This is a genomic window from Streptomyces sp. NPDC002092 (genome assembly GCF_053593775.1).
Genome location: NZ_JBSFDG010000015.1, coordinates 57,672 through 169,328, shown reverse-complemented (window position 1 = coordinate 169,328; position 111,657 = coordinate 57,672). Strand labels below are relative to the sequence as shown.

At 70.2% G+C, this 111,657-nt stretch carries 108 protein-coding genes, 1 tRNA gene and 1 pseudogene (2 of these 110 running past the window's edge); 70 read left to right on the top strand and 40 right to left on the bottom strand.

Annotation, left to right across the window (positions count from 1 at the left end):
• The 3 genes in view from ACWCRD_RS31755 to ppk2 are tightly spaced (at most 20 nt apart) and all read left to right on the top strand, a layout consistent with a single transcriptional unit that may run on beyond the window.
• A protein-coding gene (locus ACWCRD_RS31755; RefSeq protein ID WP_450969189.1) for an anion permease crosses the window boundary here: on the top strand, positions 1-761 show its 3' portion. 394 nt of this gene lie to the left of the window's left edge; only the last 761 of its 1,155 coding nucleotides appear in the window; its start codon lies off the left edge, out of view; its stop codon occupies positions 759-761.
• A gap of 18 nt (positions 762-779) precedes the next feature.
• On the top strand, positions 780-1,013 hold the full coding sequence (locus tag ACWCRD_RS31750) for a hypothetical protein (protein ID WP_450969188.1): 234 nt from the start codon (positions 780-782) through the stop codon (positions 1,011-1,013).
• A 20-nt stretch (positions 1,014-1,033) separates the two neighbouring features.
• On the top strand, positions 1,034-1,939 hold the full coding sequence (gene ppk2, locus ACWCRD_RS31745; protein ID WP_450969187.1) for a polyphosphate kinase 2: 906 nt from the start codon (positions 1,034-1,036) through the stop codon (positions 1,937-1,939).
• 223 nt (positions 1,940-2,162) lie between these two features.
• On the opposite strand, the gene sodN is transcribed toward ppk2, so the two are convergent.
• Positions 2,163-2,558 carry a superoxide dismutase, Ni gene (sodN, locus tag ACWCRD_RS31740; protein ID WP_007491258.1) on the bottom strand — a complete coding sequence of 132 codons (396 nt, stop codon included), beginning with the start codon at positions 2,556-2,558 and terminating at the stop codon, positions 2,163-2,165.
• A 145-nt stretch (positions 2,559-2,703) separates the two neighbouring features.
• Here sodN and sodX point away from each other — a divergent pair, with 145 nt between their 5' ends.
• A complete protein-coding gene (sodX, locus tag ACWCRD_RS31735) occupies positions 2,704-3,138 on the top strand; it encodes a nickel-type superoxide dismutase maturation protease (RefSeq protein ID WP_344405586.1) in 435 nt (144 codons plus the stop codon).
• On the opposite strand, the gene ACWCRD_RS31730 is transcribed toward sodX, so the two are convergent.
• On the bottom strand, positions 3,042-3,671 hold the full coding sequence (locus ACWCRD_RS31730; protein WP_344405313.1) for a CGNR zinc finger domain-containing protein: 630 nt from the start codon (positions 3,669-3,671) through the stop codon (positions 3,042-3,044). The genes sodX and ACWCRD_RS31730 overlap by 97 nt on opposite strands.
• Before the next feature lie 98 nt (positions 3,672-3,769).
• Between ACWCRD_RS31730 and ACWCRD_RS31725 the strand changes: the two genes are divergently transcribed.
• Positions 3,770-4,549, top strand: a complete 780-nt coding sequence (locus tag ACWCRD_RS31725) for a class I SAM-dependent methyltransferase (RefSeq protein WP_450969186.1) — start codon at positions 3,770-3,772, stop codon at positions 4,547-4,549.
• A 67-nt stretch (positions 4,550-4,616) separates the two neighbouring features.
• Here ACWCRD_RS31725 and ACWCRD_RS31720 read toward each other — a convergent pair whose 3' ends face one another.
• From ACWCRD_RS31720 to ACWCRD_RS31710, 3 genes are read right to left on the bottom strand one after another with little or no spacing between them, the layout of a single operon-like run.
• Positions 4,617-5,378: an amino acid ABC transporter ATP-binding protein gene (locus tag ACWCRD_RS31720; RefSeq protein ID WP_450969185.1), complete on the bottom strand. Its 762-nt coding sequence runs from the start codon at positions 5,376-5,378 to the stop codon at positions 4,617-4,619.
• A 3-nt stretch (positions 5,379-5,381) separates the two neighbouring features.
• A complete protein-coding gene (locus ACWCRD_RS31715; protein ID WP_450969184.1) occupies positions 5,382-6,308 on the bottom strand; it encodes an amino acid ABC transporter permease in 927 nt (308 codons plus the stop codon).
• Between the two features lie 27 nt (positions 6,309-6,335).
• Positions 6,336-7,301 (bottom strand): ABC transporter substrate-binding protein, encoded by a 966-nt coding sequence (locus ACWCRD_RS31710; RefSeq protein WP_450969183.1) that lies wholly within the window; start codon positions 7,299-7,301, stop codon positions 6,336-6,338.
• Between the two features lie 580 nt (positions 7,302-7,881).
• Here ACWCRD_RS31710 and ACWCRD_RS31705 point away from each other — a divergent pair.
• The 5 genes from ACWCRD_RS31705 (at position 7,882) to ACWCRD_RS31685 (ending at position 11,971) form a co-directional block, all read left to right on the top strand.
• Positions 7,882-9,105 (top strand): NAD(P)-dependent malic enzyme, encoded by a 1,224-nt coding sequence (locus ACWCRD_RS31705; RefSeq protein ID WP_450969182.1) that lies wholly within the window; start codon positions 7,882-7,884, stop codon positions 9,103-9,105.
• Positions 9,106-9,419: 314 nt separating this feature from the next.
• Positions 9,420-10,385 carry a zinc-binding dehydrogenase gene (locus ACWCRD_RS31700; protein WP_450969181.1) on the top strand — a complete coding sequence of 322 codons (966 nt, stop codon included), beginning with the start codon at positions 9,420-9,422 and terminating at the stop codon, positions 10,383-10,385.
• A gap of 103 nt (positions 10,386-10,488) precedes the next feature.
• Entirely contained in the window at positions 10,489-10,698 is a 210-nt protein-coding gene (locus tag ACWCRD_RS31695) for a helix-turn-helix domain-containing protein (protein ID WP_016437953.1), read from the top strand.
• Entirely contained in the window at positions 10,698-11,267 is a 570-nt protein-coding gene (locus ACWCRD_RS31690; protein WP_450969180.1) for a Clp protease N-terminal domain-containing protein, read from the top strand. The genes ACWCRD_RS31695 and ACWCRD_RS31690 overlap by 1 nt, the downstream gene beginning before the upstream one ends.
• A 110-nt stretch (positions 11,268-11,377) precedes the next feature.
• Entirely contained in the window at positions 11,378-11,971 is a 594-nt protein-coding gene (locus ACWCRD_RS31685) for a hypothetical protein (protein WP_450969179.1), read from the top strand.
• A 39-nt stretch (positions 11,972-12,010) separates the two neighbouring features.
• Here the strand turns inward: ACWCRD_RS31685 and ACWCRD_RS31680 are convergent, their stop codons facing one another.
• Positions 12,011-13,063 carry a PadR family transcriptional regulator gene (locus ACWCRD_RS31680; RefSeq protein ID WP_450969178.1) on the bottom strand — a complete coding sequence of 351 codons (1,053 nt, stop codon included), beginning with the start codon at positions 13,061-13,063 and terminating at the stop codon, positions 12,011-12,013.
• Position 13,064: 1 nt separating this feature from the next.
• A complete protein-coding gene (locus ACWCRD_RS31675) occupies positions 13,065-14,081 on the bottom strand; it encodes a DUF4097 family beta strand repeat-containing protein (RefSeq protein ID WP_450969177.1) in 1,017 nt (338 codons plus the stop codon).
• Positions 14,082-14,228: 147 nt separating this feature from the next.
• Between ACWCRD_RS31675 and ACWCRD_RS31670 the strand changes: the two genes are divergently transcribed.
• On the top strand, positions 14,229-15,038 hold the full coding sequence (locus tag ACWCRD_RS31670) for a hypothetical protein (protein WP_450969176.1): 810 nt from the start codon (positions 14,229-14,231) through the stop codon (positions 15,036-15,038).
• Positions 15,039-15,153: 115 nt separating this feature from the next.
• On the opposite strand, the gene ACWCRD_RS31665 is transcribed toward ACWCRD_RS31670, so the two are convergent.
• A complete protein-coding gene (locus ACWCRD_RS31665; protein WP_003992906.1) occupies positions 15,154-15,333 on the bottom strand; it encodes a DUF6104 family protein in 180 nt (59 codons plus the stop codon).
• 185 nt (positions 15,334-15,518) lie between these two features.
• Here ACWCRD_RS31665 and ACWCRD_RS31660 point away from each other — a divergent pair, with 185 nt between their 5' ends.
• From ACWCRD_RS31660 to ACWCRD_RS31645, 4 genes are all read left to right on the top strand, one after another.
• Positions 15,519-15,926 (top strand): CU044_2847 family protein, encoded by a 408-nt coding sequence (locus ACWCRD_RS31660; RefSeq protein ID WP_450969175.1) that lies wholly within the window; start codon positions 15,519-15,521, stop codon positions 15,924-15,926.
• Entirely contained in the window at positions 15,923-17,839 is a 1,917-nt protein-coding gene (locus ACWCRD_RS31655) for a VMAP-C domain-containing protein (RefSeq protein ID WP_450969174.1), read from the top strand. The genes ACWCRD_RS31660 and ACWCRD_RS31655 overlap by 4 nt, the downstream gene beginning before the upstream one ends.
• 65 nt (positions 17,840-17,904) lie before the next feature.
• Positions 17,905-18,936, top strand: a complete 1,032-nt coding sequence (locus tag ACWCRD_RS31650) for an AAA family ATPase (protein WP_450969173.1) — start codon at positions 17,905-17,907, stop codon at positions 18,934-18,936.
• Entirely contained in the window at positions 18,936-23,108 is a 4,173-nt protein-coding gene (locus ACWCRD_RS31645; protein ID WP_450969172.1) for an SAV_2336 N-terminal domain-related protein, read from the top strand. The genes ACWCRD_RS31650 and ACWCRD_RS31645 overlap by 1 nt, the downstream gene beginning before the upstream one ends.
• A 74-nt stretch (positions 23,109-23,182) precedes the next feature.
• On the opposite strand, the gene ACWCRD_RS31640 is transcribed toward ACWCRD_RS31645, so the two are convergent.
• The 4 genes from ACWCRD_RS31640 to ACWCRD_RS31625 form a co-directional block, all read right to left on the bottom strand.
• Complete coding sequence (locus ACWCRD_RS31640; protein ID WP_450969171.1) at positions 23,183-26,986, bottom strand: multifunctional oxoglutarate decarboxylase/oxoglutarate dehydrogenase thiamine pyrophosphate-binding subunit/dihydrolipoyllysine-residue succinyltransferase subunit; 3,804 nt, start codon at positions 26,984-26,986, stop codon at positions 23,183-23,185.
• Positions 26,987-27,277: 291 nt separating this feature from the next.
• Entirely contained in the window at positions 27,278-28,384 is a 1,107-nt protein-coding gene (locus tag ACWCRD_RS31635; protein WP_450969170.1) for a HAMP domain-containing sensor histidine kinase, read from the bottom strand.
• Positions 28,381-29,118 carry a response regulator transcription factor gene (locus ACWCRD_RS31630; protein ID WP_123967420.1) on the bottom strand — a complete coding sequence of 246 codons (738 nt, stop codon included), beginning with the start codon at positions 29,116-29,118 and terminating at the stop codon, positions 28,381-28,383. Before ACWCRD_RS31630 ends, ACWCRD_RS31635 begins: the two co-directional genes overlap by 4 nt.
• A gap of 132 nt (positions 29,119-29,250) precedes the next feature.
• Positions 29,251-29,937, bottom strand: a complete 687-nt coding sequence (locus ACWCRD_RS31625) for a spermidine synthase (protein WP_450969169.1) — start codon at positions 29,935-29,937, stop codon at positions 29,251-29,253.
• A 278-nt stretch (positions 29,938-30,215) separates the two neighbouring features.
• Here ACWCRD_RS31625 and ACWCRD_RS31620 point away from each other — a divergent pair, with 278 nt between their 5' ends.
• On the top strand, positions 30,216-30,980 hold the full coding sequence (locus ACWCRD_RS31620; protein WP_450969168.1) for a rhomboid-like protein: 765 nt from the start codon (positions 30,216-30,218) through the stop codon (positions 30,978-30,980).
• 268 nt (positions 30,981-31,248) lie between these two features.
• On the top strand, positions 31,249-33,663 hold the full coding sequence (gene lon, locus ACWCRD_RS31615; RefSeq protein WP_450969167.1) for an endopeptidase La: 2,415 nt from the start codon (positions 31,249-31,251) through the stop codon (positions 33,661-33,663).
• A 123-nt stretch (positions 33,664-33,786) separates the two neighbouring features.
• Here lon and ACWCRD_RS31610 read toward each other — a convergent pair whose 3' ends face one another.
• Entirely contained in the window at positions 33,787-34,611 is an 825-nt protein-coding gene (locus ACWCRD_RS31610; protein ID WP_450969166.1) for a lysozyme, read from the bottom strand.
• Between the two features lie 235 nt (positions 34,612-34,846).
• On the opposite strand from ACWCRD_RS31610, the gene ACWCRD_RS31605 reads away from it, so the two are divergent.
• On the top strand, positions 34,847-35,338 hold the full coding sequence (locus tag ACWCRD_RS31605) for a MarR family winged helix-turn-helix transcriptional regulator (RefSeq protein ID WP_450969165.1): 492 nt from the start codon (positions 34,847-34,849) through the stop codon (positions 35,336-35,338).
• A 129-nt stretch (positions 35,339-35,467) separates the two neighbouring features.
• On the opposite strand, the gene ACWCRD_RS31600 is transcribed toward ACWCRD_RS31605, so the two are convergent.
• The 3 genes from ACWCRD_RS31600 to ACWCRD_RS31590 all read right to left on the bottom strand — a co-directional run bounded on the left by ACWCRD_RS31600 (position 35,468) and on the right by ACWCRD_RS31590 (position 37,980).
• Complete coding sequence (locus ACWCRD_RS31600) at positions 35,468-36,724, bottom strand: ATP-binding protein (protein ID WP_450969164.1); 1,257 nt, start codon at positions 36,722-36,724, stop codon at positions 35,468-35,470.
• Between the two features lie 26 nt (positions 36,725-36,750).
• The gene (gene cseB, locus ACWCRD_RS31595) at positions 36,751-37,419 is read right to left on the bottom strand and encodes a two-component system response regulator CseB (RefSeq protein WP_450969163.1); all 669 of its coding nucleotides are present in this window, start codon (positions 37,417-37,419) and stop codon (positions 36,751-36,753) included.
• 96 nt (positions 37,420-37,515) lie between these two features.
• Positions 37,516-37,980, bottom strand: coding sequence for a hypothetical protein (locus ACWCRD_RS31590; RefSeq protein WP_450969162.1), 465 nt, complete (start codon positions 37,978-37,980; stop codon positions 37,516-37,518).
• Positions 37,981-38,671: 691 nt separating this feature from the next.
• Between ACWCRD_RS31590 and ACWCRD_RS31585 the strand changes: the two genes are divergently transcribed.
• From ACWCRD_RS31585 to ACWCRD_RS31575, 3 genes are all read left to right on the top strand, one after another.
• Positions 38,672-39,193 (top strand): hypothetical protein, encoded by a 522-nt coding sequence (locus ACWCRD_RS31585; RefSeq protein WP_450969161.1) that lies wholly within the window; start codon positions 38,672-38,674, stop codon positions 39,191-39,193.
• A 233-nt stretch (positions 39,194-39,426) separates the two neighbouring features.
• Entirely contained in the window at positions 39,427-40,266 is an 840-nt protein-coding gene (locus ACWCRD_RS31580) for a helix-turn-helix domain-containing protein (protein ID WP_450969160.1), read from the top strand.
• Positions 40,263-40,460 carry a DUF397 domain-containing protein gene (locus ACWCRD_RS31575; RefSeq protein WP_450969159.1) on the top strand — a complete coding sequence of 66 codons (198 nt, stop codon included), beginning with the start codon at positions 40,263-40,265 and terminating at the stop codon, positions 40,458-40,460. Before ACWCRD_RS31580 ends, ACWCRD_RS31575 begins: the two co-directional genes overlap by 4 nt.
• Before the next feature lie 9 nt (positions 40,461-40,469).
• Here the strand turns inward: ACWCRD_RS31575 and ACWCRD_RS31570 are convergent, their stop codons facing one another.
• The gene (locus tag ACWCRD_RS31570) at positions 40,470-41,258 is read right to left on the bottom strand and encodes a protein phosphatase 2C domain-containing protein (protein ID WP_450969158.1); all 789 of its coding nucleotides are present in this window, start codon (positions 41,256-41,258) and stop codon (positions 40,470-40,472) included.
• 379 nt (positions 41,259-41,637) lie between these two features.
• Here ACWCRD_RS31570 and ACWCRD_RS31565 point away from each other — a divergent pair, with 379 nt between their 5' ends.
• From ACWCRD_RS31565 to ACWCRD_RS31545, 5 genes are read left to right on the top strand one after another with little or no spacing between them, the layout of a single operon-like run.
• Entirely contained in the window at positions 41,638-44,592 is a 2,955-nt protein-coding gene (locus ACWCRD_RS31565) for a nitrate- and nitrite sensing domain-containing protein (RefSeq protein ID WP_450969157.1), read from the top strand.
• Entirely contained in the window at positions 44,589-45,092 is a 504-nt protein-coding gene (locus tag ACWCRD_RS31560) for a roadblock/LC7 domain-containing protein (protein WP_450969156.1), read from the top strand. Before ACWCRD_RS31565 ends, ACWCRD_RS31560 begins: the two co-directional genes overlap by 4 nt.
• Complete coding sequence (locus tag ACWCRD_RS31555) at positions 45,089-45,499, top strand: DUF742 domain-containing protein (RefSeq protein ID WP_450969155.1); 411 nt, start codon at positions 45,089-45,091, stop codon at positions 45,497-45,499. The genes ACWCRD_RS31560 and ACWCRD_RS31555 overlap by 4 nt, the downstream gene beginning before the upstream one ends.
• Positions 45,480-46,106, top strand: a complete 627-nt coding sequence (locus tag ACWCRD_RS31550; protein WP_450969154.1) for a GTP-binding protein — start codon at positions 45,480-45,482, stop codon at positions 46,104-46,106. The genes ACWCRD_RS31555 and ACWCRD_RS31550 overlap by 20 nt, the downstream gene beginning before the upstream one ends.
• A gap of 59 nt (positions 46,107-46,165) precedes the next feature.
• On the top strand, positions 46,166-47,416 hold the full coding sequence (locus tag ACWCRD_RS31545) for a styrene monooxygenase/indole monooxygenase family protein (protein WP_450969153.1): 1,251 nt from the start codon (positions 46,166-46,168) through the stop codon (positions 47,414-47,416).
• Here ACWCRD_RS31545 and ACWCRD_RS31540 read toward each other — a convergent pair.
• From ACWCRD_RS31540 to ACWCRD_RS31525, 4 genes are all read right to left on the bottom strand, one after another.
• The gene (locus ACWCRD_RS31540) at positions 47,413-48,465 is read right to left on the bottom strand and encodes an NlpC/P60 family protein (RefSeq protein ID WP_450969152.1); all 1,053 of its coding nucleotides are present in this window, start codon (positions 48,463-48,465) and stop codon (positions 47,413-47,415) included. The two genes, ACWCRD_RS31545 and ACWCRD_RS31540, sit on opposite strands and share 4 nt — an antisense overlap.
• Positions 48,466-48,569: 104 nt before the next feature.
• A complete protein-coding gene (locus ACWCRD_RS31535; RefSeq protein WP_450969151.1) occupies positions 48,570-48,884 on the bottom strand; it encodes a hypothetical protein in 315 nt (104 codons plus the stop codon).
• Between the two features lie 10 nt (positions 48,885-48,894).
• Positions 48,895-49,542 (bottom strand): TetR/AcrR family transcriptional regulator, encoded by a 648-nt coding sequence (locus ACWCRD_RS31530; RefSeq protein ID WP_450969150.1) that lies wholly within the window; start codon positions 49,540-49,542, stop codon positions 48,895-48,897.
• 141 nt (positions 49,543-49,683) lie between these two features.
• Entirely contained in the window at positions 49,684-50,622 is a 939-nt protein-coding gene (locus ACWCRD_RS31525; RefSeq protein WP_450969149.1) for an AurF N-oxygenase family protein, read from the bottom strand.
• Between the two features lie 127 nt (positions 50,623-50,749).
• Between ACWCRD_RS31525 and ACWCRD_RS31520 the strand changes: the two genes are divergently transcribed.
• Positions 50,750-51,865, top strand: coding sequence for a ferritin-like domain-containing protein (locus ACWCRD_RS31520; protein WP_450969148.1), 1,116 nt, complete (start codon positions 50,750-50,752; stop codon positions 51,863-51,865).
• Here ACWCRD_RS31520 and ACWCRD_RS31515 read toward each other — a convergent pair.
• Positions 51,862-52,371: a DUF3291 domain-containing protein gene (locus ACWCRD_RS31515; protein WP_450969147.1), complete on the bottom strand. Its 510-nt coding sequence runs from the start codon at positions 52,369-52,371 to the stop codon at positions 51,862-51,864. The genes ACWCRD_RS31520 and ACWCRD_RS31515 overlap by 4 nt on opposite strands.
• Before the next feature lie 167 nt (positions 52,372-52,538).
• Between ACWCRD_RS31515 and ACWCRD_RS31510 the strand changes: the two genes are divergently transcribed.
• Positions 52,539-53,474, top strand: coding sequence for a nitrate- and nitrite sensing domain-containing protein (locus tag ACWCRD_RS31510; RefSeq protein WP_450969146.1), 936 nt, complete (start codon positions 52,539-52,541; stop codon positions 53,472-53,474).
• 72 nt (positions 53,475-53,546) lie between these two features.
• Positions 53,547-54,503, top strand: a complete 957-nt coding sequence (locus ACWCRD_RS31505; RefSeq protein WP_450969145.1) for a sensor histidine kinase — start codon at positions 53,547-53,549, stop codon at positions 54,501-54,503.
• On the opposite strand, the gene ACWCRD_RS31500 is transcribed toward ACWCRD_RS31505, so the two are convergent.
• From ACWCRD_RS31500 to ACWCRD_RS31475, 6 genes are all read right to left on the bottom strand, one after another.
• Entirely contained in the window at positions 54,483-55,958 is a 1,476-nt protein-coding gene (locus ACWCRD_RS31500) for a penicillin-binding transpeptidase domain-containing protein (RefSeq protein WP_450969144.1), read from the bottom strand. The genes ACWCRD_RS31505 and ACWCRD_RS31500 overlap by 21 nt on opposite strands.
• Entirely contained in the window at positions 55,958-57,337 is a 1,380-nt protein-coding gene (locus ACWCRD_RS31495; RefSeq protein ID WP_450969143.1) for an FtsW/RodA/SpoVE family cell cycle protein, read from the bottom strand. Before ACWCRD_RS31495 ends, ACWCRD_RS31500 begins: the two co-directional genes overlap by 1 nt.
• A 43-nt stretch (positions 57,338-57,380) precedes the next feature.
• Positions 57,381-57,773 carry an SH3 domain-containing protein gene (locus ACWCRD_RS31490; protein WP_450969142.1) on the bottom strand — a complete coding sequence of 131 codons (393 nt, stop codon included), beginning with the start codon at positions 57,771-57,773 and terminating at the stop codon, positions 57,381-57,383.
• A 186-nt stretch (positions 57,774-57,959) separates the two neighbouring features.
• Positions 57,960-59,207 carry an ATP-binding protein gene (locus ACWCRD_RS31485; RefSeq protein WP_450969141.1) on the bottom strand — a complete coding sequence of 416 codons (1,248 nt, stop codon included), beginning with the start codon at positions 59,205-59,207 and terminating at the stop codon, positions 57,960-57,962.
• Positions 59,204-59,929 carry a hypothetical protein gene (locus ACWCRD_RS31480; protein WP_450969140.1) on the bottom strand — a complete coding sequence of 242 codons (726 nt, stop codon included), beginning with the start codon at positions 59,927-59,929 and terminating at the stop codon, positions 59,204-59,206. Before ACWCRD_RS31480 ends, ACWCRD_RS31485 begins: the two co-directional genes overlap by 4 nt.
• 153 nt (positions 59,930-60,082) lie before the next feature.
• Positions 60,083-60,589: a protein-tyrosine phosphatase family protein gene (locus tag ACWCRD_RS31475; protein WP_450969139.1), complete on the bottom strand. Its 507-nt coding sequence runs from the start codon at positions 60,587-60,589 to the stop codon at positions 60,083-60,085.
• A 110-nt stretch (positions 60,590-60,699) separates the two neighbouring features.
• Between ACWCRD_RS31475 and ACWCRD_RS31470 the strand changes: the two genes are divergently transcribed.
• Positions 60,700-61,503 (top strand): nuclease-related domain-containing protein, encoded by an 804-nt coding sequence (locus ACWCRD_RS31470; RefSeq protein ID WP_450969138.1) that lies wholly within the window; start codon positions 60,700-60,702, stop codon positions 61,501-61,503.
• A gap of 276 nt (positions 61,504-61,779) precedes the next feature.
• Here the strand turns inward: ACWCRD_RS31470 and ligD are convergent, their stop codons facing one another.
• Entirely contained in the window at positions 61,780-62,661 is an 882-nt protein-coding gene (ligD, locus tag ACWCRD_RS31465; protein ID WP_450969137.1) for a non-homologous end-joining DNA ligase, read from the bottom strand.
• Between the two features lie 81 nt (positions 62,662-62,742).
• On the opposite strand from ligD, the gene ku reads away from it, so the two are divergent.
• Together ku and ACWCRD_RS31455 are read left to right on the top strand one after the other, a co-directional pair.
• Positions 62,743-63,753 (top strand): non-homologous end joining protein Ku, encoded by a 1,011-nt coding sequence (ku, locus tag ACWCRD_RS31460; RefSeq protein WP_450969136.1) that lies wholly within the window; start codon positions 62,743-62,745, stop codon positions 63,751-63,753.
• 80 nt (positions 63,754-63,833) lie between these two features.
• A pseudogene (locus tag ACWCRD_RS31455) lies at positions 63,834-64,076 on the top strand (tyrosine-type recombinase/integrase); the annotation flags it as partial.
• A gap of 79 nt (positions 64,077-64,155) precedes the next feature.
• Here the strand turns inward: ACWCRD_RS31455 and ACWCRD_RS31450 are convergent.
• Positions 64,156-64,785 (bottom strand): hypothetical protein, encoded by a 630-nt coding sequence (locus tag ACWCRD_RS31450; RefSeq protein WP_450969135.1) that lies wholly within the window; start codon positions 64,783-64,785, stop codon positions 64,156-64,158.
• A 248-nt stretch (positions 64,786-65,033) separates the two neighbouring features.
• Positions 65,034-65,105 (bottom strand) — tRNA-Arg (locus tag ACWCRD_RS31445).
• A gap of 200 nt (positions 65,106-65,305) precedes the next feature.
• Between ACWCRD_RS31445 and ACWCRD_RS31440 the strand changes: the two genes are divergently transcribed.
• From ACWCRD_RS31440 to ACWCRD_RS31315, 26 genes are all read left to right on the top strand, one after another.
• Positions 65,306-65,755, top strand: coding sequence for a response regulator (locus tag ACWCRD_RS31440; RefSeq protein WP_450969277.1), 450 nt, complete (start codon positions 65,306-65,308; stop codon positions 65,753-65,755).
• A 99-nt stretch (positions 65,756-65,854) separates the two neighbouring features.
• Positions 65,855-66,847: an ArgS-related anticodon-binding protein NrtL gene (nrtL, locus tag ACWCRD_RS31435; RefSeq protein ID WP_450969134.1), complete on the top strand. Its 993-nt coding sequence runs from the start codon at positions 65,855-65,857 to the stop codon at positions 66,845-66,847.
• Between the two features lie 16 nt (positions 66,848-66,863).
• A complete protein-coding gene (gene lysA, locus ACWCRD_RS31430; RefSeq protein ID WP_450969133.1) occupies positions 66,864-68,255 on the top strand; it encodes a diaminopimelate decarboxylase in 1,392 nt (463 codons plus the stop codon).
• A 161-nt stretch (positions 68,256-68,416) separates the two neighbouring features.
• The gene (locus tag ACWCRD_RS31425; RefSeq protein WP_450969276.1) at positions 68,417-69,715 is read left to right on the top strand and encodes a homoserine dehydrogenase; all 1,299 of its coding nucleotides are present in this window, start codon (positions 68,417-68,419) and stop codon (positions 69,713-69,715) included.
• Between the two features lie 6 nt (positions 69,716-69,721).
• A complete protein-coding gene (gene thrC, locus ACWCRD_RS31420; protein WP_030928687.1) occupies positions 69,722-70,780 on the top strand; it encodes a threonine synthase in 1,059 nt (352 codons plus the stop codon).
• 303 nt (positions 70,781-71,083) lie between these two features.
• Positions 71,084-72,001, top strand: a complete 918-nt coding sequence (gene thrB, locus ACWCRD_RS31415) for a homoserine kinase (protein WP_450969132.1) — start codon at positions 71,084-71,086, stop codon at positions 71,999-72,001.
• A 407-nt stretch (positions 72,002-72,408) separates the two neighbouring features.
• A complete protein-coding gene (gene rho, locus ACWCRD_RS31410; RefSeq protein WP_450969131.1) occupies positions 72,409-74,406 on the top strand; it encodes a transcription termination factor Rho in 1,998 nt (665 codons plus the stop codon).
• Between the two features lie 131 nt (positions 74,407-74,537).
• Complete coding sequence (locus ACWCRD_RS31405) at positions 74,538-76,397, top strand: trypsin-like serine protease (RefSeq protein WP_450969130.1); 1,860 nt, start codon at positions 74,538-74,540, stop codon at positions 76,395-76,397.
• 210 nt (positions 76,398-76,607) lie between these two features.
• Positions 76,608-77,747, top strand: a complete 1,140-nt coding sequence (locus ACWCRD_RS31400; protein ID WP_450969129.1) for an LCP family protein — start codon at positions 76,608-76,610, stop codon at positions 77,745-77,747.
• 194 nt (positions 77,748-77,941) lie between these two features.
• Positions 77,942-78,166, top strand: a complete 225-nt coding sequence (gene rpmE, locus ACWCRD_RS31395) for a 50S ribosomal protein L31 (RefSeq protein ID WP_019753312.1) — start codon at positions 77,942-77,944, stop codon at positions 78,164-78,166.
• A gap of 106 nt (positions 78,167-78,272) precedes the next feature.
• Positions 78,273-79,349, top strand: coding sequence for a peptide chain release factor 1 (gene prfA / locus ACWCRD_RS31390; RefSeq protein WP_450969128.1), 1,077 nt, complete (start codon positions 78,273-78,275; stop codon positions 79,347-79,349).
• A gap of 39 nt (positions 79,350-79,388) precedes the next feature.
• A complete protein-coding gene (prmC, locus tag ACWCRD_RS31385; RefSeq protein WP_030928668.1) occupies positions 79,389-80,234 on the top strand; it encodes a peptide chain release factor N(5)-glutamine methyltransferase in 846 nt (281 codons plus the stop codon).
• Positions 80,235-80,284: 50 nt separating this feature from the next.
• Entirely contained in the window at positions 80,285-80,932 is a 648-nt protein-coding gene (locus tag ACWCRD_RS31380; protein WP_450969127.1) for an L-threonylcarbamoyladenylate synthase, read from the top strand.
• A complete protein-coding gene (locus tag ACWCRD_RS31375; protein ID WP_450969126.1) occupies positions 80,929-81,606 on the top strand; it encodes an arsenate reductase/protein-tyrosine-phosphatase family protein in 678 nt (225 codons plus the stop codon). Before ACWCRD_RS31380 ends, ACWCRD_RS31375 begins: the two co-directional genes overlap by 4 nt.
• A gap of 70 nt (positions 81,607-81,676) precedes the next feature.
• A complete protein-coding gene (locus ACWCRD_RS31370; RefSeq protein WP_450969125.1) occupies positions 81,677-82,915 on the top strand; it encodes a serine hydroxymethyltransferase in 1,239 nt (412 codons plus the stop codon).
• A 150-nt stretch (positions 82,916-83,065) separates the two neighbouring features.
• Positions 83,066-84,394 carry an MraY family glycosyltransferase gene (locus ACWCRD_RS31365; RefSeq protein ID WP_450969124.1) on the top strand — a complete coding sequence of 443 codons (1,329 nt, stop codon included), beginning with the start codon at positions 83,066-83,068 and terminating at the stop codon, positions 84,392-84,394.
• Between the two features lie 299 nt (positions 84,395-84,693).
• The gene (locus tag ACWCRD_RS31360) at positions 84,694-85,131 is read left to right on the top strand and encodes a hypothetical protein (RefSeq protein WP_344399119.1); all 438 of its coding nucleotides are present in this window, start codon (positions 84,694-84,696) and stop codon (positions 85,129-85,131) included.
• 273 nt (positions 85,132-85,404) lie between these two features.
• A complete protein-coding gene (gene atpB / locus ACWCRD_RS31355) occupies positions 85,405-86,175 on the top strand; it encodes a F0F1 ATP synthase subunit A (protein ID WP_450969275.1) in 771 nt (256 codons plus the stop codon).
• A gap of 81 nt (positions 86,176-86,256) precedes the next feature.
• Positions 86,257-86,502, top strand: a complete 246-nt coding sequence (locus ACWCRD_RS31350) for an ATP synthase subunit c family protein (protein ID WP_115905876.1) — start codon at positions 86,257-86,259, stop codon at positions 86,500-86,502.
• A 38-nt stretch (positions 86,503-86,540) separates the two neighbouring features.
• On the top strand, positions 86,541-87,092 hold the full coding sequence (locus ACWCRD_RS31345; protein ID WP_450969123.1) for a F0F1 ATP synthase subunit B: 552 nt from the start codon (positions 86,541-86,543) through the stop codon (positions 87,090-87,092).
• A complete protein-coding gene (locus tag ACWCRD_RS31340) occupies positions 87,089-87,904 on the top strand; it encodes a F0F1 ATP synthase subunit delta (protein WP_450969122.1) in 816 nt (271 codons plus the stop codon). The genes ACWCRD_RS31345 and ACWCRD_RS31340 overlap by 4 nt, the downstream gene beginning before the upstream one ends.
• Before the next feature lie 138 nt (positions 87,905-88,042).
• The gene (atpA, locus tag ACWCRD_RS31335) at positions 88,043-89,632 is read left to right on the top strand and encodes a F0F1 ATP synthase subunit alpha (RefSeq protein WP_123967494.1); all 1,590 of its coding nucleotides are present in this window, start codon (positions 88,043-88,045) and stop codon (positions 89,630-89,632) included.
• A 21-nt stretch (positions 89,633-89,653) separates the two neighbouring features.
• On the top strand, positions 89,654-90,571 hold the full coding sequence (locus ACWCRD_RS31330; protein WP_450969121.1) for a F0F1 ATP synthase subunit gamma: 918 nt from the start codon (positions 89,654-89,656) through the stop codon (positions 90,569-90,571).
• On the top strand, positions 90,571-92,007 hold the full coding sequence (atpD, locus tag ACWCRD_RS31325) for a F0F1 ATP synthase subunit beta (RefSeq protein ID WP_365839588.1): 1,437 nt from the start codon (positions 90,571-90,573) through the stop codon (positions 92,005-92,007). Before ACWCRD_RS31330 ends, atpD begins: the two co-directional genes overlap by 1 nt.
• 133 nt (positions 92,008-92,140) lie before the next feature.
• Positions 92,141-92,515, top strand: a complete 375-nt coding sequence (locus ACWCRD_RS31320) for a F0F1 ATP synthase subunit epsilon (RefSeq protein WP_115905870.1) — start codon at positions 92,141-92,143, stop codon at positions 92,513-92,515.
• 142 nt (positions 92,516-92,657) lie between these two features.
• The gene (locus ACWCRD_RS31315) at positions 92,658-93,104 is read left to right on the top strand and encodes a DUF2550 domain-containing protein (RefSeq protein ID WP_115905869.1); all 447 of its coding nucleotides are present in this window, start codon (positions 92,658-92,660) and stop codon (positions 93,102-93,104) included.
• A 72-nt stretch (positions 93,105-93,176) separates the two neighbouring features.
• Here the strand turns inward: ACWCRD_RS31315 and ACWCRD_RS31310 are convergent, their stop codons facing one another.
• The 3 genes from ACWCRD_RS31310 to ACWCRD_RS31300 all read right to left on the bottom strand — a co-directional run bounded on the left by ACWCRD_RS31310 (position 93,177) and on the right by ACWCRD_RS31300 (position 96,927).
• Entirely contained in the window at positions 93,177-94,997 is a 1,821-nt protein-coding gene (locus tag ACWCRD_RS31310) for a glycosyl hydrolase family 18 protein (protein WP_450969120.1), read from the bottom strand.
• 119 nt (positions 94,998-95,116) lie between these two features.
• Positions 95,117-95,758 (bottom strand): response regulator, encoded by a 642-nt coding sequence (locus ACWCRD_RS31305; protein WP_450969119.1) that lies wholly within the window; start codon positions 95,756-95,758, stop codon positions 95,117-95,119.
• The gene (locus ACWCRD_RS31300) at positions 95,755-96,927 is read right to left on the bottom strand and encodes a sensor histidine kinase (RefSeq protein WP_450969118.1); all 1,173 of its coding nucleotides are present in this window, start codon (positions 96,925-96,927) and stop codon (positions 95,755-95,757) included. The genes ACWCRD_RS31305 and ACWCRD_RS31300 overlap by 4 nt, the downstream gene beginning before the upstream one ends.
• A gap of 151 nt (positions 96,928-97,078) precedes the next feature.
• Between ACWCRD_RS31300 and ACWCRD_RS31295 the strand changes: the two genes are divergently transcribed.
• From ACWCRD_RS31295 to ACWCRD_RS31270, 6 genes are read left to right on the top strand one after another with little or no spacing between them, the layout of a single operon-like run.
• Positions 97,079-97,642, top strand: a complete 564-nt coding sequence (locus tag ACWCRD_RS31295; protein WP_450969117.1) for a hypothetical protein — start codon at positions 97,079-97,081, stop codon at positions 97,640-97,642.
• Positions 97,643-97,674: 32 nt separating this feature from the next.
• On the top strand, positions 97,675-97,830 hold the full coding sequence (locus ACWCRD_RS31290; RefSeq protein ID WP_450969116.1) for a hypothetical protein: 156 nt from the start codon (positions 97,675-97,677) through the stop codon (positions 97,828-97,830).
• Positions 97,831-97,884: 54 nt separating this feature from the next.
• A complete protein-coding gene (locus ACWCRD_RS31285) occupies positions 97,885-98,580 on the top strand; it encodes a response regulator transcription factor (protein ID WP_450969115.1) in 696 nt (231 codons plus the stop codon).
• Positions 98,577-100,040 (top strand): sensor histidine kinase, encoded by a 1,464-nt coding sequence (locus tag ACWCRD_RS31280; protein ID WP_450969114.1) that lies wholly within the window; start codon positions 98,577-98,579, stop codon positions 100,038-100,040. Before ACWCRD_RS31285 ends, ACWCRD_RS31280 begins: the two co-directional genes overlap by 4 nt.
• Before the next feature lie 53 nt (positions 100,041-100,093).
• Positions 100,094-100,501, top strand: a complete 408-nt coding sequence (locus tag ACWCRD_RS31275) for a hypothetical protein (RefSeq protein ID WP_450969113.1) — start codon at positions 100,094-100,096, stop codon at positions 100,499-100,501.
• Entirely contained in the window at positions 100,501-100,707 is a 207-nt protein-coding gene (locus ACWCRD_RS31270) for a hypothetical protein (RefSeq protein WP_450766672.1), read from the top strand. The genes ACWCRD_RS31275 and ACWCRD_RS31270 overlap by 1 nt, the downstream gene beginning before the upstream one ends.
• Before the next feature lie 31 nt (positions 100,708-100,738).
• Here the strand turns inward: ACWCRD_RS31270 and ACWCRD_RS31265 are convergent, their stop codons facing one another.
• Genes ACWCRD_RS31265 through ACWCRD_RS31255 form a run of 3 tightly spaced genes read right to left on the bottom strand, consistent with a single transcriptional unit; the run spans position 100,739 to position 102,864 of the window.
• Complete coding sequence (locus ACWCRD_RS31265) at positions 100,739-101,311, bottom strand: cob(I)yrinic acid a,c-diamide adenosyltransferase (RefSeq protein ID WP_450766674.1); 573 nt, start codon at positions 101,309-101,311, stop codon at positions 100,739-100,741.
• A 13-nt stretch (positions 101,312-101,324) separates the two neighbouring features.
• Positions 101,325-102,074: an ABC transporter permease gene (locus ACWCRD_RS31260; protein WP_450969112.1), complete on the bottom strand. Its 750-nt coding sequence runs from the start codon at positions 102,072-102,074 to the stop codon at positions 101,325-101,327.
• Positions 102,075-102,081: 7 nt separating this feature from the next.
• Positions 102,082-102,864, bottom strand: coding sequence for an ABC transporter ATP-binding protein (locus tag ACWCRD_RS31255; RefSeq protein WP_450969111.1), 783 nt, complete (start codon positions 102,862-102,864; stop codon positions 102,082-102,084).
• Between the two features lie 81 nt (positions 102,865-102,945).
• Between ACWCRD_RS31255 and ACWCRD_RS31250 the strand changes: the two genes are divergently transcribed.
• From ACWCRD_RS31250 to ACWCRD_RS31235, 4 genes are all read left to right on the top strand, one after another.
• The gene (locus ACWCRD_RS31250; RefSeq protein WP_450969110.1) at positions 102,946-103,587 is read left to right on the top strand and encodes a TetR/AcrR family transcriptional regulator; all 642 of its coding nucleotides are present in this window, start codon (positions 102,946-102,948) and stop codon (positions 103,585-103,587) included.
• Positions 103,588-103,725: 138 nt separating this feature from the next.
• Positions 103,726-104,574, top strand: coding sequence for a 3-hydroxyacyl-CoA dehydrogenase family protein (locus ACWCRD_RS31245; protein WP_030928606.1), 849 nt, complete (start codon positions 103,726-103,728; stop codon positions 104,572-104,574).
• Between the two features lie 169 nt (positions 104,575-104,743).
• Positions 104,744-105,067 (top strand): STAS domain-containing protein, encoded by a 324-nt coding sequence (locus ACWCRD_RS31240; protein WP_016438220.1) that lies wholly within the window; start codon positions 104,744-104,746, stop codon positions 105,065-105,067.
• 206 nt (positions 105,068-105,273) lie between these two features.
• Positions 105,274-107,787: an ATP-binding protein gene (locus ACWCRD_RS31235; protein WP_450969109.1), complete on the top strand. Its 2,514-nt coding sequence runs from the start codon at positions 105,274-105,276 to the stop codon at positions 107,785-107,787.
• Between the two features lie 69 nt (positions 107,788-107,856).
• Here the strand turns inward: ACWCRD_RS31235 and nucS are convergent, their stop codons facing one another.
• The gene (gene nucS, locus ACWCRD_RS31230; RefSeq protein ID WP_450969108.1) at positions 107,857-108,528 is read right to left on the bottom strand and encodes an endonuclease NucS; all 672 of its coding nucleotides are present in this window, start codon (positions 108,526-108,528) and stop codon (positions 107,857-107,859) included.
• 256 nt (positions 108,529-108,784) lie between these two features.
• Here nucS and ACWCRD_RS31225 point away from each other — a divergent pair, with 256 nt between their 5' ends.
• A complete protein-coding gene (locus ACWCRD_RS31225) occupies positions 108,785-109,177 on the top strand; it encodes an SCO5389 family protein (RefSeq protein WP_030928593.1) in 393 nt (130 codons plus the stop codon).
• 84 nt (positions 109,178-109,261) lie between these two features.
• Here ACWCRD_RS31225 and ACWCRD_RS31220 read toward each other — a convergent pair whose 3' ends face one another.
• The gene (locus tag ACWCRD_RS31220) at positions 109,262-110,290 is read right to left on the bottom strand and encodes an LLM class flavin-dependent oxidoreductase (protein WP_450969107.1); all 1,029 of its coding nucleotides are present in this window, start codon (positions 110,288-110,290) and stop codon (positions 109,262-109,264) included.
• A gap of 219 nt (positions 110,291-110,509) precedes the next feature.
• On the opposite strand from ACWCRD_RS31220, the gene ACWCRD_RS31215 reads away from it, so the two are divergent.
• Positions 110,510-110,851, top strand: coding sequence for an ATP/GTP-binding protein (locus tag ACWCRD_RS31215; RefSeq protein WP_450969106.1), 342 nt, complete (start codon positions 110,510-110,512; stop codon positions 110,849-110,851).
• A 7-nt stretch (positions 110,852-110,858) separates the two neighbouring features.
• Here ACWCRD_RS31215 and ACWCRD_RS31210 read toward each other — a convergent pair whose 3' ends face one another.
• Positions 110,859-111,657, bottom strand: the 3' portion of a protein-coding gene (locus tag ACWCRD_RS31210; RefSeq protein ID WP_450969105.1) for an ABC transporter permease. The gene runs 77 nt beyond the window's last position; 799 of the gene's 876 nt are visible here — the last part of the coding sequence; the start codon falls outside the window, past its right edge; the stop codon is at positions 110,859-110,861.

Below are 111,657 nucleotides of genomic sequence, written 5' to 3'. Positions count from 1 at the left end.
TCGAGAAGGTGCTGATCCCCGCCGTGGCCTCGCCGGTCGTGGCCGGAGTCGCGGCCCTGATCGCCACCTACCTCGCCTACAAGCTCACCGCCCGCGGCCGCAAGGACTCCGTCACCAAGGGCTTCCGCATCGGCCAGATCGCCTCGGCCTCGCTGGTCTCGCTCGCCCACGGCACCAACGACGCCCAGAAGACCATGGGCATCATCACGCTGACCCTGATCTCCGCGGGCGCCCTCGGCCACGACGCAGGACCGCCGGTCTGGGTGATCGCCTCCGCCGGCCTCGCCATCGGCCTCGGCACCTACCTGGGCGGCTGGCGGATCATCCGCACCATGGGCAAGGGCCTCACCGAGATCCAGTCCCCGCAGGGCTTCGCCGCCGAGACGGCCTCCACGACCGTCATCCTCACCTCCGCCCACCTCGGCTTCGCCCTGTCCACCACCCAGGTCGCCTCGGGCTCCATCCTCGGCGCCGGTCTCGGCCGGCGCCTCGCGGAGGTCCGCTGGGGCGTCGCGGGCCGCATGGTCGCCGCCTGGCTGATCACCCTGCCCTCGGCCGCGCTGGTCGGCGGAGTCTCCGCGTACGCGGTCAAGCACGGCGGCAACCTCGGCACGGTCGTCGTCGCCCTGGTCGGCGCCGCCGTCGCCACCGGCATCGTCCTCGTCTCGCGCCGCAACCCGGTGCACGCGAGCAATGTCAACGACGCCCACGAAGTCACCCTCCGCACCGAACCGCCGGCCCGCGTCGGCACGGCCGCCTGAAACACGGGAGTTCCCCTCATGAACCTCGACTGGAACGCACTCGGCCAGGTCGCCGCGGTGAGCGTCGGCGTCACCGTCGCCGTGGTCGTCGTCTTCGCCCTCGGCGTACTCGGCCTCGCCCGCTTCGAAGGGGCACGCGAGGACGGCGGCGGGACCTCGTCCCTGGGCCTCGCCCAGGCCGGCCTGTGCTTCCTCGCCTGCGCCGCCGTGGTGGCGTACGGGATCTATCTGATCGTGCCGCAGTTCCACTGAGATTCCGGAAGGACATCGGGATGACGACGCCACCCCTGCAGGCCGATCTGAAGGTCGACTACACCGACCCCGACGACCCGGTGCTCATCCGCCCGGACGGCAGCCCGATCGACACCTGGCGGGAGAACTACCCGTACGGGCACCGCATGGAGCGCAAGGAGTACGACTGGCACAAGCGGCTGCAGCAGATCGAACTGCTGAAGCTGCAGAGCTGGATCAAGGAGACCGGGCGCCGGCTCGTCATCGTCTTCGAGGGACGGGACGCGGCCGGCAAGGGCGGCACCATCAAACGGTTCACCGAGCACCTCAACCCGCGCGGCGCCCGGGTGGTGGCGCTGGAGAAGCCGACCGAACGCGAGCGCGGGCAGTGGTACTTCCAGCGCTACGTCGAACACCTGCCGACCGCGGGCGAGATCGTGCTGTTCGACCGCTCCTGGTACAACCGGGCGGGCGTCGAACGGGTCATGGGCTTCTGCTCGGACGACGAGTACCGGCGCTTCATGCGGCAGGCGCCCGCGTTCGAGCGGATGCTCGTGGACGACGGCGTCGACCTGATCAAGTTCTGGTTCTCGGTGTCCCAGGGCGAACAGCGCACCCGCTTCACCATCCGTCAGGTCGACCCCGTACGGCAGTGGAAGCTCAGCCCCATGGACCTGGCCTCCCTGGACCGCTGGGACGACTACACCGCCGCGAAGGTCGCCATGTTCCGCGAGACGGACACGGAGCATGCGCCCTGGACGGTGGTCAAGAGCAACGACAAGAAGCGGGCCCGCGTCGAGGCCATGCGCAGCGTGCTCGCCCGCTTCGACTACACCGGCAAGGACGAGGAGGTCGTCGGCAGCCCCGATCCGCGGATCGTGGGGGCGGCGGCGGGCCTGCTGGAGGTGGGGGAGGACGACGACGGGGGTCCGGTAGGCGGTCGGTAGGGTGCCCGGACCCGTCGTCGACGTCGGCTGCCGCAACGGCAGGTACGTCGGCGGCCGGCGGCGTTCGAGATCGGCTGCGGGAGCGGCGTCCTGCTCCGCCGTCGCTGAGACCGCCTTGCGTCAGAAGCCGAAGGGGCCCGGCCGGTTCCCGGCCGGGCCCCTTCGGAACGCCCGTGGACCTGCGATGGTGCACCGATCGCGGTCCACGCGAACGGTTCGTTCGTCAGGCCTTCTTGGTCTCCCAGAAGATCTTGTCGATCTGGGCGATGTAGTCCAGAGCCTTCTGGCCCGTGGCCGGGTCGGTCGAGCCCTTGGCGGCCGACAGGGCCTTCAGGGCGTCGTTGACCAGCTGGTGCAGCTCCGGGTACTTCTCGAAGTGCGGGGGCTTGAAGTAGTCGCTCCAGAGCACCGAGACGTGGTGCTTCGCGAGCTCGGCGCGCTGCTCCTTGATGACGGTGGCGCGCGCCTGGAAGTGCGGGTCGTCGTTGGCGGCCATCTTCTCCTGCACGGCCTTCACCGACTCCGCCTCGATGCGGGCCTGGGCCGGGTCGTACACACCGCAGGGCAGGTCGCAGTGCGCGCTGACCTTGACCTTGGGGGCAAACAGGCGGGAAAGCATGGAGCGTTCCTTCCTCGTGATCGTCTTCTCAGGTGGGACATTACTCCCTGGGGGAGGGGATTTCGCGGGTGCCCCCATGGGCTTAGGACAAAAGTCCGGGGTGAGACTGAGACTGGTGGAGGAACGTACCGGGGAGGTGCCGGGCATGCCGGAGCTGTCGCAGGAGATCGAGCGCGGGCGGGCGCTGCTGCCCTTCGGGGCGGCAGAGGTGACCGGTCCGTCCATGGTGCCCACGCTCCACCACGGGGACCGGCTCGTGGTGCAGTACGGCGCCCGGATCAGGCCAGGAGACGTGGTCGTCCTGCGGCATCCGTTCCAGCAGGACCTGCTGGTCGTGAAGCGGGCCGCCGAGCGGCGCGACGGCGGCTGGTGGGTGCTCGGTGACAACGCCTACGCGGGCGGCGACAGCACGGACTACGGGACCGTCCCGGAGGACCTGGTCCTCGGCAAGGTGCGCTTTCGGTACCGGCCGCTGCGGGCGGATCAGCGCTCGCCGTTCGCGCTGGCGCGCTGGGCGCTGTCGGCCGCGAGGCCCGTGCTGTCGGACCGGTCGGCCTCCAGGCGTTTGCGGGCGCGGTAGGCGGCCACGTTGGCCCGGGTCGCGCAGCGGTCGGAGCAGTAGCGCCGGGAGCGGTTCGTGGAGGTGTCCAGATAGGCGTTGCGGCACGGCGCCGCCTCGCACAGGCCCAGCCGGTCCACGCCGTACTCCGTCAGGTGGAAGGCGAGGCCCATCGCCGCGATGGCCGCGTAGCCGGCGGTCGCGTTCGAGGGGTGGTCGGCCAGGTGCATGTGCCAGAGCGGTCGGCCGTCGTCGTCCCGGAAGTCGTGGCCCGAGATCTGCGGGCTGACCGGGAACTCCAGCAGGAGTGAGTTGAGCAGGTCCACCGCGAGCGTCTCGTCGCCCTTGTCGGCGGCCTCGAAGACGGCGCGCAGCCGGGCCCTGACCGAGCGGAAGCGGGTGACGTCGGCGTCGGTGGCGCGGCGGGCGGCCGACGCGTTGCCGCCGAACAGGTCGCGGACGGCCTCGACGGAGGTCAGGTTGTCCTTGCCCCGGGCCGGTTCCTCGCTGTTGACGAGTCGTACGGCGTAGTCCGAGTAATAGGCCAGTTCCACTTGTGGTCCTTACGGAGGGGCTCTATGGTCGTGGGTGCGAAGAGGTAACGACTGCCTGCACTTCCAGGGTATTACGCGGGTGAGGGGAGAGGGATTCCATGACGGAGACCACTGCAACCGGAACCGGTACGACGGGAACCGACTGGCAGGCCTGGCAGAAGAGCTGGGACCGCCAGCAGGAGTGGTACATGCCGGACCGCGAGGAGCGGTTCAGGATCATGCTCGACATGGTCGAGGCCTGCGTCGGGACCGAGCCGCGCGTCCTCGACCTCGCCTGCGGCACCGGCAGCATCACGGCCCGGCTGCTCGCCCGCTTCCCGGGCGCCACCAGCACCGGCATCGACCTCGACCCCGCGCTCCTCGCCATCGCCCGCGGCACCTTCGAGGGCGACGAGAGGGCCACCTTCGTCGAGGCCGACCTCAAGGACCCGGACTGGCCGGCGCGGCTGCCGTACGAGACGTACGACGCGGTGCTCACCGCCACCGCCCTCCACTGGCTGCACAGCGCCCCCCTCGCGGCCCTGTACGGCCGGATCGCCGGGCTGGTCCGCCACGGCGGCGTCTTCATGAACGCCGACCACATGATCGACGAGACCACGCCCCGGATCAACGCGGCCGAGCGCGGCCTGCGCCACGCCCGCATGGATCAGGCCACGCGGGACGGGGCCCTGGACTGGTCCCAGTGGTGGCAGCTCGCCGCCGAGGACCCCGCCCTCGCCGGCCCGACGGCCCGCCGCTTCGAGATCTACGGCGACCACGCGGACGGCGACATGCCCTCGCCGCAGTGGCACGCGCGCGTGCTGCGGGAGAAGGGGTTCGGGGAGGCCCGGGCGGTGTGGTGTTCGCCCGCGGACACGCTGCTGCTGGCGCTGAAGTGACGTCGGCGGGCCGGAACTGAGAAGGGGCGGTACGGGATACCCGTACCGCCCCTTTCCCGTCGTACCGCTACAGCACCTTCGAGAGGAACGACTTGGTGCGCTCGTGCTGCGGGTTCGTCAGCACCTCGCGCGGGTGGCCGGACTCGACCACCACTCCGTCGTCCATGAAGACGAGCGAGTCGCCGACCTCACGGGCGAAGCCCATCTCGTGGGTGACGACGATCATGGTCATGCCGTCCTCCGCGAGGTCCCGCATCACGTCCAGGACCTCGCCGACCAGTTCCGGGTCGAGGGCCGAGGTCGGCTCGTCGAAGAGCATCAGCTTGGGCTCCATCGCCAGCGCCCGCGCGATGGCGACGCGCTGCTGCTGACCGCCGGAGAGCTGCGAGGGGTAGTGGCCGGTCTTGTCGCCGAGGCCGACACGGTCCAGCAGCCGCGCGGCGCGCTCCCGGGCAATCGCCTTCGATTCGCGCTTGACCTGGACCGGCGCCTCCATGACGTTCTCCAGCGCCGTCATGTGCGGGAAAAGGTTGAAGCGCTGGAACACCATGCCGATGTCCCGCCGCTGCGCGGCGACCTCCTTCTCCTTCAGCTCGTAGAGCTTGTCGCCGCTCTGCCGGTAGCCGACCAGCTGACCGTCGACGTACAGCCGGCCGGCGCTGATCTTCTCCAGGTGGTTGATGCACCGCAGGAACGTGGACTTGCCCGAGCCCGACGGGCCGATCAGGCAGAACACCTCGCGCGGGTTCACCTCCAGGTCGATGCCCTTGAGGATGTGCGCCAGACCGAAGGACTTGTGCACGCCCTCGGCCTTCACCATTGCGTTCATGGGTTACCGCCGCCAGCTGGAGAGGGAGAGCATGTTCATCTTGGCCAGGTTGGTCCTGACCTTCTGCAACGGCGTCGCCGGCAGGTTGCGGGTCGAACCGCGGGCGTAACGGCGTTCGACGTAGTACTGCACGATGCTGAAGATCGTGGTCAGGAACAGGTACCAGATGCAGGCCACGAAATACATCTCCACGACCGCCAGCGAGGTGCTGGAGATGTCCGTGGCCTTCTTGATCAGCTCGGGCAGCTGGACCGCGTACGCCAGCGACGAGGTCTTCAGCATGTTGATGTACTCGTTGCCGGTCGGCGGGACGATGACCCGCATCGCCTGCGGGAGGATCACACGCCGCAGCGTCTGGCCGTGGGTCATGCCCAGGGCGTGCGAGGCCTCCGTCTGGCCCTCGTCGACCGACTGGATGCCGGCCCGGACGATCTCCGACATGTACGCGGCCTCGTTCAGGCCGAGCCCCAGCAGGGCCGTCAGGACCGGCGTCATCACCTGGTTCATCTCGTCCTTGTAGAACCCCAGGTTCAGGATGGGGAAGACGAGCGAGATGTTGTACCAGAGCAGCAGCTGCACCAGGACCGGGGTGCCGCGGAAGAACCAGATGTAGAACCAGGCCACGGTGCTGGTGACCGGGTTCGAGGACAGCCGCATGACGGCGAGGACGATGCCGAGGGCGACACCCAGCACCATGGCCAGCACGGATATGTACAGCGTCGTCCAGGCACCGCTCATGATGCCCTGGTCGAACAGGTAGTCCGGGATGATGCTGTAGTTGATCTTCGCGTTGGAGAAGGCGATGCCGATCAGCACCAGGACCGCGATGACCAGGGCGCCGGCCACCCAGCGCCCGTAGTGGCGCACCGGTATGGCCTTGATCTGCTCCGGCGGCACGGCCGCCGGAGCCTTGTCGAGAGTGTCAGTCACGGTGACTGCCTTTCAGCTGCGCGTGGCTCAGGAGCCGCCGTTGATCTTCGCCTCGGTCACCGCGCCGTCCGTGACGTTCCACTTCTGCAGGATCTTGGTGTAGTCGCCGTTCTTGATGATCGCGCTCATCGCGGCCTGAAGGGCGTCGCGCAGCTGCGTGCTGGTCTTGCTGACGGCGATGCCGTACGGGCCCGCCTCGATCTGGTCGCCGGTGACCTCGAAGTCCTTGCCGCCGCCGGAGGTCTTCGCGTTGTACGCCGCCACCGGGAAGTCGTTCAGGTCGGCGACGGAGGCGCCCTGCTTCAGACGGAGCAGCGCCTCGGGGTCGGTGTCGAAGGTCTGCAGGTCGATGGCCTTCTTGCCGTCCTTGGTGCACTTCTTGCTCTGCGTCTTGGCGATGCCCTCGGAGGTGGTGCCCTTCTGCAGGGCCACGACCTTGCCGCACAGGTCGTCGAGCGACTTGATGCCCTTCGGGTTGCCCTTCTGCACCAGGATCGAGGTACCGGCGGTGAAGTAGTCGACGAAGTCGACTCCGTTGCCGACCTTCTGGCCGTTGTCGGAGTTGATGCCGTTCTGGCGGTCCTTGGTGTCGCTCATCGCCGACATGATCACCTGGAAGCGGTTGGCCTGCAGGCCCACGATCAGGTTGTCGAACTTGCCGTTCTGGAACTCGAACTTCACGCCGAGCTGCTTGCCGAGGGCGTCCGCGATGTCCGGGTCGATGCCGGCGGTGTTGCCGTTCTGGACGAACTCGACCGGCGGGTAGGCGATGTCCGAGCCCACCTTGATGACGCCTGCCTTGCGGATGTCGGCAGGGAGCTTGGAGGCGAGAGGCGCCGTGGACGAGGACGTGCCCGAGCTGCTGCCGTTGCTGCCCTTGTCCGTGTGGTCACCGCAGCCGGTGAGGATCAGGGCGCCTGCGACCGCGGTCGCACCGGCCGCTGCCAGACGGGTGCGTGCGGCGGTCGTACGACGGGTGGAGCTTGCGGTCATGTTGGGTTCCTCCGGCGGATGGGTGGAGTTGCCGATGGGTCGACGAGAGACACACCATCGGGTCTCGCGACCTCGTGTGGTCACCGCATCCTGCCATTTGGACTAAGCCGTTCAGGGGACCCGTCATGTCAAAATCGGATAACGGGTGACCCCCGAACCGCACCAGGCCGGTACAACATGGCCGGACCATCTACGGGAATCCGGCCCTCCGGCCGGAAGATCTTCGACACATCTCGGGATGAGGACCTGCACTCCGAGGCGTTGATCACCGTTCGGTCGCCGGTCAAGGGTCCCGTTCGGATTGTCGAGGACGAGTCCCTATATTTCGGGACGAACCTTGTGGCCGAGATGTGACCTTCGGGTTCCGCGATGTGACCTTGCCCTTATTGGACTCGTCCTTGGCCCGGTGCGTCCGGTAAGAAGGTTCTTTACACCCCTCATCCGGGGCTCAGGGCGCGTGTGCGGCGCGCCCGTCGCGCAGGACCCGTACGCAACACCGACCGGGACTGACGCGGTGCCCGCCCACCCCTCACCAGGAGTGGCCACCCTCAACCAATGAAGACTTAAGGGGTAAAACAAAGTGGCAGCGGAGATCGTCAATCCTCGCAGCGACAGCAGTACGGGTCGGGACGGCGGGGCCGAGCCCCTCGATTCCTTCGATCCGGCGTTCGCGCTGCACCGCGGCGGCAAGATGGCCGTGCAGGCCACCGTGCCGGTCCGTGACAAGGACGACCTGTCCCTGGCGTACACGCCCGGCGTTGCAAAGGTGTGCAGCGCCATCGCCGAGCAGCCGGAACTCGTCCACGACTACACGTGGAAGTCGTCCGTCGTGGCCGTGGTCACCGACGGCACGGCCGTGCTCGGACTCGGGGACATCGGCCCCGAGGCCTCCCTTCCGGTGATGGAAGGCAAGGCGATTCTGTTCAAGCAGTTCGGCGGCGTCGACGCCGTGCCGATCGCGCTCGACTGCACCGGTGTCGACGAGATCGTCGAGACCGTGGTGCGGCTCGCGCCGTCCTTCGGCGGCGTCAACCTGGAGGACATCTCGGCGCCGCGGTGCTTCGAGATCGAGCGGAAGCTGCAGGAGCGGCTGGACATCCCGGTCTTCCACGACGACCAGCACGGTACGGCGGTCGTGACGCTGGCGGCCCTGCGCAACGCCGCGCGGCTGAGCGGGCGGGCCATCGGGGATCTGCGGGCCGTCATCTCGGGTGCCGGCGCGGCCGGCGTCGCCATCGCCAAGATGCTGGTCGAGGCCGGTATCGGGGATGTCGCGGTGGCCGACCGCAAGGGCATCGTGTCGGCGGACCGGGACGACCTGACGGACGTCAAGCGGGAGCTCGCCTCCTTCACCAACAAGGCCGGGATCGCCGGGTCGCTGGAGGCGGCTCTGGAGGGTGCGGACGTCTTCATCGGCGTCTCCGGCGGTACGGTCGCGGAGTCCGCGGTGGCTTCGATGGCCGAGGGAGCGTTCGTGTTCGCGATGGCCAACCCGAACCCCGAGGTGCACCCCGACGTCGCGCACAAGTACGCGGCGGTCGTGGCGACCGGGCGGTCGGACTTCCCGAACCAGATCAACAACGTGCTGGCGTTCCCGGGCATCTTCGCGGGCGCGCTGCAGGTTCGTGCCTCCCGGATCACGGAGGGCATGAAGATCGCGGCGGCCGAGGCGCTGGCGGGGGTCGTCGGGGACGACCTTGCTGCCGATTACGTGATTCCGTCGCCGTTCGATGAGCGCGTGGCTCCGGCTGTTACGGCGGCCGTTGCGGCGGCAGCCCGTGCGGAGGGTGTTGCCCGGCGCTGATGTGCCGTCGGCTGAATGGCCCCGCCCGTTTGGGCGGGGCCATTTCTTTGCCCACCCGCCCACCCGTTCGGGTGGTGACGAGGCGGACGTCTGCCATGGGTGGGGCCCGCCGTCGGCGGCTGCGGATGGTGGGGGCCCGTGGCCCTGCGCCCCCAGACGCCCTTCGGCCTGAACGGCCTCGTCCTCAAACGCCGGACGGGCTGAATGGTGCTGACCGGCAGCGGATGAGGACCGCATATGGTTCCTGACAAGAGGGCGTGTGTCACAGAGTCCCGCGGTTCCGTCAGGCGGGTGTGCCGCCTATCGTCAAGGTCATGTTCGCCGTCTACGCCGCCCGAATCGACCGTGACCAGCCACTGAACGGCCTCGAGTTGGGGGACCGGCCCGCTCCTGAGGCCCGGCCCGGCTGGAGTGTCGTCGACGTCAAGGCCGCCTCCCTCAACCACCACGACCTCTGGTCCCTGAGGGGCGTGGGCCTGTCCGAGGACAAACTGCCGATGATCCTCGGCTGCGACGCCGCCGGTGTCGACGAGGACGGCAACGAGGTCGTCCTGCACTCCGTGATCGGACAGAGCGGTCACGGCGTCGGCCCCAGGGAGCCCCGGTCCATCCTCACCGAGCACTACCAGGGCACGTTCGCCGAGCAGGTGGCCGTGCCGACCTGGAACATCCTGCCCAAGCCCAAGGAGCTCTCCTTCGCGGAGGCCGCCTGTCTGCCGACGGCCTGGCTGACGGCGTACCGCATGCTCTTCACCAACGCGGGCGTACGTCCCGGCGATTCGGTCCTCGTGCAGGGCGCCGGCGGCGGGGTCGCGACGGCCGCGATCGTGCTCGGGAAGGCGGCGGGACTGCGGGTGTTCGCCACCAGCCGGGACGAGGCCAAGCGGAAGCGGGCCGTGGAACTGGGCGCCGTCGAGGCGCTGGAGTCGGGGGCACGGCTGCCGCAGCGCGTCGATGCCGTCATCGAGACCGTCGGCGCCGCCACCTGGTCGCACTCGGTGAAGTCGCTGAAGCCCGGCGGCACGCTGGTCATCTCGGGCGCGACGAGCGGTGACCGGCCCTCGCACGCCGAGCTGACCCGCATCTTCTTCCTCGAACTCAAGGTCGTCGGCTCCACGATGGGCACCAAGGACGAGCTGGAGGACCTGCTCTCCTTCTGTGCCGCCACCGGGGTACGTCCTGTCATCGACGAGACGCTGCCGATGGACCGGGCGCGGGAGGGATTCGAACGGATGGCTTCCGGCGAGCAGTTCGGGAAGATCGTGCTCATCAGCGACTGACGTTCCGTTTTCGCGCGTGTGACGGCCGGCCCGGCTTCGGGCCGGCCGTAGACGTTTGTCAACCAGGGTTGACGAGACGGGGGTGTCAACGTAAGTTGACATCATGACCGAAGCAACGGATCTCGCCGAGCGCGCGGGCGACCGCGATCCACGGGTCGGACTGCGTGCCGTCGCCGCACTGCGCAGGCTGCTGGAGCAGCTGGAGGCGGTGCAGGTGCGCAGTGCGCGCAATCAGGGCTGGTCGTGGCAGGAGATCGCCGCGGAACTCGGAGTCAGCAGGCAGGCCGTGCACAAGAAGTACGGGAGGCATTGATGTTCGAGCGGTTCACAAAGGACGCCCGCGGGGTGGTGCAGACGGCGGTGGAGCACGCGGAACGGGCAGGGGCGCCGGCCGTCGAGGCCGATCACATACTGCTCGCGCTGCTCGACCGCGAGGACAGCCGCGCCTCGTTCGCGTTCACCTCCCTCGGGGTGACCGTTGAACGCAAGGAGTCGATACGGGAGGCGGTGGCCGAGGCCCGTCGGCGGGCCGGGCTGTCCCGGTCCGAGACCGACGCTCTCGCCGGGCTGGGGATCGACGTGTCGGAGATCGTCGCCCGCGTCGAGGCGGTGCACGGCGTCGGCGCGATGTCCGGCGATCGCAGCGACAAGGGCTGGTGGTCGGGGCGCCGCAGCTTCGGCCGGGACGCCAAGCAGATCCTCGAGACATCGCTGCGCACCGCCGTCGCCCATGGCGACCGGCACATCGGCGACGAGCACATCCTCCTGGCGCTGACCGCCCGTCCCGGCATCCCCGCCGAGGTCCTCGCCGACCGCGGGGTGACCTACGAGTCGCTGAGACGGGTGCTGTTCGGCGCGGACGGTGAGGCGAAGGCCGGGTGACCGGGCGCACGTGACGGGGTCGGAGGGCGGGTGTGCTGGGCCGGAGGTGTCCGTGGTGGGTCCTAGGGTGGGTTTGCCGAGGTTGGCCTGGTCCTTTCGAAGGAGCTTCCATGACCGTGTCCGAGCCCGTGCCGCTCGTGTTCGTCCCTGCGGACGGGGCCGTGCGTGAGGCGGTGACCAAGGTGGGCGGGCAGCCCGTGTGGCTGGAGGAGCCGCAGTGGCCGCTGTCTCGCGAGACGGGCCGGCCGATGGAGTTCCTGGGCCAGTTCGCCCTGGAGGGCGGCCGCCTCGCCCATCTGTTCATGACCGGGGGCAAGGGGGAGCACGTCGACGGCACCTGGGAGCCGGAGGGCGGGGAGAACGCCCTGGTGATCCAACCCGGCGGCCGACTCCCGGACTTCGTGACCTTCGAGCAACGGGCGGAGGGGCCGAGCGCGGGGCCCGACCATCTGCCGCGGCACATCGACTCCGGAGAGCATTCCAACGAGGAAGAGGACCGCAGGCCCTGGCAGTTCCTCGGTGGGCCCGGTGTCGAACCGCACTGGCTCCAGGGCGACGAGACGCCCGGCGACGGATGGCAACTGGTGGTCCAGCTCGACTCCGGGAAGCTGCCCTTCGACGTCAACTTCGGCGACGCGGGCGTCGGTTACGCCTTCACCTCCCCGGACGGCAAGGAGGGCCGCTTCCTCTGGCAGTGCACCTGACCACTGCCTTTGCCTCCGCGGCAAGCGGCCCGCCGGCTGCTACACCCTCGGTGTGCGCAGTATCGCTCCGATGTGTGCCGCCGCCGTCGACAGATGGCGGCGCGCGTCGCGGAGCTGTTCGTCGGTGACGCCGTGGTCCCGGGCCGCGTCGCGGATGCCGTCCCGGAAGCGGTCCAGCAGGCGGTCGAGGTCGCGGGACGGGTCTCCGGTGGTGGCCTCGTGCGCCCACGACGGTTCGTACTCCGCGGGGAAGTCCTCCTTGGTGTGCGAGTACTCCGGCCGTGCCGCGGTGCCGGTACCGGCCCGTCCGAACCCGAGGTCCTTTCCGAACTCCCTGCCGAAGTCCTTCCCGAAGTCCCCGAACTCCTTGGCCAGTTCGGTCAGGCCCTCCCGCACCCCCGTCGGCCAGTCGCCCCGCGCGAAGTGATCCTGCACCTGCTCCTGCACCCGCTTGGCGATGCGCTGCAGCTCCTCCTGGGCCTGGGCCCGGGCCTGTTCCTGCGCCTCCTTGGCCTGGCGCCGGGCGCGCTGGGCCTCCTCGCGGGCCCTGCGGCTCTCGTCCTTGGCGCGCCGGGCCTGCTCCTTCCACTCCTGCTTGACGCGCCGCATCTCCTCCTTCGCGGCACGCCAGGACTCCTTGTCGCCGTACTCCCCGAAGTCACCGAGGGAGCCGTCCCCTTCGCCGCGGCCCTTGCCGGCGCCCCGCCGAGCCTCCGTGGCCGCGGCCCGCATCTCGCGCCGCAGATCGCCCGCCGCGCCGCGCACATCGGCCCGGATCTCGGCGGCCAGCTCAGCGACCGACTCGCGGATCTCCAGCTCCAGGTCGGCCAGCTCGCCGCTGCGGTCGGCCAGCTCGGCGCGGCCGGCGTCCGTGATCGCGTACACCTTGCGGCCGCCCTCGGTGGTGTGGGTGACCAGGCCCTCGGCCTCCAGCTTGGCCAGGCGGGGGTAGACGGTGCCCGCCGACGGTGCGTACAGCCCCTGGAAGCGCTCCTCGAGGAGGCGGATCACCTCGTAGCCGTGGCGCGGGGCCTCGTCCAGGAGCTTCAGCAGATAGAGGCGGAGGCGGCCGTGGGCGAAGACGGGAGGCATGTCAGAGCACCTTCTTGTCGGTCGTGCCGTCGGCAGGGTCGTCGGTCGGGCCGCCGTCCCGGCCGGAAACGGAATTGTCCCCCGAGTCATTGCGCGGTCCGTTTGCCGGGGTGTTCGCCGGGCCGGTCTCCGCGGCCGGCTCCGCACCCGCCGGAGGTGTGTCCTCGACCAGGGGGCCGATGTCCTCCGGCGCCACGTCCCACGGCTCGTCCTCCGCCGGGGGCCGCCGCAGCAGGGCGATCGAGCCCGAGACGGTCGTCGCCTTCAGGCTTCCGCTGCCCGAGCCGAGCCGCCCGGTGATCCTCTTGGCGCCCCACTGGCCGCTGACCCGCAGATCCTCGAAGGCGTTGGACACCGTCCCGCTCGCCGTGTTCGCCTCCACCTCCGCATCCGCCGGGTGGGGCAGCCGGATGGCGATCTCGCCGGAGACGTTCGCCAGGACGATGTTCGTCGGGCGGCTCGCCGGATCGAGGTCGACGATCATCGAGCCGCTCACCGAGTCCGCCTTGACCGAGGAGCCCGCCTCGACCACCGTCAGGTCCCCGGAGACCGAGTTGAACCGGAGGTCGCCGCGCAGGGCCTGCGCCTCCAGGTTCCCCGAGACGGTGTCGGCGCGCACCGGGCCCGTCAGCCTCACCAGGGTGGTGTCCCCGGTGACTCCCTTCACCTCCGTAGGCCCGTCGATCCCGGAGATGACCGCCGCGGCGCCGACCACGCCCACCTCCACGCGCGTGTCGGCAGGGACGGCCAGGGAGACGACGGCGCTGCGCCGCCATCCCTTGCGGTCGAGCCACTTGAGGAAGCCCTTCCACGGCAGGTCGTCGTACGCGACGGTGAGCGTGCCGTCCTGCTGGCTCACCAGCAGGGGTGGTCCCTCGATCTCGGAGACCTCCAGTCGGGCGGAACCTTCGTCCGTGCCCACCACGTTCACCGTTCCGTTGACGATGCGTACGTGGAGTTCGCGGACGGGCTTGTCGAAGGTGAGCCTCCGCGGCTCACCCACAGACCACTCGGACATGGTGCAGACCTCCCCGTCGCAACGCGCCATATCGCGTCTCCTGCAATTCACGATATATCGCGGGCGGCGAAAGTCAAGGCACTCGTTGTGGTGATCTGTGCGGCCTGGGAAATGACCAAAGCGGTCGAATCGCCCTAGCGTGTGAGCATGTCGAACGTCGGTGCCCTGCTCCTGTGCCGGGCGCAGCCCGAGTCCGTCGCCCCCGCCGCCCACCTGCTGCGCGACGGGATTCTGCTCGCCCCGGCAGGCGACGCCTGGAGCGTGCTCCTTCCCGAGGGCCGGCCCTGGCTGCACGGCGGCGAACCCGTCGACCGTGTCCTGACCGGCTGGGCCACCGCTCTCGCCGTCGGCGCCCCCTGGCCCGTACTCGCCTTGTGGTGGGACACCGACCGCGCCGGCTTCACCCTCGCGTCGGGCTTCCGCCGCCCCGTCGGCTATGTCTGGCTCGCGAACGGCACCCCGGCCGCCGAGGACGAGGCCATGCGCACGTTCGCCGACCGCCTGGGCCTGGACCCGGTGCTCGACGTACAGGACCTGGACCACCTCACGAAACCCGACCCCGGGACCGACGCCCGCGCCCGCCTGCGCGCCTTGATCGCGGTCCTCACGCGCGCGGGAGTCGCGCTCCCCGAGGGCATCGCCCCGGGCGAACCCGCAGACCGCCTCCGCGAGGCCGCACACGCCCTGCCGGACGCCCGCCCGGCACAGTGGCCGGGCCGTCGCGAGGCGGTACGGGCGGAACTCGACGCCGTCGAGACCGGCCACCTGGGCCCGTGGCTGCCCTGGTCGGGGACGCCCCGGGCGCGGGCTCTGGCCCTGGCCCAGGTCGCGGCCGGGCTCCCGCTGACGGCCTGGGGCCTACGGCGCCGCAGCGGCGGCTGGACGGCGGCGGGGGTGCTGCTGCTGGCGCACGGGGCGCTGGGACTGGCGTACGAACTGCTGTGGCCGTGGGACTGAGGGCGAGGCACGCCTTGGGACGGCGGGCGGCGAGAGCCTTGGGACTACGGGCCGTGCAGCGGGCATGAAAAAGGGGCGCCACGCGGGCGCCCCGGCAGCCGGACTCCCCGGACTCCTACTCGTCGTCCTCGTCGTCCAGCCGCGCCAGCCATGTCGCCAGCCGTTCCACCGGGACCTCGAAGTCCGGGTTGAGGTCGACGAAGGTACGCAGCTGCTCCGCAAGCCACTCGAAGGTGACCTCTTCCTCGCCGCGCCGCTTCTCCAGCTCTTCGATGCCTCGGTCGGTGAAGTACACGGGTGCTCTCCTGGGGGCCTGTCCGGGGTCGTACCCCTCCAGGTTATGCGCGCCGGAAACCTCTTCCGCACTCGCCGGAACCACCTCCCACGCGTGCGTGCGACGGCACAATGGGGTACGGAGATCAGCGGGCCGCAACGGGTGGTGGTCCATGGAGAGTCGGCGCGTGCGGCAAAGGGGGAGCCATGGAGCGCAGGGTCCAGGAGATCGAACTGCCCGGGGGCGAGAAGGTGCTCGCCAGGGTCAGTGTGCTCGCTCCCGAGGACATGCCGGCAGGGGCCGACGAGTTCGTCTACGACGACGTGGGCGCGGTGGACCGGATGGCCGCGCGGATCGACCAGCTCAACGAACTGGTCAGCGGCGTCGGCGGTGCCGTGCTGGCGGCGGCGCGGGCCGTGCGGCCCGACGAGGTCAGTGCCACCTTCGGCGTGGAGCTCGCACTGAAGCCGGGCAAGGCCGTGGCGCTCCTCGCCGACGGGGAGGCCAAGGCGGCCCTGTCGATCACGCTCACCTGGCACGGAAACAGTGCGCAGTCTGACGCCGACGCCGGCGGCACGGCCCTCCACGACGGCCGGAACGCCGCCTCCGCATGACCGGCCACCTGGAGCAGTTGGCGATGCGCGCCACCGTGCGGATCGGCCCCGACAGCACCCCCGGCACGCTCTGGGGCAGCGGTTTCCTCGTCGCGCCCGGCTGGGTGCTGACCTGCGCACACATCCTGCCCCTCGCGGAGGGCGCCGAAGGCGTGGGTTCCCTGCGTGTGCAGGGGCACGGGCTGGACACGGGGGCCCGGCTCGCGTACTGGCTCGGCGGAGGCACCGACCCCGAACAGGACCTTGCCCTGGTACGGCTGGCGGACGACGCGGCGGACCGCCATGTCTGCGTACGGCTGACCGACCGCTACGACCCGCCGCACCAGGTCACCGCGTTCGGCTGGCGCACCCCGGCGGGCGGCGCGCCCCAGCGCTGGAACGGGCACAGTGAATGCAACGGCCGGGACGGCTCGTACGGGCTCACGCTCGCGCCCCACATGGAGATCCCGCACGGCGCCTCCGGCGGCCCCCTCCTGGACCGTGACCACGGGGTCGTCGCCGGCGTCGTCAAGGCCCGCCGGGCGGGCAAGGACGGCGGTCTGGCCGTTGCCTCGACGGCGCTGCGCGGGTTCCGTGACGCGCGTCCCGTGGGCGGCGAAGACAGCCTCGGACCCGACCCGTACGCGGCGCTCATACGGGAGCACGACCGGTGGCATCACCGTGTGACGGGCGGCCCCTCCTGGGTGCGGTTCCAGGGTGAGCTGACCGGCGGTGGACGCGGCTGGGCGCCGCGGGACAGCGCCGAGGCGGCGGCGCTGCTGGCCGCACTGCCGCGGCCCGTCTCGTCGGCCGAGCTGCAGCGGATGATCAGCCTGGTGCTGGGCTACGAGCCGCTGTGGGAGGACGAGCTCGCGCCGGTCGACTGGCGCGACGGGCAGGGCTGGGCCCACGACCAGCCGGACGGCGCCGAGATCGTCGCGCTGCACTATCTGCTGGCCGTGGCCCAGGCGTGCCGGCGGCGGGCGCCGGACGCCGTCGCCGACCTGGAACGCTGGGTGAAGGCGCGGATCGAGGACCTTCCCGACTTCCTCGCGGCGCTGCTGCGCGAGCGCGCGGCCGGCGACAGCAGGCTCGTGGGCGGCGCGGCCCCTTGGGGCGAGGCGACGGCTCCGAGCGGCGAAGGGCCCGTAGTCGCCGTCGAGTTGGAGCCGAACCCGTACGGGCCCGGTGACCGCTTCCACTGGCGGGTCTGGTCCTGGCCGGACGGACCCGACACACCGCGGGTGGTGGACGAGGACGCGGGGGACGAGGGCTCCGCACTCTCCGAACTGCCGCAGGTGCTGGACCAACCGCTGCGCCGGGCCTTCCGTGGGGTCGACGCCGAGCAGCGCCGTGCCCGTCTCGAACTCGCCCTCCCGGTCGAGCACTTCGGGCTGGACGCGCACAGGTGGCCCCGGTCCGCAGGGCCGGCCCTCGGCGCCCAGCGGCAGGTGGTACTGCGCAGCCTCAAACGGCGCGGTGAGCCGGTCGCTGCATGGCGGGAGCGCTGGGACGGTGTCGCGGCGAACACGCTCAAGGCCCTGCCGGTCCACTCGGCCGAGTACGCCAAGGAGGCGCTGGAGAAAGCGGAGCCCGGCGCGGTGCCGGTCCTGTGCCGCCCCCCGCAGCAGAGCGCAGCCTCGCTGGCCGACGCGATCGGCGCCGGATACGGCGTCGCGCTGTGGAACCTGCGGAGCGAGCACGCGCGCGCGTGCAGCACGGACTGCGGCGAGCTGTACGGCAATGCGGCGCAGCTGCTCGGCGCGGCCGACGGCGCCGCGGCCCTGCCCGAGCGGCTGCGGGTCCTGCGGGAGCGGGCCGGCGAGGAGGGTGACGACGGCACGGACGCGGGCTGGGCGGCACACCTCGCTCTCCTGTACGACGATCCGCGGCGCCCGATTCCCCTCTGCGACGACCTGCTGGAGTCCCCGTGACGCGTCCGGCGCAAGTCCATGACCGTCCACCGAACCGTGACCGCCTCCGGCTGAAGGAGACCTCCGTGACCACCCCCGACTGGCTTGTCTTCCGGGGTACCGGCGAGCCGCACGACGGCGTCGAGCGGCTGCCCGCACCGCCGCCGTGGAGGGACTTCGACGGAAGGCCGACGGTCGGCCGGGCGCCCGGCCTGGGCACCGAGTCCGAGCGCCGCCTCGGCCTGCGCGGTCTGCGGGGCAACGCCTGGCGGCCCCAGGAGCTGGAGTTGATCAACGCCGCGCTCTACCTGCGCCGCCCCCTCCTCGTCACCGGCGATCCCGGCTCCGGCAAGTCCACCCTCGCCCACGCCATCGCCCACGAACTGAACCTCGGACGGGTGCTGCACTGGCCCATCGTGAGCCGCTCGACCCTGCGCGAGGGCCTCTACACCTACGACGCGATCGCCCGCCTCCAGGACATGCAGCTGGCCAAGGAACGCGGCGGGCCCCACACCGAGGACATCGGCGAGTACCTGCGGCTCGGCCCCCTCGGCACAGCCCTCCTGCCGTACGACCGTCCACGCGTGCTGCTCGTCGACGAACTCGACAAGAGCGACATCGACCTGCCCAACGACCTCCTGAACGCCCTGGAAGAGGGCGAGTTCCGCATCACCGAACTCCAGCGGATCGCGCGCCGCCAGCCGGAGGCCGCCGTCCTGACCGACGACGGCGGACGGGCCCCGGTCATCGAGGGCCGTGTCCGCTGCCGGGCCTTCCCGGTCGTCGTCATGACCAGCAACGGCGAACGCGACTTCCCGGCTCCGCTGTTGCGCCGATGCCTCCACCTCGACCTGCCCTCGCCCCGCGACGACGAGGCGGGCCAGGCCCGGCTGGAGGCCATGGTCCGCGCCCACTTCGGCGACACCGACCGGCCCGCCCACGACGCGCTGATCCGCGACTTCCTGCGCTCCAGCCCCGGCTCCCTGCGCGCCGCCGACCAACTCCTCAACGCCATCTACCTCACCCAGGAGACCGTCCGCGACAGCGAACCCGACCGCCGACGGCTCGCCGAGCTGCTGATGCGCCCACTCGACCAGGGCGAGCACGGAACACGCTGATGCCGGGGGAGCACTCGGACAGGCTGGTGGGCGAGCTCGTCGACCGGCTGCGGGGCGCGCTGGGCGTCGAGCCGAGCGCCCGGGAGCTGGCTGAATCGCTCTGGCTGGCAGGGCACTTGGGAGGGGTTCTGCCGGAAGGCCGGGAGGCGGCGCGCCAGGAGACTCCGGCACCGCCACGTGAGCCGCGCGAGAAGCAGTCCCCGCTGCGGCCGCAGCCCGACGCTCCCGCTCCTCGGGGCGGACTCCACGACCGGGCGCGTCTCCACCCGCCCCGCCCCGAACCTTCCGTGCCGGCACCCGCCCAGGCGGCCGCGACGCCCGTCCGGGTCCCCGTCGCCACCACCCTCCCCGACCCGCTCCACCTCCAGCGCGCCCTGCGCCCGCTCCAGCGGTACCGCCCTCCCGTACGCCCGCCCGCGCACCACCTCGACGAGCAGGCGACCGCCGAACGGGCCGCGGAGACCGGGCTGTTGCTCCCCGTCCTGCACGTCGAAGCGCGCCGAGAGGCACGACTGCGCCTGCTGATGGACGCCTCGACCTCGACCGTCGTGTGGCAGAGCACCCTGGAGGAACTCCGGCAGATCTGCGCCGGCATCGGCGCCTTCCGTGAAGTGTCCGTGCACTACGTCCATCAGGGCGCCGACGGCCGCCTGCTGGCCGGCACCGCACCCGACCCGGAGGCCGGACTGCGGCGGCCCGCGGAGCAGTTGCGCGATCCCACGGGCCGCCAGCTCACGCTCGTCCTCAGCGACTGCGCGGGCCCGCTGTGGCGATCCGGCCGGATGCAGCGGCTCCTGCACCACTGGGGCCGGGTGGCGCCCGTGGCGGTCGTACAGCCGCTGCCCCGGCGCATGTGGCACCGCACCCATCTGCCCGCACTGCCCGGAGTGCTTCGACGGCGTGAAGGGCTGGGCGCGCGGCTGGAGTTCAGCGCGCGGGCGGGCGATGTACCGGAACAGGCCCTCCCCGTACCGGTGCTCGCTCCGGCACGGTTCGCGCTGGGCACGTGGGCACGGCTGCTGTCGGCGGACACCGGGCTGTCGCTGCCCGCCGCGGCCGCGTGGGTGCGGGCGGACCATCCGGCGGCCCGGTCCCGGCCCAGGGCGAACGAGGCGGACGCGGACACCCTCGTCCACACCTTCCGCCGGACCGCCTCCCGCCAGGCCGTCTCGCTTGCCGTGTGGTTCTCGGCGGTACCCCTGACCCTGCCGGTCATGCAACTCGTCCAGCGGGTGATGCTGCCGCGATCCGGACCGGCCGTGCTGGCGGAGGTGCTGCTGGGCGGGCTGGTGCGGCGCGGGGCGGAGGACGGGTGGTACGACTTCGCGCCGGGCGTACGGGAGGCGCTGCTCCGTCTGCTGTCCCGAGGGGACGCGCAACTGCTCCTCAAGCACTGCGGCGACTACGTGGAGCGGAACTTCGGGCGCCGGGCGCGGAACTTCCCGGCACTGGCCCTCGCGCAGCTGACCGGGGACGACCGGACGGCAGGGGGCGGGGAGGCGGTGCCGGGGGCGTTCGCCGAGGTGTCGGCCCTGGTGGTGGGGCGGTATCTGGGGCACAAGACGCAACGGCGGACGTTCGATGTCGTGTTCCAGGCCGAGGACCAGGAGTGGGCGACCTGGGTGGCGGGGGTGCTGGGAGCTCACGGGCAGGAGGTGAACCTGCGGTCCTGGGACCGTGGCGAGCAGCTGGAGAACGGCCTGAGACGGGCCCTGCGCGAGTACGGACGGCACGCAGTGCTTCTGTACGGCGATCGATGCGGGCCTCACGAGACACGGCTGGCGGAGGCGGCGGCCCACCAACAGGTGCTGGCCCTCGACGTCCGCAGCGGGGGTGTCACTCCGCCGCCCTGGGTCGGCGCTTCCTTGTCGTGGCTGCCCCAGAAGGTCGCCCTCTGGCTGCTCCTGCAACTGCTCGGCGTCGGGCGGAGCGCAGGCCTACCCGACTGGCCGGCGGCGGCTTTTCCGGGCGCCTCGCGGCTGGTGGTGGGTGAGATGCCCGAGGCAGACCCCGGAAACCCCTCCCCGGAGGGGTTGTTGGCTCGGCTCCGGGCGGAGCTGGGGTCGCGCCCCGGGACTGCCTCGTGCGTCCTGGTCGGGCCACCCGCGAGCGGCAAGTCGCAGGCCGCTGCCGAGTACGTGCGTCGCCATGGTGACGAGTACGACTTCGTCTGGTGGGTGCGCGGCGACAGCCGGGCGGAACGCCGGGAGGACATCAGGCAGTGCGCGTTCGCACTCGGTCTGCCGCCGTCGCACATGGCGGACCTGGACGGAGTGCTCTGGGAGTTGGGCCGGGCGAACGTGCGATGGCTGATCGTGCACGACGGCTGGAACGACCTCGGCCGTCCCGACGAGCTGCCCCTCCGCGGGGGGCAGGTCCTGGTCACGACCAGGGACGAGGCCGGGGCGGCCGCCGTGCGTGCGGTGCTGGTGCGGGTCGGCGGGGAGGCGGAGCCGCCCGTCACGGAGGCCGACCGGGAGGCACTGGTCCGGGGCGGTGTCGCACGCCTGAATGTCTCGCGGTCTGTCGGCGGTGTGGTTTCGTACACCGGCTTCTTCGTCGCGCCCTGCTGGTTGGTCACCACGAGGGCCGTCAATGCTTCCGTCCGCGAGATCGTCACCATGGACGGCCGGACCTACCAGGCCGGACGGATTCACGAGGCCGGCGACCTGGCGCTCGTTCATGTGCCGGAAGCCGTCGGCCCCGACTGCCTGTGGCTCAGCGACGTCACCCATGTGGGCCCCCGGGCTCCGGGGACGCTGTACGCGACCACCGGCATGGCGAATGCGGTGTATCTCCGGCCCCTCGCGGTGACGTTCACCAGGGCCCTGGGCAGGGACACCCTGTGGGTGGCCGACGAGCCGCCCATCCCGCTCGACGCCACGGGAGGGCCCGTCCTCGACCCCGTGGACGGCGCCGTCGTCGCGGTGATGACCGACCCGGCGCCCGGCGGAGGGGGAAAGGCCGTACGCGTCGGACAGCTCAAGCAGGCGTTGTGCGAGTCCGGCGAGGCCGAGCTCTGGCACAGTGTCGTGCAGGCGCACGACCGGTACCACGCGGAGTGTTTCCGCGCGCGCGGCTCGGACCGGACATGGACCGGCGTGCAGTCCACCGCCATCACGTTTTTCGACCAGCTTCTGCCTGCCGACCGCACCGAACTGTACGGCCTGCTCGCCGAGTTGCCCCCGCCGGACCGGCCGGAGACCGTGTACGAGTTGCTCGGGGAACGCCGGGCGGACCGCTACCCGCCCTACAGCTGGCGTGACGGGGTGGGGCTGTTGCACCGGGGCGATTCACAGACCCTCGCCCTGACATACGCCGCGCGTGTCTGGGCCGAGCTGGGGGTGTCCGGTGAGGAGTCGGCGGACTCAGCACGCGAGAAGCTGCGGGAGTGGGTCACGCAGGCCGCGTCGGCAAGGAACGAGAGCACCCGGCGGGCCGTCGCGCAGATCCTCGGCTCGACCCACGAAGTCACCCCCTTCGCGGACAACCTCCTCCTCGTCGACATCGGGCCCCGGCTCCTGGACATCGACCGGTACGTGTGGCGCCTCACACAGGTGCGGGGTGACGAGCGCACCACGATCGCGGAGTTCGGCGCCACCTCCCTTCCGGACCTCCGGCGTGCCCTGGGCCCGCAGGTGACGGAGGCACTACGCGCCTGCGACACCCCGGAGAGCAGAGCGAACGTGATCTTCTCGCTGCCCGTGAGCCTCGTATGGAACCCGCCCTGGGAGGAACACGCCATGGCCGAGCGGGTGGGGCCCCGATCCGTCGTGGTGCGCAACAGGGACCGCACCGGGCGTCCGATGCCGGTCCGGCAGCGACGCTGGGCCGCACTGTCCGAGGGCCCGCTGGTCGCGATCCGCGTGCCCCCACAGAGCATCATGACCCGCATGCTCCTGGAGGAGTCACCGGCGGCCGCCGTACTCGTCGGCTGCGCACACGAGTTCCCGGTGCTGCACGAGGCCGAGCGGTGCAGCATCCCCCTCGTCCTCTGGAACCGTGCCCCGGACCACGCCGACTGCGCCGAGTTCCGGGACCGAGCCGCAGAGGTCGTCCGGTCGTCCCGCACCCCCGCCGAACTCTTCGAGCGCATCGCCCACTTGCGCAGCCTCGACATCGTCTGGGCCCGCCACCTGGCGATCCACTACGACCCCCCGGACCTCCCCTGACCTCACACCTCATGACAAAGGGCCCGCCCCGGAAACCCGGGAGCGGGCCCTGTCGTTCAGGCCTGTTCAGAGGCTCACGCCTCGAACACCTCACGCACCAGCTGCTCCTGCTCCGCCTGGTGCCGCTTCGCGGAACCGACCGCCGGAGACGACGAGTGCGGGCGCGAGATCCGCCGCAGCCGCTCCCCGTGGGGCACGTCCGCGCCGACCGCCAGGTCCAGGTGGTCGATCAGGTTGAGGGCGATGAACGGCCAGGCGCCCTGGTTCGCCGGCTCCTCCTGGGCCCACAGGTACTTCTCGACGTTCGGGTACTTGGCGATCTCCGCCTGGAGCTCGGCACCCGGCAGCGGGTACAGCCGCTCGACACGGACGATGGCGATGTCCGTGGCGCCGCGCTTGGTGCGCTCGGCCTCCAGGTCGTAGTACAGCTTGCCCGCGACGAACACGACCTTGCGGACCGCGGCCGGGTCGACCGTGGAGTCGCCGATGACCGGGCGGAACTGACCCGACGTGAACTCCTCCGTCTTCGACGCGGCGGCCTTCAGGCGCAGCATCGACTTCGGGGTGAAGACCACCAGCGGCTTGTGGTGCGGGTTGTGCACCTGCCACCGCAGGAGGTGGAAGTAGTTCGACGGGAGGGTCGGCATCGCGACCGTCATGTTGTTCTGCGCGCACAGCTGGAGGAAGCGCTCGACGCGGGCGGACGAGTGGTCCGGGCCCTGGCCCTCGTAGCCGTGCGGGAGCAGGAGCGTGACGCCGGACGTCTGGCCCCACTTCTGCTCGGCCGCCGAGATGTACTCGTCGACCACCGTCTGCGCGCCGTTGACGAAGTCGCCGAACTGCGCCTCCCACATCACGAGCGCGTCGGGGCGGGCCAGCGAGTAGCCGTACTCGAAGCCCATGACCGCGTACTCGGAGAGCAGCGAGTTGTAGACGTTGTAGCGGGCCTGCTCCTCGGCGAGGTACTGGAGCGGGGTGTGCTCCTCGCCCGTCTCACGGTCGATGAGGACCGCGTGGCGCTGGCCGAAGGTGCCGCGCTGGGAGTCCTGGCCGGAGAGACGCACCGGGGTGCCCTCCAGGAGGAGGGAGCCGACGGCCAGCGTCTCGCCCATGCCCCAGTCGATCGTGCCGTCCTCGACCATCGTCGCCCGGCGCTGCAGCTGCGGCAGCAGACGCGGGTGGACGTGGAAGTGGTCGGGGATGTTGACCTGGGACTCGGCGATCCGCTTCACGACCTCCGAGGTGATCGCGGTGTTCACCGGGACCGGGAACTCGGCCTGCGGGTCCGAGACCGGGGCGACGCCCGGCTGCGAGGTGGCCTCACGGACCTCCGTGAAGACCTTCTCCAGCTGGCCCTGGTAGTCCTGCAGGGCCTGCTCGGCCTCTTCCAGGGTGATGTCGCCGCGACCGATCAGCGACTCGGTGTACAGCTTGCGCACCGAGCGCTTCTTGTCGATCAGGTCGTACATCAGCGGCTGGGTGAAGGCCGGGTTGTCCGACTCGTTGTGACCGCGGCGGCGGTAGCAGATGAGGTCGATCACCACGTCCTTGTTGAACGCCTGGCGGAACTCGAAGGCCAGCCGCGCGACGCGGACCACGGCCTCCGGGTCGTCGCCGTTCACGTGGAAGATCGGGGCCTCGATCATGCGGGCCACGTCCGTCGCGTACATGGAGGAACGCGAGGACTCGGGGGCCGCGGTGAAGCCGACCTGGTTGTTGATGACGATGTGGACCGTGCCGCCCGTGCGGTAGCCGCGCAGCTGCGACATGTTCAGGGTCTCGGCCACCACGCCCTGGCCCGCGAAGGCCGCGTCACCGTGCAGGGCGACCGGCAGGACGGTGAAGTCCGTGCCGCCCTTGTTGATGATGTCCTGCTTGGCGCGGGTGATGCCCTCGATGACCGGGTCGACCGTCTCCAGGTGGGAGGGGTTCGCGGCCAGCGAGACCGTGATCTGCTCGCCGTCCAGGCCGGTGAAGGTGCCCTGGGCGCCCAGGTGGTACTTCACGTCGCCGGAGCCGTGCATCGACTTCGGGTCGAGGTTGCCCTCGAACTCGCGGAAGATCTGCGCGTACGACTTGCCGACGATGTTGGCGAGCACGTTCAGCCGGCCGCGGTGGGCCATGCCGATGACGACCTCGTCCAGGCGCGACTCGGCGGCGGAGTCGATGACCGCGTCGAGCAGCGGGATGACGGACTCGCCGCCCTCCAGGGAGAAGCGCTTCTGGCCGACGTACTTCGTCTGCAGGAAGGTCTCGAAGGCCTCCGCCGCGTTCAGCCGGCGCAGGATGCGCAGCTGCTCCTCGCGCTCCGGCTTGGAGTGCGGGCGCTCCACCCGGTCCTGGATCCACTTGCGCTGCTTGGGGTCCTGGATGTGCATGAACTCGATGCCGGTGGTGCGGCAGTACGAGTCGCGCAGCACGCCGAGGATGTCGCGCAGCTTCATCATCGACTTGCCGGCGAAGCCGCCGACGGCGAACTCGCGCTCCAGGTCCCACAGGGTGAGGCCGTGCTCGGTGATGTCCAGGTCGGGGTGCTTGCGCTGGCGGTACTCCAGCGGGTCGGTGTCGGCCATGACGTGGCCGCGGACCCGGTAGGAGTGGATCAGCTCGAAGACCCGGGCGGCCTTGGTGACGTCGTCGTCGTGCGAGGCGTCGATGTCCTTGAGCCAGCGGACCGGCTCGTAGGGGATGCGCAGCGCCTCGAAGATCTCGTCGAAGAAGCCGTTCTCGCCGAGGAGGAGGTTGGCGACGATCCGCAGGAACTCGCCGGAGGCGGCGCCCTGGATGACCCGGTGGTCGTAGGTCGACGTGAGCGTCATGACCTTCGAGATGCCGAGCTTGTTCAGGGTGTCCTGGCTGGTGCCCTGGAACTCCGCCGGGTAGTCCATGGAGCCGACGCCCATGATGACCGACTGACCGGGCATCAGACGCGGGACCGAGTGGACGGTGCCGAGGCCGCCGGGGTTGGTCAGGGAGACCGTGACGCCGGTGAAGTCGTCCATCGTCAGCTTGCCGTCGCGGGCGCGGCGGACGATGTCCTCGTAGGCCTGCCAGAACTCGAAGAAGTTCAGCGTCTCGGCCTTCTTGATGCCCGCGACGACCAGCTGGCGGTCGCCGTTGGGCTTCACCAGGTCGATGGCGAGGCCGAAGTTGACGTGCGGCGGCTTGACGAGGGTGGGCTTCCCGTCCTTCTCCGCGTAGTGCCAGTTCATCGACGGCATCGTCTTGATGGCCTGCACCATCGCGTAGCCGATCAGGTGCGTGAAGGAGATCTTCCCGCCCCGGGCCCGCTTGAGGTGGTTGTTGATGACGATGCGGTTGTCGAACAGCAGCTTCACCGGGACCGCGCGCACGGACGTGGCCGTGGGCAGCTCCAGCGAGGCGTTCATGTTCTTCGCGACGGCGGCGGCGGGACCGCGCAGGGTCACCAGCTCGGGGCCGTCGGCGGCCTCGGCCGCGGGGGCGGCCTTGGCGGCAGCGGCGGGCTTGGCCGGAGCCGGGGCGGCCTTCGCGGGGGCGGGCGCCGGAGCGGCGGCCGCGGGCTTCGGGGCCGCGGGGGCCGGCGCGGGGGCGGGCGCCGCGGGGGCGGCCGGGGCCTGCGCAGCCGGGGCGGCGGGCGCCGCGGGTGCCGGGGTCGTGGTGGTCTCTGCGGCCCCCGCGGCCGCAGTACCCGCCGGAGCCGGGGCGGCGGGCGCCCCGGGCTTGTAGTCGGCGAAGAAGTCCCACCAGGCTCGGTCTACCGAATTCGGGTCCTGGAGGTACTGCTGATAGATCTCGTCGACGAGCCACTCGTTGGGGCCGAACGCCGCAGCGGGGTTCTTGCCCGCTTGGTCTGCGTCGGTCGAGATGCTCGAGTTACTGGGGGACTGTGGCGACACGGCGGCAACCGCCCTCTTCCGCTTCACAAGGTGATGGACAGCGGGAATAAAGGCTACGCCCCCAAGACCCGGAAGGTCAGGCCGGGCAGGTTCATCGTCGTGTAAGTCACATCGGAAACCGCGTTTCGGGCATGGAAATGGCGGGAAACAAACGCGGTTCCGGTACGGACCGAGGGTGCCGGGAAACGCCGAGGCAGGCCCTGCACGCTCAGCGTGCGGGCGTGTGCCTGATCACACGTGCCCGTCGGCGCGGACCGCGGTGGATCTTGAGGCTCCGGTTCGGACTTTACGTCAACTTTGAACGGATGTCTCTCCCGGGAGGGTGACGAGAATCCGGCAACCCCGCTCGGATTCGGCCACTCCGATCCCGCCACCGTGCAGGTCGACGGCCCAGCGGGCGATCGCGAGGCCCAGCCCAGTACCGCCGTCGCCGCCCTGACCGTTGGAGGCGCCCGCGCCACCCCGGTTGAACCGCTCGAAGACCCGGTGCCACTCCGAGCGCGGGATGCCGGGGCCCTCGTCCAGCACCTCCAGCTCCAGCGACTCCGGCAGCGTGCCGCGCCGCGCCTTCACGGTCACGCGGCCGTGCGGCGGGCTGTGCTTGACCGCGTTGTCGATGAGATTCGCCACTACCTGGTGGATCCGCTCGGGGTCCGCGTGCGCGGTCAGCTCCGGCGGGGACACGTCGAGATGCAGATGCACGTCCGTGCGCGTATGGCTGCCGGAGCCGGAGGCGATGCCCGCGCGCGCGGGCACGGCCATGTTGGCCTCCTTCAGCACGCCCGACAGGTACGGCCAGACCTCGAAGCGCCGCCGGCGCAGCGGTACGACCCCGTTGTCCAGCCGGGACAGGTCCAGCAGCGTCTCCACCAGACGGCCGAGCCGCTCGGTCTGCTTCAGGGCCGTACGCATGGTCTCCGGGTCGGCCGGGGAGACACCGTCGACGATGTTCTCCAGCACCGCCCTGAGGCCCGCGATGGGGGTGCGCAGCTCGTGCGAGACGTTCGCCACCAGCTCCTTGCGCTGGCGGTCCTGGGCCTCCAGGTCGTCGGCCATGCGGTTGATCGTCTGCGCCAGGTCGCCGAGCTCGTCGCGGCGGTTCTCGCGCACCCTGCGGGTGTAGTCGCCGTGCGAGATGGCCTTGGCGACCGCGTTCATGTCGTCCAGCGGCGCGGTCAGCGAATGGGCCACGAACTGCGTGATCAACAGGGTGGCGATCATCGAGAAGACCGTGATGAAGCGCAGCTCCGTCGCCGTGCGCATGGCGATCATCATCAGCCCGGTGGTGATCAGGACCGCGATGACGACCAGCGCGCCCAGCTTGGTCTTGATCGAGAACGGGCTCACACCGCCCCAGGGCTCCCCGGGGCTTCTCCGGCCGACCGGATCGCCGCTCATGGCGTCGGGGTCTCCAGCGCGTAGCCCACGCCGTGCACCGTGCGGATCCGCTCGGCGCCGATCTTCCGGCGCAGCGCCTTGATGTGGCTGTCGACCGTACGGGTGCCGGAGGCGTCCGCCCAGTCCCACACCTCGGCCAGGAGCTGCTCACGGGAGAGCACCGCGCGCGGGGTGTTCGCGAGGCACACCAGCAGGTCGAACTCGGTGGGCGTCAGATGCACGTCCTCGGAGTGCACGCGCACCCGCCGCTGGGCGTGGTCGATCTCCAGCTCGCCGAGGCGCAGGATGCCGCTTCTGGGCGTCGCGGCGGCCAGTGCGGCCCGCTCCACCCGGCGCAGCAGCACATGCACGCGGGCGGCCAGCTCCCGCATGGAGAACGGCTTGGTCATGTAGTCGTCGGCGCCGACGCCGAGCCCGACCAGCATGTCGGTCTCGTCGTCACGCGCGGTCAGCATCAGCACCGGCACCGGGCGCTGGGCCTGCACACGGCGGCAGACCTCCAGGCCGTCGAAGCCCGGCAGCATGATGTCGAGGATCAGCAGGTCGGGCTGCCAGGCCTCGGCGGTGTCGACGGCGGCCGGGCCGTCACCCGCGGTCTGCACGAGGAAACCCTCTGCGCGCAGGCGGGCCGCGATGGCGTCGACGATGGTCGCGTCGTCCTCGACCACCAGGACCCTGCGCTGTGCGCCCGGGGTCGCCGTCGTGCCGTTGTGGGATGTGTGGGTCTGCTCCATCGCCCGCCCCTGAGTTGCTTTCCGGAATCCGTGGGGTGATCCGTTACCTGGCTCATGCCTGCGCATGCTTGCGATTGACGCTTGAATGATCTGCGCCAGAGAAGCAGAGTACGGGGAGTCACCGTCCCAGGGCTATCCAGGTCGGACGGCGATGTGCACCACGTCGGGAACGCCACGGGCAACCGGGATCTCTTCGGTACGCACCTGTTGGAACCCGGCATTCCGCAAGGTTTCTTCGAAATCCGGAGACGGCTGAGCGGACCACACCACCAGCACCCCGCCCGGCTTCAACACCCTTGCGCAGATTGTCAGTCCGGCCGGTGAGTAGAGATCGTCGTTGCCCTCGGTGACGGTCCAGTCGGGACCGTTGTCGATGTCCAGGCAGAGCGCGTCATAAGTGGCGGATGTCTCACGGACGTACTCGATCAGATCGGCTTCCACGATCTGGGTGCGCGGATCGGCGACTGCCCGGGCCGACAGGGCGGCGAGGGGGCCGTCCAGGTGCCAGTCGATGATCGCGCGCTCGCGCTCCACGACCGTGATCGCGCCCCAGCGCGGGTCGGCCGCCGCGTGTGCGAGCGAGAAGCCCACTCCGAGGCCTCCGATCAGCACGTTCGGCGCCTCGCGGGGGCCCAGGGCGTCGAGCGCGGCGTCCACGAGGAGCCGCTCCGAGCGGCCGTCCGAGGTGTCCATCAGAAAGCAGCCGTTGGCGATGATCTGCAGTAACTCGCCGTGCCGGCGCAGCACGACCTCGCCGTACGGGCCCTCGCGACGGTCCAGGACCACGGGGGTGGCGTGGGTGTCGAAGGAGGCGGTCATGGCTTCATCCTGCACGAACTCGGGTTCGCGGTCAGGGGAATTACCGGGGGACGGGGGTTTGCCGGGGGCGCGATACAGCCCCGCGCCCCCCTGGGGCGCCCTCCCTGACGGTCTGTCACCGGATGACGCCTTTCGGGTGTCGATCGGTAAGTGGAGTTGCCCTCCGACGCAGGAAAAGCATGAGAGGTTGCTGTGAATCGCCTCTCGCGTGGCGTCGGTCACAGACAGGGACCCCTGTGGTTGCGAAGGCTGGGGCGCAACGGAAGGAGCGCCGCAACGTGGAACCCATCGCGACGGCCGACAATGAACCATCGGTCGCGCCCCTTCCCGACGTGTCCGGACTTCTCGACGGTATGCCGCGTCAGCGCGGCGCGGTCACCGTCGCCGTACCGACCGTTCAGGTGCCGCTCCCCGCGGCCCGCACCCTGCGCCCCTGGCGCCTCCTGCCGACCCCCACCGGTACGCCGTTCACCTTCGCCTACGCGATGGTCCTGGCGTTCACCACGCTGATCGCCACCTACGCCGCCCCGTCGGTGGTCGACGCCCTGCTCCAGGCCTCCAGCACGGACGACGCGCACCTCGTGCAGACGCCCGTGCTGGTGCTGCTCGCCAGCGGGCTGTGGATCGCGGGCGGGGTCGCGTCGCCGTACGTGCTCTGCTTTCTGCTCGTCCTGACGGCGCTGGAGCGGCGTCTGGGCGGGGCGCGCACGGCCGTCGTCTTCCTGCTGGGCCATGTCCTGGCCACCCTCGCGACCGAGGTCCCCGTGGGCCTGGCCGTGCTCGTGGGCCACCTCCCCGACAGCTCACTGCACCGCTTCGACTACGGCATCAGCTTCGGCGTCGCCGCCAGCGTCGGCGCCCTGGCCGGGCTGCTCACACCCTGGCTGCGCTGGCCGATGCTGGTCCTGTTCGGCGGCATGCTGGTCGAAGACCTGATCGAGTTCACGGACCCGCTGAGCAACTGGGGCCACCTGATCTCCCTGGCCATAGGCATCGCGACCTGGCCGATGATCCGCCGCTGGTACCGCACGACCACGGCCTGACGGCCGCTCGATCGCGGATTCTTTTCACCTCGCCCGGCGTTGTTGCTTTCAGCCTGCCCGGCGTTCTGTCTTTTCTGCCTTTTCAGCCCGTCCGGCTTTTGGGGACAAGGCCCCTTCAGGGCCGAAAGGCGGGGTCTGGGGGCTGTAAGCCCCCAGCAGCGCCCACCGCACCGCCGTGATCGCTGACAGCGAACGGGGCCCCGGGAACATTAGCGGAGCGCCATGCATTGAGTCGGCATAACTCAACTTGACTGCCGGAGGGTAGATCATGGCATCGACGTCCACACCGCTCACCCTGCCCGTGCTGCCGCTCGACGACGAGGTCGTGCTGCCCGGCATGGTGGTGCCGCTGGACCTGAACGACACCGACGTCCGCGCCGCGGTGGAGGCAGCCCAGGCCGCCGCCCGCTCCGAGCCGGGAAAGCCCAAGGTCCTGCTGGTGCCACGCATCGACGGCACATACCCGGGCACCGGAGTGCTCGGCACTGTCGAGCAGGTCGGCCGGCTCGCCGACGGTGACCCGGGCGCCCTGATCCGCGGCCGCGGCCGCGTGAAGATCGGCGCCGGCACCACCGGCCCGGGTGCGGCGCTGTGGGTCGAGGGGACCAGGATCGACGAGAGCGTGCCCGAGCCGCTGCCCGGTCACGTCACCGAGCTGGTCAAGGAGTACAAGGCCCTTGCCACCGCCTGGCTGCGCAAGCGCGGCGCCTGGCAGGTGGTCGACCGGGTACAGGCCATCGACGACGTCTCCGCCCTGGCCGACAACTCCGGATACTCGCCCTTCCTGACGACCGATCAGAAGATCGAGCTGCTGGAGACCTCCGACCCCGTCGCCCGCCTCAAGCTCGCCACCCAGCACCTGCGCGACCACCTCGCCGAGCAGGACGTCGCCGAGACCATCGCCAAGGACGTCCAGGAGGGCGTCGACAAGCAGCAGCGCGAGTTCCTGCTCCGCCGTCAGCTGGAAGCAGTGCGCAAGGAACTGCGCGAGCTCAACGGCGAGCAGGAGGGCGAGGAGTCCGACGACTACCGCGCCCGTGTGGAGGCCGCCGACCTGCCGGAGAAGGTCCGCGAGGCGGCGCTCAAGGAAGTCGACAAGCTGGAGCGGTCCAGCGACCAGTCCCCGGAGGGCTCCTGGATCCGCACCTGGCTGGACACCGTCCTCGAACTCCCCTGGAACGAGCGCACCGAGGACGCGTACGACATCCAGGGCGCCAAGGCGATCCTAGACGCCGAGCACGCCGGCCTGGAGGACGTGAAGGAGCGCATCACCGAGTACCTGGCGGTGCGCAAGCGCCGCAGCGAGCGGGGTCTCGGCGTCGTGGGCGGCCGGCGCGGCGGTGCCGTACTGGCCCTCGTCGGCCCGCCCGGCGTCGGCAAGACCTCGCTCGGCGAGTCCGTCGCACACGCCATGGGCCGCAAGTTCGTCCGGGTCGCCCTCGGCGGTGTGCGGGACGAGGCGGAGATCCGCGGCCACCGCCGTACGTACGTCGGTGCGCTGCCCGGCCGTGTCGTCCGCGCCATCAAGGAAGCCGGTTCGATGAACCCGGTCGTCCTGCTCGACGAGATCGACAAGGTGGGCTCGGACTTCCGCGGCGACCCCGCGGCCGCGCTCCTCGAGGTCTTGGACCCGGCGCAGAACCACACCTTCCGCGACCACTACCTGGAGGTCGAACTCGACCTGAGCGACGTCGTCTTCCTCGCCACGGCGAACGTCCTGGAGGCCATTCCGGAGGCACTGCTCGACCGTATGGAGCTGGTCCGCCTGGACGGCTACACCGAGGACGAGAAGGTCGTCATCGCCCGCGACCACCTGCTGCCGCGTCAGCTGGAGCGCGCGGGGCTGCAGTCGGACGAGGTCACCATCGACGAGAGCGCGCTGCGCAAGCTCGCCGGCGAGTACACCCGCGAGGCGGGCGTCCGCACCCTTGAGCGCTCGATCGCCCGGCTGCTCCGCAAGGTCGCGGCACAGCACGAACTGGGCGACCGGGAGCTGCCGTTCACCATCACGGACGGCGAGCTGCGCGACCTGATCGGGCGGCCGCACCACGTGCCCGAGTCCGCCCAGGACCCGGCGGAGCGCCGCACGGCGGTTCCGGGTGTGGCGACGGGTCTCGCGGTCACCGGGGCGGGCGGCGACGTCCTGTTCGTGGAGGCGTCCCTGGCCGACCCGGAGACTGGTGCGGCGGGCCTGACCCTCACCGGTCAGCTGGGTGACGTGATGAAGGAGTCGGCGCAGATCGCGCTGAGCTTCCTGCGCAGCCACGGCGCCGAACTGGAGCTGCCGGTCGCGGACCTGAAGGACCGTGGGGTGCACATCCACTTCCCGGCGGGCGCGGTCCCGAAGGACGGCCCCAGCGCGGGCGTCACGATGACGACGGCCCTGGCGTCCCTCCTGTCCGGGCGCCTCGTCCGCACGGACGTGGCGATGACCGGTGAGGTCTCGCTGACCGGCCGCGTCCTGCCCATCGGTGGCGTGAAGCAGAAGCTGCTCGCCGCGCACCGGGCAGGTGTCACCACGGTGATCATCCCCAAGCGCAACGAAGCCGACCTGGACGACGTCCCCGCGGAGGTGCTGGACAAGCTCGACGTCCACGCCGTGACCGACGTCCGCCAGGTCCTGGAGCTGGCCCTCGCGCCTGCCACGAGCGACGCGAAGCCGGAGGTTCCGGTCGCGGCGTGACGACGTAGTCCGATAGCGGGCTCCGCCCGCGGGGATCGGACAAGGGAAGGCCCGGGTCCCGTGAGGGAGGCCCGGGCCTTCGCTCTGCGCATCGACGGCTCAGCCGGCCCCCAGCCGGGGGCCTCAACCGTTCGCCAGTGCCTGCACCCGGTCCAGCGCCCCGTTGAACCTGTCGTGGTCGCCGACGGTCGGGCCGGACGAGGTGTACTGCCACATCGTGTAATAGGTCCAGCCCGCCGGCAGTGTCCCCGCGTCCGAGGCGTACCGTGCGATCCACAGCGGGCTGGCCGAGGCGAAGCCCGCGTAGTTCCCCGTGCAGTCGCTCCACCAGCTCGTCGCCGTGTAGATCACGGCATCCCGGCCCGTGCGCGCCTTGTACGTGTTCAGGAAGTCGGCGATCCAGCCGACCATCGCGCTCGCCGACTTGCCGTAGCACTCGGCGCCGTACGGGTTCCACTCGATGTCGAGGGTGCCGGGGAGGGTCCTGCCGTCCTTGGACCAGCCGCCGCCGTGGTCGACGAAGTAGTTCGCCTGGGTGGCGCCGCTGGTGGTGTCGGGGGTGGCGAAGTGGTACGCGCCGCGGATCATGCCGACGTTGTATGAGCCGTTGTACTGCTGGGCGAAGTACGGGTTCGTGTAGTACGTCCCTTCGGTCGCCTTCGTATAGGCCCACTTGACCCCGCTGCTCCACAGCGTCGACCAGGCGACGTTGCCCTGGTAGCCGGCGACGTCGACGCCCTCCGTCTGGGTGGCTGCGGTGGGGGCGGGGGCGCCGTTCTGCCCGTCGTGGGCGAGGACGCCCATGCCCATGCGGGCGGAGCCGCGCGGCGGCTTGGCCGGGTCAGCCGCGTCGGCCGGGGCGGTGAGGGCCAGGGAGAGGGCGGCGAGCAGGAGCCCGGCGAAAAAGAGGCGCCGGGGGTGGACCGATCCGGGTCTGTGCACGGGCATAGCGTGCCTCCGAGGGCTCGGTGATGCTCGGTGGGGAAGCGCTGCAGCGCCGAGTGCTGTTGGCGTGGGCATGCCGGCCGTTTCCTGGTAAGGAAGCTACGCACGTAGAAGAGCGGGTGGGAAGGGGGCCCGGAGTCTGCCGTTGGTCTAGCCCTGCGAAATACTTGTGGAGCTGCGGCAACGACGGGGTCTGGCGGAAACTTTCAGGATCGGGAAAACCGAGGCAGGGGCTGACGTGCACGAAGGCGGAAACGGGGACGAGCGCCGGCTCTCGGACCGGATGGCACCGGGCGGCGCGGACCATGAGTACCTGTCCCTGGAGCGTGAGTTGACGGTTCTGCTGCGGCGCGCCCGGGCCAGCCAGGGCGAGATGGCCCGCGAGGTCCACCCCGACCTGGAGTCCGCCGCGTACGGGCTGCTCGTACGGCTCGACGAGCACGACCGGCTGCGCGCCACCGAGCTCGCCGCCTACATCGGCGTGGGCAAGGCCACCATGTCCCGCCAGCTGCGCGCCCTGGAGGACCTGGGCCTGGTCGCCCGCGAACCCGACCCGGCGGACGGGCGCGCCTGGCTCGTCCGCCTCACCGAGGAGGGACACCGCCGGGTGAGCAAGGTACGTGACGCCCGGCGGGCGCGCTACGTCAGCCAACTGGCCCACTGGGACCGGCGCGAGGTGGCGGAACTGGCGCGACTGCTGGGGGAGTTGAACCGGGGCATGGAGAAGTAGGCCTCGCCCTGCTGCACTTCAGGCGCAGGTTCGCCTCGGCACCCCCGTGGCGGGCGTCGAGCAGCTGGGCTTGGCCGGGGGTGATGGTGGGGCCGTGTCCTGTTTCCGCGTCGGGTGCCTGGCTGCGCTTCAGGAGCCGGCGCCGCCGCCCCTGGTGAGGCGCAGGGTCGCCTCGGCGCCCCCGTCGCGGTGGTTGCGGAAGGTGAGGCGGGCGCCGAGGAGGCGGGCCTGGCCGGAGGCGATGGTCAGGCCCAGACCCGTGCCCGCGGACCCGTAGCCGGTGCGGAACCGCTGCGGGCCGGAGGCGGTGAGGACACTCAGCAGGTCGGGCGGGAAGCCGGGACCGTGGTCGCGGACCCGGACGACCGGTCTGTCGCCGACCAGGCCCCGCTCGACGTTCACCTCGACCGTCACCGGCGGGGCACCGTGACGAAGCGCGTTGGCGACCAGATTGGTGAGGATCCGCTCCACGCGCCGTGGATCGGTCTCCGCGAGCGCGTCCGTGACGATCCGCACCTCGACCTTGCCCTCCGCTCCTTCGAGCCCGGCGACCGCCCGCCGGGCCATCGCGCTCACCTGGCGTATCTCGGTCTCCACCGGTACCGCGTCGGCGTCGAGGCGGGCGACCTCCAGGACGTCCTCGACGAGGCCGCGCAGTTTGTGCACCCCGCCCGTCACCAGTTCGGCGGCCGGACCGGGCGGCAGCAGGCCGGTGGCGGTCACCATGGCGGCGACGGGGGTGCGCAGTTCGTGCGCGATGTCGGCGGTCACCCGGCGCTCGGCCTCCAGCCGGGCGCCGAGCGCGTCGGCCATGGTGTTCACGGAGACGGCGAGCCGGGCGATCTCGTCCCGCCCCTGCGGGCCGATACGGGCGTCCAGGTCACCGTGGGCGATGCGTTCCGCCGTACGGGCGGCGGCCGTGGCCCGCCGGCCCATCCGCACGCCGAGGGCCAGCCCGGCCAGGGACACGACCACGGTGGCCGCCGCGCCCGTGGTGACCAGCGTCCGGTCCAGCGCGACCAGCTCATCGGCCTCACGGCAGTAAGGACGCGACAGCGCGAGCACCGTCCGGTCGGAGATGCGGGTCGCCGCCCACAGCACCGGATCGGGCCCGTCCTGGAGATAGGTGACGCGGACGCCGCGGCGCACCGCCTTCGACATGGGCGCGGGCAGATCCGGTGGGTCGAGCCGGGCCTCCGACTTGCGGCCGGCCGCCTGGTCGTAGACGGCGGTCATCAGCCGCCGGTCCATGTCGGAGCGGGCCGTGGCCAGCTGGCTGGCGGCGGTGATGCGGTGGACGAGCAGCCCGACCGCGCTCGCGACGCAGACGGCCGCCGCGGCGACGGCCAGGGCCACCTTCGTGCCGATGTTCAGCCGTATGTTCATGGAAGCCGTACCGATGTGCCGGGCCACTACGGGCGCAGCTTGTAGCCGAAGCCGCGCACCGTCTCGACGCGGTCACGGCCGATCTTGCAGCGCAGCCGCCGTATGTGGACGTCCACCACCCGGGTGTCGCCGGACCAGGCGTAGTCCCACACCTTCTCCAACAGCAGGTCCCGGGTGAGTACCGTGCCGGGCGCCGCGGCGAACATCTGCAGCAGCTTCAGCTCCGTGGTCGTGAGGGCGAGCGGCTTCCCCGCCCGGCACACTTCCAGGGTCTGCGGGTCGAAGGTCAGGTCACCGAAGGTGAGCGGCGCGCTGTCCGGCCGCTGCTCGGCGGGCGCGGCGCGGCGCAGCAGGGCCCGGATCCGGGCGGCCAGCACCAGCCCGTCGAACGGCTTGGTGACATAGTCGTCGGCGCCGGCCTCCAGGCCCATCACCACGTCCACGGGATCGTTGCGGGCCGAGATCATCAGCACCGGCACCCTCGACTCCTCGCGGATGCGGCCGGCCAGGCTCACCCCGTTCAGACCGGGCAGCATGATGTCCAGGACCGCCACGTCCGGAGCCTGTTCCCGGAACAGGGCGAGCCCGCTCGTCCCGTCCGCGGCGGTGCGCACCGCGTAGCCGCTGCTCTCCAGGGTGAGACGGGTCGCCTCCCGGATCATCTCGTCGTCCTCGACCAGCAGGACCTCGTGCATGTGTGTCTCCTGATACGTCGTGCTCCGGCCCCAGAGGACCAGTCGTATGTGTCGGTGATCCGGCGGCCGGTTCACAGTCGCGGGGCGGAAACGTTGTCATGCCGCCGGCACCGGTAGACGCAGGTCACCGACGTCCTGAGCCCAGTCGGGCGCGGGCGGGGGGGCGGGGCTGAGCACGGCGTGGCTGTAGTAGGCGGCGTACTCGCGCTTGACCAGCCCGCTGAGGACGAGACGCACCCCGTAGTACGGCGGGTCGTCCTTGCCGTGGGGGCAGAGCGACTGGCAGGAGAAGTCGACCACCAGCCCGGTCCCGACCGCCCGGGGCGTGCCCCAGCCGCGCCACTTCATGCCGTACAGAGTGGTGACGTCGGTCAGATCCATCACGTCGGGACGCTGCCGCGGGATGGAGCGTGCGTCGTCGACGTACACCGGCCCCGTCCAACGGATCGCGGTCGGCGCCGGGCCCTCGACCCGCGTGCCACCGGCCACCGTGCCGCACCCGGTCAGGCCCGTGAGGCTCATGGCGAGCAGCAGGCACAGCGCCGATCCGCCGTATCGCATGCCGTTCCCTTTCTGCCTTCGCCCACGGGACGACCACCTTCATGGCCCCCGGTGAACGAGAAATGTCCTGACAGCAAGGACTCGGCAATGCATGGAATCGCTCCCACATCTCTGTAACAGCCGTACATCATTTCCGTCCCGCGGCCGTGGTCCGGACGCCGGGCCAATGGGCACGGCTGGTTCCCTGAAAGACCGACCGCTGCGGGCCATCAGGTGTCCGGCGGCAGGGAACGCAGTGGAGCCTGGCGAGGCCTGCCGCTGCCCTCGGGAATTGTGAAGGTGCTGCCGGCCGTGAACTCTGCTCTGACCACTCAGCATCACCTGAAGCCGAAGCACGGTTACTGACCCCGGGTGGTGGCGGCCGGTCCGCAGGGGAATTCCGCTCGCGTCTCGGATTGTCCCCGGGCACTGGATGTCAGGGAGCGTGCGCCTGTGCGTACCGAACGTGTGACGACGTCACCGGCGTGGGGCGCCGCCGTGGACTTTGTCATGCAGCTGTGAACCGGCCGCTGGGCCACTGACACGCACCGCGGCTCTGATTGCGGTCGGCCGGGGCGCACAGCCTCGGCGGAAACCGCGAAACCTAGGAGTCACAGTGTCTCCAACGCAGACATCCTCGCCCCAGATGCCGGAATCGGCGCGTGATGAGCGGCCTGCACCGTCCTTTGCAAGGGGTCGCCGGGCGCTCACGGTGTCAGCCGTTCTGCTCAGCCTCCTGGCCGGTGGCGTGGCCACATCGGCCACCGTCGCCCCGGCCGCCGCGGCCGACTGCGGCACCAGCCAGCAGTGCAGCGCGCCTCCGCCGGACGGCTTCCAGGGTACGGGCTGGTCACTCGCCTCTGTTCCCCGTGGCGTCCAGCGCGCCCTGAACTACTGGCGACAGCTGGGCTGGCCGAACTGGCGCAACGTCGGCCAGCGCGGCGAGGTGTGGCAGGTCGACAGCCATGCCTACATCGAGACGGGTGGCCAGTACCAGGACCATCCCAACCGGTTCGGTGTCCGGATACGGGATTTCATGAACTGGGGGTACACGGGTGACCCGATGAACTACCAGGGGACGTTCCAGGAGTATTACGGGGACGTGTATCCGAGCAACCCGGAAGAGAGCGGAATCGCCACAGGCAACTTCCGCATCGTACGGGCGATCAACACCGGTGACGTGTTCATTTCGATCAACCACTACAAGGATTTCCGGTACGTCGGCCGCCTGTGAGGCACCGTCGGCCACCAGTCCGGAGAGCCCCTCGGCAGGGGTTGCGAACCGGTGAGCCGGGCGGCGCCGGGGCCTCCTGATATTGCTCGGTGATTCGACACAACGAGCTGTTCAGGAGGCCCTGCCCAATGCGTCGAGCGACCACGGACCGCCTCCACCGTACTGGTGGCGGTCGCCCGGCGAATTTCACCGTTCGTGCCCGATCGGCTCCGAAGCGTACCTATTCTCGAAGCATGCCTCAGCCGAAGAATCTTGACCCCGCCTCCATGAAGGAGTTCTACGGCGCCGAGCTCAGGCGGCGCCGCGAGGACGCGGGGCTGTCGCAGTCCGGGCTCGGAGACCTTCTGTTCTGCTCGGGGTCGTACGTCGGGCAGATGGAGATGGCCACCCGCAGCCCGCAGTTGGACATGTCCGAGCAGATCGACACGATCCTGAAGACCGGCGGGTTCTTCAAGCGACTGTGCGAGGCCATCCTCAAGGCGGCCAAGGTCACGTTCGCCGAGTACTTCGCGGTCGCTGCGGAGATGGAGCAGCGGGCTCTGACTATCTGCGAGTTCGACGGGACGGGTATCTCCGGGCTGCTGCAGACCCCCGAGTACACCCGCGCCCTCGTCCGGGCCAACCGGCCCCGGGTCGCTCCCGAAGAGGTCGAACGGCGCGTCACCCTACGGCAGGAGCGGGCGCGCGCATTGCTGAAGGACCCGGCCGACCCCGACCTGTGGTTCATCATCCATGAAGCGGCGTTGCACGTGGTCGCCCGAGGGAACCAGGCGATGCGAGAGCAGTTGGAGCACATTGCCGAGGTGGCGCGAAGCGATCAGGCAGTCATTCAGGTGATGCCGTACTCAGCCGGGTTGAACCCACTCCTGTACGCGACGACAACCTTCATGACCTTCGCCGACGAGCCCCCTGTGGTGTACACCGAGGGTGCCTACTCGGGGCAGTTGATCGAGGATCCCGCTCTGGTCGCGAACTATGCCAAGTCCTACGATCTGGCCAGGGCAACCGCCCTCTCGCCGGAGGCGTCCCTCGCCTTCGTCGAAGGTCTACTGACGAAGGACTGCTCATCATGAACCGCACGCACGATCTGCGTTCCGCTCGCTGGCGCAAGTCGTCGTACAGCAATGGGGACAACGGCGCGTGCGTCGAGGTCGCCGACGGCCTCCCGGGCATCGTCCCCGTCCGGGACAGCAAGGTTCAGGAAGGCCCGGTCGTGATCGTCTCCGCCGGCGCCTGGACGGCGTTCATACGCAACGCCGTCAAGTAGCCCACCGGCTCACAACTCCACGTACACGACCGTCGCGTCGTCGTGCGTCTTGCTGCGCCGCAGATACCTCCGCTCCTCTGCGTCGGCCCGCTCCAGCATCCGTACCCGGTCGACCAGCGCCTGCGCCCCCTCCTTCCGCACGAAACGGAAGCAGTCCGCCCAGTCACCCTCCCGGAACTTCTCCACCCACCGGGTGGCGCCGTCCGTCAGGGCGGCCAGGGCCCGCACGTCGCCCCGCGACAGCACGCCCGTCACCGCCCGTGCCGCCACGGCCGGGTCCGCGGCGGCCGTATAGAAGCCGCCCTCCTTGTTCCGGACCGTCGAGTCCACGATGGCGTCCGTGGCCAGGGACGAGCGCGGCAGCCGGGACAGGCGGTCGTCCAGGAGGGATGTCACCGTGCCCTCCGGTGACTCCACCAGCAGGGCCGAGTCCGACAGGACCAGGTACTCCAGCGTCTCCTTGCCCCACCGCGCCACCACCACCGTTGCCTGTGGGGTGCGTGGGTGAGAAAGGTCACAAGTGGGCGCATGGGCCTCGGCCGTACGGGCGATGGCGCGGGCCAGCGCCTCCTGCAGCGGAACATCCGGGAGGGAAACGGTCAGTTCGGTCAGGGCTCCGCCGAGGCGGGACGTGTACCAGGGGACCGAATGCAGACAGCCCGTCCCGTCGCGTGGTGGCGTCACCCCGTCCAGGACGACGAGGGTCCCGCCCTGGCCGGAAGCCGGGAGTGTGGCCGCCGCGAAGTCCTCGTTGGGGTAGGTGGGATCACCCGGCTCCGAGACAAGTTCCGTATGCATTCGGCCAGTCTGCACGACGTCTTCACAAGGTTCGCCAAAGCCTGGCATCGGTCGCGGAATTGGCGCACTCGCGCAGGTCAGGCGCCCTGTTTGGGGTGGAATCCGTTGTTCCGGGAAGCCGTGTCGGCGAATATTGCCACCGCCCGGCGCGGACGTCCAACCGGCCTGCCGTACGCGAGCGCTGAATGCTTCCCAGGAACTTGCTCGCCAACTCCCCTCCGATGTTCACTCCTTCGGGTGGCGGGTCAGGTGATGCTCGTCCACTGCCCACCGGCACTGGGAGGGTCGGCACCGTACTGGGCGTACGTAGAGTCGACGTCGGTTGACGGAGCGTCACACCCGGGCCCATGAGTACCACGAGTCAGGATTGCGAGCACCGGTGCAGAAGACGCGGCCTCGTCGCACAGGCAAGCAGACGGACCCCGCAGCGGGCGTGGAGCACACGTCCGGCAGCACCGCCACCACCACCGGCAAGGGCCGGCCCACGCATGTGCGCAACCGGCTCGTCGTCGCCGTGGCCGTCGTGGCCGCCGCCATAGCCGGGGCCGGTGTCCCTTCCGTCCTCACCGCCTCGGGGCAGCTCAGTGACTCCCAGGACCTGGTGACGCTCGCCGGGCAGACCCAGAACGCGCTCGCCCTGGCTCATTCGCTCGCCGACGAGCGGGACGAGGTGACCTCCTACATCGCCGCCGGGCGGCCCAAGTCCAAGGCGCCGTCCGAGCAGCGCAGCGCCCGGGTCGACCGGCAGGTCGAGGAGCTGCAGCAGGACGCCGACACGCCCGCCGCCCTCCGCGGCGACCTGGACGGCATCGCCGCGCTGCGTCGCTCCGCGCTCACCGGCAAGAGCGACGCCCTGCAGACCCACGACGCCTACTCCGCCGCCATCACCGAACTGCACGGGCTCGCCGAGCAGCTGGCGCAGCAGATGCCGCCCCGCGCCGGTTCGGGCGCCTACGCCCTCGCCGAGCTGGACACGGCCGTGCAGCAGGCCGCCGCCGCCCGCGGCCTGCTCCTCGCGGCCCTCAACGTGCCCAGCACCCCCCAGACGGTCATCAGCCCGGTCACCGGGCTGCCGACCACGGTCACCTCCTCCTCGGCCGCCGACACCAAGCAGCGCAATGCGCTGACCGCCGCCGCCCAGCAGGCCCGGCTGCGCTCCGACGCGGCCCTCGCCGACTTCCACGACACCGCGACCAAGGCCGCCCGGACGTCGTACGACTCCACGGTCACCGGACCCGAGGTCAACTCCGCCGAGAAGTACCTGGCCAGGCTCACCGACCAGCCGACGCTCTCCGACTCCGAACTCGGCACCAGCGCCTCGAAGGCCGACGCCGCGCTCTCCGCCCGTATCGACGCGATGCGCGGCGCGGAGTCCGCCCTCTACGACCGCCGCACCAAGGACCTGGCCCAGCTGCGCGACGACGACGTCAGCGCGCTGGAGCTGCGGATCGCCGTCCTCGGCGCCCTGATGCTGCTCGCGGTCGGCATCGCCACGGCCATGGCCCGCAGCCTCACCCGGCCGCTCTCCGTGCTGCGCCGCGGCTCGGCCCGGCTCGCCGAGGCGGCGGACCCCGCCGCCGAGGAACCGGTCACCTTCACCGGCCGCAACGACGAGTTCGCGCAGGTCGTCCGCTCCGTCAACGCCCTGCACGCGCACGCCGCCGCCCTCAGCGAGCGCATCGTCACCCTGGAGGCCGACCGCAAGCACCTGGTCGGCCAGCGCCAGAAGATGGCGGACGCCCGTGAGGAACTGCGTGCCGAACTCGCCGAATCCGCCGACCGGTTGGCGCGGCTGCGGGAGAGCATCGGCGGCACCTTCGTGAACCTCTCCCTGCGCACCCTCGGTCTCGTCGAGCGCCAGCTCGCCGTCATCGAGAGCCTGGAGGAGCGCGAACAGGACCCCGAGCGCCTCGCCACGCTCTTCAAGCTCGACCACTTCGCGACGGTCATGCGCCGCCACAGCGAGAACCTCCTGGTCCTCGCCGGCACGGAGCATGTCCAGCAGCATGCGGGCCCCGTCCCGCTCGTCGACGTCGTGCGCGCCGCGGTCAGTGAGATCGAGCGCTACGAGCGGGTCCGCATCGCCGTGCTGCCGCCGCACGCGCACGTGGCGGGCTTCGCCGCGGACGACCTCTCCCACCTGCTGGCCGAACTGATGGAGAACGCCACCTCGTTCTCCCCGCCGGACCTGCCCGTCGAGGTCTCCGGCTGGCTCCTGGAGAACGGCGAGGTCATGCTCTCCGTCCAGGACGAGGGCATCGGCATGACCGCCGAACGCCTGACCCGCCTCAACGCCCGCCTCGCCGAGTTCGACCCCGAGTCCCCCTACGACCAGGAGGGCGAGGAGGGCCTGGGCCTCGGCCTCTACGTCGTCGCCCGCCTCGCCCACCGCCACGGCGTCCGCGTCCAGCTGCGCGAGCAGAAGCAGGGCGGCGTGGCGGCGGTGGTGGTCCTCCCGAACCCCCTGCTGGCGGCGGCCCCCTCAGCCGCGGTCCCGTCGTCGACCTCCCCGACGACCGGCGGCACGCTCACCTTCTCCCTCCCGGGCGCCGACGCCGAGGCCAACTCCAACGAACTCCACGCCCGCCAGAAGCCGAGGGACCCCCTGGTCGCCCTGGCGGAGAAGGCGCTGCAGCACGAGGCGGCCCCGGCCGAGACCACGATGGAACTCCTGCTCCCGGACCTGGCGCCCGAAGCCCATGGCGGGTCGGCCGCCGAGGAGGCGGGGAGCCATGCCGGCCCCGTGTCCGAGGGGACAAAGGCCCGTGGCCGGTCGGCCGTCGAGGGGACGGGGAGCTATGGCGGCCCCGTGTCCGAGGAGGCGGAGGCCCATGGCCGGTCGGCCGCCGAGGAGGCGGGGAGCCATGGCGGGCCCGCGCCCGCGGCGACCGAGGCTCACCCGCCCCTGGCGCCCGGGATGATCCCGCCTCAGGCCCGACCCGCAGCCGCCGACGGCGAGGACGCCCCACAGGGGCCACCCGCACCCGACGACGAAATTGGTACGGGTGGTGCGGGTGGGAACATCCACGCCGAAGGCGAAGCCGAGGCGGAACACACTCACGCCCCGGACGAGGAGCAGCTCACCGCCAAGGGCCTCCCCAAGCGCACCCCCAAGATCACCACCCCCACCGCGCCCCCGGCGGAACGCCGCCGCACGGTGGACGCGGAAGCCCTCCGCCGACGCCTCGGCGGCTTCCGCACCGGCGCCCAGGCCGGCTACCGCGCCGTAGAGGCGGAGATCGCCGAACAGACCGCCCAGAACCAGATGCCGGGCACCGCACCAGCCGTATCCGAAGAAACCACGGGGGGCACCGTCGAGGAGGCAAGCAGTTGACCGCGCCCAGTACCTTCGGACTGAGCAGTGAAGCCCGCAATCTGCACTGGCTGCTGACGAACCTGGTCGAGGAGGTGCCGGGCATCCAGTCAGTAGCGGTGGTCTCCTCGGACGGCCTGCTCCTGCTCTCCTCCGACCCTGACCGCAACCACGAGGCCCGTCAGACCCGAGTCGCCAGGCCCGCCGGCCCAAGGGGCTCCTCCGCCGACCTCGCCACCATCGTCTCCGGCATCGGCAGCCTCACCATCGGCGCGGCCAGGCTGATGGACGGCGGCAGCGTGAAGCACACCATGGTCGCGATGGAGGAGGGCAGCCTGTTCGTGATGTCGATCAGCGACGGCAGCCTCCTCGGCGTGCACGGCTCCGCGGACTGCGACATGAGCGTGGTGGCGTACCACATGGCCCTGTTCGTGGGCCGCGCCGGCCACGTACTGACGCCGGAACTCCGCAGCGAGCTACGAAAATCCCTGGAGTCGGAGTCCGCCGGGAGCCCCCGATGAGCAGTTCGCCCAAGAAGCTTCCCGTCCGCGGCGGCGAACGCAAGCCCGCCCGAGTGCGCCCCTACTCGCTCACCGGCGGCCGTACCCGCTTCGGCCATGTCCTCCTCGTGGAGACGTTCGTGGCCGCGCTCGACGCCCCGGAAGAGCGCAAAGAGCTGACGAATGGATCGCTCGGCACCCGGGTCATGCCCGAGTTGCAGGCCATCGTCGAACTGTGCCGCCGTATGCGCACGGTGGCCGAGATCGCAGCGCTGCTGAAGATGCCGCTGGGCGTGGTCCGCGTGCTGCTCAGCGATCTCGCGGACCAGGGCAGGATCCGCGTGTACGGAACAGGTACCGGTCACGGCACGGGCCGCCCGGACCGCGCTCTGCTGGAAAGGGTGCTGAGTGGACTCCGTCGCCTTTAGAGACACCGCCTTCGCGGACACCGACGAGGATCTGAAGTCCTGGCAGACGGACCGCACCCGTGCCCCCATCGCGACGAAGATAGTCGTGGCGGGCGGTTTCGGCGTCGGCAAGACCACCCTGGTCACCGCCGTCTCGGAGATCACGCCCCTGCAGACCGAGGCGCTGATGACCGAGGCGAGCGAGGAGACCGACGACCTCACCGCCACACCGGGCAAGCTGACCACCACCGTGGCCATGGACTTCGGCCGTCTCACGCTCGACGACGACCTGGTGCTCTATCTGTTCGGCACGCCGGGCCAGCAGCGGTTCTGGTTCATGTGGGACGACCTGGTGCGCGGCGCGATCGGTGCGGTCGTCATGGCCGACACCCGTCGCCTCAAGGACTGCTTCCCCGCCCTTGACTACTTCGAGAGCTGCGGACTGCCGTACGTCGTCGCGGTCAACCACTTCGACGGCAGCGAGCTGTTCGAACCGCAGGACGTGCGGGAGGCGTTGACGATCCCCGCGCACATACCTGTAATGATCATGGACGCGCGCCGCCGGATCTCGGTGATCGAGACCCTGCTGTCCCTGGTGGGCCACGCGCTGGACGTCACTCCCGAGTAGCCCCCGGCAGCCCACCGGAGCAGTCCCCGAGCAGTCCCCGAGTAGGAGAACAGCCCCGCATGCGGAAGATACTCGTCGTTGGAGCCGGCCAGTCCGGTCTCCAGATCGCCCTCGGACTCCAGTCGCACGGGTACGAGGTCACCCTGATGTCGAACCGGACGGCGGACGAGATCCGCTCCGGCCGGGTCATGTCGACGCAGTGCATGTTCCACACGGCACTGCAGCACGAGCGCGATCTCCAGCTGAACTTCTGGGAGTCCCAGGCCCCGAAGATCGAAGGACTCGGCGTCTCGGTCGCGGCCCCCGGCTCGCACGACCCGGGTCCGACGCAGCGGGTGATCGACTGGGTGGGCAGGCTCGACGGGTACGCCCAGTCGGTGGACCAGCGGGTGAAGATGGCCGGCTGGATGGAGACCTTCGCACAGCGAGGCGGCCAGCTTGTCATCCACGGCGCGGCGGTCTCCGACCTCGACTACTTCTCCCGTACGTACGACCTGGTCCTGGTCTCGGCGGGCAAGGGCGAGCTGGTGTCCATGTTCGGCCGGGACGCCTCCCGTTCGCCGTACTCCGAGCCGCAGCGCGCCCTCGCCGTCTCCTACGTCCACGGCCTCGGCCCCCGCCCCGAGCATCCCGATCACGACGCGGTCCGCTGCAATCTGGTCCCGGGCGTGGGCGAGCTGTTCGTCATGCCGACGCTCACCACCTCCGGCCGCGCCGACATCCTCTTCTGGGAGGGCATACCCGGCGGCCCGCTCGACGTCTTCAACGGCGTCAAGGACCCGGCGGAGCACCTCTCCCTGACCCTGGAACTCATGGAGAAGTTCACGCCCTGGGAGTTCGAGCGGGCCCGGAAGGTCGAACTGACCGACGCGGGCGGCGTGCTGTCCGGCCGCTACGCCCCCACCGTCCGCAACCCCATCGGCCGGCTGCCCGGCGGCGGACTGGTCCTCGGCGTCGCGGACGTCGTCGTCGCCAACGACCCCATCACCGGCCAGGGCTCCAACTCCGCCTCCAAGTGCGCGGCTTCGTACCTCGCGTCGATCCTGGAGAACGGCGAGAAGGAGTTCGACGAGACCTGGATGCAGGCCACGTTCGACCGCTACTGGGACACCGCCCGGCACGTCACCAAGTGGACGAACGCGATGCTCGCCCCGCCGCCGGAGCACATCCTCAACCTGATCGGCGCGGCCGGCCAGCTGCAGCCGGTGGCCGACCGCTTCGCCAACGGGTTCAACGACCCGTCCGACTACGAGAACTTCTTCTACGAGCCCGAGAAGACCGCGGCTTACCTCGCGGAAGTGACCGGCTAGGCGCCCTTGTGGCGCCGGTCCGGACGCACGGCACCCAGGATCGGGAAGGACGCGACCGGCGAGACCTTGACCGTCTCGCCCGTCCGCGGCGCCTGGATCATCATGCCCTCGCCCAGGTACATCGCCACATGCGTGGCCTCCGGGAAGTAGATCACCAGGTCGCCCGGGCGCAGCTTCTTCAGCGGGATCCGCGGCAGCTGCGCCCACTGCTCCTGGCTGGTGCGCGGGATCGGCGTACCGGCCTTCGCCCAGGCCTGGGAGGTCAGGCCCGAGCAGTCGTACGACTTCGGGCCCTCGGCCCCCCACCGGTACGGCTTCCCGAGCTGCCGCACGGCGTAGCCGAGGGCCCGGGCGCCCTTCCGTGACGGACGGCGTTCGCCGCCCAGCACGCCGGACGCCATCAGCTGCCGCTGCGCCGCGGCGGTGCCCTTCTTCTCCAACTCGCCGAGCTCCGCCAGCTGCCCGGGGGTGAGGGAGGCGAGGAGCTCCTCGACGTCCTTCAGACGTGCCTGTACGTCGTCGCGGTCCTTCTTCTGCCGCTCGGCGAGGGCCAGTTGATCGTCGAGGGCCTTGTGCGCCGCACGGTCCAGCTCCCCGGCCTTCTTCTCGCTCGCGGTCAGCCGCCCGACCGCCTCGACCCGCTCCCGCGCCAACTGGCCGATCACATGCCCCTCGTCGAGCGCCTGCTGGGGGTTGCGCGCGAGCAGCAGACGTACGTAGGCGGAGATCTCGGTGCTGCCCTGGTACTGCTGTGTGGCCAGACGTCCCGCGGCGACCCGGCTGTCGTGCAGCGAGCGACGGGCGCCGGCCAGTTCGCGGTCGAGGCGAGCCACTTCCGCGCGCTGTTTCGTCAGCTTCTCCGCGGTGGCGTCGTAGGTCTCGGTGGCCTTCTCGGCCTCCCGGTACAGCCGCTGCAGATCCGTCAGCTGCTGGGCGACGGTACGCCCGCCGGGCTCCGCCCCGGGCACGGCCGCGGCGGGCGGCGGTACCAGGAGAGCGCCGGCGGCCATCGCCACCGAGCAGACCAGGCGCAGTAGCTTTCCTGACACATCATCACCTCCGGTGCGGGGCAGTCCCTCTGCTCCGCACCATCAGGTGTTGACGTCTCCGCGGCCGAAAACGCGCCGTGTGTGCGCTGGTCGGCGCAAGCCCGTCACCCGTCCGTGTCGTCCGGCTTGCGGCCCGGCGTGGCGTCTGGATCGGCGTCCGGCTTGGACCACGGCCACTTCAGCCGGTCGCTCGCCCTTCCCTCGGGGTCGTACTCGTACTTCCAGCCCTGCGGCAGCCCGAGCCGCTTGCTGTGGCCGCGCGGGACGCGCCGGTAGACGAGCACGGTGGGCGGGCCGCCGGCCGCGTCCGGCACGGGGATGCGGTACGTCTTGGGCGGGTGCCCGGTGGGGCCCACCAGGACCGGCAGCACCCGGCCGTCCATCGGCCCGCCCACGAACGGTGTCTCTTCGCTCTTCACGGCACCAGTCTCAGACATCCTCGGCCAGCGCCTGCACCAGCGTGGCGGTCTGCGGGTCCCGGGCCGCGGTCACCGAGAGGACGGCCACGAACTGCTCGACCAGCCAGTCCCGCAGTTCGTCGAGCGGCGGATGCTTGTCCTCGTCGAGCCAGATCAGGGAGGCCGCCTCGACCGCGGTGATCCACATCCGCACGGTCATACGCAGCAGCAGCCCGGGGTCCGGAACGTCCAGATGGCTCAGGATGTGCTCGGCGGCGGCCCGCCGCACTCCGTCCACGATGGCCGTCGTCCGGGACGTCTCCACCACGCTGCCGCCCTGCAGCAGCGCACTGAACCCGGCGTCGTGCTGGTCGACGAACGCGAGATACCGGTCCAGAGCGCGGGCCAGCCGGGGCAGCAGCGGCCCGATGCGCGCCTCGTCGAAGCACTGCTTCAGCTCGTCCGCGGCGGACCGCAGCGCCGCCTCGTACAGCTGCTGCTTCCCGCCGGGGAAGTACCGGTAGACGAGCGGTCGCGAGACCCCGGCCGCCTCGGCCACGTCGTCGAGGGAGACGTCCTCGGGGGCGCGGTGAGCGAAGAGGTTCAGCGCGGCTTCGAGCAGCTGGCTTCGCCGCTCCTCGACGCTGAGGCGACGGTAGGCGGGGGCGGAGGGGGTCATGCCTGGCAGGGTAGTCGGCCGGGTGCAGGTGCGTCGTGGCTGGTCGCGCCCACGCGGCGGAGCCGCATATGTCACAGCCCCGCGCCCCTTCAGGGGCGCGGGGAACTGCGCGAGCAACCCCCACCGGCTCGCACCCTGCACTCAAGCCAGCAGCCCCGAGCTCTTCCAAAGCCGTCGCCCGACACCCCGCAGCACACCGATGTCGTCCAAGAAGTCGGTCAACCTCTTCGCACCGGTCTGCATGACTTCCCTCCGGTGCCCGCTGCCGCGAACCTGCGCCATCGCCTCCCGCTTGTCCAGCCCGACGTTCGTGTACACCTCGGGGTTGACGAAGGCGACCGAGAACACCCGCGCGAACTCACCGGACGTCACCCTGGTGAACTCCTGCGACCACCGCGGCGCCGTCACCATCTGCCGCCGCAGCTCCTCCCGCGCGTACCGCACATGCCGGGCCTCCTCCACGACATGGATCCGCGTGACCCCCCTGATCAGCGGCTGCACCCGCTCGTCCGGGAACGTCAGCCGCTGCATCCAGTCGAGCACCTCCTCCCCGAGGAGGGTGGCCGTGAAGGACCCGGGCGTGGTCGAGATCGTCTTGAACAGCCGCCCCAGGTTCTGGTGCGCCCGGGCCACCGGATACCACGGCGCGTCCCCGCGCGAGATCAGCCGCGCGAACATCTTCGAGTGCCGGCACTCGTCCTCGATCTCGGTCAGCGCGTACCGCACGTGTGCGCTCGTCGCCGCCTTGTCGTAGATGTGCCGTACCAGCAGCTGCATGAGGATCAGCTCGAACCAGATGCCGAGGGAGGCCAGCGCGGCCGCCTCGTGCTGCGACAACAGGATCCGCTGCTCCTCGCCCATCCGCTTCCACAGGGGCGTGTCGTACAGCGAGACCAGCTCCGGCGGCCAGAACCACTTGCCCTCCTCGAAGGGCGCGTCCCAGTCCAGCTCCTTGTCGGGGTCGAAGGAGTGCTTGGCGGAGGAGGCGAGGAGCCGTTCGGCCACCTGTTCGCGGTCCTTGAGCAGCCCGAGCGCGTCGCGCAGACCGTCCAGCGCGTCGGCTTCCGTCAGGGTCGTCATCGTTCTCCCACCTCTGTTACCCGGGGTCACATCCTCCACCGCTTATGAGACTGCTTGTCAGCAAGCTCGTCAATCCCCTGTGCGCGACTTGTTGACCCGGCGTCTACCGCGTGTGAGCCTGCGAAGCATGCCGACTTACGACCTGTACGCCATGGACGCGGGAGACCCCCACTGGCAGGTGCCGGCGACGGGTGCGGCCCGCTTCGCCTGGGAGTACGACGACGGCCGCGACCGCCTGCTCGCCCTGTACCAGAAGGGCAAGGACAAGCAGTGGGACGGCCACAAGCGCATCGACTGGGATCTCGAGGTCGACCCGTACGACCCCCTCGGCACCCCCGACGAGTCCATGTCGCTCTACGGCACCAAGCACTGGGCCAGGATGAGCGACAAGGACAAGGGCGAGCTGCGCAAGCACTACGCCTCCTGGCAGTTCAGCCAGTTCCTGCACGGCGAGCAGGGGGCGATGATCTGCGCCGCCCGGATCGTGGAGTCGGTCCCCGACCTGGACGCCAAGTTCTACTCGGCGACCCAGACCATGGACGAGGCACGGCACGCGGAGATCTACGGCCGCTTCCTGCACGAGAAGATCGGGATGCTCTACCCGATCAACGACAACCTGCAGTCGCTGCTCGGCGACACCCTCCGCGACAGCCGCTGGGACATGCCCTACCTCGGCATGCAGGTCCTCATCGAGGGCCTGGCCCTGGCTGCCTTCGGCATGATCCGAGACACCACCGACAAGCCCCTCCCGAAGCAGATCCTCGCCTACGTCATGCAGGACGAGGCCCGGCACGTGGCCTTCGGGCGGATGGCGCTGCGCGACTACTACAAGCAGCTCACCGACGCCGAACTGCGCGAACGCGAGGAGTTCGTCATCGAGGGCTGCTACCTCATGCGGGACCGGCTGCGCGGGGTCGAGGTCCTGGAGAACTTCGGCATTCCGAGGGCCGAGGCGGAGGAGTACAGCGAACAGTCCGAATTCCTCGCGCTGTTCCGGCAGTTGCTGTTCTCCCGCATCGTCCCCTGCGTCAAGGACATCGGCCTGTGGGGCAAGCGGCTGCAGCAGGCGTACGCCGACATGGGGGTGTTCGAGATGGGCGACTCGAACCTGGACCTGTTGATGGCCCAGGACGAGGAGATCGCGGAACGGCTGGACGCGGAACGGTTCGCCGTGGAGGAGCAGGAACGGGTGGCCGAGGTGACGGACGCGATCGTGGCGGGCGCGGCCGCGGGCGAGAGCTAGACCGAGCACCCCAGGTCGTCCGGCACCTCCAGCGGCACCGGCTCGGCCCCCTGCGCGGGGAACGACGTCCGCAGCGTGAAGGCGTACGGCGTGGGTCCGTTCGCGCGCAGGTGCAGCAGCCGCTGCTCGGCCTCCGCGACGGTCGGCCGGTGGCCCGCCGGGACCCACCACAGGACCACCATCGCCTCCTGCACCCGCTCGAAGAACTCCCGGCGGCGGGCCAGCATCTCGCGGTGGCGGCCCTGGTACATGTACGCGGACAGGGCGTCGCTGTCGCGCCACACCGACATGTTGATGATCAGCCACTCGTCGCCGAAGACGGGTACGTCCGTGGCGTTGCCCGAGTCGCTCTCGAGCCGCCAGACGAAACCGTCCGCCGCGTCCGCGTCGGCGTTCACGGGGTCGAGGTTGTCGACGAAGTCCTTCAACTGCGGGGAGTCCAGAGGGGCTTTGAGGCGTCCGATGTTGACCTGGGCGAGTTGGTACGCGGCATCGGGTGTCGTCATGGACCGAACGATAGGTCGGGAGGGCGGGGTGATCCCAGACCCCGTCTCAGCATGTGAGCAATGTCCGCCTTTCACGGCGCTTCCACGACCTGCGTGAGTTCCTGTGCACCGGCTCCTTACGATGGAGAAACCCGGATCTGACCTGCCCGTCCGTAGTCTCGCGGGGCATGACGGGGAATGCATCGACCACCCTCCGACCGGCCTGGCTCCGCCTGCCCGCGCTGCCCGGCTGGAACTCCATCCGCGGCCGTATGGCCATCGTGCTGGCCGTCCCGACCTGCCTTCTGCTCGCCCTGACCGGGCTGGGCGTGGCGGGCAGGGCCTCCGACTGGTCCGCCGCCCGGGCAACCGAGGCGCACGTCGGCGTGCTGCTGAGGGTGCAGGACGTCGTACGGGAGGTGCAGCGCGAACGCGGGCTCACCAACGGGCTATTGGGCGGCGCCGAGGAGTACCGGGACGACGTGCGCAGGCAGCGGGAGCGGACCGACGCGGCGGAGGAGCGGCTGAGGGCGGCCCTCGCCGACGAGCGCGGGGACCTGCCCGGCGCCGCCGCCAGGGCCCTGGACACCGCCGAGCTTCCCCTCGCCGCGCTCACCTCGACCCGTACCGGCGTGGACGCCGGCACCGCCGACCGCACCGCCACCCTGAACAGCTACACCAAGGCCGTGACCGCCCTGATCGACGCCGAATCGGCCGGGGCGCCGGGCGGTGACGGCCGGATCGCCCAGGGGGTGCAGGCGCTCCAGGCGCTCGCCCGGGCCACCGAGGCCGTCGCCCTCGAACGCGGCTCCCTGAACGGCGTGTTCGCCGCGAAGCACTTCCGTTCCGGGGAGTACCTCGGCTTCACCGAGATCCGCGCCACCCGTGTGGCCGCCCTGGGCCAGTTCCGCCAACTTGCCGACAGGACGCAGGAGTCGGCGCTCGACAAGGCCTTCGCGACGGCCGCCGCCCGCCGGGTCTCCGGGTACGAGAAGCAGGCCGAGGCGGGCGCCGAAGGATCCGCCCTGTCCGTCGCCCCCGGCCGCTGGTGGGCCGACATGACCGCCCTCGTCGACGATCTGCACGGCGTGCAGAAGCAGGTGGGCGACGACGTACGGGCGTAGGCGGCGGCCACCGGCGACTCCGCCACCCGGGAGCTGATCGGCTACGTCTGCCTGGGCGCCCTGATCCTCGCCGTGGCCACCGCCCTCGCCGTCCTCTCCGCCCGCTCCATCACCCGCCCGCTCGGTGCCCTCGCCGACGAGGCGGACGCCGTTGCCGGCGACCGGCTGCCCGCCGCGGTCCGGCGCATCCAGCAGGCCGACCCGGACACCCCGCTGCCCGCGGAGGAGGGCGGCCCCGGGCTCCCGGGCAGCGCACGGGAGATCACCCGGCTCGCCGCCGCCCTGCGCAACGTCGAGCGCACCGCCGTCGGCCTCGCCGCCGAGCAGGCCGTGCTGCGCCGCAACAGCACCGAGTCCCTGGCCAGCCTCGGCCGCCGCAACCAGGCCCTGCTCAACCGCCAGCTCGGCCTGATCACCACCCTGGAGAGCCAGGAACTCGACCCGGACGCCCTCGGGGAGCTGTTCGAACTCGACCACCTCGCCACCCGTATGCGCCGCAACGCCGAGTCGCTGCTGGTGCTGGCCGGCGAGGAGTCCCCGGCCCGCTCCTGGTCCGGCACGATCGCCGTCGCCGACGTGGTGCGCTCGGCCGTCGCGGAGGTCGAACAGTACCGCCGGGTCGCCGCCGTCGACCTCGAACAGTGCCGCATCCGCGGCCATGCCGTCGCCGAACTCTCCCACCTCCTCGCCGAGTTGGTGGAGAACGCCCTCATGTTCAGCCCGCCCCAGCAGCCGGTCGAGATCTACGGCTGGCGGGACGGCACCGAGTACTGCCTCGCCGTCCTCGACCGGGGCATCGGCATGACCCGGGAACGGATGGCACAGGCCAACTCCCTGCTCAGCGGCCGCGGCGGCACACTCCTCACCACCCCCACCCGCTTCCTCGGCCACCACGTCGTCGGCGCCCTCGCAACCCGCCTTGGCGCCCATGTCGAACTGCGCCCCACCCAGGGCACGGGCGTCACGGCCTACGTGGGCCTGCCGGCGAAGCTGGTGCAGGAGCAGTCGTCAGCTGCTGTTGTCGGGTGACGAGTTCAGTACCGCCTGCATCACGTCACGGGCGATCGGTGCGGCCACCCCGCCCCCGGTGATGTCGTCGCGGTCCGCCGACGCGTCCTCCACCACCACAGCCACCGCGACCCTCGGCAGCACCTCGCGCCGGCTCTGCGCCCAGGACACGAACCAGGCGTAGGGCATGCCGGAGTTGCCGATGCCGTGCTGGGCGGTGCCGGTCTTGCCGCCGACGATCGCGCCGGGGATCGCGGCGTTCGTGCCGGTGCCCTCCGTCACGACGTCCTCCATCAGCTCCTTCATGACGTCGGCGGTCTCCGGACGCATCGCCTGGCGCACCGGGCGCGAGCCCGCCGTGGTCATCGTGGCGCCGTTGCCCGTGGTCGTCCGCTCCACCAGATAGGGCGAGCGCACCTGACCGCCGTTCGCCACGGCCGCCGCGACCATCGCCATCTGCAGCGGCGTGGCCCGCGTGTTGTACTGCCCGATCGACGACAGCGCGAGCTGCGCCCGGTCGACGTGGGTGTCGAAGGTGCTCGGCGCCACCGAGAAGGGGATCCGCAGCCGGGGGTCGTTGAAGCCGAAAGCCTTCGCCGCGGCCCCCATGTGCTTCACGCCCACATCCACGCCGAGCTTCGCGAACACCGTGTTGCACGACCACGCGAAGGCCTCCCGCAGCGGGGCGTCCTCGCAGCCGTCGCCCTCGTTCATCAGCATGGTCGTGGTACCCGGCAGCCGGTACGGGTCCGGCGACTCGGTCGGCCGGTCGATGTCCAGGACCACACCGGCGTCCAGCGCGGCCGCCGCGGTGACCACCTTGAACGTCGAACCCGGCGGATACGTCTGCCGCACCGCCCTGTTGAGCATCGGCTTGTCCGGATCGTCGTTCAGCCGGACCCAGGACCGCTCCGTCGCCGCGGCGTTCCCCGACAGCACGGCCGGGTCGTACGACGGACTCGACACCAGCGCCAGCACCCGCCCCGTCGTCGGCTCGATCGCTGCCACGGCACCCCTGCGCCCGTCGAGCCCCGCGTAGGCCGCCCGCTGCGCCGCCCGGTTGAGGGTCGTCACGACGTTGCCGCCTCGGCCCTGGGCGCGCGTGAGGTCACCCACCAGGGGGAACGGCGAGAGCATCGGGTCGGTGCCGGACAGCACCGAGTCCCCGGTGTGCTCCAGCAGCGTGGTGCCGTACACCTGTGAGGCGAAGCCGGTGACGGGCGCGTACAACGGGCCGTCCGTGTACGTCCGTTCGTAGCGGAGCTGCTCGCCGGAGTCCCGGGAGCCGGTGACGCTCTCTCCGTCGACCAGGATGTTGCCGCGCGGCCGCTCGTAACGGGCGATGGTGGCACGGCGGTTGGCGGGATTGTCGTCGAAGGACCTGGCGCTGAAGATCTGGATGCGGACGGCGTTGACGAGGAGCGCGACGAGGAGGAGGGCGCAGAAGAAGGCGGCGTGCCGGATGTGCCTCGCCATCAGGGCGCCACCTCCCCGTTGTACTGACGCCGTGCCGAATGGCTCACCCTGATCAGCAGCGCCACGATCGCCCAGTTGGTGACCAGCGACGAACCGCCCTGCGCGAGGAACGGCATCGCCATGCCGGTCAGCGGGATCAGCCCGGTCACACCACCCGCGATCACGAACACCTGCAGCGCCACGATCGAGGCCAGCCCGACCGCCAGCAGCCGGCCGAACGGGTCGCGCAGAGCGAGGCCGGCCCGGTAGCCGCGCTCCACGAGGAGGCCGTAGAGGAGGAAGAGCGCGGACAGGCCCGCGAGGCCCAGTTCCTCCCCGGCGGTCGCGAGGATGAAGTCGGACTTCGTGGCGAAGCCGATGAGGACCGCATGGCCGAGGCCCAGGCCCGTACCGAGGACGCCGCCCGCCGCGAAGGCGAACAGGGACTGCGCGATCTGGTTGGGGCCCTGTCCCGCCTCGATCGTCGCAAAGGGGTGCAGCCAGTCCTGGACCCGGCTGTTCACATGCGGTTCCAGCCAGCCGACGGCCGCCGCGCCCGCGGCGGCGAGCAGCAGCCCCACGGCGATCCAGCCGATGCGCCCGGTGGCGACGTACAACAGGACCACGAACAGCCCGAAGAACAGCAGCGAGGTGCCGAGATCGCGCTCCAGCACCAGCACACCGACACTCGCCAGCCAGATGGCGAGAATCGGACCGAGCACCCGGCCCGTGGGCAGCTGGACCCTCCGGAACCGCCACACCTGACGCCCGGTGTAGGCGAGCGCACTGCGATTGGCCGCCAGGTACGCGGCGAAGAACACCGCGAGCAGCACCTTCGCGAACTCGCCCGGCTGGATGGAGAATCCGGCGATCCGCACCCAGATCCGGGCGCCGTTCACGGCCGGGAAGAGGATCGGCAGCGCCAGCAGGAAGAGCGCGGCGACGACGAAGACGTACGCGTACCGCTGGAGCACCCGGTAGTCCCGGACCATCAGCACGAGCAGGATGAACAGGGTCACGCCCAGCGTGGACCACACGAGTTGCGCGGGGGCGGCCTGGTCATGGGGGGTCTCCAGGTCGAGCCGGTGGATCAGCACCAGACCGATGCCGTTGAGCAGCACCCCGATGGGCAGCAGCAGCGGGTCGGCGTACGGCGCCCGCATCCGCACCGCCCAGTGGGCGAGCAGCGCGAGCACGCCGAGCCCGGCGCCGTAACCGGCGGCGCCGGGCGGGACGGTGCCGTTCCTGGCGAGGCCCACGGCGCAGTAGCCGTACACACAGAGCAGTACGGCGACGACGATGAGGGCGAGTTCGACGCCACGGCGCCGGGGCAGGCGGGTCACAGGGGCCGGGGTGGCCGGGGTGTCCGCCTGTGCCACGGTGGGTCCGGCGTTGGTCATGTCCGGAACCTACCCAAATAGTCGGTCTTGTGATCTCAGGGCCTCAGCACCAGCGCGGTTCTTCGTGGCCGGTGACGCGGATGAAGCGGGCCGCGCCCCACGCCCAGGTGCCGTCCGGGAGGAGGTACCAGATGTTGTCGCCGTCGACGCGCTGGCCCGGGGTCTTGCAGAAGATGGAGACGACATCGCCCTCGTGGGCCACCCGGATCACCTGGCTGCCGCGGTTCGGCGCACTGCGCAGAAACAGCGTCTCCGCGGTGACCACACCCCGCGCGAGCCGGTCGTGGTGGTGTTCGTCCCCCTGGCCGAAGCCGGGGTCCCCGTCACCGCCGCCCCACTCGTCGTCCGCGAGGGCGGGCGAGACGGCCACGGAACTGACGAGAGCACAGGCGGCGGTGGCGGTGGCCAGGCGTATGAAGGTGGAGCGCAGGGACATGGGGGATACCTCCATGAACGGGGGCGAAGCTGACTATTCGCCACATGCCAGCCACATTAGGAGGAGGGGACTGGGCTCGCCTGTCACGCTGGTCCATAGGAGCGCCCCGACAGGGGCGCGGGGAACTGCGCGACAAGCCCCCACGGGCCCGCGCGCCACCAATGACCCGCAGCCCCGAGCTCTTGGTCAGTCACCCTGGCCGAGCGTCAAAATCGCAACCGCCCCACCATCAACGGCATTGGCGAACTCAAGCCGAGCCCCCAACACCTCCGCCTGCCCGACCGCAATGGTCAACCCAAGCCCGTGCCCCTTGGCACCCCCCTCGGTCCGGAACCGCTGCGGCCCATGCTCAAGGAGATAGTCGGGGTACCCGTCCCCGTGATCCCGTACGGTCACGACCGCCCCGTCCACTGTCAGAGACACCGGAGCCCGCCCGTGCTTGTGCGCATTGGCGACCAGATTCCCCAGCACGCGCTCCAGCCGCCGCCGGTCCGTCTCCACGCGGGCGTCCCGCACGACGACGACCTCCGTGTCGGTCCCCGACGCCCGCACCACCCGCGTGGCCAGCGCCCCCAGTTCCTCCGCGTCCAGCTCCAGCTGCTCCCGCCCGGTGTCCAGCCGGGAGATCTCCAGCAGATCCTCGGTGAGCGTACGCAGCGCGGCCACCCGGTCCCGTACCAGCTCCGTCGGCCGGCTCGGCGGCAGCAGCTCGGCCGCCGCGTGCAGCCCGGTCAGCGGGGTGCGCAGCTCGTGCGCCACGTCGGCGGTGAACCGCTGCTCGCTCAGCAGCTTGCCCTGCAGCGAGGCCGCCATCGAGTCCAGCGCGGCGGCCACGGCGGCCACCTCGTCCTGGGGGTGCGTCGGATCCTTCGTACGGGGGTCGCCGACGCGGGCGTCCAGGTCGCCGGCGCTGATCCGCCGGGCCACCTGCGCCGTGGCGTGCAGCCGCCGTGTCACCCGGGTCACCGCGAACGCGCCCACCAGCAGCGTCACCGTGATCGCCAGGCCCGAGGACCACAGGATCGACTGGTCGAGCGCGGCGATCGTACGGGACTGCTGCGAGTAGTCGACCTCGACGGCAAGCGCCCTGTTCCGGTCCGCGGGACCCGCCGCCCACATCGTGGGACGGCCGTGGTGCTCGGAGACCATCGTGCCGCGGTCCCCGTCCGCCGCCAGTTCCCGCAGCGCCCTCGGCAGCCCCGGGGGATCGACGCCGGCGCCCGGCAGCAGCGAGTCCCCGGCCTCGTACGCCTTCGTCGCGTCCGTCAGCCGCGACAGCGCGAGGTTGCGGGCCTGGCCGACGGTCTGGTTCGTCACCGACACATGCACGAGCACGCCGAGCAGCGCGGCGAGCGCACAGCACATCACCGTGATGAAGACGGCGGCCTTCAGAGCGAGCGTGCCGGTCCACTGGGGGAGCGCGAGCCTCGTCATGGGGTCGCCGAGGGGGAGGCGGAGGGTGATGCGGAGGGGTGCGACAGGCGCTCGCGCTTGCCGATGTGCAGCATCTCGTCGTGGGTGAGCAGCATCACGCGCTGGTTGGGGTCCCAGGTCCACTGGAAGCGGTACTCGTAGTCGACGAGATCGGACGGCGCGTGGATGATCACGGAACGCCCGGCCAGCTCGACACCGCTCACCGCGTCGTTGTTCGACATGACCTGGACCACCCGGCCCGCCTCGACGGTGTAGACGCGCACGGCCGTCTGGTTGCCGGGCAGCAGCCGGAAGCCCAGCGTCATGTCGGCGCGCCCGTCACCGGTGACATCCCGGTAGTACGCCTTGAGCAGCGGGCACTTCGGGTTCGCCGGCCGCTTGCCGCAGTAGGCCATACGGCGGGCCGTGTCGCGGTACGGCGCCTTGGAGCCGGAGTAGTCGGACGGGTGCTGGGACATCTCGGCCCTGACCACGGCCACCGGGTCCACCTTGCGGATGTCGTCGTCCGGGGCCGTGATGCCCTTCATGACTTCGGACTCGCCGTTGTCGTAGTCCCAGGCGGGACTGGCCGCCGGACTCAGGCCGGGCCACAGCTTGTCCGGGCTGGTCGCGGTCGGGGTAGACCCGGCGCCCTGCAGTCCGCCCGCGTCACCGCAGCCCGCCGCCAGCAGGGCGAGGAGGGCTGTGGCGAGGGCTGTGCATGCGGCGCGAGTGCGGAGCACTGTACTCCTGTGGCTGAGAACCATCGGTGACCCGGTACACCCTATTCGTCCGGCGAAACGATTACCTCGCTACTCGGCTACCTGGCGATACGGCTGCTCAGCGACCTGATCACCCGGCTGTTCGGCACCGCACGGCTGCTCGGCACCGCCCTGCTACTCGGCGAGCTCCTCCAGCAGCCGTGCCGTGGACAGCCCTGCCCGCAGATAGTCCACGAACAGTTCGTTGTGCAGCGCCCAGGGGGAGCGGCGGGACCGTATCAGCCGTATCGCGTCCTCGGTGGCGTGCCCCCGGCGGACCAGGGCGTGCGCGATGACCAGCCCCGAGCGGTTGTATCCGTGATAACAGCGGACGAGGACCTTGCGGCCCTCGTCCAGTGCCTCGCCCGCGGCCTGCGCCAGGCGCATCACCCCCGCGAGCTGGGTGCCGTCCAGCGGCCCGTCCGGTATCGCCCACACATGGTGCTCCACACCGGGGTCGGGCCCGTGCCCCGGCAGTCTCAGCAAGGTCTGTACGAGATCGAACTCGCCCCGCACGACAGCGAACTCCAGTTGCCCGGTGCGACCCCTGAACTCGTGCCCGCCCATCCACAGTCCGGGCACTATCTCGCTCCACGGACTGTCCGGAGCCGGTACGTCGGGCTGCTTCCTGCGGGTACGCAATCAGGCCTCCCCAAGCGCCGCTTCCGTGGAGCCCAACTCCTCGTCAAAGGTAGCCGGGTTCTTGCCCGGGGAGCACCCCGCCTGTTCCCATGGTCAAGGGGTGATGGTGCATGACCGGACTGCGTGTCGTACCGTCCTGGCGGCACGGCCAGGAGCGGCTCTACGTATGCCTCACGGACGGGCGGAACGTCGCCTGGTACGACAGGGAGGCCGCCAGGGTCAACCTGCTCAGTGAGGACGAGAGGGAGGACGTGCTGCAGGCTCTGGGCCCCTTCCTCACCGGCCCGGTGACCGTCGGCCCGCCGCCGGTACCGACCCCGGCCGAGCTGGCCCGGCTCTCCCTCCACCCGGACGACGACCTGGCGCCCAACCGCCCCGGCGAGGCGCTGCTGGTCGCCCTGGACCGGGAACCCGGGCCGCCGCACCGGCTGCGTCCGGACCCCCGTCGCCGGGCGCTGGCGGCGGAACAGGCGGTCGGCGAGGCCCTGGACCGCCTCGACGGCGCGGGCTGGCACGCCCTGCACTCGATCCCGCTGCCCGGCGGCGACCGCATCCACCACCTGGCGATCGGCCCGGGCGGCCTGTTCGCCGTCCATACGGTGTACGCCCGTAAGCAGAAGGTGACGGTCGCCGACCCCATGGTCACCCTGGGCCGCCGCGAACCCCACCCGCTGCTGCGCCGCGTCCGCGCGGACGCCGACCGGGCCTCGTACGCCCTGACGGCCGAGGTCCACCCGGTCCTGGCCCTAGCGGAGCCCGCGGACGTCGCTGTCCCGGCCCCGCTGCGCGAGGTCCGCGTCCTGAAGGACACGGAGCTGGAGGGCCTGGCCCGCCTCGGCGGTGTGCTGAAGCCGGCGGACGTGGAGGTGCTGCATGCGATGGCGCGGGACCGGGGGACCTGGACGCGGGTGTGACGGCGGCCGGGCAGTGTTTTGCAGCCTGTCCGGCGCTTGAGGACGAGGCCGTTGTCCTTCAGCCTGTCCGGCGCTTGAGCGCGAGGCCGTCGTTCTTCAGCCCGTCCGGCGCTTGAGGACGAGGCCGTAGTTCTTCAGCCTGTCCGGCGCTTGAGCGCGAGGCCGTCGTTCTTCAGCCCGTCCGGCGTTTGAGGACGAGGCCGTTCAGGCCGAAAGCGGGGGTCTGGGGGCGCAGCCCCCAGGGACGGCTGCCCCCGGGGTCCCCGGACAGCGGACTCAGGGCAGCGGCGCCGCACCGGCAGGGTCGAGCAGCGGGGCGAGCAGATCGCCGTAGTCCTGGAGACGGGGCGCGAGGTCGGGTGCCTGGAAGCTGAGCTGGGCGGGTGACCCGCACTCCTCGACCTCGGTCCAGGTGACGGGCGCGGAGACGGTGGGTTCGGTCCGGGCGCGCAGGGTGTAGGGCGTGGCGGTGGTCTTCCGGGCGGCGTTCTGGCTCCAGTCGACGAAGACCTTCCCGGGCCTGAGGCTCCGGGTCATCCGGTGCAGGGCGAGCCGGGGCATGGCCCGCTCGGCCTCGACGGCGAGCTGCTTGGCGTACTCGCTCACCTGCTCGGACGGGGTGGGCCGTACCGCTGCGAGCAGGTGCAGCCCCTTGGAGCCGGAGGTCTTGGCGAAGGCGCCGATGCCGTCGGCCGCGAGCCGTTCCCGCAGCCAGAGGGCGACCTCACAGCAGTCGACGACGGTCGCGGGCGCCCCTGGATCGAGATCGAAGACGATCCGGTCGGCGACACCGGCGTCCTGGACGACCCACTGCGGCGTATGGAACTCGGTGACGAGATTCGCGGCCCACATCAGGCTCGCCAGGTCCTGTACGAGCACCATTCGCGCCGGCCCCTCCATCCGCGGCACCTCGGCGGTGGTGACCCAGTCGGGCGTACCGGGGGGCACGTTCTTGGCGAAGAACACCTGTCCGCCCGGCCCGTCGGGATAGCGCAGGAAGGAGACGGGCCGGTCGCGGAGGTGGGGGAGCAGGTGGTCTGCGGTGGTGGCGTAGTAGTGCAGCACCTCACCCTTGGTGAACCCGGTCGCGGGATACAGCACCTTCTCGAGGTTGCTGAGCGCGAGCCGTCGCCCCTCCACCTCTGTGATCGGCGTCATACGATGAGAATCTCACGCAAACTGCAATGAAACCGAGTGAATGCTGCAAATAGATCAAAACCGACCGAAAGGGTGCTGCACGTGCGATCCATCTGGAACGGCGCCATCTCGTTCGGCCTGGTCAGCATCCCGATCAAGCTGGTGAACGCCACCGAGAGCCACTCGATCTCCTTCCGCCAGATCCATGTGGAGGACGGCGGCCGCATCCGCTACCGCAAGGTCTGCGAACTGGAGGACAAGGAGGTCAGCGGGGCGGAGATCGGCAAGGGCTACGAGGACGCCGACGGCACGATCATCCCGATCACGGACGAGGACCTGGCCCATCTGCCGCTTCCCACGGCGAAGACGATCGAGATCGTGGCGTTCGTTCCGGCGGACAGCATCGACCCCCTCCAGATGGACGCGGCGTACTACTTGGCGGCGGGCGGCGCCCCGGCGGCGAAGCCGTACACGTTGCTCCGTGAGGCCCTGAAACGAAGCAACAAGGTGGCGATCGCCAAGTTCGCCCTGCGCGGCAGGGAACGGCTGGGCATGCTGCGGGTGGTGGAGGACGCCATCGCCATGCACGGCCTCCTGTGGCCGGACGAGGTCCGTGCCCCCGAGGGGGTGGCCCCTGACGCAAAGGTCAGCATCAACGACAAGGAACTGGACCTGGCGGACGCCCTGATGGACACCCTGGGCGGGATCGAGCTCGACGAACTCCACGACGAGTACCGCGAGGCGCTGGAGGAGGTCGTAGCCGCAAAGGCGGCCGGCGAGGCCCCACCGGAGGCCCCGGAACCGGCGGCGGGCGGCAAGGTCCTGGACCTCATGGCAGCACTGGAAAAGAGCGTGAAGGCCGCCAAGGAGTCGCGCGGCGAGGAGGAACCGGCAGAGGTCAGACGCCTCCCGCCCCGCAAGTCGGCCCGAACGGCCCCGAAACAGGCAGGCGGAAAGAAGTCGACGTCCACGGCCAAGAAGACAACCGCAAAGAAGACGACGGCGTCTGCCTCAGCAAAGAAGACCACGGCGAAGTCGACGCAGGGAACGAAGAAGACGGCAGCAAAAAAGACCCCGGCAAAAAAGACAACACCCCGCAAACGCACGGCCTGACACCGACACCGCTCCACTCCGTCGCGGAGCTCGAATCCTGCTGACGGTGGCGCGGGGCCCGCAGAGTGCGGTGAGGTCTTCAAGAGGCGAGGCTCCTCGGCCTCCCGCCGGCTGTCGCGGCCTCGCCGCTGGCGAGTAGACCGTACGACCTTCGACACTCGGCCCTGTCGACGTGGCTCAATGCGGGCGTCGATCCCACCGAGGTTGCCGAGCGCGCTGGCAACAGTGTTGAGGTCCTGCTGATCCGTTATGCGAAGTGCGTCGACGGACGGCAGGACGTCGCAAACCGGCGCATCGAGGACCTGCTGCGCGAGTACGGCTGACACCACCACATGGTGTTCGAGGCCCCTGGCATCCTGCCCGGGGCCTCGTCGGCTTCGGGCTACCAAGTGTGGCGAGGTTCTAGGTGGCCTGGCCCCGCTCCGCGCCGAGTTGTTCCGCGAGTCTGTTACGTGCCCTTTCGAGTGCGGCGAGCCTCTGCATCCGAGTCTGGTCGAAATTGGGTTCGGCCTCGACGCCGAGTTCGTGTCGCAGTGTGATTCGCAGCAGGTAGACGCCGTCGGACAATGGGCCCCGGAACCATGTCTTGGCCCGCTGAAACGCACTGCTGGGTTCCGGACTGCTCGGCAACTGCTTGACGACGGAGTACCCGAGTCCAAGCGACCTGTTGAGGGCAGAGGCCACCTCCAGGACATCACTCCCCAGCGCCATCTGGGCCTGGGAATATTGCTCGGCCCAGGCCTCCTTAGCAGCGTCGAGTAGTGCCGGGTTGACGCTCTCACCACGTTCGGCGGCTTCAACAGCGTCTCGGGCAGCTACGCGGTAAGCGCGAGCCGTGGTGTTCAGTTGGGCGTAGAGATCCCGCTTGGCTTGTAGCGCCTGTTCGCTGCGCTGCTGCTCCTGTTCGCGGTCAGCCCGCTGGTTCTGCTCCGCTGCTTCGGCCCGGCTGGCACGCTGGCTGAGCATCGCCCCGCCTAAGGTCCCGCCGAGCGTGCCTGCGACGCTGATGAGCGTCACGGCGAGTGTGGTCATGTCCACGAAATCCCCCAACTCGTCCATTCGCCGGCCTACGGGCAGGGGCTGAAGGACAACCCGTCGCCCGTCGTCTGCTCGACTCTAACGAGCCCCTTCACCTGCGGCGACGCTCCAAGATCCCGTCCACGCCTCGTCCACAGACCCCGACATACCGCCGCTCCGGGCGGCACACGCCTGCACATACGCGAAGACCCCGGCCTCAGCGTTTCCGCTGGTGACGGGGTCTTTGGGCACCTCATACAGGGTGCCCCCGGCAGGATTCGAACCTGCGCACACGGCTCCGGAGGCCGTTGCTCTATCCCCTGAGCTACGGGGGCGTGGTCGCTGCGCTGTGTGCGCGGCGACGGGTAGAACACTACCAGTTCATCCGGGGTGTTCATGAACGGGTTTCCGGGGGCGCCCGTCGCCGTGGCGGATGGTGGAGGGGCGTCCCCCGCAAGGGCCGGAAGTGGGGAAAACCCGGACGCGGTGGCCGGTCCGGACCTACTCTCGAGTTGTGCCAGGCGCGTCGGGCCGGGTGCTTGTTGTGGACGACAACAAGGTCATCCGGCAGCTGATCAGGGTCAATCTCGAGCTGGAGGGTTTCGAGGTGGTGACCGCGGCTGACGGTGCCGAGTGTCTGGATGTCGTTCATCAGGTGCGGCCCGATGTCGTGACACTCGATGTCGTGATGCCCCGGCTGGACGGTCTGCGGACCGCCTCCCGGCTTCGTTCCGATCCGCTGACCCGTGACCTTCCCCTCGTCATCGTCAGCGCCTGCACCTCGTACGAGATCGAGACCGGGCTGGATGTGGGGGTCGACGCGTTTCTCGCCAAGCCCTTCGAGCCTGGCGAACTCGTGCGCCTCGTGCAGCAGTTGATCGAGCGGAGGAGGAGTGCGAGGGGCCGGGGAGAGGGCGGTGAGCCCGGGCTCGGGAGTGTTCTCGGGTTCGGCGAGACCGAGCGGGCCGGGCGGGCCGGCGGCTGACCCGGGCGGAGGTCCTCCCGTGCACCCGCCCCGTCCACATCCCGGACCTCTCCCAAACCGGCTCGCCTACCCACCCCCCTCCTCCCATACGCTTGTGCCGTGACCCCCGTCGAGCTCTCCCGTACCGTGCTGCGCGCGGTGCGTCGTGCTGTCGACGAGGGGGAGCTGAACGTGGCCGTGCCGCAACGGGTCGTTGTCGTGCCGCCCGGGCCGGGTGGCTGTGGCGACTACGCCACCAACATCGCCCTGCAGCTCGCCCGGCCCGCCGGGCAGCCACCCCGGCGTGTCGCCGAGATCCTGCAGCAGCACCTCGCCCGCACGGACGGCGTCGCGGACGTCGTCGTCACCGGGCCGGGGTTCCTCAACATCAGCCTGCAGGGGGCAACCGCATCCGCATCCGCGGCCGCGCTCACTCGCGAGATCCTCCGCGAGGGCACGGCATACGGTCACAGCGGCGCCCTCGCCGGAGAAGTCGTCGAACTGCGCATCCCGTACGACGTACGGGCCGAAGTCGTCGCGGACGCCCTCGTGCGCATCATCGGCTCACAGGGCGGCCGCGTCGAGGTCGACCATCGCGAGCCGGTGAACCTCCGGCCCGTCCCGGCCCCGGACGACCCGGCACTCCTCGGCCCCGACGCCGCCCGCTGGGCGCTGCTGCACCCCGCCGCCCACGACCGGCCCCGTATCACGGCCGATCATCTGGTCCAGCGCGAGAGCAACCCTCTCTTCCGTGTCCGTTACGCACACGCCCGCACCCGGGCCCTCAGCCGTAACGCCGCCGACCTGGGCTTCACCCCCGAGCCTGGAGACGTAGAGCACCTACAAGAGGACGTGGCCGCCCTGCTCGCCGTCCTTGCCGACCACCCCCGCGTTCTCGCCCGTGCGGCTGCACAGCGCACGCCCGACAGTCTCGCCCGGCACCTCGTCACCGTCGCCGACGCCGTTCTCGCCGTCCTTCCCGTGGTGCTGCCGCGCGGTGACGAGAAACCCTCGGCCGCCCACCGTGCCCGGCTCGCGCTCGCCGAAGCCGCCGGGGCGGTGCTGGCCGGTGGCCTGTTCCTGCTCGGCATCGACGCACCCCGACACCTCTAGAGAGCCAGCAAAGAAGATGAGCCGTTCCGCACACCCCGCCGGGCCCCGGCACGCCGACGTCCTCCCCGAGGGCCACTACTCGGCCCCGCCCACCGACCTAAACGTCCTCGACCCCAAGGTCTGGTCCCAGACGGTCACCCGCGACGAGGACGGCGTGTCCACCGTCGGCGGTATCGACGTGAAGACCATCGCCGAGCAGTACGGCACCCCCGTCTACGTCCTCGACGAGGCCGACTTCCGGGCCCGGGCGCGGGCCTGGCGCAGCGCCTTCGGGGCCGACGCCGACGTCTTCTACGCCGGAAAGGCGTTCCTGTCGCGTGCCGTCGTGCGGTGGCTGCACGAGGAAGGGCTCAATCTGGATGTGTGCTCCGGGGGTGAGCTTGCCACCGCTCTGTCCGCGGGGATGCCCGCCGAGCGCATCGCCTTCCACGGCAACAACAAGTCCGTCGACGAAATCACCAGGGCCGTCGAGGCCGGTGTCGGGCGGATCGTCCTCGACTCCTTCCAGGAGATCGTGCGCGTCGCCCACATCGCGCAGGAACGCGGCAAGCGGCAGCGCGTGCAGATTCGTATCACCGTGGGTGTGGAGGCGCACACCCACGAGTTCATCGCCACCGCCCACGAGGACCAGAAGTTCGGGATCCCGCTGGCCGGCGGGCAGGCCGCCGAGGCCGTGCGGCGGGCGCTGCAGCTCGACGGGCTGGAGCTCATCGGGATCCACAGCCACATCGGGTCGCAGATCTTCGACATGTCCGGGTTCGAGGTCGCCGCGCACCGGGTCGTCGGGCTGCTCAAGGACATCCGTGACGAGCACGGTGTCGAGCTGCCCGAGATCGACCTCGGGGGCGGGCTCGGGATCGCGTACACGAGCGACGACGATCCCCGCGAGCCGCACGAGATCGCCAAGGCTCTCACCGAGATCGTCACGCGGGAGTGCGAGTCGGCCAGGCTGCGCACCCCTCGCATCTCCGTCGAGCCGGGACGGGCCATCGTCGGTCCGACGGCCTTCACGCTCTACGAGGTCGGCACCATCAAGCCCCTCGACAACCTCCGTACCTACGTCTCCGTCGATGGCGGTATGTCGGACAACATCCGCACCGCGCTCTACGACGCCGAGTACAGCGTCGCGCTCGTGTCGCGCACCTCCGACGCCGAACCCATGCTCGCCCGGGTCGTCGGCAAGCACTGCGAGAGCGGGGACATCGTGGTGAAGGACGCGTTCCTGCCCTCGGACCTGGCACCGGGTGACCTTCTCGCCGTGCCGGCCACGGGTGCGTACTGCCGTTCCATGGCCAGCAACTACAACCACGTGCTCCGCCCGCCCGTCGTCGCCGTGAACGACGGCGAGGCGCGGGTCATCGTCCGCCGCGAGACGGAGGAGGACCTCCTGCGTCTCGACGTCGGATGAGGCGGACAACCGGAAAGACCCCCGGGCGGGTGGAAGATCTCCTGTCTTCCACCCCCGTACAAATGAAATAGATGTCTCACGATCCGGACATTCGATAGAAACTCCAGTCCGGTGAGTGAGACTGGTCCAACCGTGACGGTATGAGGAAACGAGGTCGGATGATGCGTACGCGTCCGCTGAAGGTGGCGCTGCTGGGCTGTGGGGTCGTCGGCTCAGAGGTGGCGCGCATCATGACGACGCACGCCGACGACCTCGCCGCCAGGATCGGGGCGCCCGTCGAGCTGGCGGGCGTGGCCGTGCGCCGGCCCGACCGGGTCCGTGAGGGCATCGACCCGAGCCTCGTCACCACCGATGCCACCGCGCTCGTCAAACGCGGCGACATCGACGTCGTGGTCGAGGTCATCGGCGGCATCGAGCCGGCCCGCTCCCTCATCACCACCGCCTTCGAGCACGGCGCGTCCGTCGTCTCCGCCAACAAGGCGCTGCTCGCCCAGGACGGCGCCGCTCTGCACGCCGCCGCCGAGGAGCACGACAAGGACCTCTACTACGAGGCCGCCGTCGCCGGCGCCATCCCGCTGATCCGCCCGCTGCGCGAGTCCCTCGCCGGCGACAAGGTCAACCGGGTGCTCGGCATCGTGAACGGCACCACCAACTTCATCCTCGACAAGATGGACAGCACCGGGGCGGGGTACCAGGAGGCGCTCGACGAGGCCACGGCGCTCGGTTACGCCGAGGCCGACCCCACCGCCGACGTCGAGGGCTTCGACGCCGCCGCCAAGGCCGCCATCCTCGCCGGTATCGCCTTCCACTCGCGGGTGCGCCTCGACGACGTCTACCGCGAGGGGATGACCGAGGTCACCGCGGCCGACTTCGCCTCTGCCAAGAACATGGGCTGCACCATCAAGCTGCTCGCCATCTGCGAGCGGGCCCAGGACGGTGGGTCGGTCACCGCGCGCGTGCACCCCGCCATGATTCCGCTGAGCCACCCCCTCGCCTCCGTGCGCGGCGCGTACAACGCCGTGTTCGTCGAGTCCGACGCGAGCGGGCAGCTCATGTTCTACGGACCCGGTGCCGGCGGTTCGCCCACCGCGTCCGCCGTGCTCGGCGACCTCGTCGCCGTCTGCCGCAACCGGCTCAGCGGGGCAACGGGGCCCGGCGAGTCGGCGTATGCCGCGCTGCCCGTGTCGGGCATGGGTGACGTCGTCACCCGCTACCACATCAGTCTCGATGTTGCGGACAAACCGGGCGTTCTCGCCCAGGTGGCGACCGTCTTCGCGGAGCACGGTGTGTCGATCGATACGGTTCGCCAGCAAGGCCGGCCAGAGGGGGACGGCGACGCATCGCTCATCGTCGTCACCCACCGCGCGTCCGACGCCTCCCTGTCCGGGACCGTCGAGGCGCTGCGCAAGCTCGACACCGTGCGGGGTGTCGCCAGCATCATGCGGGTTGAAGGAGAGTAACCAGCAATGACCCACCAGTGGCGCGGAATCATCGAGGAGTACCGGGACAGACTGCCGGTATCCGACACCACGCCGGTCGTGACGCTCCGCGAGGGCGGCACGCCCCTCGTGCCCGCGCAGGTGCTCTCCGAGCGCACGGGCTGCGAGGTCCACCTGAAGGTGGAGGGTGCGAACCCCACCGGGTCCTTCAAGGACCGCGGTATGACCATGGCCATCACCAGGGCCAAGGAGGAGGGGGCGAAGGCCGTGATCTGCGCCTCCACCGGCAACACGTCCGCCTCCGCGGCCGCGTACGCCGTGCGGGCCGGCATGGTTTCGGCCGTTCTCGTCCCGCAGGGCAAGATCGCGCTGGGCAAGATGGGCCAGGCGCTCGTGCACGGCGCCAAGATCCTCCAGGTCGACGGCAACTTCGACGACTGCCTCACCCTGGCCCGGGCGCTGAGCGACAACTACCCCGTGGCGCTGGTGAATTCGGTCAACCCGGTGCGCATCGAGGGCCAGAAGACGGCCTCCTTCGAGATCGTCGACATGCTCGGCGACGCCCCGGACATCCACGTCCTCCCGGTCGGCAACGCGGGCAACATCACCGCGTACTGGAAGGGCTACAAGGAGTACGCCGCGGACGGCGTCGCCACGCACACCCCGCGCATGTGGGGCTTCCAGGCCTCCGGCTCCGCCCCGATCGTGCGCGGCGAGATCGTCAAGGACCCCTCGACCATCGCCACCGCCATCCGCATCGGCAACCCTGCCTCCTGGCAGTACGCCCTGGCCGCGCGGGACGAGTCCGGCGGCTTCATCGACGAGGTGACGGACCGTGAGATCCTGCGCGCCTACCGGCTGTTGGCCGCGCAGGAGGGCGTCTTCGTGGAGCCGGCGTCCGCCGCGTCCGTCGCCGGACTGCTGAAGGCCGCCGAGCAGGGCAAGGTCGACCCGGGGCAGAAGATCGTGTGCACGGTCACCGGAAACGGCCTGAAGGACCCCGACTGGGCCGTCGCCGGCGCCCCCCAGCCGGTCACCGTCCCGGTCGACGCGGTGACGGCGGCCGAGCGCCTCGGTCTGGCCTGACGAGGGACCTGACGTCGGGCCTGAGGTCGGACCTGACTTCGGGCCTGACGGGGAACTCCCTCCGAGGGGTGCACGGGGGGCTTACGGCACGCATCGTGCGCCTCCTGTGCGCCCTATGTCGCCACAGAAGCATCCTTCGATAGGCTGTACCGAACCCGCCCGCCGCATATGCCTCCGCCCATGGAGCGTCTGGACGGCGCCGCGCCGTCTCCGCGGCCTGAGGGTCTCCCGTACGTACCCGATGTCGTATCGAATTGTTTCGACCATTCGACCATCACGCAGCTCAAGGAGAGTCATCGAGAGATGGCCGGTCCCGCCTTCCGCGCCGCCGCCGTAAGGGTGCGCGTCCCCGCCACCAGCGCCAACCTCGGCCCGGGCTTCGACGCCTTCGGCCTGTCGCTGGGGCTCTACGACGACGTCGTCGTCAGGGTGGCCGACTCCGGGCTGCACATCGACATCGCGGGGGAGGGCAGCGAGACGCTGCCGCGTGACGAGAAACACCTTCTCGTACGTTCCCTGCGCACCGCCTTCGACCTGCTGGGCGGGCAGCCGCGCGGCCTCGAGATCGTCTGCGCCAACCGCATCCCGCACGGTCGTGGCCTGGGATCTTCCTCGGCCGCCATCTGCGCCGGCATCGTCGCCGCGCGCGCCGTGACCATAGGCGGCGAGTCGAAGCTCGACGACACGGCCCTGCTCGAGCTCGCGACCGAGATCGAGGGCCACCCCGACAACGTGGCGGCCTGTCTGCTCGGCGGTTTCACGCTCTCCTGGATGGAGGCGGGCGCCGCCCGCGCGATCAGGATGGACGCCGCCGATTCCATCGTTCCGGTGGTTTTCGTGCCCGGAAAGCCGGTCCTCACCGAGACCGCGCGCGGCCTGCTCCCGCGCACCGTGCCGCACGTCGACGCCGCCACCAACGCGGGCCGTGCCGCCCTGCTCGTCGAGGCCCTGACCAGGCGCCCCGAGCTGCTGCTGCCCGCCACCGAGGACCGCCTCCACCAGGAGTACCGCGCTCCCGCCATGCCGGAGAGCGCCGCGCTGGTGGAGCGGCTGCGGGCCGACGGAGTCCCGGCGGTCATCTCGGGTGCCGGACCCACCGTGCTGGCGCTGGCCGATGCCGACAGCGCCGACAAGGTCGCCCATCTGGCAGGCGAAGGGTGGGCCGCGAACCGGCTCGAACTCGACGCCCAGGGAGCGAGCGTGCTGCCGCTTGCGTCCTGACACACGGTTGCCGGATTTCGAGAGGGGGAATGTTTGTTGGATCCGGTAGTGTTAATCTCAAGTCTGCACCCGACCCCACCATGGCGAGGTGCTTCGTGTCCCCGTCCGGGACAGACATTCTTCCGGGAGCCTCCCAAGCCGCACTGTGTTCCGTACGACGTACGCGGGCAGTACCTCGTACGCGGGCACTGAGCGACTTGCCGGGCACGCTCCGGAATCGGTGCGACCAAGCCACGTGACACCGACACTCGGTGCCACGGCTTTGGGAAGCGCCATCCCAGATATTGCCTCCGCCACCTTTGGCGGACCACCGCCCCGGCACGGTCCACACAGCAAGGACCGAAGCCGGAAGCACAACCGGTCGCCGAGCCAGACAGGCCGACGTCCGCTCCAGGGAAGGACCCTTCGTGAGCGACACCACCGATCTGATGGGCGCACGTGTCGAGGAGACCGCTGCCGCGCCCGCCACGGACGCCTCCGCGCCTGCCACCGGTGCAGGCTCCCGGCGGCGCCGCGGTACCGGCCTCGAGGGCATGGTGCTGGCCGAGCTGCAGCAGGTCGCATCCGGCCTCGGTATCAGGGGCACCGCGCGCATGCGCAAGAGCCAGCTGATCGAGGTCATCAAGGAGGCGCAGGCGGGAGGCGGTGCCGCTCCGGCCAAGGCCGATGCCGCCGCCGAGACCAAGCCCAAGCGCCGCGCCACCTCCAAGGCCCGTACGGGCGAGGACGCCGCTCCCGCCGCCGAGAAGAAGGCGGCCGCCTCGGCCGAGAAGGCCGTGGCCCAGCAGCAGATCGAGATCCCCGGCCAGCCGGCCAGCGAGGACGCTCCCGTCGAGCGCCGTCGTCGTCGCGCCACCGCCGAGGCGGGCAGCCCCGAGACGGTCGCCGCCGAGGCCAAGAGCGAGCCGAAGGCCGAGACGCCCGCCCCGCAGGCGCAGGGCGACGCCGGTGACGGCGAGGGCCGCCAGGGCCGCCGTGACCGCCGGGACCGCGACCGCGGCGGCCGGGACCGCGGTGGCCGCGGCAACAAGGGCGACGAGCAGCAGGGCGGCCAGGGCGGTGGCCAGCAGCGCCAGGACCGTCAGGACCGGGGAGACCGCCAGCAGGGCGGCGCCCGTCAGGACCGCCAGCAGCGCGACAACGGCCCGCAGGACGACGACGACTTCGACGGCGGCCGCCGCGGCCGTCGGGGCCGTTACCGGGACCGTCGTGGCCGTCGTGGCCGTGACGAGATGGGTGGCGCCGAGCCGCAGCTCAACGAGGACGACGTCCTGATCCCGGTCGCGGGCATCCTGGACATCCTCGACAACTACGCCTTCATCCGTACGTCGGGCTACCTGCCGGGTCCCAACGACGTGTACGTCTCCCTCGCCCAGGTCCGCAAGAACGGCCTGCGCAAGGGTGACCACGTCACCGGCGCGGTCCGTCAGCCCAAGGAAGGCGAGCGGCGCGAGAAGTTCAACGCGCTGGTGCGTCTCGACTCCGTCAACGGCATGGCGCCCGAACACGGCCGTGGCCGCCCGGAGTTCAACAAGCTCACCCCGCTGTACCCGCAGGACCGGCTGCGCCTGGAGACCGACCCGGGTGTGCTGACGACCCGCATCATCGACCTCGTCGCGCCGATCGGCAAGGGCCAGCGCGGTCTGATCGTGGCCCCGCCGAAGACCGGCAAGACCATGATCATGCAGGCGATCGCCAACGCGATCACGCACAACAACCCCGAGTGCCACCTGATGGTCGTCCTGGTCGACGAGCGTCCGGAAGAGGTCACCGACATGCAGCGGTCGGTCAAGGGCGAGGTCATCTCCTCGACCTTCGACCGCCCGGCCGAGGACCACACCACGGTCGCCGAACTCGCCATCGAGCGGGCGAAGCGGCTGGTGGAGCTCGGGCACGACGTGGTCGTCCTGCTGGACTCCATCACGCGTCTGGGCCGTGCCTACAACCTGGCCGCGCCCGCCTCCGGCCGCATCCTGTCCGGTGGTGTCGACTCGACCGCGCTGTACCCGCCGAAGCGCTTCTTCGGTGCGGCGCGGAACATCGAGGACGGTGGCTCGCTCACCATCCTGGCGACCGCTCTCGTCGACACCGGGTCCCGCATGGACGAGGTCATCTTCGAGGAGTTCAAGGGCACGGGTAACGCCGAGCTCAAGCTCGACCGGAAGCTTGCGGACAAGAGGATCTTCCCGGCGGTGGACGTCGACGCGTCCGGTACGCGTAAGGAAGAGATCCTGCTCGGCAGCGACGAGCTGGCCATCGTCTGGAAGCTGCGGCGGGTGCTGCACGCGCTGGACCAGCAGCAGGCGATCGAGCTGCTGCTGGACAAGATGAAGCAGACGAAGTCGAACGCGGAGTTCTTGCTGCAGATTCAGAAGACGACGCCCATGCCCGGCAACGGCGACTGAGACACCGCCCTCCGGCACCTGGCAAAAGGCCGTTCATCGTCACATCAGTGACGATGAACGGCCTTTTGGCGCTGAGTGGGATGGGGCGCACCAGGCGCCCCATCCATCACTTGTCTCACTGGGGGACTTTCTTGTCCACATCCCTGTCCGGCAGCGGCCGTCACAGACGCCGGATACGCCTTGCCCTGCCGGTCGCCGCGACCGGCCTCGTCGCGGCCGTCGCCGCCGCGCTGCTGACGTCGTCCGCGAACGCCGCGCCGTCCGCGACACCTCATGCGAAGCCGGCCATGACCTCGCCGTCGCACTCCGAGCTGGAGCGGCGCGTCTCCGGGGCCCTCGCCACCGACGCCGCCATGGGCAAGAAGACGACGAAGTCGTCGAAGACCACCAGCGGCACCTCCAGCGGCCCCAGCGGCAGCACGAGCGCCGGCACCAGTGGCTCCACCATCAGCCCGATGGTCATCGGCGGCACCGACACCGCCATCACCTCGGCGCCGTTCATGGCCCAGCTCTGGTACTACGACGACAAGGGCACCACCGACACGAGCGACGACGTCAGCTTCTTCTGCGGCGGCACCGTCGTCTCACCGACGAAGATCCTCACCGCCTCGCACTGCGTCAAGGGCTTCAACTGGCACGCCTACGGTGCGGTCATCACCGGCACGGACCAGTTGCCGACCACCAACAGCGACGGCAGCACAGACCTGCACGGCGGCACGGTCTCCGGCGTCTGGCGGCAGTGGAACCACCCGTCGTTCACCACGACGACCCACGGCGCCCCCGACAACGACATCGCCGTGCTCACGCTGCCGAACGCCGTCAAGGCGACGCCGGTCCGCATGACGACGTCGACCGACACCGCCTCGTACGCGGGCGGCACCGTCGCCACGCTCTACGGCTGGGGCCGTACCAGCTCCACCAGCAACGACATCGCGCAGACCCTGCAGTCGGCCCAGTTGACCATCCACGCCGACAGCACCTGCACCACCGCCTACGGCTCGGACTACGTCGCGGGCCACATGGTGTGCGCCGGCACGCAGAGCGGCAGCGACACCGGCACCAAGGCGTCCTGCAACGGCGACTCCGGTGGCCCCCTGATCGTCAACAACCGGATCGTGGGCGTCGTCTCCTGGGGAGTCGACAACTGCGTGGCGAAGGGCGACTACAGCGTCTTCACCAAGGTCCGCAGCTATGTCGGCGCCGCCTACCCGCGCATCGACGACACGAACCTGAGCGGCGACTCCAAGGCCGACCTGTTCCTGCGCAACTCCTCCACCAAGACCGGCTACGAGCTGGACTCCAAGGGCACCTCGCTGGCCTCCCGGATCTCCTGGGGCTCCTTCAGCGCCTACAACGTGATCCTGCAGAGCGACCTCAACCGGGACGGCTACCAGGACTTCATCCTGCGCTCCGGCTCCACCGGCGCGGTCTACTGGGAGCACTACGTGCCCGCCAGCAGCTCCTGGACCAAGACGCAGATCTTCAGCAACTGGTCCACCCGCACCCGCATCGTCGCCCCCGGTGACGTCACCGGCGACTACAAGCCCGACCTGCTCTCGGTCGACTCCGGCGGCACCCTGTGGATCTACCCGGGCAAGGGTGACGGCACCTTCGGTACGCCGGTGAAGGTCGGCACCGGCTGGAACCAGTACAACGCCCTGCTCGGCCACGGCGACTTCAACGGCGACGGCAAGGCCGACCTGATCGCGCGTCAGAAGAGCACCGGTTACATCTACCTGTACCGCGGCACCGGCACGGCCGGCTCCGGGGCGTTCTCCAGCCGGATCCAGGTCCGCACCTGGAGCACCACCACGTACAACACGCTTGACGGCGTGGGCGATGTGACCGGGGACGGCAAGGCCGACTTCCTGGCCCGCACGCCCGGCGGCACGCTCTACCTCTACCCGGGCACCGGCCAGGCCTCGAGTGGGATCTTTGCCACAAGAATCTCACTTGGTACCGGTTTCCAGCAGTACGACATCCTCGGCTGAAACCGCAGGTGAGCGGGTTACGCCCGGACATCTCCGTGACGCTCTGTGTCCGTCCTTCCACGGGTCGGGCACAGAGCGTTGTGCAACCCTTTCTCGAGTTTCTCCGTCTGACCCGACGGAGTGACGATGGTGCGGTACGACGCGTATCCGTGACCGACAGGCCTGTCCCTGAAAGCAGGGGGTATCCGACCGGACGAGAACGAGGAGCACATGTCCGCCGAGAGCACGCCGGAACCCGGCATACCGGGAGAGTCCGGCACCAACGGCACGCGCGGCCGGGCCAAGGGCCGTCGCCGCAAGCCCCGCAGCACGCGCCGCAGAGGCCTGCTGATCGCGGCGTGGACCGCCGCGGGCATCGTCGTGCTGGGCGGCACCGGAGCCGGTTACCTGTACTTCAAGCTCAACGGCAACATCAAGAGCGTCGACATCGACTCGGCCCTGGGCACGGACCGGCCGACGAAGGTCGACAACGGCTCCGAGAACATCCTGGTCCTCGGTTCGGACAGCCGCTCGGGCAGCAACAAGAAGCTCGGCGGCGGCACCGACGACGGCAGCGCCCGCTCCGACACGGCGATGATCGTGCACGTCTACAAGGGCCACAAGAAGGCCAGTGTGGTCTCCATGCCCCGCGACACCCTCATCGACCGTCCCGAGTGCACCGACACCCACGGCAGGACACATCCCGCCGAGACCGGCGCCATGTTCAACACCGCGTACTCCACCGGCGGCGCCGCCTGCGCCGTGAAGACCGTGGAGTCGATCACCGGGCTGCGCATGGACCACTACCTCGAGGTCGACTTCAGCGGATTCGAGAGGCTCATCGACGAGCTCGGCGGCGTCCCGGTCACCACGACCAAGGACATCAAGGACTCCCAGAGCCATCTCAACCTCAAGGCCGGCACGCACACGCTCGACGGCGAGCAGGCCCTCGGCCTGGTCCGCACCCGGCACGGCGTCGGCGACGGCTCCGACCTCGGCCGCATCCAGCTCCAGCAGGCCTTCATCAAGGCCCTGGTCGAGCAGGTCAAGCACGTCGGCATCTTCACCAGCCCGAAGAAGCTCTACGACCTCGCCGACACCGCCACCAAGGCCGTGACGACCGACTCCGACCTGGGCGCGGTCAACTCCCTGATGTCCTTCGCCAACGGCCTGAAGAGCATCAGCTCCAGCAACATGCACATGATCACGATGCCGGTCCAGTACGACCCTTCGAACCCCAACCGGGTCATCGTCGAGAAGACGAAGGCCCAGCAGGTGTGGGACGCTCTCAAGAACGACCGCACGATCCCGAAGTCGGCGACTGAAGGAACGGCAAGCGGCGAAGCAAAGGGTGTGGTGAGCGCCCCCTAGGGGGCGGGGCCGTGTCGATGTGCGGCTCCGCCGCGTGGGCGCGACCAACCCCCACCGGCCCGCAGGGAATAGATCGCCCGAGCCCCCGGTTTTGGGGGATGGCCCCAGTCCTGGCAGACTGGTACGTCGGCCCCGGTTCACGCGCCCGCACCCCGCGGAAGCGACCCGGCGCCCTCCCGAAACTAGGAGACACCTTGAAGCGCGACATCCACCCCGAGTACGTCGAGACGCAGGTCAGCTGCACCTGTGGCGCGTCGTTCACCACCCGCAGCACGATCTCCAGCGGCACCATCCGCGCCGAGGTCTGCTCCGAGTGCCACCCGTTCTACACGGGCAAGCAGAAGATCCTCGACACCGGTGGCCGTGTGGCCCGCTTCGAGGCCCGCTTCGGCAAGGCTGCGGCCGGCTCCAAGAAGTAGCTGGCTCCCATTCGCCGGTCCACGGCCGCGCCCTTCACAGGCGCGCCGGGACCGGCGTTTTTGGTCGCCCGCCTTCCCCCTTTTCCACGCAGTACAGGAGCCCAAGATGTTCGAGGCCGTCGAGGAACTCGTCCGTGAGCACGCCGACCTGGAGAAGAAGCTCGCCGACCCGTCGGTCCACGCCGACCAGGCCAACGCGCGCAAGCTGAACAAGCGCTACGCCGAGCTCACCCCGATCGTCGCCACGTACCGCTCCTGGAAGCAGACCGGCGACGACATCGAGACGGCGAAGGAATACGCCGCCGACGACCCCGACTTCGCGGCCGAGGCCAAGGAGCTGGAGAAGCAGCGCGAGGAACTCACCGAGAAGCTGCGCCTGCTGCTCGTGCCCCGGGACCCGTCCGACGACAAGGACGTGATCCTCGAGATCAAGGCCGGCGCCGGCGGCGACGAGTCCGCGCTCTTCGCCGGGGACCTGCTGCGCATGTACCTGCGGTACGCCGAGCGGGTCGGCTGGAAGACCGAGATCATCGACGCCACCGAGTCGGAGCTCGGCGGCTACAAGGACGTCCAGGTCGCCGTGAAGACCAAGGGCGGCCAGGGCGCCACCGAGCCCGGGCAGGGCGTCTGGGCCCGGCTGAAGTACGAGGGCGGCGTGCACCGCGTGCAGCGCGTGCCGGCCACCGAGTCCCAGGGCCGTATCCACACCTCCGCGGCCGGTGTCCTCGTCACGCCCGAGGCCGAGGAGGTCGACGTCGAGATCAACCCGAACGACCTCCGCATCGACGTCTACCGCTCCTCCGGACCCGGCGGCCAGTCCGTCAACACCACCGACTCCGCGGTGCGCATCACGCACATTCCGACCGGAGTCGTCGCCTCCTGCCAGAACGAGAAGAGCCAGCTGCAGAACAAGGAGCAGGCGATGCGTATCCTGCGCTCCAGGCTGCTCGCAGCGGCGCAGGAGGAGGCGGAGAAGGAAGCCGCCGACGCCCGCCGCAGCCAGGTCCGCACCGTCGACCGCTCCGAGAAGATCCGCACGTACAACTTCCCGGAGAATCGCATCTCGGACCACCGCGTGGGCTTCAAGGCCTACAACCTGGACCAGGTCCTGGACGGCGAACTCGACGCGGTGATCCAGGCCTGCGTCGACGCTGACTCGGCGGCCAAGCTGGCGGCTGCCTAAAGGCACCTGCGCACGACCCAGTACGACACGGAGGAATGCGTGAACCTGCTGCTCGCAGAGGTGGCACAGGCCACCCAGCGGCTGGCCGACGCCGGCGTGCCCTCGCCGCGCACCGACGCGGAGGAGCTCGCCGCGTTCGTGCACGGCGTGAAGCGCAGCCAACTGCACTCCGTGAAGGACTCGGACTTCGACGCCCGCTACTGGGAGGTCATCGCCCGGCGCGAACAGCGCGAGCCGCTGCAGCACATCACCGGCCGTGCCTACTTCCGGTACCTCGAACTCCAGGTGGGCCCGGGCGTGTTCGTGCCGCGGCCCGAGACCGAGTCCGTGGTCGGCTGGGCCATAGACGCCGTACGCGCCATGGACGTCGTGGAACCCTGCATCGTCGATCTGTGCACCGGCTCCGGCGCCATCGCGCTCGCACTCGCCCAGGAGGTCCCGCGCTCGCGCGTGCACGCCGTGGAGCTGTCCGAGGAAGCCCTCCAGTGGACCCGCAAGAACGTCGAGGGTTCACGCGTCGACCTGCGCCAGGGCAACGCCCTCGACGCCTTCCCCGACCTCGACGGCCAGGTCGACCTGGTGATCTCCAACCCGCCGTACATCCCGCTGACCGAATGGGAGTACGTCGCTCCCGAGGCGCGGGACTACGATCCCGAACTCGCCCTGTTCTCGGGGGAGGACGGCCTCGATCTCATCCGCGGTCTGGAACGGACCGCACACCGGCTCCTGCGCCCGGGCGGTGTCGTCGTCATCGAGCACGCCGACACCCAGGGCGGCCAGGTGCCGTGGATCTTCACCGAGGAGCGGGGCTGGGCCGACGCGGCCGACCACCCGGACCTCAACAACCGCCCCCGGTTCGCGACGGCCCGCAAGGCACTGCCGTGACCACCCCGACGACCCACTTCCCGATGTACGTGTACGAGGAGGCCCGCTAGATGGCTCGGCGATACGACACCAACGACGCGACGGACCGCACGACCGGTCTGCGCGAAGCCGCGTCCGCCGTCCGCCGTGGCGAGCTCGTGGTCCTCCCGACCGACACGGTGTACGGCATCGGCGCCGACGCGTTCTCCTCGGAGGCGGTCGCCGACCTGCTGGAGGCCAAGGGCCGGGGCCGCAACATGCCCACCCCCGTGCTGATCGGGTCCCCGAACACGCTCCACGGTCTCGTCACCGACTTCTCCGAGCTGGCCTGGGAGCTCGTCGACGCCTTCTGGCCCGGCGCGCTCACCCTCGTCGCCAAGCACCAGCCGTCCCTGCAGTGGGACCTGGGGGACACCCGGGGCACGGTCGCCATCCGGATGCCGCTGCACCCGGTCGCCATCGAGCTGCTGACCGAGGTCGGCCCCATGGCCGTGTCCTCGGCGAACCTGACCGGCCACCCCGCCCCCGAGGACTGCGACGCCGCGCAGGAGATGCTCGGCGACTCGGTCTCCGTGTACCTCGACGGCGGGCCGACGCCCGGCAACGTCCCGTCCTCCATCGTCGACGTCACCCGCCCGGTGCCGGTGCTGCTGCGTGAGGGCGCGATCTCGCCGGACGAGCTGCGGAAGGTCGTACCCGACCTCGAGGTGGCGAATTGACGGCCCCTGACGCGGGGCGTGGCATAGGCAACGGGGTAGAGACGGGGAACCTGTTCGAACAGGGCGTCCCCTTGACCACCTTCCGCATCCTCCACGTCAGCACCGGCAACGTGTGCCGCTCGCCGATCACCGAGCGGCTTACCCGCCATGCCCTGGCGGACCGGCTCGGCGACCCGCTGTGGGGCGGGCTGATCGTGGAGAGCGCGGGCACCTGGGGCCACGAGGGGGCGCCCATGGAGGCCAACGCCGAGGCGGTCCTCGCGGACTTCGGTGCGGACGCCTCCGGGTTCATGGGCCGCGAACTCCTCGACGAGCACGTCATCATGGCCGACCTCGTCCTGACGGCGACCCGCGACCACCGCGCCCAGGTCATCTCCATGGGCCACTCGGCGGGCCTGCGCACCTTCACCCTGAAGGAGTTCACCCGCCTGGTGCGGGCGATAGACCCGGCGACCCTGCCGCCCCTGGAGGACGGCGTGGTGGCACGCGCGCGTGCGCTGGTGCGGGCTGCGGCGGCTCTACGCGGGTGGCTCCTGGCCCCGACCGCCGAGGCGGACGAGGTGTACGACCCGTATGGTGCCCCGCTGACCTTCTTCCGGTCCATCGGGGAGGAGATACACCAGGCGCTGGATCCGGTCGTCACAGCGCTCACCGGGGTACCCGCGAAGGCGTAACAACCGAGCACCTCACCGGTACCGGGCCTACATTGGTCGTACGTCACCGTCGACGCCCCCGGAGCCCATCATGCCGGTCACTCACACCCTCGAGGCCGATGTCCTGCGTCGGCAGGACCCCGAGCTGGCCGAGATCCTGCTCGGTGAGCGCGACCGGCAGTCGACGACACTGCAGCTCATCGCCGCCGAGAACTTCTCCTCGCCCGCGGTGCTGGCCGCGCTGGGTTCGCCGCTGGCCAACAAGTACGCCGAGGGGTACCCGGGCGCCCGCCACCACGGCGGCTGCGAGATCGTCGACGTCGCCGAGCGCCTCGCCGTGGACCGCGCGAAGGCCCTCTTCGGCTCCGAGCACGCCAACGTGCAGTCCCACTCCGGGTCTTCGGCCGTCCTCGCCGCGTATGCGGCCCTCCTGCGGCCCGGCGACACCGTCCTCGCCCTCGGCCTCCCGTACGGCGGCCACCTCACCCACGGCTCGCCCGCCAACTTCTCCGGCCGCTGGTTCGACTTCGTCGGCTACGGCGTCGACGCCGAGACCGGGCTCATCGACTACGACCAGGTGCGCACCCTCGCCCGTACGCACCGGCCCAAGGCGATCGTGTGCGGTTCCATCGCCTACCCCCGGCACATCGACTACGCCCTCTTCCGCGAGATCGCCGACGAGATCGGGGCGTATCTCATCGCCGACGCCGCCCATCCCATCGGGCTCGTCGCCGGGGGAGCGGCGCCGAGCCCGGTGCCGTACGCCGACGTGGTCTGCGCGACCACGCACAAGGTGCTGCGCGGGCCGCGCGGCGGGATGATCCTGTGCGGCGGCGAGCTCGCCGAGCGGGTCGACCGGGCCGTCTTCCCCTTCACCCAGGGCGGCGCGCAGATGCACACCATCGCCGCCAAGGCCGTCGCGTTCGGCGAGGCGGCAACCCCGGCGTTCAGGTTGTACGCCCATCAGGTGGTCGCCAACGCCCGGGTGCTGGCGGCTCGGCTGGCCGCCGAGGGCCTGGTCGTCACCACCGGCGGCACGGACACCCATCTGATCACCGCCGACCCGGCGCCCCTCGGCGTCGACGGACGCACCGCGCGCGGCCGCCTCGCCGCGGCCGGAATGGTGCTGGACTGCTGTGCGCTGCCGCACGGGGACGCCCGAGGCCTGCGGCTCGGCACGGCGGCCGTGACCACGCAGGGGATGGGAGAGGAGGAAATGGCATCGATCGCCGCCCTGCTGGCGGCTGTGCTGCGGGGCGGGACCGAGAGCCAGAAGGCGCGTGATCAGGTGCGCGAGCTCACCGGTAGATTTCAGCCGTACACCGGCTGAGCGGGGGTAGACGCACCTGCGTACCACTGGGTGCAGCCTGCGTGCACAGGCACGCGTGCAACCATCGTCGCTACCCGGCAGTCCCCATTCATATGCGTGCGTCGCTAGGGTGTGGGGCTGAGATGGCCAGCGAGACCTGTGGGGAAGCCTGTGCGTGAATACCTGCTGACGCTCTGCATCACGGCCGCGGTGACGTATCTGCTGACAGGGCCGGTACGTAAGTTCGCGATCGTGGCCGGAGCAATGCCGGAGATCAGGGCCCGTGACGTGCACCGGGAGCCCACTCCGCGCCTCGGCGGGATCGCCATGTTCTTCGGGCTGTGCGCGGGGCTGCTGGTCGCGGACCATCTCACCAACCTCAACGAGGTCTTCGAGAAGTCCAACGAACCGCGGGCGCTGCTCTCCGGAGCGGCGCTCATCTGGCTCATCGGCGTGCTGGACGACAAGTTCGAGATCGACGCCCTGATCAAGCTGGGCGGCCAGATGATCGCCGCCGGCGTGATGGTCATGCAGGGTCTGACGATCCTGTGGCTGCCGGTCCCCGGCGCCGGCACCGTCGCGCTGACCCAGTGGCAGGGCACCCTGCTGACGGTGGCGCTGGTCGTCATCACCATCAACGCGGTCAACTTCGTGGACGGCCTGGACGGCCTCGCCTCCGGCATGGTGTGCATCGCCGCCGCCGCGTTCTTCATGTACGCCTACCGCATCTGGTACTCGTACGGCATCGAGGCCGCCGCCCCCGCGACGCTGTTCGCGGCCATCCTGATGGGCATGTGCGTGGGCTTCCTGCCGCACAACATGCACCCGGCGCGCATCTTCATGGGCGACTCGGGTTCGATGCTGATCGGGCTGGTGCTGGCCGCCGGCGCGATCTCGATCACAGGCCAGGTCGACCCGGACGCCATGAAGCTGTTCGCCGGGTCCGAGCGCAACACCGTGCACCAGATGGTGCCCGTCTACATCCCGCTGCTGCTGCCGCTCACGATCATCGCGATCCCCGCCGCCGACCTGGTGCTGGCCATCGTGCGCCGCACCTGGCGCGGCCAGTCGCCGTTCGCCGCGGACCGCGGGCATCTGCACCACCGGCTGCTGGAGATCGGGCACTCGCACAGCAGGGCCGTCCTGATCATGTACTTCTGGTCGGCGCTGATCGCCTTCGGTGCCCTCGCCTACTCGGTCAACTCGGCCTCCATGTGGATCGTGCTGGGCATCGTGTTCCTCTGCGCCATCGGCCTGCTGCTCCTGCTGCTGCCGCGCTTCACGCCGCGCGCCCCGCGCTGGGCCGAGCACTTCGTGCCGCCGCGCTACCGCCGCCGCAGGGCCGTCGCCGAAACCGCGTCGACCCCCGCGCACCCGGCCGCAGTCGAAGAGGAGCAGCTCCCTCCGGTCGCGGCCGGTGTGGCGGGGGTGAACGGTGCGACCGCTCTGGGCGCCCGTCCGCGCTTCCTGGACCGCCGCAAGGCCGGTACTTCGCGTTGACTCGGCAAGGTAAGAATCTGACTAGAGCATTGCCAACTCGTGGGGGAGCAAAGCCCCCCAATATCAGACAAGCCGGTTCGGTTTCTGCACAGACGCGCACTGTCACTCTCATGTGTGACAGCAAGCACACCTACTAGGTAAAGACCGCATCAAATAGTTTGTGATACGGTTCACGAGAACCCCGGAGAGAGCTGAAGGGCCGTAGTGCGACGGTCCATTGGCCGTGAGTTCCCCTCTCGATCCGGGACTACGCTCGTCCATGACGACACCTGCCCCCCTGTGAAAGCGGAGTTGCCGCCATGCCGTCCAATGACGCCCGGAACCTCTTGCAGACCGCTGTGCCCACAGCGGCTGTCGGCGCGATTGCCGTCGCCGTCAGCGCTGCGGTCGCCGGCGGCAAGGGTGCGCTCGGCGCGGCGGTCGGCACACTGCTCGCGATCCTGTTCATGGGAATCGGTCTGTACGTCCTGCAGTGGACGGCAAAAACGCTCCCGCAGTTGTTCCAGGCCATGGGGCTGATGCTGTACGTCGCTCAGCTCCTGCTGCTCCTGATCTTCGTGGCCGTCTTCAAGGACACCACCCTCTTCAATGCGAAGACGTTCGCCGTCTCGCTCGTCGTCGCGACTGTCGTGTGGATGGCTGCGCAGGCTCGTGCGCATATGAAAGCCAAGCTTTTCTACATCGACCCCGACTCCGAGAAGAGTGGAAAGTCCGAGAAGACAGGGTCGTCGTCGTGAGGGATAGGGGCGGGATAAAGGCTTGTGAGATCTCCTGCTATCGTCCGGTGCCAACTGCGGCATCGCGGGCGCGGGCATCTGAGCTGACGCCTGATCGATCGCGAGGCTTGATGCCCCCCAGCCGCCCTCACATCCGTAACACCAGTCCAGTGCCGACCCGCGGCTGCGCGCCGCGCCGACACAACGAGGTTGCCGTACCCATGCGTCACGCCGAAGGAGCCCGCGGTGAGTGCTGACCAGACCCAGCTCGCCTTTGACTGGAGTTGTCGGATCATGTCCGACAACGGGTGTGGCTTCCCGGCCCCGGGCCTGCAGTCCTTCCTGTTCAAGCCGATGGCCACGGTCGGCGGGTTCGAGTTCAACAAGGTGATGCTGCTCGCGCTCATCACCACGCTGCTCGTCGTCAGCTTCTTCTGGGCGGCCTTCGGCAAGGCGAAGGTGGTCCCGGGCAAGCTGCAGATGGTCGGCGAGGCCGGTTACGACTTCGTGCGCCGCGGCATCGTCTACGAGACGCTCGGAAAGCGCGAGGGCGAGAAGTACGTCCCGCTCATGGTCTCGCTGTTCTTCTTCATCTGGATCATGAACGTCTGGTCCGTGGTCCCGCTGGCGCAGTTCCCCGTCTCGTCGATCATCGCCTACCCGGCGGTGCTGGCCGCGGTCGTCTACGTCACCTGGGTCTCCCTGACCTTCAAGAAGCACGGATTCGTCGGGTTCTTCAAGAACGTCACGGGCTACGACAAGTCGCTCGGCGCCGTGCTGCCGCTCGTGATGGTCATCGAGTTCTTCTCGAACCTGCTGGTCCGCCCGTTCACGCACGCGGTGCGACTCTTCGCCAACATGTTCGCCGGCCACCTGATGCTGGTGATGTTCACCGTCGCCTCCTGGTACCTGCTGAACGGCGCGATGGTCCCGGCGGCCGGTGTCTCCTTCGTCATGACCATGGTCATGATCCTCTTCGAGCTTTTCGTGCAGGCCGTCCAGGCGTACGTGTTCGTGCTCCTTGCCTGCTCCTACATTCAGGGCGCTCTCGCCGAGCACCACTGAGCCGAGCAACACCCGCCCGCAACCCCCGAGACGTCCGGTGGCCAACCCCCACCGGTCCATGAAAGAGAAGGAAGAACCGGCATGTCCGCTCTTGAGACCCTCGCTGCCACCACCGGTGTCCACGGCTCCGTCGGCTCCATCGGCTACGGCCTCGCCGCCATCGGCCCCGGCGTCGGCGTCGGCATCATCTTCGGTAACGGCACCCAGGCCCTGGCCCGCCAGCCCGAGGCCGCCGGTCTGATCCGCGCCAACCAGATCCTGGGCTTCGCCTTCTGTGAGGCGCTCGCCCTCATCGGCATCGTTATGCCGTTCGTGTTCGGTAAGTAATTCCGCCTTACTGACACGCATCGACGAAAGGCACTGATGTGATCGCCAACCTGGTACAGCTGGCGGCCGAGGAGACCGAGCAGAACCCGCTCGTTCCCCCGGGCCCCGAGCTGCTCGTCGGCGCCATCGCCTTCGCCATCGTGTTCTTCTTCTTCTGGAAGAAGCTGCTCCCGAACATCAACAAGGTTCTGGAGGAGCGCCGCGAGGCGATCGAAGGTGGCATCGAGAAGGCCGAGGCCGCTCAGGTCGAGGCGCAGAGCGTTCTCGAGCAGTACAAGGCCCAGCTCGCCGAGGCCCGGCACGAGGCCGCGCGTCTGCGCCAGGAGGCGCAGGAGCAGGGTGCCGCGCTGATCGCCGAGATGCGCGCCGAGGGCCAGCGGCAGCGCGAGGAGATCGTCGCCGCCGGCCACGCGCAGATCGAGGCCGACCGCAAGGCCGCCGCGTCCGCGCTGCGGCAGGACGTCGGTCACCTCGCAACCGAGCTGGCCGGCAAGCTCGTCGGTGAGTCCCTCGAGGACCACGCCCGGCAGAGCCGCGTCATCGACCGCTTCCTCGACGACCTCGAGGAGAAGGCCGAGGCCACCCGATGAACGGAGCGAGCCGCGAGGCCCTGGCAGCCGCACGCGAGCGCCTCGACGCGCTGACGGACTCCACGTCCGCCGACGCGACGAAGCTCGCCGACGAGCTGGCCGCCGTCACCGCGCTGCTCGACCGCGAGGTGTCGCTGCGTCGGGTCCTGACCGACCCGGCGCAGGCCGGTGAGGCGAAGGCCGAGCTGGCCCAGCGCCTGCTCGGCTCCCAGGTCGGCGGGGCCACTGCCGACCTGGTGTCCGGCATGGTGCGCTCCCGCTGGTCGCAGTCCCGTGACCTGGTGGACGCGCTGGAGGAGCTGGCGGACACCGCCGAGCTCACCGCCGCGCAGAAGAGGGGCGCGCTCGACGATGTGGAGGACGAGCTGTTCCGCTTCGGGCGGATCGTCTCGTCGAACACCGGGCTGCGTTCCGCGCTCACCGACCGCGCCGCCACCACCGCGGCCAAGATCGAGCTGCTGCACCGGCTGCTCGGCGGCCGGGCCGCTGAGTCGACCGAGCGTCTTGTGACGCGCCTTGTTACCGCGCCGCGGGGACGTAGCCTTGAGGCGGGACTGGAGTCCCTGTCCAAGCTCGCCGCCCAGCGCCGGGACCGGCTGGTCGCCGTCGTCACCTCGGCGGTGCCGCTGAGCGACTCGCAGAAGCAGCGCCTGGGCGCCGCTCTCGCGAAGCTCTACGGCCACAAGATGCACCTCAACATCGACGTGGACCCCGAGGTCCTCGGCGGGATCCGGGTGCAGGTCGGCGACGAGGTCATCAACGGCTCGATCGCGGACCGCATCGAGGACGCCGGCCGCCGTCTGGCGAGCTGAGCAGCAACTTCATAAGCAGAACAGCAGTACAGCAGTACGTACCTACGGCCCGGTTGGGTCGTGCAGAGGATTCCTGGGGGTCGCCCCCAGACCCCCAAGTTGAAACTTCGGGCCCAACAAGGAGAGCAGGGAACCCAGATGGCGGAGCTCACGATCCGGCCGGAGGAGATCCGGGACGCGCTGGAGAACTTCGTCCAGTCGTACAAGCCGGACGCGGCCTCGCGCGAGGAGGTCGGTACGGTCACCCTTGCCGGCGACGGCATCGCGAAGGTCGAGGGTCTGCCCTCGGCCATGGCCAACGAACTGCTGAAGTTCGAGGACGGCACCCTCGGCCTCGCGCTGAACCTGGAAGAGCGCGAGATCGGCGCCATCGTCCTCGGTGAGTTCAGCGGTATCGAGGAGGGTCAGCCGGTGCAGCGCACCGGTGAGGTGCTCTCCGTGGCCGTCGGCGAGGGCTACCTCGGCCGCGTCGTCGACCCGCTCGGCAACCCGATCGACGGCCTCGGCGAGATCGAGACGTCCGGTCGCCGCGCCCTTGAGCTGCAGGCCCCCACGGTCATGCAGCGCAAGTCGGTGCACGAGCCGATGGAGACCGGCTACAAGGCCGTCGACGCGATGACCCCCGTCGGCCGCGGTCAGCGTCAGCTGATCATCGGTGACCGCCAGACCGGCAAGACCGCCCTGGCCGTCGACACGATCATCAACCAGCGCGACAACTGGCGCTCGGGCGACCCGAAGAAGCAGGTCCGCTGCATCTACGTCGCCATCGGCCAGAAGGGCTCCACCATCGCGTCGGTCCGCCGCGCGCTGGAGGAGAACGGCGCGCTGGAGTACACGACCATCGTCGCCGCCCCCGCGTCCGACCCGGCCGGCTTCAAGTACCTTGCGCCGTACACCGGTTCGGCCATCGGCCAGCAGTGGATGTACGAGGGCAAGCACGTCCTGATCATCTTCGACGACCTGTCGAAGCAGGCCGACGCCTACCGCGCCGTGTCGCTGCTGCTGCGCCGCCCGCCGGGCCGTGAGGCCTACCCGGGTGACGTCTTCTACCTGCACTCCCGTCTGCTGGAGCGCTGCGCGAAGCTCTCCGACGACATGGGCGCCGGCTCGATGACGGGTCTGCCGATCGTCGAGACCAAGGCCAACGACGTCTCGGCGTTCATCCCGACCAACGTCATCTCCATCACCGACGGCCAGTGCTTCCTGGAGTCGGACCTGTTCAACGCCGGTCAGCGCCCCGCGCTGAACGTCGGTATCTCCGTCTCCCGAGTCGGTGGTTCCGCGCAGCACAAGGCGATGAAGCAGGTCGCGGGCCGTCTGCGCGTGGACCTCGCCCAGTTCCGTGAGCTGGAGGCGTTCGCCGCCTTCGGTTCCGACCTGGACGCCGCGTCGAAGGCGCAGCTGGAGCGCGGTCAGCGCATGGTCGAGCTGCTGAAGCAGGCCCAGTACCAGCCGATGTCCACCGAGAACCAGGTCGTCTCCGTCTGGGCCGGCACCACCGGCAAGATGGACGACGTCCCGGTGGCCGACATCCGCCGCTTCGAGAAGGAGCTCCTGGAGTACCTGCACCGCAAGGAGCAGGGCCTCATGACCTCCATCCGCGAGGGCGGCAAGATGTCGGACGACACCCTCACCGCTGTCGCCGACGCGATCGCCGAGTTCAAGAAGCAGTTCGAGACCTCGGACGGCAAGCTTCTCGGCGAGGACGCCCCGGCCGCCGCCAAGTGACGTAAGGAAGGGACCTGACTCATGGGAGCCCAGCTCCGGGTCTACAAGCGTCGCATCCGATCCGTCACCGCGACCAAGAAGATCACCAAGGCGATGGAGATGATCGCCGCCTCGCGCGTCGTCAAGGCGCAGCGCAAGGTGGCGGCCTCCACGCCGTACGCGCAGGAACTGACGCGTGCGGTCACGGCGGTCGGTACCGGCTCGAACACCAAGCACCCGCTGACCACGCAGGCCGAGACGGTCACGCGGTCCGCGGTGCTGCTCCTCACGAGCGACCGTGGTCTCGCCGGTGCCTTCAACTCCAACGCCATCAAGGCGGCGGAGCAGCTCACCGAGCGGCTGGAGCGCCAGGGCAAGGAGGTCGTCGTCTACATCGTCGGCCGCCGCGGCCTCGCGCACTACAACTTCCGTGAGCGCAAGGTCGCGGAGTCGTGGACCGGCTTCACCGACGAGCCCACGTACGCGGACGCCAAGAAGGTCGCGGCGCCGCTGATCGAGGCCATCGAGACCGAGACGGCCGAGGGCGGCGTGGACGAACTCCACATCGTCTTCACCGAGTTCGTGTCGATGATGACGCAGACGGCGCTCGACGACCGTCTGCTGCCGCTCAGCCTCGAAGAGGTCGCCAAGGAGGCCACGCCGCAGGGCGAGATCCTCCCGCTGTACGACTTCGAGCCGTCGGCGGAGGACGTCCTCGACGCCCTGCTGCCGCGCTACGTGGAGAGCCGTATCTACAACGCGCTCCTCCAGTCGGCCGCTTCGAAGCACGCCGCCACGCGGCGCGCGATGAAGTCGGCGACCGACAACGCGGGAGAGCTCATCACCACGCTCTCCCGACTTGCCAACGCGGCCCGCCAGGCCGAAATCACCCAGGAAATCAGCGAGATCGTCGGTGGCTCCGCAGCCCTGGCCGACGCGACCGCGGGGAGTGACCGCTAATGACCACCACTGTTGAGACCGCGACGGCCACGGGCCGCGTCGCCCGGGTCATCGGCCCGGTCGTCGACGTGGAGTTCCCCGTCGACGCGATGCCGGAGATCTACAACGCGCTGCACGTCGAGGTAGCCGACCCGGCCAACGCCGGCGAGAAGAAGACGCTGACCCTGGAGGTCGCCCAGCACCTGGGTGACGGCCTGGTCCGCACCATCTCCATGCAGCCCACCGACGGTCTGGTCCGCCAGGCCGCCGTCACCGACACCGGCAACTCCATCACGGTGCCGGTCGGCGACTTCACCAAGGGCAAGGTGTTCAACACCCTCGGTGAGGTACTGAACGTCGACGAGAAGTACGAGGGCGAGCGCTGGGGCATCCACCGCAAGGCCCCGAACTTCGACGAGCTCGAGTCGAAGACCGAGATGTTCGAGACCGGCGTCAAGGTCATCGACCTGCTGACCCCGTACGTCAAGGGCGGCAAGATCGGTCTGTTCGGCGGTGCCGGTGTCGGCAAGACGGTGCTCATCCAGGAGATGATCTACCGCGTCGCCAACAACCACGACGGTGTCTCCGTGTTCGCCGGTGTCGGCGAGCGCACCCGTGAGGGCAACGACCTCATCGAGGAGATGTCGGACTCCGGCGTCATCGACAAGACCGCGCTGGTCTTCGGCCAGATGGACGAGCCCCCGGGCACCCGTCTGCGCGTGGCCCTCGCGGGTCTGACCATGGCGGAGTACTTCCGCGATGTGCAGAAGCAGGACGTGCTGTTCTTCATCGACAACATCTTCCGCTTCACGCAGGCCGGTTCCGAGGTGTCGACCCTGCTCGGCCGTATGCCCTCCGCGGTGGGCTACCAGCCGAACCTGGCCGACGAGATGGGTCTCCTCCAGGAGCGCATCACCTCGACCCGTGGTCACTCGATCACCTCGATGCAGGCGATCTACGTCCCCGCGGACGACCTGACCGACCCGGCCCCGGCCACCACCTTCGCCCACCTCGACGCGACGACGGTTCTCTCCCGTCCGATCTCCGAGAAGGGCATCTACCCGGCCGTGGACCCGCTGGACTCCACGTCCCGCATCCTGGACCCGCGCTACATCGCGCAGGACCACTACGACGCCGCCATGCGCGTCAAGACGATCCTGCAGAAGTACAAGGACCTCCAGGACATCATCGCGATCCTCGGTATCGACGAGCTCGGCGAGGAGGACAAGCTCGTCGTCCACCGTGCCCGTCGCGTGGAGCGCTTCCTGTCCCAGAACACCCACGTCGCCAAGCAGTTCACCGGCGTCGACGGGTCGGACGTCCCGCTGGACGAGTCGATCGCGGCCTTCAACGCGATCTGCGACGGCGAGTACGACCACTTCCCGGAGCAGGCGTTCTTCATGTGCGGCGGCATCGAGGACCTGAAGGCCAACGCCAAGGAGCTGGGCGTCTCCTGAACTCCCTGAGTTCGAATTGAGCCCTACGGCTCATGTGTGAGGGGGCGGGGTACGTCCCGCCCCCTCTTTCACGCCCATTAGACTTGTAACCAACACCCGGCCGAACCGCCGGGTGGTGACCCGAGGAGCCACCTTGGCTGCTGAGCTGCACGTCGCGCTGGTCGCGGCCGACCGAGAGGTCTGGTCCGGCGAGGCCACCCTGGTCGTCGCGCGCACCACGTCCGGCGACATCGGCGTCATGCCCGGTCACCAGCCGCTGCTCGGTGTGCTGGAGTCGGGCCCGGTGACCATCCGTACGAGTGATGGTGGAACGGTCGTCGCCGCGGTGCACGGCGGTTTCATCTCGTTCGCGGACAACAAGCTGTCGCTGCTGGCCGAGATCGCCGAGCTGTCGGACGAGATCGATGTCCAGCGCGTGGAGCGAGAGCTGGAGCGCGCGAAGGCGGAGGGCGACGCCGCCGCCGAGCGGCGCGCCGATGTACGACTGCGCGCGGCGGCGACGAGCTGAGCCCGCGCGGAGCTGTATGAATTCACTCAGCCGCGGTCGGCACCGGAGCAATCCGGAGCCGACCGCGGCTGAGGCAGATATAGGTGTTTTTTCCGTTCCGTTACCTATTTTCGGTACCTAGGAGACGAGGAGGTCGGTGTCGATGGTCCTCGCTCTGACTGTGTGCGGAGTCGTGGTCGCCCTGGTGGTGCTGGGGCTGTTCGTCTTCGGCCTGCGCCGCAGACTCATCCAGCGCTCCGGGGGCACCTTCGACTGTTCGCTGCGCTGGGACGTCCCCGAGAAGACGGACACGAGCGGAAAAGGCTGGAGCTACGGAGTCGCCCGCTACAACGGCGACCGCATCGAGTGGTACCGCGTCTTCTCCTACGCCTACCGCCCGCGCCGCGTCCTGGAACGTGCCGCGATCGAGGTCGCCGGCCGCCGCCTCCCCGAGGGTGAGGAGGAGCTGGCGCTGCTCTCCGACGCGGTGATCCTCACGTGTCTGCACCGGGGCACGCGTCTCGAACTCGCGATGAGCGAAGACGCGCTGACCGGTTTCCTCGCGTGGCTTGAGGCAGCCCCGCCCGGACAGCGAGTGAATGTGGCGTAGCCACATTCACTCGCTGGGTGGGGGTCCCCCCGGACGAAGTCTGGGGGAGCGTCAATGTCGCCTGACTACTGACTACAGGTTGTTGCTGATGGCGCTCACCAGCTCGCCGTTGCTGGTGTCGCCGCTGAACTCCCAGAAGAACGCACCGCCGAGACCCTGGGACTTGGCCCAGCTCATCTTCCCGGCGATGGTCGACGGGGTGTCGTACGACCACCAGTTGCTGCCGCAGTGCGCATACGCCGTGCCGGCGACGGTGCCGGTGGCCGGGCAGGACGTCTTGAGCACCTTGTAGTCCTCGATGCCCTGCTCGTAGGTGCCCGCGGCCGGCCCCGTCGCGGTGCCGCCGGGGGCGTCCTGTGTCACGCCCGTCCAGCCGCGGCCGTAGAAGCCGATGCCGATCAGCAGCTTGCTCGCGGGGACGCCGGCCGCCTTGTACTTGGCGATCGCGTCGGCCGTGGTGAACCCGGCCTTCGGGATGCCGCTGTACGAGGTGAGCGGGGAGTGCGGGGCGGTCGGGCCCTGGGCGTCCCAGGCTCCGAAGAAGTCGTACGTCATCACGTTGTACCAGTTGACGTACTGGGCGGCGCCCGCGTAGTCGGTGGCCTCGATCTTGCCGCCGGAGGAGCCGTCCGCGGTGACCGCGGCCGTGACCAGTGCGCTTGAGCCGAACTTCGCACGCAGCGCCGACATCACGTTCTTGAAGGCCGCCGCGCCGCTGGTGTCGCAGGACAGGCCGCAGGCGTTCGGGTACTCCCAGTCGATGTCGATGCCGTCGAACACGTCCGCCCAGCGCGGGTCCTTGACCAGGTTGTAGCAGGAGTTCGCGAAGGCGGTCGGGTTGGCCGCCGCCTGCCCGAAGCCGCCGGACCAGGTCCAGCCGCCGAAGGACCACAGCACCTTGATGTTCGGGTACTTGGCCTTCAGCTCACGGAGCTGGTTGAAGTTGCCGCGCAGCGGCTGGTCCCAGGTGTCGGCCACACCGCTCACCGACTGGTCGGCGGTGAAGGCCTTGTCGTAGTCGGCGTAGGAGTCCCCGATGGCGCACTGGCCGTTGGTCACGTTGCCGAAGGCGTAGTTGATGTGGGTGATCTTCGACGCGGATCCCGAGGTCACCAGGTTCTTGACGTTGTAGTTGCGGCCGTAGATGCCCCACTCGGTGAAGTAGCCGAGCTTGACCGTGGAGCCGGAGGTCGGGGGAGTGGTGGTGCCGCCCGTGGTGTGCACGGCGACCGAGCCGCTGACCGGGCCGGTCTGGTCGGCGGTGTCACGCGCCTGGACGGTGTACGAGTAGTCGGAGCCGGCGGTCAGGCCGGTGTCCGTGTACGAGGTGGTGGTGACGGTGGAGACGACCTTGCCGTCGCGCAGGACGTCGTAGTTCTTGATGCCCTTGTCGTCGGTCGCCGCCGGCCAGGACAGCTTCACCGAGGTGTCGGTGACGGAGGAGGCGGTGGGGGTGCCCGGCGCGGAGGGGGCCGCGTCGCCGGGGACCGTCGTGCCGTCGCAACTGTCGCCGTTCAGCTTGCAGTTGGAGGGGGAGCCGGAGCCCGCTCCGTTGAAGCCGAAGGAGACGGAGGCGCCCGGGGCTATGGAGCCGTTGTAGGACTTGTTCTTGGCGGTCCAGTGGGTGCCGGAGGACGTGACGTCCGCGTCCCAGGCCGAGGTGACGGATGTACCGGAGGGGAAGTCCCACTCGACCGTCCAGGAGCTGATGGCCGTGGTGCCGGTGTTCTTCACCGTCCACTTGCCTTCGAAGCCGGTGCCCCAGTCCTGGGTCTTGGCGTAGGTCGCCGTCGCGGTGGTCGCGGCCTGGGCGGGCCCTGCGAGGCCGACCAGACCGGCCAGCGGCAGCAACAGGGTCGCGAAGCCTGCCGCGGCTCTGTGTCCGAAGCGCATGGTGCGCCTCCTATGGGGAGTTGGGGGGCGTGACTGAGCCTTCACGCCCACAGTGCCGCGAGAATAGAAAGGTCTGGACCATCGGTCAATAGGTCTGGACCACTCTGGCGCGGCAGGTGCTAGATCCCCAACTCCTGGGCGAGTACGGCCGCTTGGACCCTGCTGCGCAGCTCCAGTTTCCCGAGGAGGCGGCTGACGTGCGTCTTCGCCGTCGCCTCCGCCATGTCGAGACGGGCCGCGATGGCGGCGTTGGACAGGCCCTCGCCGAGGCAGGACAGTACCTCGCGTTCACGGCGGGTGAGGGTGTCGAGCACGGCGGGGTCGGCAGTGGGCTCGCGCACGGAGGTGGTGGCGAACTCGGCGATCAGACGGCGGGTGACCGCCGGCGCGATCAGGCCCTCCCCGCGCGCCACCGTCCGTACCGCCTCCAGCAGGTCCTTCGCCTCGGTGTTCTTGAGCAGGAACCCGGCGGCGCCGGCGCGCAGTGCCCCGAAGACGTACTCGTCGAGGTCGAAGGTGGTGAGGACGAGGACGTCGGCGAGCTGGTCATTGACCACCTGCCGGGTCGCCGACACTCCGTCCAGGCGCGGCATCTGGACGTCCATCAGCACGAGATCCGGCCGCAACTCCCGTGCCAGCGCCACCGCCTGCTCGCCGTCCGCGGCCTCCCCGACCACCTCGATGTCGGGCGCGCTGCCCAGGATGAGGACGAGTCCGGCGCGGACGGCGGACTGGTCCTCTGCGACCAGGACGCGAATCATGCGGAACCTTCTTCGGTGAGGGGGAGCGTGACGCGTACGGCCCAGGAGTCGCCGTCGGGTCCGGCCTCGAAGGTGCCGCCCAGCAGCGCCGCCCGCTCCCGCATGCCGACCAGGCCGGCACCGGAGCCCGGTGCGCGCGGGCCGTCCCGGTGGCCGTACGGGCTGGTCACACGGATGTCGAGGACGCTGTCCTGCTGGACGAGGGCGACGGTGATGCGGCCAGGGCAGGCGTGCTTGAGGGCGTTGGTCAGGGACTCCTGGACGATGCGGTAGGCGGCGAGTTCGACCGGTGCGGGGACCTTGCCGTGGTCGCTGTCGAGGGTGATGTCGAGGCCGTTGGCGCGGGCGCCGTCGACGAGGGCGGTGATGCCGCCCAGGGTGGGGGCGGCGGCGGGCCCGGTTCCGGCGCCGGCGTCGCGCAGGATGCCGATGAGCCGGCGCATCTCGGCGAGGCCGGCCACGCTGTTCTCCCGGATGACGGTCAGGGCCTCCTGCGAGGTGCCCGGGTCGTCGATCGACAGCGCGGCCGTGGAGTGGATGGCGATCGCCGACAGGTGGTTGGCGACCATGTCGTGCAGTTCCCGCGCCATCCGCGCGCGTTCGGCGGAGATCGCCTGGGTGCGGTCCATCTCGGCCAGCAGCGCGGTCTGTTCGGCGCGCAACCGGGCGGCCTCGGCGGCGTCGCGGTGGTCGCGGACGATCCAGCCGGTGGCCGCGGGGCCGAACGCCACGATGCCGGTGACCACGCCGATCAGCAGGGCCTCGGGCACCCGCCACACCGCGAACGGCACCAGCGTGCCCGCCACGCTGAGCAGTCCGGTGATCCACAGGATGCGGCGGGCCGAGGCGGCCGTGCCGTAGAGGACGGCGGCGTAGACGAGGTCGGTGAACATCAGGATCGTGGCGAGGTTGCCCTGGGTCACGAGGTCCGCGCAGATCGCCGCCGTGCCGACCAGCACGGCGGTGCGCGGGGCGGTCCGGCGCAGCAACTCGCAGCAGGCCGTCACGACCAGCGGCGGCAGAACCGGCCAGGGGCCGTCGAAGAGCGTGATCGGCTCGGCGGACTTCCGGGTGCTCAGACCGATACCGACCAGCAGCAGCCCGCCGAGCAGCCCGCCGATCGCCAAGTACACGTCGAAGCGGTGGGGACGGGCAAGTCGTACGGGCATGAACCCATCCAACACGGCCCGCGTGCCGCGCGCGTGATTCCCGAGGACGGTCCGGAACTGCATCTTTCGATGTACCGCGACCTCGTCACCGCCGACGACGAAAGCGCCCGGACCCACCGGAAGCCTGGAAGTACGAGGGAAGGGGCGTGTCGTGGTCGTCGGGTTGATCATTGCGTGCGAGGTCGGATTCTGGGTGCTCCTGGCCGCCGGGCTGGCCGTCCGCTACCTGCTGAAACGGCGTCGCACGAGTGTGGCGCTGCTGCTGTGCGAGCCGCTGCTGGAGGTCGTGCTTTTCGTGGTGACGGCGGTGGACCTGAAGAACGGTGCCGAACCGAGCTGGGAACACGGGCTGGCCGCCCTCTACATCGGCTACACCGTCGCCTACGGCCACTACACGATCACCTGGCTCGACGGCCACGCCGCCCACCGCCTGGCCGGCGGCCCCCGCCCGCCGAAGCCGCCCCGCTACGGCCTCGCCCGAGCCCGCCACGAGGGCCGCCTCTGGCTGCGCACCCTCCTCGCGGCTGCCCTCGCCTGCGCCTTGCTCCAGGGGGCGATCTGGTACGTCGGCGACGGCGACACCTCGTCGCTGCGCGCCTTCCAGTGGGCTGCGCTGCGGACCGTCGGCATTCACGGGGTCATCGCGTTGACGTACCTGATCTGGCCGAAGAGGCGGCCGACGGCGGCTGCCGCCCGCCGGGAGGAGAGTGCGTGAGGCTGTGCTCACGGATACGGGACACTCTCGGCATGGACGACTTCGCATCCGTATCCGTCCGCGAAGCCCGGGCCCATCTGGAAAAGGCGGCGGACGAGCTGCTTGCTCTCAAGGCGGTGCAGACCCTCGCCGAGGCTACGCCCGTCCGCCATGCGCTCAGCCGCCTCGGACCGGATCGCCGCCTGTGAGACGCAGTCCACGAGGAGGGTCGTACCCTGGCCGAACGCTGAGGGGAGGTGCGCATGAGTGAGGCGGAACGCCCCGGTGCGGTGCTGGTCGTGGACGACGATCCTGCCATCCGGCGGTCGCTGGAGCGGGGCCTGCGACTGAGCGGGTTCCGGGTGCGGACGGCGGACGGTGGTCGTGAGGCGCTCGCGGTGATCGGGGAGACGCCGCCGGACGTCCTCGTCCTCGATGTGTCGATGCCCGGAATGAGCGGCATCGAGGTCTGTGAACGGCTCCGCCACGACGGCCAGGACCTCCCCGTGCTCATGCTGTCGGCGCTCGACGAGACCGCCGACCGTATCGCCGGGCTCCAGGCGGGCGGCGACGACTACCTGGTCAAACCGTTCGCGCTGCAGGAACTCGTGCTGCGGCTGCGCGCGTTGCTGCGCCGCCGCCCGCCCGTGGGGGAGGTGCTGCGGGTCGCGGGCCTGGTGATCGACCCGGCGGCCCGCACCGCGGAGCGGGACGGCAGGCCGCTGGAGCTGACCCGGCGCGAGTTCGAACTCCTCGAGGTGCTCGCCCGCAACGCCGGGCTCGTCCTCACCCGCGACCAGCTCCTGGAACGGGTGTGGGGTTACGACTTCGACGTGCGGACGGACGCCGTCGACACCTTCGTCAGCTATCTGCGACGCAAGCTGGAGGCCGACGGTCGGTCCAGGCTCGTCCACACCGTGCGCGGGGTCGGATTCGTGCTGAGGGAAGAGTCGTCGTGAGGCTCTCCACCCGCATCGGGCTCGCCGTCGGGTTCACCGTGCCGCTCCTCGTGCTCGCCTCCGGCTGGCTGCTGCTTCAGCTGGTGAAACACGATCTGCACAGCGCCGAGGACAGTCATCTGCGGTCGCGCGCCGTGGCCGTTGCCCCGGACGCGCGCGCCCTGCTGCGGGCCAGCGCGGGCGGCCGGCCCAAGGCGGAGGACAACAAGGAACGGCTCCTCTACAGCGCGGCCCTCGACGTCGGCGTACGCGTCATCGGACCGGACGCCACCTTCAGCGGCGGGCCGCAGCCCGACGCCTCGGTGCCGCTGCCCAAGGCGATCAGGGGACCGGTCACCGTCCGGGACGGCGGCACCAGCTGGCGCGCGCTGTCCCGGACGATCACCACCGCGCACGGCACAGGCACCCTCTGGGTCTTCTCGCCCAACGCCGCCGACCAGGTCCAACTACGGCTCGTACGGCACCGGGTGGCGGTGACGACCCTGCTCGCCGCCCCCCTGTCCGGCCTGCTCGCCTGGGGCATCGCCACCGGCGCGTCCGGACCGCTGCGGCGCCTCACCCGCCGTACCGCCGGACTCGACCCGCGCACCAGCGCCGCCCGGCCGCCCGACGAGCCCACCGGGGTGACCGAGGTCGACGAACTGGCCGCGACCCTGCGCACCGTCCTCGCCCGCTACGACGAGCAGGCCGCCCGCACCGCCGAGGCACTGGACACGGCCCGCTCCTTCTCCGCGGCCGCCTCCCACGAACTGCGCACCCCGCTGATGAGCATGGGCACCAACCTCGACATCCTCGCCGACCATCCGGACCTCCCGGAGCCGGACCGCACGGAGGTCCTGGCCGATCTGCGCAGCGAACACGCCCGGCTGCTGAACCTGCTGGTCATGCTGCGCGAACTCGGCCGTGGCGACCTCGTCGAGGCGGAGGCCTTCCGGACCGTGGACGTGACGGAGACCGCGGACGCGGCGGTGGCCGAGGCCCGGCGCCGCGCCCCGGACGCCCGCATCACGCTGGAGGCGGCACCGGGACCGACGGTCCACGGCTGGGAACCCGGCATCCGCCTCCTCCTCGACAACCTGCTGGCCAACGCCCTGGCCCACGGGCGGGACGCGACCGGGCAGGCCACTGTGACGGTCGGGGTACGGCAGGCGGAGGGACAGGTCGTGATCACGGTCGACGACCGGGGCCCGGGCGTGCCCGGACCGACCCGCGCCCGGATCTTCGAGCGCTTCGCCCGCGGCCCCGGCAGCACGGGCTCCGGACTCGGCCTGACCCTGGTGGCCCAGCAGACGGCCCTGCACCGGGGGAGCGTCACGGTGACGGACGGGCCGCAGGGCGTGGGCGCCCGCTTCGAGGTACGGCTGCCGTCCACGGGCGGGGCCCCGCCCGCCCGCCGGGACTGGCTGATCGGCACAGCCGGGGCAAACCGGTCACAGAGTTTCCCCAAAGAGCCTTCCTAGCCTCCACGGCAGGCGGACGGACGAAGGGGGCCGTCCGCGGAACGGAGGCTGAGATGTATGTACGACGACACCGGCGCACACTGCTCGTGGGAGCGGCCGTAGCGGCGATGGTGGCCGGCGGCACGGGAGCTGCCGTGGCCGAGAGCACTCCCTCGCCCGCGTCCACGGCCACCCCGGCCGGGGACGGGGCCAAGGCCCTGTGCAAGCGGGCACCGAAGATCGACCGACGCATCGAACGCGCCCTGAACCGGCTGAACGCCGGAGCCGACAAGCGCGGTTCGATCGCCCGGCTGCAGCAGCGGGTGGACAAGGCGAAGGCAGCCGGTCACAGCGAGATCGCCACGTATCTCCAGGACCGGCTGACCTTCCGCAAGTCCCTGGTGACGACGCTCCAGCAACGGCAGAAGGACCTGAACGACGTCCGGACCTGGTGCAAGGACAACAACCAGGGCGCGAGCTGATGCGCCTGAAGGCCGCGGCCGCCGCGGCGGCCCTCCTCGCGGTGCTCACCGCGGGGTGCGCGCCGCACGGCGGTACGGCGGACAAGGCACCCGCCACGCCCGCCACCCCCTCCGGCTACTCGGAGATGCAGCAGAAGGTGGCCGCCGCCGAATCCGCCGTCGCCCGGGCGGACCAGGACGCGACCCAGGACGACACGGCCCACTGAGAAGGGGGCGGAGGGCGGGGAGCGCCGTGAATCAGCGCTCCCCGCCCGGCACCCACAGCACGTCCCCGACATCCTTGTTGGCGGTGCGTGCCAGGATGAACAGCAAGTCGGACAACCGGTTGAGATAGGTGGCCGTCAGCGGGTTCATCACCTCTCCGTGCACCTCAAGCGCCGCCCACGTCGAGCGCTCCGCCCGCCGTACGACCGTGCAGGCCTGGTGCAGCAGGGCCGCGCCCGGGGTGCCGCCCGGGAGGATGAAGGAGCGCAGCTTCTCCAGCCGCTCGTTGAAGCGGTCGCAGTCCGCCTCCAGCTTGTCGACGTAGAACTGTTCGACACGCAGGGGCGGGAACTCCGGGTTCTCGACGACCGGCGTGGACAGGTCCGCACCCACGTCGAACAGGTCGTTCTGGACGCGGGTGAGGACCTTGACGATCTCCTCCTCCAGACCGCCCAGCGCGATCGCCGTACCGATCACCGCGTTCGCCTCGTTGGCGTCCGCGTACGCGGAGATCCGCAGATCGGTCTTGGCGACCCGGCTCATGTCGCCGAGGGCGGTGGTGCCCCGGTCGCCGGTCCTGGTGTAGATGCGCGTCAGATTGACCATGCGACCAGCGTAGTTACGCTCCGGCCGTCCGGAACACGCGTGTGCCCACTGTCACGGCGAGCGCCGCGAAACCGAGGGCGACCAGGACGCCGTACAGCACGTGATCCGTCGCGTACGCGCCGACGTATGCGTCCCGCACCGCGTCCACCAGATAGCGGAACGGCATGAAGTGCGAGAGCACGTCCAGCCAGACCGGGGCCAGGGACATGGGCAGCATCAGACCGGACAGCAGCATCGACGGCATGGTCATGGCGTTGATCAGCGGCCCGAACTCCTGCGGGGTGCGGACCTTCATCGCCAGCGCGTACGACAGCGAGCCGAGCGAGACCGTGAGCAGGGCGACGAACCCGAAGCCGATCAGGACCCCGGCGAGCGGCGCCCGCAGCCCCATCGCCACGGCCGCGACCACCAGCAGCACCGCCTGGAAGACGAACACCGTGGCGTCGCGCAGCACCCGGCCCAGCAGGAGCGCGAGGCGGCTGACGGGCGTCACCCGCATCCGCTCGACCACCCCCTGGCCCTGCTCGATGATGATCGAGAACCCCGCGAACGACGCCCCGAACAGACCGAGTTGAAGCAGCAGCCCCGGCACGAGCAACTGCCAGGAACTGCCCCGCCCGCCGAGCGGCAGCCCCGTCAGCAGCGGTCCGAAGAAGAGGAGATACAGCAGCGGCATCAGCACGCCGAAGAGCAGCGCGAAGCGGGAGCGCAGCGACTGGCGGAGGTAGCGGCCGTAGATCAGCGCGGTGTCGTGAAGCAGCATCGGATTCCTATACGGCTACGGGGGCGGCGTCGGCCGGGGAGGGACCGCGGCCGGTGATGGCGAGGAACGTGTCCTGGAGGCTCGCGTCGATCGAGCCGCCGTAGCGGAGCTTGAGCGCGGTGGGCGTGCCCTCCGCCACGACCACTCCCTTGTCGACGATCACCAGACGGTCGGAGAGGGCGTCGGCCTCGTCCAGGTAATGGGTGGTCAGGAAGACCGTGGTGCCGTGCTCGTCGCGCAGGCGGCGGATCAGGTCCCACAGGTCGGCGCGGCTGCCGGGGTCGAGGCCGGTGGTCGGCTCGTCGAGGAAGAGGACCTTCGGGCGGTGGGTGAGGGCCATCGCGATGTCGAGGCGGCGCCGCTGGCCGCCGGAGAGCGCGGACGTCCTGCGGTCGAGAAGGTCGGTGAGACCCAGGTCGCGGGCCAACTCGTCGGCGCGCGCGATCGCCTGGGGCTTCGTCAGGCGGTAGAGGCGGCCCTGCGTGACGAGTTCCTCCCGCACGCTGATCTGCGCGTCGACCCCGCCCGACTGGGCGACGTAACCGCAGGCCCTGCGTACGCCAGCGGGGTCGGCGGCGAGGTCGTGGCCGGCGACGGTGGCCGCTCCGCCGGTCGGGGCGAGCAACGTCGTGAGCATGCGCAGGGTGGTGGTCTTGCCGGCCCCGTTCGGGCCGAGGAAGCCGAGGATCTCGCCCTCGCGGACGGTGAGGTCGATACCGCGGACGGCCTGAACGGGGCCGCGTTTGGTCTGGAAGGTGCGGGCCAGTCCGGCCGCGCTGATGACTGCCATGCTCCACAGAAAAACAGAGACTCACCAATTTTGCAATGACGCCAAGTTTTCAACGGGCCCAGCGAAAGCTAGGATTCGGACATGGCAGAGGGGCTCAGGGAGCGGAAGAAGCGGCAGACCCGGCAGTACATCTCGGACGTCGCCACGGGGCTGTTCATCGAGCGCGGCTTCGACGCGGTGACCGTCGCCGAGATCGCCGAGGCCGCCGACGTCTCCGTCAACACCGTCTACAACTACTTCCCGGCGAAGGAGGACCTCTTCTTCGACCGCTCCGTCGGCATGGTCGACCGGATGGCCCGCTGGGTCCGCGGCCGGAACAAGGGGGAGTCCGCCGCCGCCGCCGTGCTGCGGGAGCTGCGCGAGGAGGTCGAGGCGGTCTCGCCGAGGGTCGGACTGATCCCGGGGTACGCCGCCTTCATGCGCGTCATCGAGAACGCTCCCGCCCTGCGCTCCCGGCTGTGGGCGATCGCGCAGGAGGTTCAGGCCAATCTCGAACAGGCCCTGCGCGAGGAGACCGGCGCGGCCGAGGACGACCCGATGCCGCATCTGATCGCCGGTCAGCTCGGCTGGGTGCACAGCTGTGTGATGGGCGTCATCGGCCGCGAGATGGTCAAGGGGCGCAACCCGGGCGAAGTGTCACGAGAGGTACTCGTCCTCCTGGACGACATCGAGGAGCTGTTGGGCGAGAAGGTGCTCAACTACGCCGTCCGAGGCACGGAATGACCCACCCCGGTGTGATGTCCGTCAGATGAGACGTGACGCGCATTACTTACCGGTCACACAGCACCTCACGAGCGCTAAGGTCCGCCGAAGAGGCAGACATAAACAGTGTGTAAGGCGTTTCAAAGGGGAGTCGCAAACGTGGCACGGAAGCTTGCCGTCATCGGCGCCGGCCTGATGGGTTCCGGCATCGCCCAGGTCTCCGCCCAGGCGGGCTGGGACGTGGTCCTTCGCGACGTCACCGACGAAGCGCTGAAGCGTGGCACCGACGGCATCAAGGCCTCGTACGACAAGTTCGTCAGCAAGGGCAAGCTGGAGGCGCACGACGCCGACGCCGCCCTCGGCCGCATCACCGCGACCACCGACCTCGACGCCGCCGCCGACGCGGACGTCGTCGTCGAGGCCGTCTTCGAGAAGCTGGAGGTCAAGCACGAGATCTTCCGGGCGCTCGACAAGATCGTCCGTCCGGACACCGTGCTCGCCTCCAACACCTCCGCGATCCCGATCACCAAGATCGCGGCGGCCACCGAGCACCCCGAGCGGGTCGTCGGCGTCCACTTCTTCTCGCCGGTGCCGATGATGCAGCTCGTCGAACTCGTCCGCGGGTACAAGACGAGCGACGAAGCCCTCGCCACCGCGCGGGAGTTCGCCGAGTCCGTCGGCAAGACCTGCATCGTCGTCAACCGGGACGTCGCCGGCTTCGTGACGACCCGTCTCATCTCCGCCCTCGTCGTCGAGGCGACCAAGCTGTACGAGTCGGGCGTGGCGAGCGCCGAGGACATCGACCTCGCCTGCAAGCTGGGCTTCGGCCACGCGATGGGACCGCTCGCCACGGCGGACCTGACCGGGGTCGACATCCTGCTGCACGCCACCAGCAACATCTACACCGAGTCGCAGGACGAGAAGTTCGCACCGCCGGAGCTGATGCGCCGGATGGTTGACGCCGGTGACATCGGGCGCAAGAGCGGGCAGGGCTTCTACACGTACTGACACACCAGTACGTACAGCCACTGAAACCGCACAGGCCCCGCGGGTATCACCCGCGGGGGTGAATTCGGTATCGGTTCGCTTACAGACGGCAACCTCGTCGCCGCTGAAGCAGTCAGACGTTGCACAGCCACCGTCACGGAGTACGTCACCGCACTCTCGGGGAGCGCATATGTACATCAGGGGCGACCACGCCGAGCTGGTCGTCGGGGGCCGCCTCGACGTCCGCAGCGCGGCGGACGCCCGTACGGTCCTGCACTCGGCCGTCGACGACGGAGCCGGCGACCTGGTGCTCGACCTGTCCGAACTGGACTCCTGGGACGCCACCGGACTCGGGGTGATCATGGGCGTCCACCGGCGGGCCGGCCGCTGCGGCCGACGCCTGGTGCTGCGCGACGTTCCGCCGCAGATGCAGCGCCTGCTGGTGGCCACCCGGCTGCACCGGATCCTGGCGATCGAGGGCGGCATCGGGGTGGAGTCACTGCCCCGCGTGTGACCCTCCAGAGTGATCCTCACGAGACTGTGACGTCTCGCACGGCGCGGTACTCCGGACTGTCGTAGATACTGAGCGAAGGTTTAGGGTTCGGTCGCCCGCTGCCTGACATCCCTGCAAGCGGGTCCGGACCAGAAGCGACAGCGCGGTGTGCAGCAAGGCCGGGAGGGGCTCGAGGCACACACGACGCTTTTGGGGGGCTTGAACCTATGGACCCGAACACCCGGGGACCCGAGGAGTACGGCCATGACGGCGACGGCAACGCGCCGCGTCAGCGCCCGCCCAGGGACCCCCTCACACCCGACTTCGGCCAGCACTCGCCCGCGCTCGCGCGCACGGTACAGCTTGTCACGGGCGACTACCTGCTCACCGTCAATCCCGTCGACGGCAGCGAGATAGAGGCCTGCCCGCCGGGCGAGCGCCCGGGGCGGCCCGAGAAGTACACGGCCGCCGAGCGTGCCGAGGTGAACCGCGCGGCCAAGCCGCCTGCCCCGGCGGGACCGGGCCGGCCCTCGCTGCACCTCCTGGAACGCCAGGAGGACCGCGAGCGCCTGGTCCGGCTGCTGGCGCGCGGCCGTTCCGTGCGTCTCACCGGCCCCGCGGGCTCCGGCCGCACCGCCCTCCTCGACCTGGTCGCCGAGGACTGCACGGACCTCGCCCCCGACGGCGTGGTCCGCCTCAGCGGTTTCCACCGCACGCCGAGCGACCTGCTCTACGACCTCTTCTACGCCGTCTACAACGCGCCCCTGCACCGCCCGGAACGGGACGAACTGCTCGAACTGGTCCGGGAGATCGGCGCGGTCGTCGTCCTCGACGACGTCGAGTTCGGCGGCGCCGGTCTCGACGAGCTGCTGGACGCGACACCCGAGTGCGCCTTCGTGATCGGCGCGACGCCCGAGGTGCCCGCGCCCTCCGCCGCCTCCACCCTGGAAGAGGTCTTCCTCGGCGGTCTCGACCGCGCGGGCGGCGTGGAGCTCATCGAGCGCGCCGTCGGCCGGGTGCTCACGGAGGAGGAGGCCAACTGGGCCGGCGACCTCTGGTTCGAGTCCGAGGGCCTGCCGCTGCGCTTCGTCCAGGCCGGCGCCCTGCTGCGCCAGCGCGACCAGCAGCGCGCGGGGACCAGCGCCGTCGAGGCGTTCGGCGTGTTCGAGGACGCGATCCCCGCGGACGCCCCGTTCGACGCCTCGCTCGACGCCGAGGACGGCGACGCCGTACCCCTGCCGTCGCTCGGCGAGGCCGCCGCGCCCGCACCGCTGCTGGCCTCGCGGCTCAGCGCCTCGGCGCGCGCCACCCTGCGGTTCGCCGTCGCGCTCGGCGGCGAGGTGCCGCACCAGGCGCATCTGCCGGCGCTGGTCGGCGACACCCATGCGGACGCCGCCCTCGGCGAACTGGCCGCCTGCGGACTGGTCTCCGCGGTCGGCTCCCGCTACCGGCTCGCCGCAGGGGTCCTCACCCAGCTCGAGGCCGCCGGATACGGCGACGACATCGAGGCGCAGGCCCTGGCCGCCGCCCAGCACTACGCCTGGTGGGCGGGGCACCCCTCGGTCACCCCGGAGCGGGTGTGCGCCGAGGCCGACGCCCTGCTCGCCGCGCTCGGCGTCCTCGTACCGGGCACGACCGCCCCGGCCGAGGGCGAGGAGAGCGTCACCGTCCAGCTGGCCCGCACGGCGGCCCCCGCGTTCGCCGCCGGCCTGCACTGGAGCGCCTGGGAGCGGGCCCTTCGGTCCGGTTCCGAGGCAGCCCGCCTTGCCGGCGAGGTGTCCGAACAGGCCTACTTCCACCACGAGTTGGGCATCCTCGCGCTCTGCGGTGGACAGCTCGACCGGGCCCGCGCCGAGCTGGAGTCCTCCATCGGGCTGCGCGGCGCCCTCGCCGACAAACGCGGCACGGTCGCGGGCCGCCGCGCCCTCGCCCTGGTCTCCGACCGCTCCGGCACCACGCCCGGCCTCGGCTCGACGGCGGGCGAGGAGGTCCCGGACGCGCGCTACGAGGAGTCCCAGTCGCCGCCCGGCGGAGTGCCGGCCGCCTTCCCGCCGAGCCCGCCGCCCTCGTCCGGCGACACCTCCACCATCGTCGTCAACCGGGCCGTGTCCGGCCCGCCGCCCAAGAGCCACCGCGGCGGCATCCGCGGCCTCGCCCGCCGCAACCTCGTCGCGGCCGGCGCGGGCGCCCTGCTCGCCGCCGTGCTCGGCACGGTCGTGACGCTCGGCGCCACGTCCAACAACGACGCCAACAACCCGTCCGACAAGGTCGGCGTCAACCCGTCCGCAAGCCAGGGCACCGACGACGGGAGCCTGGGCGCCGACACGCCGAAGAACGACACCGGCACCGCGACGAGCCGCCCCACACGCCCGGGCGCCAGCGGCACACCCGGCACCTCCGGCGCCCCGACGCCGTCGTCGAGCACCGGTCAGCCGTCGGACGACCCGAGCGGCACGAAGGGGTCGGGGGGCAGTACGTCGAGCTCACCCACCAAGCCGCCGTCGACGCCGACCAGCAAGCCGCCGACGACGCCTCCCAGCAAGCCGTCGACCACGCCTCCGGCGTCCACACCGCCGCCATCCACGTCCCCGCCGCCGACATCGCAGCCGCCGTCGTCCCCGACCACGTCCACCTCGGCCAGCGGCCCGGCGTCCAGCGCCCCCGCGTCCTCCAGCGCCCCGGCGACGACGAGCAGTTCGGCGACTGCGCCGCAGAGCAGCAGCTCCAGCCCGGTCATGTGAGGTCCCGTACACACAAGCGGGCCGGGTCCGTCTCGACGGACCCGGCCCCCTTGCTCGTGGCAGCGGAGGTCAGAACAACCGCAACTTGTCGTCCTCGATGCCCCTGAGGGCGTCGTAGTCCAGCACCGCGCACCCGATCCCGCGGTCCGTGGCGAGGACCCGCGCCTGCGGCTTGATCTCCTGGGCCGCGAAGATGCCGCGGACCGGGGCGAGATGGGGGTCGCGGTTCAGCAGCTCGAGGTAGCGGGTGAGCTGCTCCACGCCGTCGATCTCACCGCGCCGCTTGATCTCCACCGCGACGGTCCGACCCTCGGCGTCCCGGCACAGGATGTCGACCGGGCCGATGGCCGTCATGTACTCGCGGCGGATGAGCGTGTAGCCGTCGCCGAGCGTCTCGATGCGGTCGGCGAGCAGCTCCTGAAGGTGTGCTTCCACGCCGTCCTTGATCAGGCCGGGGTCCACGCCCAGTTCGTGCGAGGAGTCGTGGAGGATCTCCTCCATCGTGATGATGAGCTTCTCGCCCGCCTTGTTGATGACGGTCCAGACGCCCGCCTCCTCGCCCGCGCCCTCCTTCAGGGTGCAGGGCGGGGACATCCAGTTCAGGGGCTTGTAGGCGCGGTCGTCCGCGTGGATGGAGACGCTGCCGTCGGCCTTCACCAGGATCAGGCGGGGCGCCGAAGGGAGATGGGCGGTGAGCCGGCCCGCGTAGTCCACGGAGCATCGGGCAATGACGAGACGCATGGTCGGCAACGCTACTCGACGGGTGTGGGTCCACGCGATTCGCCCTGGAACACCCGAGACAACCCGTGTTCATTCGTGGCTGATTGTGTGCCTAAAGAGGGCTCCCCATGTACGCATTTTCCTGGTGCCGTCACCCCCCGTTGCTTACCGTAGTAAACGGGAGGTCGCGAGACGAGTACTCAGCGTGTTCGGTATCGCGAACTCCCTTATCTGTCCGGCAACCCCTGTCGACCACGGGGGTGCGAGAGGAGAACCCATGTCGCTCGACGTCTCACCGGCCCTACTCGAGAAGGCCGAGCGAGGCGAGGTCGACGAAGCAGAATTCGTCGACTGCGTCCGGACCTCCCTGCCTTACGCATGGGAGATGATCAGCTCCCTGGTGGCCCAGCTGAAGGTCGACGGCGGCAACTTCGCCGACAACCAGACGCCCCCGCCGGACGAGCAGGCACGCGGACAGCTGCTGCGTGCGCTCGCGAGTGACGCGATACGCGGCGCGCTGCAGAGGCATTTCGGTGTCCGGCTGGCCTTCCAGAACTGCCACCGGGTGGCGGTGTTCCCATTGGACGCCTCGGTCGACGAGACGCTGGCCCGCTTCACCTCGGTCCGCAGTCAGGTACTCAACCAGTCCCCGGAGTTCCGGGACTGCTGAGGAGCATGCCGCTTGCTTGCCGCTCCGTACGCGGGAGGTGCATTCAGTACTGGGGCGGCAAGCTCCGCAGCCGGGCAGGCCCGTTCAACCGAGGTGCGGGAGCACCTCGGCGCCCAGCCGCCGTACGTTCTCCTCTGTGGCCGCCAGGTCTCCCGAGCCCTCCACGAGCAGGGCGAAGCGGGAGATGCCGGTCCGCTCGCTGGTGGCCGCGAGCCGGTCGGCGCACAGGCGCGGGGTGCCCACCGGGTGCAGTCCGCAGAGCAGTTCGGTGTACGCCAGCGGGTCGCGCATCTGCCGGGTGCGGCCGTCCACCGTGACATGGGCCTCGAGCCCCTGCTTCAGCCAGCCCGGCATCGCCTTCGTCAGGGCCTCCACGGCGTCCGTACGCCGGTCCGCGATCTGGCAGACGCCGGCCGAGACATGGGCCGCGCCCAGGACCGTCTCCGCGGAGTGTCCCGCGGCGCGCGCGAGCTGCCGCCACAGGGCGACCATGTCGGCCTTCTCCTCGTCACCCACATGCATGCCCAGCAGCATCGGCAGTCCCCGCTCGGCGGCCTGCCGCACACTCGACGGCGAGGTGCACGCGACGACGACCTCCGGGCCCGGCACCTCCGACAGGGACTCCGACGGCCTGGGGACGACGGGCACTTCACGGAAACCGAAGCGCTCTCCCTCGGCCCCGACCGACGGCTCGCGCAGCCAGCGCAGCAGCAGATCGAGTGATTCGGGGAAGCCCTCCTCGTACGCCTTGATGCCGGAGCCGAACACCTCCAGGTCGACCCACGGTCCGCCGCGTCCCACGCCCAGCGAGAAACGCCCGCCGGAGGTGAGGTGCAGCAGCGCGGCCTGCTCGCCGACCGCCACCGGGTGGGCGGTGGGCAGTACGGTGACCGCCGTGCCGACCCGGATCCTGCGGGTCCGGCCGAGGAGTAAGGCCGCCAGTGTGATCGCCGACGGACAGGTCCCGTACGGCACGAAGTGGTGCTCGGCCAGCCAGACCGAGTCGAGGCCGGCTTCCTCGGCGACCTCGGCCGTGCGGACCGCGCGGTGCAGCGCCTCCCCGTGGCCCTGCCCCGGGAACTGGGCCGCCAACACGAAACTTCCTACGCGCATTGCTTTTCCTGCTTCCTTGGCTCCGACGCGGAGCTCCCCCACCCGCATAACCGTCTGACACGTGCCGAGGACACGGCCTGGCGAAGAGATTTGCGGATTGTCTGCAGAATGGGTGGTCGCGGCAGGGCGGGGGGCGGCCGGTGCTCTACGCGTACCCCCGTCCGCGCCCCGTAGGCTGGACGCGGCCCGTGCTCCCTGTATAGCCCCGTGAGGTGTCCCGTGTCTCCGCGTCGCAACCGACCCAAGGGTGCCGACCCGTCGGGCTCGTCCGGCCGGAGCGGCGAGGACGAGCGGCCCGGCCGTTACGGCGGCTGGCAGTCCACCGAGAGCTGGCAGGGGGAGGAGTGGAGCGTCCGGCACGTGGCGGGTGCGAGCGCGCAGGGCAAGACCTACCGCTGCCCCGGCTGCGACCAGATGATCCCCTCCGGCGTCCCGCACGTGGTGGCCTGGCCCGAGCACTCGGGCGTCGACGAGCGCCGCCACTGGCACAAGGCGTGCTGGAACGCGAAGGACCGCCGCACCACGCGGGTGCAGCGGTCCCGTAACGCGCCGAAGTTCTGAAGCCCCGTCACACGTCGCGCTTGTGCAGCAGCGCGACCGCGCCGGCGAACGCGACGGCCGTCACGCCCAGGGCGATCCACACCGGGTCCCAGCCGGTCGGGCCGGTGCGGCTGAGGGTGGTGGTGTAGAAGGCACTGAGCTGGTTCGGGATCGAGTAGTCGAACAGGGCCTGGCGCACCTTCTCCAGGGCCTGCGAGAACATGAACAGCGCGATCACCAGCGGTGCCAGCACCAGGGCGATCATGATGGTGATGGCGCCCGCCGAGTGCCGGATGATCGAGCCGACGAGGAGCGAGAGCAGCCCGAGCAGCGCGATGTAGAGCGAGATGCCGAAGGTGCCCTTCAGCCACTCGCCGCCGGTCGGGACCTTGGCGCCCTTCAGCACGGCGACGTCCATGACGGCGACCAGGAGCACCGAGGCGAAGGTGACGGTGAACGCCACCGCGAAGAACACGATCGCCTTCGCCGCCAGCACGCGCGCGCGTGACGGGCACGCGGTCATCGTGGTGCGGATCATGCCGGTGCCGTACTCCGAGGCCGTGGTCAGCACGCCGAGCGTGATGATGCACATGCTGCCGAGGAGCAGCCCGAACACACCGAAGGACAACGGGTTCTGGCCCTGGAGGCTGTCCTCGCCCTCGTTGGCGGAGACCAGCACGGCGACCAGCATTCCGATGCCTACGACCAGCAGCAGGAACACGCCGAGCGTCCACATCGTGGAGCGCACCGATCTGATCTTCGTCCACTCCGAGGAGATCGCGTGCCCGAGATGGGTGCGCACCACGGGGATCGGCGAGGTGTAGGTG

Excerpts from the sequence above, each read along its gene's own strand:
- ACWCRD_RS31750 (WP_450969188.1), top strand. The coding sequence starts at position 780 with ATGAACCTCGACTGGAACGCACTCGGCCAGGTCGCCGCGGTGAGCGTC.
- ppk2 (WP_450969187.1), top strand. The coding sequence starts at position 1,034 with ATGACGACGCCACCCCTGCAGGCCGATCTGAAGGTCGACTACACCGAC.
- sodN (WP_007491258.1), bottom strand. The coding sequence starts at position 2,558 with ATGCTTTCCCGCCTGTTTGCCCCCAAGGTCAAGGTCAGCGCGCACTGC.
- sodX (WP_344405586.1), top strand. The coding sequence starts at position 2,704 with ATGCCGGAGCTGTCGCAGGAGATCGAGCGCGGGCGGGCGCTGCTGCCC.
- ACWCRD_RS31725 (WP_450969186.1), top strand. The coding sequence starts at position 3,770 with ATGACGGAGACCACTGCAACCGGAACCGGTACGACGGGAACCGACTGG.
- ACWCRD_RS31720 (WP_450969185.1), bottom strand. The coding sequence starts at position 5,378 with ATGAACGCAATGGTGAAGGCCGAGGGCGTGCACAAGTCCTTCGGTCTG.
- ACWCRD_RS31710 (WP_450969183.1), bottom strand. The coding sequence starts at position 7,301 with ATGACCGCAAGCTCCACCCGTCGTACGACCGCCGCACGCACCCGTCTG.
- ACWCRD_RS31700 (WP_450969181.1), top strand. The coding sequence starts at position 9,420 with ATGTTCGCCGTCTACGCCGCCCGAATCGACCGTGACCAGCCACTGAAC.
- ACWCRD_RS31695 (WP_016437953.1), top strand. The coding sequence starts at position 10,489 with ATGACCGAAGCAACGGATCTCGCCGAGCGCGCGGGCGACCGCGATCCA.
- ACWCRD_RS31690 (WP_450969180.1), top strand. The coding sequence starts at position 10,698 with ATGTTCGAGCGGTTCACAAAGGACGCCCGCGGGGTGGTGCAGACGGCG.
- ACWCRD_RS31685 (WP_450969179.1), top strand. The coding sequence starts at position 11,378 with ATGACCGTGTCCGAGCCCGTGCCGCTCGTGTTCGTCCCTGCGGACGGG.
- ACWCRD_RS31680 (WP_450969178.1), bottom strand. The coding sequence starts at position 13,063 with ATGCCTCCCGTCTTCGCCCACGGCCGCCTCCGCCTCTATCTGCTGAAG.
- ACWCRD_RS31675 (WP_450969177.1), bottom strand. The coding sequence starts at position 14,081 with ATGTCCGAGTGGTCTGTGGGTGAGCCGCGGAGGCTCACCTTCGACAAG.
- ACWCRD_RS31670 (WP_450969176.1), top strand. The coding sequence starts at position 14,229 with ATGTCGAACGTCGGTGCCCTGCTCCTGTGCCGGGCGCAGCCCGAGTCC.
- ACWCRD_RS31660 (WP_450969175.1), top strand. The coding sequence starts at position 15,519 with ATGGAGCGCAGGGTCCAGGAGATCGAACTGCCCGGGGGCGAGAAGGTG.
- ACWCRD_RS31655 (WP_450969174.1), top strand. The coding sequence starts at position 15,923 with ATGACCGGCCACCTGGAGCAGTTGGCGATGCGCGCCACCGTGCGGATC.
- ACWCRD_RS31645 (WP_450969172.1), top strand. The coding sequence starts at position 18,936 with ATGCCGGGGGAGCACTCGGACAGGCTGGTGGGCGAGCTCGTCGACCGG.
- ACWCRD_RS31635 (WP_450969170.1), bottom strand. The coding sequence starts at position 28,384 with ATGAGCGGCGATCCGGTCGGCCGGAGAAGCCCCGGGGAGCCCTGGGGC.
- ACWCRD_RS31630 (WP_123967420.1), bottom strand. The coding sequence starts at position 29,118 with ATGGAGCAGACCCACACATCCCACAACGGCACGACGGCGACCCCGGGC.
- ACWCRD_RS31625 (WP_450969169.1), bottom strand. The coding sequence starts at position 29,937 with ATGACCGCCTCCTTCGACACCCACGCCACCCCCGTGGTCCTGGACCGT.
- lon (WP_450969167.1), top strand. The coding sequence starts at position 31,249 with ATGGCATCGACGTCCACACCGCTCACCCTGCCCGTGCTGCCGCTCGAC.
- ACWCRD_RS31610 (WP_450969166.1), bottom strand. The coding sequence starts at position 34,611 with ATGCCCGTGCACAGACCCGGATCGGTCCACCCCCGGCGCCTCTTTTTC.
- ACWCRD_RS31600 (WP_450969164.1), bottom strand. The coding sequence starts at position 36,724 with ATGAACATACGGCTGAACATCGGCACGAAGGTGGCCCTGGCCGTCGCC.
- cseB (WP_450969163.1), bottom strand. The coding sequence starts at position 37,419 with ATGCACGAGGTCCTGCTGGTCGAGGACGACGAGATGATCCGGGAGGCG.
- ACWCRD_RS31590 (WP_450969162.1), bottom strand. The coding sequence starts at position 37,980 with ATGCGATACGGCGGATCGGCGCTGTGCCTGCTGCTCGCCATGAGCCTC.
- ACWCRD_RS31580 (WP_450969160.1), top strand. The coding sequence starts at position 39,427 with ATGCCTCAGCCGAAGAATCTTGACCCCGCCTCCATGAAGGAGTTCTAC.
- ACWCRD_RS31575 (WP_450969159.1), top strand. The coding sequence starts at position 40,263 with ATGAACCGCACGCACGATCTGCGTTCCGCTCGCTGGCGCAAGTCGTCG.
- ACWCRD_RS31570 (WP_450969158.1), bottom strand. The coding sequence starts at position 41,258 with ATGCATACGGAACTTGTCTCGGAGCCGGGTGATCCCACCTACCCCAAC.
- ACWCRD_RS31555 (WP_450969155.1), top strand. The coding sequence starts at position 45,089 with ATGAGCAGTTCGCCCAAGAAGCTTCCCGTCCGCGGCGGCGAACGCAAG.
- ACWCRD_RS31545 (WP_450969153.1), top strand. The coding sequence starts at position 46,166 with ATGCGGAAGATACTCGTCGTTGGAGCCGGCCAGTCCGGTCTCCAGATC.
- ACWCRD_RS31530 (WP_450969150.1), bottom strand. The coding sequence starts at position 49,542 with ATGACCCCCTCCGCCCCCGCCTACCGTCGCCTCAGCGTCGAGGAGCGG.
- ACWCRD_RS31525 (WP_450969149.1), bottom strand. The coding sequence starts at position 50,622 with ATGACGACCCTGACGGAAGCCGACGCGCTGGACGGTCTGCGCGACGCG.
- ACWCRD_RS31520 (WP_450969148.1), top strand. The coding sequence starts at position 50,750 with ATGCCGACTTACGACCTGTACGCCATGGACGCGGGAGACCCCCACTGG.
- ACWCRD_RS31515 (WP_450969147.1), bottom strand. The coding sequence starts at position 52,371 with ATGACGACACCCGATGCCGCGTACCAACTCGCCCAGGTCAACATCGGA.
- ACWCRD_RS31510 (WP_450969146.1), top strand. The coding sequence starts at position 52,539 with ATGACGGGGAATGCATCGACCACCCTCCGACCGGCCTGGCTCCGCCTG.
- ACWCRD_RS31500 (WP_450969144.1), bottom strand. The coding sequence starts at position 55,958 with ATGGCGAGGCACATCCGGCACGCCGCCTTCTTCTGCGCCCTCCTCCTC.
- ACWCRD_RS31495 (WP_450969143.1), bottom strand. The coding sequence starts at position 57,337 with ATGACCAACGCCGGACCCACCGTGGCACAGGCGGACACCCCGGCCACC.
- ACWCRD_RS31490 (WP_450969142.1), bottom strand. The coding sequence starts at position 57,773 with ATGTCCCTGCGCTCCACCTTCATACGCCTGGCCACCGCCACCGCCGCC.
- ACWCRD_RS31485 (WP_450969141.1), bottom strand. The coding sequence starts at position 59,207 with ATGACGAGGCTCGCGCTCCCCCAGTGGACCGGCACGCTCGCTCTGAAG.
- ACWCRD_RS31470 (WP_450969138.1), top strand. The coding sequence starts at position 60,700 with ATGACCGGACTGCGTGTCGTACCGTCCTGGCGGCACGGCCAGGAGCGG.
- ligD (WP_450969137.1), bottom strand. The coding sequence starts at position 62,661 with ATGACGCCGATCACAGAGGTGGAGGGGCGACGGCTCGCGCTCAGCAAC.
- ACWCRD_RS31450 (WP_450969135.1), bottom strand. The coding sequence starts at position 64,785 with ATGACCACACTCGCCGTGACGCTCATCAGCGTCGCAGGCACGCTCGGC.
- lysA (WP_450969133.1), top strand. The coding sequence starts at position 66,864 with ATGAGCCGTTCCGCACACCCCGCCGGGCCCCGGCACGCCGACGTCCTC.
- ACWCRD_RS31425 (WP_450969276.1), top strand. The coding sequence starts at position 68,417 with ATGCGTACGCGTCCGCTGAAGGTGGCGCTGCTGGGCTGTGGGGTCGTC.
- thrC (WP_030928687.1), top strand. The coding sequence starts at position 69,722 with ATGACCCACCAGTGGCGCGGAATCATCGAGGAGTACCGGGACAGACTG.
- thrB (WP_450969132.1), top strand. The coding sequence starts at position 71,084 with ATGGCCGGTCCCGCCTTCCGCGCCGCCGCCGTAAGGGTGCGCGTCCCC.
- ACWCRD_RS31400 (WP_450969129.1), top strand. The coding sequence starts at position 76,608 with ATGTCCGCCGAGAGCACGCCGGAACCCGGCATACCGGGAGAGTCCGGC.
- prfA (WP_450969128.1), top strand. The coding sequence starts at position 78,273 with ATGTTCGAGGCCGTCGAGGAACTCGTCCGTGAGCACGCCGACCTGGAG.
- ACWCRD_RS31380 (WP_450969127.1), top strand. The coding sequence starts at position 80,285 with ATGGCTCGGCGATACGACACCAACGACGCGACGGACCGCACGACCGGT.
- ACWCRD_RS31370 (WP_450969125.1), top strand. The coding sequence starts at position 81,677 with ATGCCGGTCACTCACACCCTCGAGGCCGATGTCCTGCGTCGGCAGGAC.
- ACWCRD_RS31360 (WP_344399119.1), top strand. The coding sequence starts at position 84,694 with ATGCCGTCCAATGACGCCCGGAACCTCTTGCAGACCGCTGTGCCCACA.
- atpB (WP_450969275.1), top strand. The coding sequence starts at position 85,405 with ATGTCCGACAACGGGTGTGGCTTCCCGGCCCCGGGCCTGCAGTCCTTC.
- ACWCRD_RS31350 (WP_115905876.1), top strand. The coding sequence starts at position 86,257 with ATGTCCGCTCTTGAGACCCTCGCTGCCACCACCGGTGTCCACGGCTCC.
- ACWCRD_RS31340 (WP_450969122.1), top strand. The coding sequence starts at position 87,089 with ATGAACGGAGCGAGCCGCGAGGCCCTGGCAGCCGCACGCGAGCGCCTC.
- atpA (WP_123967494.1), top strand. The coding sequence starts at position 88,043 with ATGGCGGAGCTCACGATCCGGCCGGAGGAGATCCGGGACGCGCTGGAG.
- ACWCRD_RS31330 (WP_450969121.1), top strand. The coding sequence starts at position 89,654 with ATGGGAGCCCAGCTCCGGGTCTACAAGCGTCGCATCCGATCCGTCACC.
- atpD (WP_365839588.1), top strand. The coding sequence starts at position 90,571 with ATGACCACCACTGTTGAGACCGCGACGGCCACGGGCCGCGTCGCCCGG.
- ACWCRD_RS31315 (WP_115905869.1), top strand. The coding sequence starts at position 92,658 with ATGGTCCTCGCTCTGACTGTGTGCGGAGTCGTGGTCGCCCTGGTGGTG.
- ACWCRD_RS31310 (WP_450969120.1), bottom strand. The coding sequence starts at position 94,997 with ATGCGCTTCGGACACAGAGCCGCGGCAGGCTTCGCGACCCTGTTGCTG.
- ACWCRD_RS31305 (WP_450969119.1), bottom strand. The coding sequence starts at position 95,758 with ATGATTCGCGTCCTGGTCGCAGAGGACCAGTCCGCCGTCCGCGCCGGA.
- ACWCRD_RS31300 (WP_450969118.1), bottom strand. The coding sequence starts at position 96,927 with ATGCCCGTACGACTTGCCCGTCCCCACCGCTTCGACGTGTACTTGGCG.
- ACWCRD_RS31290 (WP_450969116.1), top strand. The coding sequence starts at position 97,675 with ATGGACGACTTCGCATCCGTATCCGTCCGCGAAGCCCGGGCCCATCTG.
- ACWCRD_RS31285 (WP_450969115.1), top strand. The coding sequence starts at position 97,885 with ATGAGTGAGGCGGAACGCCCCGGTGCGGTGCTGGTCGTGGACGACGAT.
- ACWCRD_RS31275 (WP_450969113.1), top strand. The coding sequence starts at position 100,094 with ATGTATGTACGACGACACCGGCGCACACTGCTCGTGGGAGCGGCCGTA.
- ACWCRD_RS31270 (WP_450766672.1), top strand. The coding sequence starts at position 100,501 with ATGCGCCTGAAGGCCGCGGCCGCCGCGGCGGCCCTCCTCGCGGTGCTC.
- ACWCRD_RS31265 (WP_450766674.1), bottom strand. The coding sequence starts at position 101,311 with ATGGTCAATCTGACGCGCATCTACACCAGGACCGGCGACCGGGGCACC.
- ACWCRD_RS31260 (WP_450969112.1), bottom strand. The coding sequence starts at position 102,074 with ATGCTGCTTCACGACACCGCGCTGATCTACGGCCGCTACCTCCGCCAG.
- ACWCRD_RS31255 (WP_450969111.1), bottom strand. The coding sequence starts at position 102,864 with ATGGCAGTCATCAGCGCGGCCGGACTGGCCCGCACCTTCCAGACCAAA.
- ACWCRD_RS31250 (WP_450969110.1), top strand. The coding sequence starts at position 102,946 with ATGGCAGAGGGGCTCAGGGAGCGGAAGAAGCGGCAGACCCGGCAGTAC.
- ACWCRD_RS31240 (WP_016438220.1), top strand. The coding sequence starts at position 104,744 with ATGTACATCAGGGGCGACCACGCCGAGCTGGTCGTCGGGGGCCGCCTC.
- ACWCRD_RS31235 (WP_450969109.1), top strand. The coding sequence starts at position 105,274 with ATGGACCCGAACACCCGGGGACCCGAGGAGTACGGCCATGACGGCGAC.
- nucS (WP_450969108.1), bottom strand. The coding sequence starts at position 108,528 with ATGCGTCTCGTCATTGCCCGATGCTCCGTGGACTACGCGGGCCGGCTC.
- ACWCRD_RS31225 (WP_030928593.1), top strand. The coding sequence starts at position 108,785 with ATGTCGCTCGACGTCTCACCGGCCCTACTCGAGAAGGCCGAGCGAGGC.
- ACWCRD_RS31220 (WP_450969107.1), bottom strand. The coding sequence starts at position 110,290 with ATGCGCGTAGGAAGTTTCGTGTTGGCGGCCCAGTTCCCGGGGCAGGGC.